Annotated in this window: 105 protein-coding genes and 3 tRNA genes (2 of these 108 running past the window's edge); 31 read left to right on the top strand and 77 right to left on the bottom strand. The window is 46.8% G+C overall.

Annotated features, from left to right (window positions below; all coding sequences use genetic code 11):
* On the bottom strand, positions 1 to 493 hold the 5' portion of the coding sequence (locus DYP60_RS02885) for a pyridoxamine kinase (protein WP_117329366.1). Its footprint begins 341 nt before the window's first position; 493 of the gene's 834 nt are visible here — the first part of the coding sequence; the start codon lies at positions 491 to 493; its stop codon lies off the left edge, out of view.
* A gap of 66 nt (positions 494 to 559) precedes the next feature.
* Here DYP60_RS02885 and DYP60_RS02880 point away from each other — a divergent pair, with 66 nt between their 5' ends.
* Positions 560 to 2,461, top strand: a complete 1,902-nt coding sequence (locus DYP60_RS02880; protein ID WP_117329365.1) for a phosphoglucomutase — start codon at positions 560 to 562, stop codon at positions 2,459 to 2,461.
* On the opposite strand, the gene DYP60_RS02875 is transcribed toward DYP60_RS02880, so the two are convergent.
* Genes DYP60_RS02875 through DYP60_RS02865 form a run of 3 tightly spaced genes read right to left on the bottom strand, consistent with a single transcriptional unit; the run spans position 2,458 to position 4,852 of the window.
* Entirely contained in the window at positions 2,458 to 2,883 is a 426-nt protein-coding gene (locus tag DYP60_RS02875; RefSeq protein WP_117329364.1) for a very short patch repair endonuclease, read from the bottom strand. The genes DYP60_RS02880 and DYP60_RS02875 overlap by 4 nt on opposite strands.
* A gap of 9 nt (positions 2,884 to 2,892) precedes the next feature.
* Entirely contained in the window at positions 2,893 to 4,203 is a 1,311-nt protein-coding gene (locus tag DYP60_RS02870) for a hexokinase family protein (RefSeq protein WP_117329363.1), read from the bottom strand.
* Positions 4,204 to 4,234: 31 nt separating this feature from the next.
* Positions 4,235 to 4,852 (bottom strand): hypothetical protein, encoded by a 618-nt coding sequence (locus tag DYP60_RS02865; protein ID WP_117329362.1) that lies wholly within the window; start codon positions 4,850 to 4,852, stop codon positions 4,235 to 4,237.
* 95 nt (positions 4,853 to 4,947) lie between these two features.
* Between DYP60_RS02865 and sbcB the strand changes: the two genes are divergently transcribed.
* Positions 4,948 to 6,363: an exodeoxyribonuclease I gene (gene sbcB, locus DYP60_RS02860; RefSeq protein WP_117329361.1), complete on the top strand. Its 1,416-nt coding sequence runs from the start codon at positions 4,948 to 4,950 to the stop codon at positions 6,361 to 6,363.
* Here sbcB and DYP60_RS02855 read toward each other — a convergent pair.
* Both DYP60_RS02855 and DYP60_RS02850 read right to left on the bottom strand, forming a co-directional pair.
* A complete protein-coding gene (locus DYP60_RS02855; protein WP_117329360.1) occupies positions 6,360 to 7,544 on the bottom strand; it encodes a glycine C-acetyltransferase in 1,185 nt (394 codons plus the stop codon). The genes sbcB and DYP60_RS02855 overlap by 4 nt on opposite strands.
* A complete protein-coding gene (locus tag DYP60_RS02850; protein ID WP_117329359.1) occupies positions 7,541 to 8,491 on the bottom strand; it encodes an NAD-dependent epimerase/dehydratase family protein in 951 nt (316 codons plus the stop codon). The genes DYP60_RS02855 and DYP60_RS02850 overlap by 4 nt, the downstream gene beginning before the upstream one ends.
* Before the next feature lie 116 nt (positions 8,492 to 8,607).
* On the opposite strand from DYP60_RS02850, the gene DYP60_RS02845 reads away from it, so the two are divergent.
* From DYP60_RS02845 to DYP60_RS02825, 5 genes are all read left to right on the top strand, one after another.
* Positions 8,608 to 9,180 carry a helix-turn-helix domain-containing protein gene (locus tag DYP60_RS02845; protein WP_117329358.1) on the top strand — a complete coding sequence of 191 codons (573 nt, stop codon included), beginning with the start codon at positions 8,608 to 8,610 and terminating at the stop codon, positions 9,178 to 9,180.
* A gap of 62 nt (positions 9,181 to 9,242) precedes the next feature.
* Positions 9,243 to 10,607 (top strand): MFS transporter, encoded by a 1,365-nt coding sequence (locus DYP60_RS02840; protein WP_117329357.1) that lies wholly within the window; start codon positions 9,243 to 9,245, stop codon positions 10,605 to 10,607.
* A gap of 54 nt (positions 10,608 to 10,661) precedes the next feature.
* Positions 10,662 to 11,726, top strand: coding sequence for a peptide chain release factor 1 (gene prfA / locus DYP60_RS02835; RefSeq protein ID WP_117329356.1), 1,065 nt, complete (start codon positions 10,662 to 10,664; stop codon positions 11,724 to 11,726).
* A gap of 11 nt (positions 11,727 to 11,737) precedes the next feature.
* Positions 11,738 to 12,598, top strand: a complete 861-nt coding sequence (gene prmC / locus DYP60_RS02830; protein WP_240622814.1) for a peptide chain release factor N(5)-glutamine methyltransferase — start codon at positions 11,738 to 11,740, stop codon at positions 12,596 to 12,598.
* Complete coding sequence (locus DYP60_RS02825; protein WP_117329354.1) at positions 12,583 to 14,613, top strand: RelA/SpoT family protein; 2,031 nt, start codon at positions 12,583 to 12,585, stop codon at positions 14,611 to 14,613. Before prmC ends, DYP60_RS02825 begins: the two co-directional genes overlap by 16 nt.
* Positions 14,614 to 14,616: 3 nt before the next feature.
* Here DYP60_RS02825 and DYP60_RS02820 read toward each other — a convergent pair whose 3' ends face one another.
* The gene (locus tag DYP60_RS02820) at positions 14,617 to 16,251 is read right to left on the bottom strand and encodes a putative manganese-dependent inorganic diphosphatase (RefSeq protein WP_117329353.1); all 1,635 of its coding nucleotides are present in this window, start codon (positions 16,249 to 16,251) and stop codon (positions 14,617 to 14,619) included.
* Positions 16,252 to 16,366: 115 nt separating this feature from the next.
* Here DYP60_RS02820 and DYP60_RS02815 point away from each other — a divergent pair, with 115 nt between their 5' ends.
* A complete protein-coding gene (locus DYP60_RS02815; protein WP_117329352.1) occupies positions 16,367 to 16,813 on the top strand; it encodes an RpiB/LacA/LacB family sugar-phosphate isomerase in 447 nt (148 codons plus the stop codon).
* Here DYP60_RS02815 and DYP60_RS02810 read toward each other — a convergent pair.
* The 9 genes from DYP60_RS02810 to DYP60_RS02770 all read right to left on the bottom strand — a co-directional run bounded on the left by DYP60_RS02810 (position 16,810) and on the right by DYP60_RS02770 (position 26,719).
* Positions 16,810 to 17,358, bottom strand: a complete 549-nt coding sequence (locus DYP60_RS02810) for a hypothetical protein (protein ID WP_117329351.1) — start codon at positions 17,356 to 17,358, stop codon at positions 16,810 to 16,812. The two genes, DYP60_RS02815 and DYP60_RS02810, sit on opposite strands and share 4 nt — an antisense overlap.
* A 6-nt stretch (positions 17,359 to 17,364) precedes the next feature.
* Positions 17,365 to 17,895 (bottom strand): hypothetical protein, encoded by a 531-nt coding sequence (locus tag DYP60_RS02805; RefSeq protein WP_117329350.1) that lies wholly within the window; start codon positions 17,893 to 17,895, stop codon positions 17,365 to 17,367.
* Between the two features lie 2 nt (positions 17,896 to 17,897).
* Positions 17,898 to 19,178, bottom strand: a complete 1,281-nt coding sequence (locus DYP60_RS02800; RefSeq protein WP_117329349.1) for a phospholipase D-like domain-containing protein — start codon at positions 19,176 to 19,178, stop codon at positions 17,898 to 17,900.
* The gene (gene cdd, locus DYP60_RS02795; protein WP_117329348.1) at positions 19,175 to 20,344 is read right to left on the bottom strand and encodes a cytidine deaminase; all 1,170 of its coding nucleotides are present in this window, start codon (positions 20,342 to 20,344) and stop codon (positions 19,175 to 19,177) included. Before cdd ends, DYP60_RS02800 begins: the two co-directional genes overlap by 4 nt.
* Positions 20,345 to 20,455: 111 nt before the next feature.
* The gene (gene hydA / locus DYP60_RS02790) at positions 20,456 to 21,856 is read right to left on the bottom strand and encodes a dihydropyrimidinase (RefSeq protein ID WP_117329347.1); all 1,401 of its coding nucleotides are present in this window, start codon (positions 21,854 to 21,856) and stop codon (positions 20,456 to 20,458) included.
* A 50-nt stretch (positions 21,857 to 21,906) separates the two neighbouring features.
* Positions 21,907 to 23,358 carry an aminomethyl-transferring glycine dehydrogenase subunit GcvPB gene (gcvPB, locus tag DYP60_RS02785; protein ID WP_117329346.1) on the bottom strand — a complete coding sequence of 484 codons (1,452 nt, stop codon included), beginning with the start codon at positions 23,356 to 23,358 and terminating at the stop codon, positions 21,907 to 21,909.
* Positions 23,355 to 24,710: an aminomethyl-transferring glycine dehydrogenase subunit GcvPA gene (gene gcvPA, locus DYP60_RS02780; RefSeq protein ID WP_117329345.1), complete on the bottom strand. Its 1,356-nt coding sequence runs from the start codon at positions 24,708 to 24,710 to the stop codon at positions 23,355 to 23,357. The genes gcvPB and gcvPA overlap by 4 nt, the downstream gene beginning before the upstream one ends.
* A 65-nt stretch (positions 24,711 to 24,775) precedes the next feature.
* Positions 24,776 to 25,159, bottom strand: coding sequence for a glycine cleavage system protein GcvH (gene gcvH / locus DYP60_RS02775; RefSeq protein WP_117329344.1), 384 nt, complete (start codon positions 25,157 to 25,159; stop codon positions 24,776 to 24,778).
* 30 nt (positions 25,160 to 25,189) lie between these two features.
* Positions 25,190 to 26,719 (bottom strand): glycine hydroxymethyltransferase, encoded by a 1,530-nt coding sequence (locus tag DYP60_RS02770; RefSeq protein ID WP_117329343.1) that lies wholly within the window; start codon positions 26,717 to 26,719, stop codon positions 25,190 to 25,192.
* 169 nt (positions 26,720 to 26,888) lie between these two features.
* Between DYP60_RS02770 and DYP60_RS02765 the strand changes: the two genes are divergently transcribed.
* Both DYP60_RS02765 and infA read left to right on the top strand, forming a co-directional pair.
* On the top strand, positions 26,889 to 28,280 hold the full coding sequence (locus tag DYP60_RS02765; RefSeq protein WP_117329342.1) for a sodium-dependent transporter: 1,392 nt from the start codon (positions 26,889 to 26,891) through the stop codon (positions 28,278 to 28,280).
* Between the two features lie 69 nt (positions 28,281 to 28,349).
* Positions 28,350 to 28,568: a translation initiation factor IF-1 gene (infA, locus tag DYP60_RS02760; RefSeq protein ID WP_117329341.1), complete on the top strand. Its 219-nt coding sequence runs from the start codon at positions 28,350 to 28,352 to the stop codon at positions 28,566 to 28,568.
* A 69-nt stretch (positions 28,569 to 28,637) separates the two neighbouring features.
* Here the strand turns inward: infA and DYP60_RS02755 are convergent, their stop codons facing one another.
* From DYP60_RS02755 to DYP60_RS02725, 7 genes are all read right to left on the bottom strand, one after another.
* A complete protein-coding gene (locus tag DYP60_RS02755) occupies positions 28,638 to 29,606 on the bottom strand; it encodes a Smr/MutS family protein (RefSeq protein ID WP_117329340.1) in 969 nt (322 codons plus the stop codon).
* Positions 29,607 to 30,251, bottom strand: coding sequence for a CBS domain-containing protein (locus DYP60_RS02750; RefSeq protein WP_117329339.1), 645 nt, complete (start codon positions 30,249 to 30,251; stop codon positions 29,607 to 29,609).
* Positions 30,252 to 30,308: 57 nt separating this feature from the next.
* Positions 30,309 to 31,067: an ABC transporter ATP-binding protein gene (locus DYP60_RS02745; RefSeq protein WP_117329338.1), complete on the bottom strand. Its 759-nt coding sequence runs from the start codon at positions 31,065 to 31,067 to the stop codon at positions 30,309 to 30,311.
* Positions 31,064 to 31,843 (bottom strand): ABC transporter ATP-binding protein, encoded by a 780-nt coding sequence (locus DYP60_RS02740; protein WP_117329337.1) that lies wholly within the window; start codon positions 31,841 to 31,843, stop codon positions 31,064 to 31,066. The genes DYP60_RS02745 and DYP60_RS02740 overlap by 4 nt, the downstream gene beginning before the upstream one ends.
* On the bottom strand, positions 31,840 to 32,757 hold the full coding sequence (locus tag DYP60_RS02735) for a branched-chain amino acid ABC transporter permease (RefSeq protein ID WP_117329336.1): 918 nt from the start codon (positions 32,755 to 32,757) through the stop codon (positions 31,840 to 31,842). Before DYP60_RS02735 ends, DYP60_RS02740 begins: the two co-directional genes overlap by 4 nt.
* A 1-nt stretch (position 32,758) precedes the next feature.
* Positions 32,759 to 33,676, bottom strand: a complete 918-nt coding sequence (locus DYP60_RS02730) for a branched-chain amino acid ABC transporter permease (RefSeq protein ID WP_117329335.1) — start codon at positions 33,674 to 33,676, stop codon at positions 32,759 to 32,761.
* A 114-nt stretch (positions 33,677 to 33,790) separates the two neighbouring features.
* A complete protein-coding gene (locus tag DYP60_RS02725; RefSeq protein WP_117329334.1) occupies positions 33,791 to 34,963 on the bottom strand; it encodes an ABC transporter substrate-binding protein in 1,173 nt (390 codons plus the stop codon).
* A 202-nt stretch (positions 34,964 to 35,165) separates the two neighbouring features.
* Between DYP60_RS02725 and mscL the strand changes: the two genes are divergently transcribed.
* Both mscL and DYP60_RS02715 read left to right on the top strand, forming a co-directional pair.
* Positions 35,166 to 35,597 (top strand): large-conductance mechanosensitive channel protein MscL, encoded by a 432-nt coding sequence (gene mscL, locus DYP60_RS02720; RefSeq protein WP_117329333.1) that lies wholly within the window; start codon positions 35,166 to 35,168, stop codon positions 35,595 to 35,597.
* A 56-nt stretch (positions 35,598 to 35,653) separates the two neighbouring features.
* Positions 35,654 to 35,727 (top strand) — tRNA-Arg (locus DYP60_RS02715).
* A gap of 39 nt (positions 35,728 to 35,766) precedes the next feature.
* Here DYP60_RS02715 and DYP60_RS02710 read toward each other — a convergent pair.
* From DYP60_RS02710 to DYP60_RS14110, 3 genes are all read right to left on the bottom strand, one after another.
* Entirely contained in the window at positions 35,767 to 36,879 is a 1,113-nt protein-coding gene (locus DYP60_RS02710; protein WP_117329332.1) for a PIN domain-containing protein, read from the bottom strand.
* 12 nt (positions 36,880 to 36,891) lie between these two features.
* Positions 36,892 to 39,429, bottom strand: coding sequence for a type I DNA topoisomerase (topA, locus tag DYP60_RS02705; protein WP_117329331.1), 2,538 nt, complete (start codon positions 39,427 to 39,429; stop codon positions 36,892 to 36,894).
* 86 nt (positions 39,430 to 39,515) lie between these two features.
* Complete coding sequence (locus tag DYP60_RS14110) at positions 39,516 to 39,686, bottom strand: hypothetical protein (RefSeq protein WP_165849474.1); 171 nt, start codon at positions 39,684 to 39,686, stop codon at positions 39,516 to 39,518.
* 333 nt (positions 39,687 to 40,019) lie between these two features.
* Between DYP60_RS14110 and DYP60_RS02695 the strand changes: the two genes are divergently transcribed.
* Positions 40,020 to 41,651 carry a B12-binding domain-containing radical SAM protein gene (locus DYP60_RS02695; RefSeq protein WP_117329329.1) on the top strand — a complete coding sequence of 544 codons (1,632 nt, stop codon included), beginning with the start codon at positions 40,020 to 40,022 and terminating at the stop codon, positions 41,649 to 41,651.
* 61 nt (positions 41,652 to 41,712) lie between these two features.
* On the top strand, positions 41,713 to 42,432 hold the full coding sequence (locus DYP60_RS02690; RefSeq protein ID WP_117329328.1) for a hypothetical protein: 720 nt from the start codon (positions 41,713 to 41,715) through the stop codon (positions 42,430 to 42,432).
* Between the two features lie 3 nt (positions 42,433 to 42,435).
* Here the strand turns inward: DYP60_RS02690 and ychF are convergent, their stop codons facing one another.
* Positions 42,436 to 43,542 carry a redox-regulated ATPase YchF gene (ychF, locus tag DYP60_RS02685; protein WP_117329327.1) on the bottom strand — a complete coding sequence of 369 codons (1,107 nt, stop codon included), beginning with the start codon at positions 43,540 to 43,542 and terminating at the stop codon, positions 42,436 to 42,438.
* A 90-nt stretch (positions 43,543 to 43,632) separates the two neighbouring features.
* Between ychF and hflX the strand changes: the two genes are divergently transcribed.
* A complete protein-coding gene (gene hflX / locus DYP60_RS02680) occupies positions 43,633 to 44,943 on the top strand; it encodes a GTPase HflX (RefSeq protein ID WP_117329326.1) in 1,311 nt (436 codons plus the stop codon).
* Between the two features lie 55 nt (positions 44,944 to 44,998).
* On the opposite strand, the gene DYP60_RS02675 is transcribed toward hflX, so the two are convergent.
* Positions 44,999 to 45,472 carry a hypothetical protein gene (locus DYP60_RS02675; protein ID WP_117329325.1) on the bottom strand — a complete coding sequence of 158 codons (474 nt, stop codon included), beginning with the start codon at positions 45,470 to 45,472 and terminating at the stop codon, positions 44,999 to 45,001.
* Between the two features lie 180 nt (positions 45,473 to 45,652).
* Between DYP60_RS02675 and DYP60_RS02670 the strand changes: the two genes are divergently transcribed.
* Both DYP60_RS02670 and rlmN read left to right on the top strand, forming a co-directional pair.
* Complete coding sequence (locus DYP60_RS02670; protein WP_117329324.1) at positions 45,653 to 47,248, top strand: OPT/YSL family transporter; 1,596 nt, start codon at positions 45,653 to 45,655, stop codon at positions 47,246 to 47,248.
* A gap of 13 nt (positions 47,249 to 47,261) precedes the next feature.
* Positions 47,262 to 48,344: a dual-specificity RNA methyltransferase RlmN gene (gene rlmN / locus DYP60_RS02665; RefSeq protein ID WP_117329323.1), complete on the top strand. Its 1,083-nt coding sequence runs from the start codon at positions 47,262 to 47,264 to the stop codon at positions 48,342 to 48,344.
* 67 nt (positions 48,345 to 48,411) lie between these two features.
* Here rlmN and DYP60_RS02660 read toward each other — a convergent pair whose 3' ends face one another.
* The 11 genes from DYP60_RS02660 to DYP60_RS02610 all read right to left on the bottom strand — a co-directional run bounded on the left by DYP60_RS02660 (position 48,412) and on the right by DYP60_RS02610 (position 60,127).
* The gene (locus DYP60_RS02660; protein ID WP_117329322.1) at positions 48,412 to 50,205 is read right to left on the bottom strand and encodes an alanine--tRNA ligase; all 1,794 of its coding nucleotides are present in this window, start codon (positions 50,203 to 50,205) and stop codon (positions 48,412 to 48,414) included.
* A gap of 590 nt (positions 50,206 to 50,795) precedes the next feature.
* The gene (locus DYP60_RS02655) at positions 50,796 to 51,746 is read right to left on the bottom strand and encodes a DNA-processing protein DprA (RefSeq protein ID WP_117329321.1); all 951 of its coding nucleotides are present in this window, start codon (positions 51,744 to 51,746) and stop codon (positions 50,796 to 50,798) included.
* Between the two features lie 91 nt (positions 51,747 to 51,837).
* Positions 51,838 to 52,392 (bottom strand): phosphatase PAP2 family protein, encoded by a 555-nt coding sequence (locus tag DYP60_RS02650; protein ID WP_117329320.1) that lies wholly within the window; start codon positions 52,390 to 52,392, stop codon positions 51,838 to 51,840.
* A complete protein-coding gene (locus tag DYP60_RS02645; RefSeq protein WP_165849473.1) occupies positions 52,376 to 53,419 on the bottom strand; it encodes a glycosyltransferase in 1,044 nt (347 codons plus the stop codon). The genes DYP60_RS02650 and DYP60_RS02645 overlap by 17 nt, the downstream gene beginning before the upstream one ends.
* Before the next feature lie 2 nt (positions 53,420 to 53,421).
* Positions 53,422 to 54,210, bottom strand: coding sequence for a DUF6675 family protein (locus DYP60_RS02640; RefSeq protein WP_117329318.1), 789 nt, complete (start codon positions 54,208 to 54,210; stop codon positions 53,422 to 53,424).
* A 4-nt stretch (positions 54,211 to 54,214) separates the two neighbouring features.
* Positions 54,215 to 54,796 carry a TVP38/TMEM64 family protein gene (locus DYP60_RS02635; RefSeq protein ID WP_117329317.1) on the bottom strand — a complete coding sequence of 194 codons (582 nt, stop codon included), beginning with the start codon at positions 54,794 to 54,796 and terminating at the stop codon, positions 54,215 to 54,217.
* Positions 54,793 to 55,968: a glycosyltransferase family 4 protein gene (locus DYP60_RS02630; protein WP_117329316.1), complete on the bottom strand. Its 1,176-nt coding sequence runs from the start codon at positions 55,966 to 55,968 to the stop codon at positions 54,793 to 54,795. The genes DYP60_RS02635 and DYP60_RS02630 overlap by 4 nt, the downstream gene beginning before the upstream one ends.
* Before the next feature lie 73 nt (positions 55,969 to 56,041).
* Entirely contained in the window at positions 56,042 to 56,734 is a 693-nt protein-coding gene (locus tag DYP60_RS02625; protein ID WP_117329315.1) for a response regulator transcription factor, read from the bottom strand.
* Positions 56,712 to 58,169 carry a sensor histidine kinase gene (locus DYP60_RS02620; protein WP_206363091.1) on the bottom strand — a complete coding sequence of 486 codons (1,458 nt, stop codon included), beginning with the start codon at positions 58,167 to 58,169 and terminating at the stop codon, positions 56,712 to 56,714. Before DYP60_RS02620 ends, DYP60_RS02625 begins: the two co-directional genes overlap by 23 nt.
* An 87-nt stretch (positions 58,170 to 58,256) precedes the next feature.
* Positions 58,257 to 59,444, bottom strand: coding sequence for an oxygen-binding di-iron domain-containing protein (locus DYP60_RS02615; RefSeq protein WP_117329313.1), 1,188 nt, complete (start codon positions 59,442 to 59,444; stop codon positions 58,257 to 58,259).
* Positions 59,441 to 60,127 carry a DUF542 domain-containing protein gene (locus DYP60_RS02610; RefSeq protein WP_165849472.1) on the bottom strand — a complete coding sequence of 229 codons (687 nt, stop codon included), beginning with the start codon at positions 60,125 to 60,127 and terminating at the stop codon, positions 59,441 to 59,443. The genes DYP60_RS02615 and DYP60_RS02610 overlap by 4 nt, the downstream gene beginning before the upstream one ends.
* Before the next feature lie 68 nt (positions 60,128 to 60,195).
* Here DYP60_RS02610 and DYP60_RS13945 point away from each other — a divergent pair, with 68 nt between their 5' ends.
* Positions 60,196 to 60,396: a hypothetical protein gene (locus DYP60_RS13945; protein ID WP_133299270.1), complete on the top strand. Its 201-nt coding sequence runs from the start codon at positions 60,196 to 60,198 to the stop codon at positions 60,394 to 60,396.
* Here DYP60_RS13945 and DYP60_RS02605 read toward each other — a convergent pair.
* Positions 60,350 to 61,048 carry a Crp/Fnr family transcriptional regulator gene (locus DYP60_RS02605; protein WP_117329311.1) on the bottom strand — a complete coding sequence of 233 codons (699 nt, stop codon included), beginning with the start codon at positions 61,046 to 61,048 and terminating at the stop codon, positions 60,350 to 60,352. The two genes, DYP60_RS13945 and DYP60_RS02605, sit on opposite strands and share 47 nt — an antisense overlap.
* Before the next feature lie 3 nt (positions 61,049 to 61,051).
* Positions 61,052 to 61,402, bottom strand: a complete 351-nt coding sequence (locus DYP60_RS02600) for a hypothetical protein (RefSeq protein WP_117329310.1) — start codon at positions 61,400 to 61,402, stop codon at positions 61,052 to 61,054.
* Between the two features lie 558 nt (positions 61,403 to 61,960).
* Between DYP60_RS02600 and DYP60_RS02590 the strand changes: the two genes are divergently transcribed.
* Genes DYP60_RS02590 through DYP60_RS14615 form a run of 3 tightly spaced genes read left to right on the top strand, consistent with a single transcriptional unit; the run spans position 61,961 to position 63,683 of the window.
* Positions 61,961 to 63,070 (top strand): AAA family ATPase, encoded by a 1,110-nt coding sequence (locus DYP60_RS02590; RefSeq protein ID WP_117329308.1) that lies wholly within the window; start codon positions 61,961 to 61,963, stop codon positions 63,068 to 63,070.
* A gap of 15 nt (positions 63,071 to 63,085) precedes the next feature.
* Positions 63,086 to 63,517 (top strand): hypothetical protein, encoded by a 432-nt coding sequence (locus DYP60_RS02585; RefSeq protein ID WP_117329307.1) that lies wholly within the window; start codon positions 63,086 to 63,088, stop codon positions 63,515 to 63,517.
* 43 nt (positions 63,518 to 63,560) lie between these two features.
* Positions 63,561 to 63,683: a hypothetical protein gene (locus DYP60_RS14615; RefSeq protein ID WP_276308953.1), complete on the top strand. Its 123-nt coding sequence runs from the start codon at positions 63,561 to 63,563 to the stop codon at positions 63,681 to 63,683.
* Here DYP60_RS14615 and DYP60_RS02575 read toward each other — a convergent pair.
* A tRNA-Phe gene (locus DYP60_RS02575) sits at positions 63,665 to 63,737 on the bottom strand. The two genes, DYP60_RS14615 and DYP60_RS02575, sit on opposite strands and share 19 nt — an antisense overlap.
* Before the next feature lie 106 nt (positions 63,738 to 63,843).
* On the opposite strand from DYP60_RS02575, the gene DYP60_RS02570 reads away from it, so the two are divergent.
* The 3 genes from DYP60_RS02570 to DYP60_RS02560 are packed head-to-tail and all read left to right on the top strand — an operon-like array spanning position 63,844 to position 65,853.
* On the top strand, positions 63,844 to 64,605 hold the full coding sequence (locus tag DYP60_RS02570; RefSeq protein ID WP_117329305.1) for an energy-coupling factor ABC transporter ATP-binding protein: 762 nt from the start codon (positions 63,844 to 63,846) through the stop codon (positions 64,603 to 64,605).
* Entirely contained in the window at positions 64,590 to 65,297 is a 708-nt protein-coding gene (locus DYP60_RS02565) for an energy-coupling factor transporter transmembrane component T family protein (protein WP_117329304.1), read from the top strand. Before DYP60_RS02570 ends, DYP60_RS02565 begins: the two co-directional genes overlap by 16 nt.
* A 7-nt stretch (positions 65,298 to 65,304) precedes the next feature.
* On the top strand, positions 65,305 to 65,853 hold the full coding sequence (locus DYP60_RS02560; protein WP_117329303.1) for a 5-formyltetrahydrofolate cyclo-ligase: 549 nt from the start codon (positions 65,305 to 65,307) through the stop codon (positions 65,851 to 65,853).
* Here DYP60_RS02560 and DYP60_RS02555 read toward each other — a convergent pair.
* From DYP60_RS02555 to DYP60_RS02545, 3 genes are all read right to left on the bottom strand, one after another.
* Positions 65,850 to 66,338, bottom strand: coding sequence for a PTS sugar transporter subunit IIA (locus tag DYP60_RS02555; protein ID WP_240622813.1), 489 nt, complete (start codon positions 66,336 to 66,338; stop codon positions 65,850 to 65,852). The two genes, DYP60_RS02560 and DYP60_RS02555, sit on opposite strands and share 4 nt — an antisense overlap.
* A gap of 75 nt (positions 66,339 to 66,413) precedes the next feature.
* Positions 66,414 to 67,904, bottom strand: coding sequence for an NADPH-dependent glutamate synthase (gene gltA / locus DYP60_RS02550; RefSeq protein ID WP_117329301.1), 1,491 nt, complete (start codon positions 67,902 to 67,904; stop codon positions 66,414 to 66,416).
* Positions 67,905 to 67,910: 6 nt separating this feature from the next.
* A complete protein-coding gene (locus tag DYP60_RS02545) occupies positions 67,911 to 68,759 on the bottom strand; it encodes a sulfide/dihydroorotate dehydrogenase-like FAD/NAD-binding protein (protein ID WP_117329300.1) in 849 nt (282 codons plus the stop codon).
* A gap of 200 nt (positions 68,760 to 68,959) precedes the next feature.
* Between DYP60_RS02545 and DYP60_RS02540 the strand changes: the two genes are divergently transcribed.
* The gene (locus DYP60_RS02540) at positions 68,960 to 69,304 is read left to right on the top strand and encodes a cupin domain-containing protein (protein WP_117329299.1); all 345 of its coding nucleotides are present in this window, start codon (positions 68,960 to 68,962) and stop codon (positions 69,302 to 69,304) included.
* Between the two features lie 80 nt (positions 69,305 to 69,384).
* On the opposite strand, the gene DYP60_RS02535 is transcribed toward DYP60_RS02540, so the two are convergent.
* From DYP60_RS02535 to DYP60_RS14425, 31 genes are all read right to left on the bottom strand, one after another.
* Positions 69,385 to 69,810 carry an Hsp20/alpha crystallin family protein gene (locus DYP60_RS02535; RefSeq protein WP_117329298.1) on the bottom strand — a complete coding sequence of 142 codons (426 nt, stop codon included), beginning with the start codon at positions 69,808 to 69,810 and terminating at the stop codon, positions 69,385 to 69,387.
* Positions 69,811 to 70,071: 261 nt separating this feature from the next.
* Positions 70,072 to 73,707, bottom strand: coding sequence for a phosphoribosylformylglycinamidine synthase (locus tag DYP60_RS02530; protein ID WP_117329297.1), 3,636 nt, complete (start codon positions 73,705 to 73,707; stop codon positions 70,072 to 70,074).
* The gene (gene purD, locus DYP60_RS02525; RefSeq protein ID WP_117329296.1) at positions 73,679 to 74,977 is read right to left on the bottom strand and encodes a phosphoribosylamine--glycine ligase; all 1,299 of its coding nucleotides are present in this window, start codon (positions 74,975 to 74,977) and stop codon (positions 73,679 to 73,681) included. Before purD ends, DYP60_RS02530 begins: the two co-directional genes overlap by 29 nt.
* 3 nt (positions 74,978 to 74,980) lie before the next feature.
* Positions 74,981 to 76,141, bottom strand: a complete 1,161-nt coding sequence (locus DYP60_RS02520; protein WP_338067790.1) for a phosphoribosylaminoimidazolecarboxamide formyltransferase — start codon at positions 76,139 to 76,141, stop codon at positions 74,981 to 74,983.
* Complete coding sequence (purN, locus tag DYP60_RS02515; RefSeq protein WP_117329295.1) at positions 76,142 to 77,431, bottom strand: phosphoribosylglycinamide formyltransferase; 1,290 nt, start codon at positions 77,429 to 77,431, stop codon at positions 76,142 to 76,144.
* On the bottom strand, positions 77,428 to 78,447 hold the full coding sequence (purM, locus tag DYP60_RS02510) for a phosphoribosylformylglycinamidine cyclo-ligase (RefSeq protein WP_117329294.1): 1,020 nt from the start codon (positions 78,445 to 78,447) through the stop codon (positions 77,428 to 77,430). The genes purN and purM overlap by 4 nt, the downstream gene beginning before the upstream one ends.
* A 10-nt stretch (positions 78,448 to 78,457) precedes the next feature.
* Positions 78,458 to 79,843: an amidophosphoribosyltransferase gene (gene purF, locus DYP60_RS02505; RefSeq protein ID WP_117329293.1), complete on the bottom strand. Its 1,386-nt coding sequence runs from the start codon at positions 79,841 to 79,843 to the stop codon at positions 78,458 to 78,460.
* Positions 79,843 to 80,556: a phosphoribosylaminoimidazolesuccinocarboxamide synthase gene (gene purC / locus DYP60_RS02500; RefSeq protein ID WP_117329292.1), complete on the bottom strand. Its 714-nt coding sequence runs from the start codon at positions 80,554 to 80,556 to the stop codon at positions 79,843 to 79,845. The genes purF and purC overlap by 1 nt, the downstream gene beginning before the upstream one ends.
* A gap of 27 nt (positions 80,557 to 80,583) precedes the next feature.
* A complete protein-coding gene (purE, locus tag DYP60_RS02495; protein ID WP_117329405.1) occupies positions 80,584 to 81,096 on the bottom strand; it encodes a 5-(carboxyamino)imidazole ribonucleotide mutase in 513 nt (170 codons plus the stop codon).
* Between the two features lie 103 nt (positions 81,097 to 81,199).
* On the bottom strand, positions 81,200 to 81,634 hold the full coding sequence (locus tag DYP60_RS02490; RefSeq protein WP_117329291.1) for a C-GCAxxG-C-C family protein: 435 nt from the start codon (positions 81,632 to 81,634) through the stop codon (positions 81,200 to 81,202).
* Between the two features lie 40 nt (positions 81,635 to 81,674).
* Positions 81,675 to 82,637, bottom strand: a complete 963-nt coding sequence (locus DYP60_RS02485; protein WP_117329290.1) for a radical SAM protein — start codon at positions 82,635 to 82,637, stop codon at positions 81,675 to 81,677.
* A complete protein-coding gene (gene amrA, locus DYP60_RS02480) occupies positions 82,634 to 83,194 on the bottom strand; it encodes an AmmeMemoRadiSam system protein A (RefSeq protein WP_117329289.1) in 561 nt (186 codons plus the stop codon). The genes DYP60_RS02485 and amrA overlap by 4 nt, the downstream gene beginning before the upstream one ends.
* A 3-nt stretch (positions 83,195 to 83,197) precedes the next feature.
* Positions 83,198 to 84,052, bottom strand: coding sequence for an AmmeMemoRadiSam system protein B (gene amrB / locus DYP60_RS02475; protein ID WP_160525252.1), 855 nt, complete (start codon positions 84,050 to 84,052; stop codon positions 83,198 to 83,200).
* A gap of 135 nt (positions 84,053 to 84,187) precedes the next feature.
* Positions 84,188 to 86,542: a glycoside hydrolase family 3 N-terminal domain-containing protein gene (locus DYP60_RS02470; RefSeq protein ID WP_117329287.1), complete on the bottom strand. Its 2,355-nt coding sequence runs from the start codon at positions 86,540 to 86,542 to the stop codon at positions 84,188 to 84,190.
* Positions 86,543 to 86,587: 45 nt separating this feature from the next.
* Entirely contained in the window at positions 86,588 to 87,433 is an 846-nt protein-coding gene (locus DYP60_RS02465; protein WP_117329286.1) for a carbohydrate ABC transporter permease, read from the bottom strand.
* Entirely contained in the window at positions 87,430 to 88,395 is a 966-nt protein-coding gene (locus DYP60_RS02460; RefSeq protein ID WP_117329285.1) for a carbohydrate ABC transporter permease, read from the bottom strand. The genes DYP60_RS02465 and DYP60_RS02460 overlap by 4 nt, the downstream gene beginning before the upstream one ends.
* A gap of 108 nt (positions 88,396 to 88,503) precedes the next feature.
* Positions 88,504 to 89,856 (bottom strand): ABC transporter substrate-binding protein, encoded by a 1,353-nt coding sequence (locus DYP60_RS02455; RefSeq protein ID WP_117329284.1) that lies wholly within the window; start codon positions 89,854 to 89,856, stop codon positions 88,504 to 88,506.
* Between the two features lie 188 nt (positions 89,857 to 90,044).
* A complete protein-coding gene (locus DYP60_RS02450; RefSeq protein ID WP_117329283.1) occupies positions 90,045 to 90,701 on the bottom strand; it encodes a response regulator transcription factor in 657 nt (218 codons plus the stop codon).
* A 3-nt stretch (positions 90,702 to 90,704) separates the two neighbouring features.
* Positions 90,705 to 93,017: a substrate-binding domain-containing protein gene (locus tag DYP60_RS02445; protein WP_117329282.1), complete on the bottom strand. Its 2,313-nt coding sequence runs from the start codon at positions 93,015 to 93,017 to the stop codon at positions 90,705 to 90,707.
* A gap of 260 nt (positions 93,018 to 93,277) precedes the next feature.
* Positions 93,278 to 94,033, bottom strand: a complete 756-nt coding sequence (locus tag DYP60_RS02440) for a hypothetical protein (protein ID WP_117329281.1) — start codon at positions 94,031 to 94,033, stop codon at positions 93,278 to 93,280.
* Entirely contained in the window at positions 94,030 to 96,027 is a 1,998-nt protein-coding gene (gene pglZ, locus DYP60_RS02435) for a BREX-3 system phosphatase PglZ (protein WP_117329280.1), read from the bottom strand. Before pglZ ends, DYP60_RS02440 begins: the two co-directional genes overlap by 4 nt.
* Positions 96,020 to 98,890, bottom strand: a complete 2,871-nt coding sequence (locus DYP60_RS02430; protein ID WP_117329279.1) for a DEAD/DEAH box helicase — start codon at positions 98,888 to 98,890, stop codon at positions 96,020 to 96,022. The genes pglZ and DYP60_RS02430 overlap by 8 nt, the downstream gene beginning before the upstream one ends.
* A gap of 116 nt (positions 98,891 to 99,006) precedes the next feature.
* A complete protein-coding gene (locus DYP60_RS02425; RefSeq protein WP_117329278.1) occupies positions 99,007 to 100,785 on the bottom strand; it encodes an RNA-binding domain-containing protein in 1,779 nt (592 codons plus the stop codon).
* A gap of 32 nt (positions 100,786 to 100,817) precedes the next feature.
* The gene (locus DYP60_RS02420; RefSeq protein WP_117329277.1) at positions 100,818 to 101,399 is read right to left on the bottom strand and encodes a TIR domain-containing protein; all 582 of its coding nucleotides are present in this window, start codon (positions 101,397 to 101,399) and stop codon (positions 100,818 to 100,820) included.
* A 3-nt stretch (positions 101,400 to 101,402) separates the two neighbouring features.
* Positions 101,403 to 102,248: a macro domain-containing protein gene (locus DYP60_RS02415; protein WP_117329276.1), complete on the bottom strand. Its 846-nt coding sequence runs from the start codon at positions 102,246 to 102,248 to the stop codon at positions 101,403 to 101,405.
* Positions 102,249 to 102,254: 6 nt separating this feature from the next.
* The gene (locus DYP60_RS02410) at positions 102,255 to 105,071 is read right to left on the bottom strand and encodes a DNA methyltransferase (RefSeq protein ID WP_117329275.1); all 2,817 of its coding nucleotides are present in this window, start codon (positions 105,069 to 105,071) and stop codon (positions 102,255 to 102,257) included.
* Between the two features lie 18 nt (positions 105,072 to 105,089).
* The gene (locus tag DYP60_RS02405) at positions 105,090 to 108,857 is read right to left on the bottom strand and encodes a DUF6079 family protein (protein ID WP_206363090.1); all 3,768 of its coding nucleotides are present in this window, start codon (positions 108,855 to 108,857) and stop codon (positions 105,090 to 105,092) included.
* Positions 108,854 to 109,330: a BREX-3 system P-loop-containing protein BrxF gene (gene brxF, locus DYP60_RS02400; protein ID WP_117329273.1), complete on the bottom strand. Its 477-nt coding sequence runs from the start codon at positions 109,328 to 109,330 to the stop codon at positions 108,854 to 108,856. The genes DYP60_RS02405 and brxF overlap by 4 nt, the downstream gene beginning before the upstream one ends.
* A gap of 6 nt (positions 109,331 to 109,336) precedes the next feature.
* Entirely contained in the window at positions 109,337 to 109,465 is a 129-nt protein-coding gene (locus tag DYP60_RS14610) for a hypothetical protein (protein WP_276308952.1), read from the bottom strand.
* Positions 109,462 to 109,641, bottom strand: a complete 180-nt coding sequence (locus DYP60_RS02395; RefSeq protein WP_117329272.1) for a helix-turn-helix domain-containing protein — start codon at positions 109,639 to 109,641, stop codon at positions 109,462 to 109,464. The genes DYP60_RS14610 and DYP60_RS02395 overlap by 4 nt, the downstream gene beginning before the upstream one ends.
* A 498-nt stretch (positions 109,642 to 110,139) precedes the next feature.
* Positions 110,140 to 110,361, bottom strand: coding sequence for a hypothetical protein (locus DYP60_RS14425; protein WP_206363089.1), 222 nt, complete (start codon positions 110,359 to 110,361; stop codon positions 110,140 to 110,142).
* A 916-nt stretch (positions 110,362 to 111,277) separates the two neighbouring features.
* Here DYP60_RS14425 and DYP60_RS02385 point away from each other — a divergent pair.
* Positions 111,278 to 111,892 carry a DUF6088 family protein gene (locus DYP60_RS02385; protein ID WP_117329271.1) on the top strand — a complete coding sequence of 205 codons (615 nt, stop codon included), beginning with the start codon at positions 111,278 to 111,280 and terminating at the stop codon, positions 111,890 to 111,892.
* A complete protein-coding gene (locus DYP60_RS02380; RefSeq protein WP_117329270.1) occupies positions 111,885 to 112,883 on the top strand; it encodes a nucleotidyl transferase AbiEii/AbiGii toxin family protein in 999 nt (332 codons plus the stop codon). The genes DYP60_RS02385 and DYP60_RS02380 overlap by 8 nt, the downstream gene beginning before the upstream one ends.
* A 228-nt stretch (positions 112,884 to 113,111) precedes the next feature.
* Here DYP60_RS02380 and DYP60_RS02375 read toward each other — a convergent pair.
* Positions 113,112 to 113,184 (bottom strand) — tRNA-Met (locus tag DYP60_RS02375).
* Positions 113,185 to 113,691: 507 nt separating this feature from the next.
* Between DYP60_RS02375 and DYP60_RS02365 the strand changes: the two genes are divergently transcribed.
* The 4 genes from DYP60_RS02365 to DYP60_RS02350 form a co-directional block, all read left to right on the top strand.
* The gene (locus DYP60_RS02365) at positions 113,692 to 113,940 is read left to right on the top strand and encodes a hypothetical protein (RefSeq protein WP_117329268.1); all 249 of its coding nucleotides are present in this window, start codon (positions 113,692 to 113,694) and stop codon (positions 113,938 to 113,940) included.
* On the top strand, positions 113,937 to 114,071 hold the full coding sequence (locus DYP60_RS14720) for a hypothetical protein (RefSeq protein ID WP_117329404.1): 135 nt from the start codon (positions 113,937 to 113,939) through the stop codon (positions 114,069 to 114,071). Before DYP60_RS02365 ends, DYP60_RS14720 begins: the two co-directional genes overlap by 4 nt.
* A 7-nt stretch (positions 114,072 to 114,078) precedes the next feature.
* Positions 114,079 to 114,867 carry a potassium transporter TrkG gene (locus DYP60_RS02355; protein ID WP_240622812.1) on the top strand — a complete coding sequence of 263 codons (789 nt, stop codon included), beginning with the start codon at positions 114,079 to 114,081 and terminating at the stop codon, positions 114,865 to 114,867.
* 108 nt (positions 114,868 to 114,975) lie between these two features.
* Positions 114,976 to 115,343, top strand: partial view of a glycerate kinase family protein gene (locus tag DYP60_RS02350; protein WP_117329266.1) — the 5' end (the start) only. It continues 766 nt past the right edge of the window; 368 of the gene's 1,134 nt are visible here — the first part of the coding sequence; it begins with the start codon at positions 114,976 to 114,978; the stop codon falls past the right edge of the window.

Raw genomic sequence — 115,343 nt, 5'->3', positions numbered from 1 at the left:
GGGCATCCTGTTCTTCAAATTGCTCCTGATAGGGAAGCCCAAGCAATAGAGCAGCCTCTGTGGTGTTTGGTGTGATGATGTCTGCCGATTGTACCAACATGCGCATCGCCTCAACATGTGCATCGGTAATTGGACCATAGAGAGCTGCATCATCGCCCAACACAGGATCCACCAACACCAAGGGGGAACCTAGCTTTCGTTGCTGCGCAATGAACTGCATGATGAGCCGCACTTGATGGTTGCTACCCAGGAACCCTGAATAGATTGCATCGAAGTGAAGAGACAGATGCTTCCAGGAATCGAGAATTCCTTCAAGCTCTGATGTGGTATCGTGGAAGTAGTAGGAATCGAACCCATCGGTCTGGGTGGAAAGCAACGCGGTTGGAAGGGGACAGGTTTCAATTCCCATCGACTCAAGGACGGGAAGCACAACAGTGAGCGAACTCTTTGCATAGCAACTGAGATCATGAAATGTAGCACAGGTTGGTAGCATGATTTTACCCTATCGCACATCTGCAAAACAGGCAATATATGCTATACTCCAAAAATTGGAGGTCATATGCTTATCTATGATACCTTGAGCCACCATCCCATAGCTGATGAGATGTTCGATATACTCGATTTCCCCTTGCCAAGCAAGGAGGCACTTCAGAATGCCCTGTCCACTATGATTCTCTCCTCCTCAGGTTGGAGAAAGGTCTTCGCTGAAAGTGGAGACGAAGAAGATCAAACACCAAAGATTTCAGAAGCCGATGCCATGCTTGCAGCCTTGGCAGCTCTTGCCCTTGCACGGTTTCTTGGTGTGCCGGCTGCAGACAAACAGCGAATACAACGTGGCGAGATGAAAGGGGAGCCACAGGACACCACCATTCTGGTTGGTCTCGATGCAAGGCCGACAGGAAGAGTACTCGGTGATATTGTGTGCAGGACGCTTACCATGCTGGGTTGTTCGGTACGGTATCTCTACATCTGCGCCGCTCCGCAGATCATGGCTGACTGCAACCAATATCCTGAGGAAGCAGACGCATTCTTCTATATTTCTGCCAGTCACAATCCAATCGGGCATAATGGATTCAAATTTGGCCGTTCCGGCGGTGTGTACACTGCCAGAGAATCAGAGACAATCATCAAACTATTCAAGGAGATTGTCCTGGAAGAACCCTTGGCACCTGCCTATCTCCAGTCCCTCTCCTCCCATATGGACACCAAGCGCTATAGAGATGTGCTTACATCAGTGAAATCCGAACAAACAAGAAATCTTGAACGGTATGCGCAGTTTGTTCTTACTACAGCAGTGCAATCAGAGGACCAGAATGAACATAAGAGGTTCCGGGAAATGCTGGTAAAGGCCCACAGCAGAGAACCTCTTGGAGTTTTAGGAGAGCTCAATGGCAGTGCACGTTCAGTGAGTATCGATTACCAATTCCTGACCTCTCTCGGACTCAAGGTGCACCAAATCAATGACCAACCAGGACAGGTCGTCCATGCTATCGTACCTGAAGGTGAAAACCTCCAGCTTTGCCAGCAAACGCTTGAGATGCTGTATGCAAAGGATCCTTCTTTCCTCCTTGGCTACGTTCCTGACAATGATGGAGACCGTGGAAATCTGGTATACATCCAAAAAAAAACAGGCAAAGCACTCATTTTGGAAGCACAGAATGTATTTGCTCTGGTAGTACTCGCTGAACTCACACTCTGCCGATTGAAACATCCCTCCTCATTGTTGGCTACGGTGGTGAACGGACCTACCAGCAACAGAATAGATCAGATTGCACAAGCACTTGATGCAGAGGTCTTCCGTTGCGAGGTTGGAGAGGCAAATGTTGTTGAACTGGCTGAACAGAAACGAAAAGAAGGGTACCTTGTTCCCGTACTGGGAGAAGGATCCAACGGTGGCAACATTACTCATCCTGCCAAGGTAAGGGACCCTTTGAACACCCTGCTCAGTCTGGTGAAGCTGCTCAGGAACCGAGATATTGCAAAACTCTGGTTCCGTGCAAACGGAAGGGAAGTCCCCCACCCGATCACGCTTGAGAAAATCATTGAAGGCATGCCTATATACACCACGACAGGGGCTTTCTCAAAGGACGGCAACATGCAGATCCATCATGACCATTCGGTTCTGAAGAGTCGGTATGAGGTACTGTTTCAGGCTGACTGGATAGAAAAACAAGCGATGCTCAGGGAACTGGATATCTATACATACACTGTGTTCCAGAGCGAAGGGACCAGTACTGTGGAAGGTATGGGAGAAGCATTCCGCTCTCCACCGTATACCGGAGGATACAAGGTAGCTCTGAAAAACAAGGATGGTATCATCACTGATTTTCTCTGGATGCGGGGTAGCAAGACAGAACCTGTCTACCGTGTCATGGTAGACAGCAGGGGAGATGATGTGAGCCGGCATGACAGGCTCCTTGCATGGCATCGTAGTCTCATCGCCCGTGCAGACCAGGATTAAGAACCCTGCCAGATCTCATTAACCAAACCGTTGAGTGTCTCCTCCCGCTTTTGGGAAGGAGATAGCTCACATTCCCATACAACCAAGACATGATATCCCATCTCCAGCAACCGGGCACAGACCTTCTGATCTCGTTCCCTATTCTTTCTAAGCTTTTCTTCCCAGAACAGACGGTTGGTTTTGGGAAGCACAAAATACTTACAACCTTGATGGGCATGCCAAAAACATCCATTGATAAAAATGACAGTGTTATACTTGGGAAGTACAATATCGGGTTTCCCAACCAAACGCTTGTCATTGACCCGGAATCGGAATCCATGACGAAACAAGTAACTTCGCACCAAGAGCTCGCTCCTGGTGTCCTTCGCCTTGATACTTGCCATGATCTTGCTGCGCTTGGCAAGGGAAAAACAATCACCCATCGGTAGTACCTAGAGGCTCAACCCTGCAATTGCTGCCCCGATGGTCGGAGAATCGTCAATATGGACGAAACGGTAATACCTTCTTCGAGCCAATTGCAAATGGGTATGCAAATAATACTCCGTATATTTCTTCAGATACTCAGTCTTGTAGAATGTGGTACCATCAGCATTGATACAGACTGGCACACGGGGGTCAGTCCCAGCCCCACTCTTGAGGATGGTGGCTGCAAGGTTTGCGGCAGTGAGTTTGGCTGAGCGGGCGATCAAGGCGTCAATGATCATCCAAAGCGAGACTGCATCCTCTTTGTTCCCTTCACAACAGGCTACGAGTTCATACTCATGGTTGAACGGCATCTCAAGGTAGTTGCTCATCACCGTGGTATTGATCCCACCAAGCTTGGAAAACCGTGCCTTGAAGGTATCACTGAGCACCCGGTCCTCAATGGCTTTCTCAATGACAAGGGTGCTCAAAGGACCAAGATAAGCTCCACTGATCATTTTCTCAAGATGATATTGCTGGGGCGCCTTGGTGGCATTAAAGAACTCACGATCGAGTTCACTCGGGCAGAAGTCAAAGTTACCAGATTCTATATTGATAATCTGGCTTCCACTATCCTGAAGTCCAAGTTTTTCGATAGAGGAATTCTCCTCAACATAGGCCGTATTCGTACCGGTTCCAAGGATGAACCCTATATAGCCACTATAAGGAACTTCTCTTTTTGCACTCTGGCCGGCTAGAAGCGTAGCAACAGTATCATTGAGCACGGCTACCTTCTTATTGGAAACATCGTATCCGCGGCGGGCAAGCTCCTGCAACAGTGTTGCCCCAACAGGTTTTCCTATTACTTCGGGAGCTTTGATCTCCTTGGAAAACACCAAGGGAATTCCATCGTGGTCAGCAGTTATGGAAGCAGCATAAGAGAAACAAAACCCAATCTTGTCGCTCTTGTCTATCAGGCGCTCCACTTCATTGGCAAAGGTGGAAAAGAATTCCTCGGCACTCACTTCTTTTTTGACCCCCGGCATTGATACTTTCCTGAAATCTTCAATGTGAGCAGTCCCTTCAGTATCAAAGGTAACCAGGCAGGTTCTAAAATTCGTGCCTCCTGCATCAAGAACAATCACCGGTTCATTCTTGAGAATCTCACTTACCACAGTGGTGTAGGTAGGGATCATTTTCAAGCTACTTGCATGCTCATCTCTCAAGCCTTTTTCCATCTCACTGAGGAAGGTATTGAGCAAATGCTCCATATCCACCGTAGCTGGGTCAATTCCCCTTCTTTTCAAGAACTCCTCGGTTTTCTGGACACAATCAGACATGCTTCCTCCTATAGGGAAAAAAGAGGTTTACCTATACCTCTACTTCCCTTCCGTTTATTTTCAAAGTAAGCGGACGTACCGCAAAATAGCCTTCATCATCGCTGTGTAATATGAATTTTCCTTCTACCCTGACAGATGTGCTGACCCGTCGCCCAGCTACTACCACATCAGCTGTGAACAGGATATCAGGAATCTTTCCACTCTGTATCACTGAACCCATCAGGGAAGGAAGCGTGACTCCTTCACCCCATTCGGTAATTGCAGCTCCCTTGAGAATCGCATGCCCCTTTTCCCATGCATGAACGGTCAGATATTGGATTGCCACATCATTGAGCGGTCCTCGTGCCGATTGCATCAGGGAGGCAAAAAAGGAGGTTCCTCCCTCCTTTGTCGACATGAACAAGGGAAGATAGGTCCCTAAATCAGCTTCCTGGAATGTCAGGATATGGGGGAGCGTCTCACCATCCCTGAAATAGAGATTGCTTCCAGGAAGGTCAATCCTCGGGGTATTAAGGAAGGCCGCAACTGCACAGATGGTCGAGTCAGTGATGGCAGCAATAGCCACTGTGACATCGTTTGGAGTAGGCTCTTTTGCCCCAAGGGGAAAGAGCAAACAAAACATCAACAGAAAAGGTATCAAGTATTTCATGGGCATCCTTTGTGATATGATAATTCACCACACAAAAGAGAACAACCTATTCATGGAAAAAAGACACAACTTCACTTCTATGGTACACTGAAGCCATGAATATGCACCCTTCTAAACAAACAATCTTCTGGTATGACCTTGAAACCTTCGGGCTTGACAGCCGATATGATAGAATTGCCCAGTTTGCAGGGCAACGCACAGATCTTGACCTCAATCCCATTGGGGAACCTATTGTCCTCTATTGCAAACTCAGCGACGACTATCTTCCCGATCCTCTCTCCTGCACCATTACCGGTATCACTCCTCAGGAGGTGAACGAAAAAGGCATGAGCGAAAGCGAGTTCATTGCTCGTATCAATGGGGAATTCTCAAAACCCTATACAGTGGTTGCAGGGTTCAACACTATTCGTTTTGATGATGAGTTTATTCGAAATGCTCTCTATCGTAATTTTTTCGATCCCTATCAGAGAGAGTGGAAGAACAACTGCAGCCGATGGGATATCATTGACTTGGTACGTGCAGCGTACGACCTCCGCCCGGAAGGCATCACCTGGCCTCCAAGGAAGGAGACCACGGGAAATCCCACGTTCCGCCTTACCAGCCTGACCGAAGCAAACGGCATCAGCCAGCAAGGAGCACACGATGCCTTGGTGGATGTCAGGGCAACGATTGAAATCGCCCGGTTGATCAAAACCAAGCAACCAAGGCTCTATGATTATTATTTCTCTCTCAGGGCAAAGAGCCAAGTCAAGCGGGTGGTTGCTACTCCCTTCGGGCAACCGGTCCTCTATACCTCTGCAATCTTCAGCAAAAATGAGGGTTGTTCACGCCTTATCACCCCGATCACCCATATGAAAAGTAATGCCAATGCCATCATCTGTTTTGATCTGAGCAAAGATACCGCTCCACTGCTGAGAGCAACCGAGGAGACATTGCTCAAGACAGAGGGAGTATTCACGCTGGCGATAAACAAGTGTCCGTTTGTCTCCCCGTTGAATGTGCTTACTGACCAACTTGCCGTAAAACTCGGAATAGACAAGGACCTTGCCCTATTCCGTCACCAGCAAATCGCCAGTCATCCAAAGTTGTTGCTCATCGCTCGGAATGTCGAAGATACCTTTGAAGGGGTTGATGATGTGGATTTCCAACTCTATGACCGCTTCTTCGGGGATGCAGACCAGAAGCGTTTTGCCTTGATCAGAGAAGCCGAGCCAAAGGAAAAACTCTCCCTCCATCTCGATTTCGAGGATACCAGGATTCCTACTATGCTCTTCCGGTACGTTGCACGGAATTGGGAGGAAGTACTCACCGAGGAACAACTTCGTAAATGGCGCAGCTTCTGCGCTGAACGTACACTCAACCCACCAGGGAACATCAAGATGAACTGGAATTTCTTCAAACGTAAGATTGAGGAAAGATTGGCAAGCACCGAGACTCCAGCACAGGAAAAACGGGTACTTGCCGATCTTAAGCAATACGGTGAAGAGCTTGAGAGGCGAATCTTCTTCTAAAGCAGGTCCATTTCCTTTGCTGTCTGCTTGAATGCCTCCACAGCCTTATCCAAGTCTTCCAATGTATGCGTTGCAGAGAGTTGCACCCTGATTCGGGCTTTGCCCTTGGGTACCACAGGATAGCAGAATCCAATGACATAGATGCCCTTTTCCAAGAGCAAGTCTGCCATTTGGACTGCTTTTGCCTCATCATAGATCATCACCGGGACGATGGCAGTCTCCCCTTTTACCAAATCGAAGCCTGCCTCTTCCATCTTTTGCCTGAAGTAACGCGCATTGCGCATGGTGACTTCCTTGTACGGGTTTCCTGCTTCCAGCAGATCCAGTACCCGTATTGTTCCCCCACAGATTGCCGGTGCCAAGGTATTGGAAAACAGGTACGGGCGTGCCCTTTGTCGATACAGGTCGATTAAGAGCTGGCGGCCAGAGATACAACCACCACTCGCCCCACCACAAGCCTTCCCAAAGGTGGTGGTTATCAAGTCCACCTTTCCTTCAACACCACATAATTCAACGGTTCCTCGACCATGAGGCCCAAGATATCCAGTGGCATGGGAATCATCTACCATTACCAGGGCATCATACTGCTGGGCGAGTGAGCAAATCTCTGCAAGCTTAGCAATATCGCCGTCCATGGAAAAGACACCGTCTGTAGCAATCAGACGTCTTCGCTGTGCCTTGCTCTCCTGCAGCACTTCCTCCAGACTCGCCATATCGCTGTGCTTGTAACGATAGCGTTTTGCCTTGCACAGGCGAATCCCGTCGATGATGGAGGCATGATTGAGTTCATCGCTGATGACCGCATCCGCCTCCCCTAGCAATGGTTCAAACAATGCTCCATTGGCATCGAAGCAAGATGTGAAGAGAATGGTGTCATCAGTTCGGAGGAAAGCACTAACGCGCTTCTCCAACTCTTTGTGAATTTGTTGGGTCCCACAGATGAAGCGGACCGAGGAGAGCCCGTAGCCCCATCTGTCCATAGCATCTTTTGCTGCCTTGATGACTTCTTCATTGTCGGCCAATCCCAGGTAGTTGTTGGCGCAGAAGTTGAGAACCTCTCCCCCTGCTACAGCAATCGAGCGTTGCTGTCTGCCTTGCAACACCCTCTCCTTTTTCATTAATCCAGATTGTTCTTGTTCCTCAAAGAATGCTTTCAGGTCCTTTTCCAATGATTCTGTCATGGTGTCCTCCTCAGTATGGTTTCAATCATATCCAGGGTCATGGTCTCCAGATTGTAGGTAGGATTCCAATCCCACTCAACCCGTGCAGCATAGTCCTCCAAGCAGTTTGGCCAGGAATCTGCAATTGCTTGTTTCACTGGATCAACCTCATAGGAAATGGTAAACCCTGGAATGACGGTACGTATATAGGCAGCTTGCTCCTCAGGGCAAAAACTCATGCTGGCAATATTGAACGCATTACGATGCCTAAGCCGACTGGGGTCAGCTTCCATAATCTGGATTGCTGCTTCCACAGCATCAGGCATATAGATCATATCGAGATAGGTGTCGCCCCTGAGGAAGCAGGTATAGTGCTCCTTCCTAACCGCCTCATAGTAGATTTCCACTGCGTAATCCGTAGTACCACCACCGGGTGGGGTCATATTGCTGATGATGCCAGGGTATCGCACCCCTCTGGTGTCAACGTCATAGGCATGATGATAGTAATCACACAACAATTCGCCCGCCACCTTGGTTACCCCGTAGATGGAAGTTGGACGTTGGATCGTATCCTGAGGAGTAAACTGCTTGGGAGTGGTAGGACCGAATGCCCCGATGGAGGATGGGGTAAACACCGCACAATGGTTCTCTTTTGCCACCTCCAGGGTTGCAATCAAACCATTCATGTTGAGATCCCATGCCGCCAAAGGATTCTGCTCAGCCCTTGCAGAAAGCAATGCAGCAAGGTGATAAATGGTATCAATCGTATGTTTCTTGACGATTTCATTGATGGTTTTCCCATCACGAGCATCAACTTTGTAGAACGGCCCTCCACCAATGAGTTCCTTGTTTACATCATCCCGAATGTCAGCCAATACCACATGGTCTGATCCATAGCGACGACGACATTCCAGTGCAATCTCTGAACCGAGTTGACCTAAAGAACCAATGATCAGGATGTTTTTCATCAGACCCTCCGAGCGCACATTCCTTGACAATCCCCTTTTTCGGGGCATACAATATCTATGTTCATTATAGTAAACAGAATTCACTATGTCAAACTTTTACCACAAGGAGCGACGCAATGGAAACCCCTCCCATGATCGGCAAGAACATACAGCGGATACGCACCAGTAGGAAACTCACACTCAATGTACTTTCTGAGCGTTCAGGCGTGTCAAAGGCGATGCTCAGCCAGATTGAATCCGACAAGGTGAACCCCACTGTTGCCACTGTCTGGAAAATTGCGAGAGGCTTGAATGTTGAACTCAATGACCTTCTCGATTCAGATGATCAGCCCAAACGCATTTTTACCCTCAACCCCGCAGGGGAAGATTCCCCAAAGCTTGAAACCCATGAGAACGGGGTATCCATCCGAATCCTCAGCCCCTTGAGTATGGTGGAAGATCTTGAGATGTACCTCGTTACCCTTGAGCCTCATAGCATTCTCAGCAGTGAACCACACTATGCAGGGACACAGGAGTACCTAACTGTTGTCAAAGGTGCAGTAAAAGTACAAGCCGGAGAGAATCATGCGGAAATCAGGAAGGGTGATTTTCTTGTCTACCACTGTGATGTCGAACACTCCATTTCCAACGAAAGTAACCAGGTTGCTGTAGTACACATGGTGGTACGATTTACGGAGGACAAGCGTTAGTCACCTGCTTTTATTTGACGTGAAAGACTACCTGCAGTATAAAGGAGCAAGGCAGGTATATCATGGCAAAAAAAGGCATTATGGTCTCCTATGGAATGGGGAAATTCATTGCTGAATTTCTTACCGGTGCATTTGGCAGTATTGTATTCATGTTTTATGAGACAGAGGTAGGTTTATCAGCCGGATATGCAGCGCTCGCAACCATCCTCTACTCACTCTGGAATGCAATAAATGACCCGATCATTGGGTATGTCACCAACAAAGGCGCACCATTTTCAAAGAAATTTGGCAGGAGGTTCCCTTGGATAATCATGGGTCTTGTGCTCTGTAGTATCTTCTTCATTCTCATCTTCAGCGTCCCCAGCTCATGGGATGCAAAGAAAAACCCTCTTCCTGTCTTTCTCTGGATGGTACTCACCATCTGTCTCTATGATGGTTTCTACTCACTTTGGGAGGTAAATTATCAGAGCATCTATCCTGATAAATTTCGAACCCAGGATGAGAGGACTACTACTGCAGCCGTCGGTACCGGTATTGGAGTATTGGGTATTGCCTCGGGCTTTATCATTCCTCCCCTGTTCTTTTCTTATGGGATACGGTCGAGCTACCTCATCTGTGCATTGGTCATAGCAGGATTCAGTCTGGTGGCAACCTTTGGCGTAAGTTTCGGGGTCTTTGAGACCAAGGACATGATTGCACGATTTGCTCAGCAGCAGGAAAAGGAAGCCTCTCCTCATTTCTTCGACCAGATGAAACGAGCATTGAAGAATCGCAATCTCCTTGCCTTTGTGCTTTTGCTCTTTTTTTATCAAAGCGGATGTATGCTTATGACCGCCAGCGTCAACTATGTGGTCAAGTATGTACTTGCAGCAGAAAGTAGCCAGGCTACTCCCATTTTCGCTGGTATGCTCGTGGGTACACTTCTCTCCATTCTCATCTGGATGCAGGTAGCCAAGCGCCTAAAGAACAACCAATTGATGCTCATCCTCTGCTCTTTTGTCTTGGCACTCTTCGCTTTTCCGCTCTCCTTCCTCTCTTCAGCCACCGCATATATTGCGGCAATGGCCCTCTGGGGGTTGGGTTTTGGAGGTTTCTGGACCTTCATGAGTCCGGCAATGGCTGATGTTATTGATAGTCTGGTAGTGGCACAAAAGCGTCGTGATGATGGCGTTGTTATGGGAATCAGAGCATTTTTCATGCGTTTCAGTTATGCAAGTCAAGCCATGGTGTTTTTCATTGTACACAAAGTGACTGCATTCGACCCCCTTGCAGTCACCGACCAGGCACGATGGGGAATTCGCCTCCACATGGGGGTAATTCCTTCCCTCTTCTTCCTTGCTGGTGGATTACTTTTCCTGCGTATGAATACACTTGGGCCAGCTGAGGTCGCGAAAAATCATCAGATGCTCTCTGGGTTGGACATCTAGCAATGCTATGCAAAAACTCCTCACTTTTGTATACTTATACTGTAGGAGAAAACGATGCTAGAAAAACTGCCCGATTACGAGAAGCAGCTTGCAGATATAGATGAGAAACTCAGCAATCCTGAAACTATGCAGGATATGAAGCTCTTCAGAAGCCTTAATCAGGAACGATCACATCTCGCTCCCATCATTGATGAGCTCAAAGAGATGAAGCGCCTCAAGGAGCAGATTGCCGATGCAAAGCAATTGCTCAAGGAGGAGAAGGATTCTGAAATGCTCGAGCTGACTGAGCAAGAGCTGGACGAATTGACAGCACAACTGGCAAAAAGCGAACAGAAAACAAAGATGTTTCTCATCCCCCCCGATCCAATGGAAGGAAAAGACATCATCATGGAAATCAGGGCAGGGACCGGTGGAGAGGAAGCTGCACTCTTTGCTGCAAACCTGTTCCGCATGTATTCCCACTATGCAGACACCAAAGGTTGGAAGATCGAGGTCCTCTCTTCCAATGAAACAGGTATTGGGGGGTATAAGGAACTGGTTCTCTCTATCAGCGGGAAGGATGTCTATGGTTCGCTCCGTTTCGAGAGCGGGGTGCATCGGGTACAACGAGTCCCTGAGACTGAGAGTGGGGGAAGGATACACACCAGTGCTGTAACCGTGGCAGTGCTTCCTGAAGCAGAGGAGACCGACATCGAGATACGTCAGGAAGAACTCAAGGTCGACGTCATGCGCGCCGGAGGGCCAGGGGGGCAGAGCGTCAATACCACGGACAGTGCAGTACGATTGACTCACTTACCAACTGGACTGGTGGTAATCTGTCAGGATGAAAAGAGCCAAATCAAGAACAAGGCAAAAGCCTTGCGTGTGCTGCGTTCCCGTCTTTTTGACTTGGAAGAGGAAAAGAAAAACCGTGAACGAGCTGAGGCAAGAAAGAGCCAGGTAGGGTCTGGGGATCGCAGCGAACGCATCCGTACCTACAACTTCCCCCAGAACAGACTCACAGACCACCGAATCAATCTAACGTTGTACAAACTCGAACTGATAATGGCTGGAGATCTTGACGAAGTGATTGAGGCTTTGAAAATAGCCGCAGGTGAAGCTGCACTCAAGGAAGCGTAAGGAACGTGTGCATGACCATTGCCGGGTGGAAGCAACAGACTGTAAAACTCCTGCAAGCGGGACAGATAGGTGACAGCAATGACCTGGATGCCCGACTCCTCCTTGAGAAGGTGACCGGCCTTGACCAAGTACACCAGATTATGGAGCATGAGCGAATCCTGACTGAAGAGGAACGGGAAACCTTGGAACAACTCAGAATGCAGCGACTGGCACACAAGCCCATGGCATATATACTGGGATATAAAGAGTTTTATGGAAGGACATTTTTTGTCGATGAACATACGCTCATCCCTCGTCCAGACACAGAGATCTTGGTTGAGGAAGTCCTTCGCTTTGCCCAAAGCAGGCCTAAGGAAGCGTTGCTTCCCCTCATTGATGTTTGCACCGGTAGTGGCGCAATTGGAATCACCCTCGCCTTGGAGCTAGGAGTGGACGTGGAGCTTTCCGATATTTCAAGAGAAGCCTTGGAGATTGCTAAACGCAATGCTAGAGCGTTGACAGGGCATGAACTTTTATTGCATGAAGCTGATCTCCTCTCCACGACAACACAAAAATATGGTAGTATCGTGAGCAACCCTCCCTACCTCACCGCCTCCTGGTGTGATGAGGTTTCAGCGGAGGTGGAATGGGAACCAAGGAGCGCTCTGGATGGGCAAGGTCAAGACGGACTCTCCTTGATCAGAAGGTTGCTGGAACAGAGCGCCATGCATCTCAAGGAAGCGGGAGCTCTGTTTATCGAATGTGATTATAGGCAGACAAGTGAGGTTGCCACCCTCTTCAAGGAGCACCACTTCAAGAACATTACCATTGCCAAGGACCTTGCTGGTCATGAACGCGTAGTTTGGGGGGTACTTGCATGTACGAACAATTGATTGAACGTTTCATCCAAAAAGCGTACAAGTATCCCAAGGCTGACCAAGAGAAAATCCTGGCTGCTGCTACCTTTGCTGACAGCAAACACGAAAACCAGAAACGTGCCAGTGGAGAACCTTATCTCATCCATCCCCTTGCGGTAGGAGAAATCCTCATCCAACTAAAGATGGATGCAGATACTATCTGTGCCGGACTTCTCCATGACACCCTAGAAGATACCAATACCACTTATGAGGAGCTCTCCCAGACCTTTGGGCAGGCTGTAGCTGACATGGTTGAGGGGGAGACCAAGATAGCCAACCTCAAGACGATGAACAAGAGTGTCCAAGAGGCGGAAACCATCCGAAAAATGTTCTTCGCCATGAGCAAGGACATCCGCGTCATCATCATCAAGCTTGCAGACAAACTGCATAACATGCGCACCATCCAACACCTGAACCCTCAGCGGGCGAAGGAGATTGCCAGTGATACCCTCGATATTTTCGCACCGCTGGCCGACCGCCTCGGTATCTCATGGCTGAAGGATGAACTGGAAGACTTGAGCTTGAAAGTACTCAAACCCGATACCTTCAACTACATACAAGACTATCTGTTAAGTAAGAAAAGTGAACAAAAAGCATATCTAAACCGTGTGGAAAAGTCCATCTACCGCGCTTGCGGGGATGCCCAGCTGAGTGACATCATCGTCACCAGTAGAGCAAAACATACCTATTCGGTCTACATGAAAATGAAAAAGCGCAAAAAGGAAATCGATGAGATTTTCGATATCCTTGGCGTTCGTATCCTCTGTAATTCAACGACCGAATGTTATACAATCTTGGGCGTTGTACACCGTTTATGGCCACCTATTGAGGGACGGTTCAAGGACTATATCGCCATGCCCAAGGCGAACAACTACCAGAGCCTGCACACCACGGTCATGGCACTCGATGGGAAGTTGCTGGAAATACAGATCAGAACCAAGGAAATGCACTTTACCGCTGAGTATGGTGTTGCCGCACACTGGAGCTATAAAGCAGATACTGGCAGCGACAGTGGCTCCTGGAATAGGATGGACAATGAACAGTTCTCCCGTATCATCAGCAAGCTCAAGGTCTGGTCGAATGAGATTGAGAGCAGTGAATCCTATATGGAAGACATCAAGGGAGAACTGCTCAAGGATACCATCTATGTGTTTACCCCCCAGGGTCACATCGTGGAACTCCCAACCAACTCAACCGCCCTCGATTTTGCCTACCAGATCCACACCGAGGTAGGGAACCATACCACCGGTGCAAAGGCTGATGGGTCCATCATACCGCTCAACGCCCCCCTGAAGAACACACAGGTTATCGAGATTCTGACCAGTCCCAATGCAAGGCCACACCTGCAGTGGTTGCGCTATGCACAGACAAGCAGTGCACGAAAGAAAATCAAGGCATGGTTGAACAAGTATGATGAGAACATCCTCATTGACAAGGATATCATTGCAAAGCGCAAAGCCCCCGACCAACAGCAGAAAGAGGAACAGCCACAACCACCACCAACACCGTTGGATGAAGAGCATATCGTCAAGGAAGTGTTTGATGAAACACGGGTCAAATTTCGCGTCGGGGATGAGAAGAACATGATGATCCACATCGCCCAGTGCTGCAATCCAGTGAGGGGGGATGATATCGTGGGGTACATCAGCAGAGGCCGTGGGATCATTGTCCACAAGCGCAGTTGCCCCAATCTCAAAAACATGGCAGAAATTGATGACCGAGCAATTGAGGTGGAATGGGAAACAGAGTTCCCGAAACTTACCAAACGCTTTAGTGTGACCAGCAGGAGAACCTATGACCTCTTTGGGGAGATCGAGGGAGCACTCCGCAAGCACAAGGGACACCTCATCGAAGGCAGATTGCACGACGACGAGGAAGGAAGACTTAGAGGTACATTCACCATGGAAGTGGAGAGAGAGGATGACTTCAAGAAGGTCATCAAGAATCTAAAAACCATCCCAAGCGTCATCACCATTGCAGAAATCAAATAGAAGCTACTCCTCAAGAACCCTCAGGATCTCTGGAAGCAACTGCTTCTTTCTGGAAAGGACTCCCGGTAGGAAGTACTTCCCTTCCCCTAGCTTCTCATAGGCAAGTTTTCGCTCTGTTATCGGCAAGCTGGTCATCAAGAGAATACTATTTTCCTTTACAACATCAGTGATCAGGAACATTGCCCAGTCCAGGCCTTGGGCCATTTTCAGGAGCTCCAATTCAGAGAGATAGGTATCCTTGTACTCATCTATGTCACTGAGTGTGGTGACTTCACACTGCCCGATACCGAACGTAACACCAAGTTCTCGATAGACTTTGAAATCTGCCTCGAGCATTTTGCGAGGATCTTCTTTTGCCAAGGAGGCTCCACTACTGAACATCGTTTCCCCAAACGTGCGCATATCCTCAACATCCCCTAGAACCAGAAGATCCTGTACCGCTGTATAATCCTCGAATGTCGTAGTGGGACTCTTAAGCATTACTGTGTCACTGACAATTCCCGAGAGGAGGACGCGAGCCATTTCTGGTGATATCTCAATATTGTACCGAATATACAACTTGTAAATGATGGTACAAGTGGAGCCCAGTGGCTCACAGTAAATGAAAATAGGATTGCGGGTCTTTGCTGCCCCCAGACGATGGTGGTCTATGATTTCCAGAACCTCAGCCTCATCGATACCACTGACGCCTTGCTCCGTTTCATTGTGGTCTACCATGATTACTTTTGTCTTTGGCCTCTCAAGGAAACAACGGCGGGTGACAAAGCCCGTATACTTACCACCCTTAAAGACAGGAAGTCCACGATATTCACTCTCGGCAAGGATATCCCGTGCCACATCAAAGAGACAGTCATCCTCGAGTCTGATGGGGTCCTGAACCATCAATTCCTTGACCGGTACACTGAGACGCAAGAGCCGGAGCGTCTCCGCAGTATCAAGCGCGCTGAGATACACAGGCCCTTGGTAGGAATCCCAGTCGACATTACTGGTGACATGATCCTCAATTCCTGTCAGGACGATAGCCGGAATCTGCAATTCGATAGCTTTTCTGATGTGGTCTTCCCTGTCACCGACAACCAAGATGGGAGGCCTTCCTTCCAACGCCTCCATATGTTTGCAAAAGATTACATAACGCATCGCTCCTACCATGATAGGAGCATCGAAGGTTGCCTTCTCTCCTCGTTTCAGGAATGAGCCCTTCAGCACTTTGGGAAAATTATCCACGACGAAGTGATAGATTGGACGCTCACCGCCGTTCTCCTTCAGAAAAAAGCTGCTTACCTCATCAACACTCAAGAGACCACGATACTGCTCTCCCTCCATGACCGGTACAACTGATGATTTGCTTGAAGAGCCATAAAAAGAGACCAAGTTGTACACGGGATCTCCTACCTGAACTACCGATTCGGTGTTTCGGGTAACACTGAGCACCTTGGTACGAACATCCTTGATGAAAGGTGGGGGGGTCACACCCAGTCTATCAAACTGAGCTTTGGTAGTATCATTGAGATTCCCACATCGCACCGGATAATAGGTGTTGTTGGGGTCGACCTTGTTTTTCAGAAATGCATAGCTATGGGCAGCACAGATGCTGTCCATATCCGGATTACGATGTCCACACACAAATATTTCAGCCACGACATGCTCCTCTGTTGTCCGTTATTCTATCCGAGTTGAGCTTTTCTGACAACTTATAACAGCTAGTCAGAGCTGGGTAAATAGGGTACCATCAAAAGAACCAAGGAGATGTAATATGCCTAGTGTAGTACTTGCTAATGACCATGGTGCGGTTGAACTGGCCAAGAGATTGCTTGGATATCTGGAAAAGATGGGATATACAGTGAACTATTTGGGAGTTACTTCCAATGATTCAGTTGACTATCCTGATATCGCCAAAGAAGCTTGCCTGGAGTATAAGAAGGGTGGGTATGAGTTTGGCATCGTCCTCTGTGGAACCGGTATTGGAGTCTCCATCAGTGCAAATAAGGTTGATGGAATCCGTTGTGCGCTTCCCCAGAACTGCTATGCGGCAGCCATGGCAAGACGCCACAATGATGCCAACTTTATTGCATTTGGTGGAAGAATCGATTACCCGGAAGATCCTGTAGATATGCTTGATGCCTTCATGGATGCTACCTTTGAAGGGGAACGGCACCAGAGACGAGTTGACAAGATTATGGCTCTGGAAGGGACTTGTTAAAGGTAATCCTTATAGGTGCCGACCACATAGAAATCATATTTGATTAAATCGAAGAGCAGTCCAATCTGTCCGTTCGATAGATTGTAGGCAAGGGTGAGAGAGAGCATACGCTCTCTCTTCCCCATTACGGGGCTTCCTATTGTGACAGGGGTCAATGAGAGCAGCACATGGCTGACCCCCAAGGTCCCTTCCTCACGGTAGGGGCTGATCATGATGCCCGCTCCCATAAGTGTATTGACCCCTACCCCAGCTATGGCAGACCCGGTGGAACGTTGGCCGAGCAAGGTACGCTGCATGAGCAAGGAAACAGATGAGCTACTAAAGGGAGAAGGCATGATTCGAGTATCTACTTGAACATCAAATTCCCACACATCGGTCAAACCTGAAGAAAGTCCCCAAGCAAGCTTCATCCTACTCGAATCCAGCTCTTTTTCATACAGATGGGCATTGGTCCCCAAGGTGATTCCTAGGTCGAAATACCCAGCAAAGAGTGGGGAAGCAATCATCAATACAATTATACCTAGCAACAACAATTTCTTATGCATGACATCCTACTTGGTGACAAAATACGTATAACGGACAAGGGTAATACCCCAACTGTCCACTACCCCCTCATCCAGATTAAAGGAGATGAATGGGGAAAAAAATTCATACCAAAAATCTTTTTGGCTCAACTTCAATGGACTCATTTCCACGGTAAAGGAGGAGGACTCCCTCATCGGATCCATCTGATAGAAAAGCCCTATAGCAGGAGTATAGGCAATCACATTGTGAGCAATAACGTTGAAGGGATGATTCATGGTCCTCACAAGATCAATATTCAAGCCTGCCTGCAGGTATGGGATGACCCATTCTTTATCTTGATCGGTACCAAAAGCAACTTTACCCACAAGGGAAGGATTCCCATATTCCAGGAGCCATGGCTGGTAAGCCAGTGAGACTTCCACACCACTGGACACCCGCTCGGGGCCATCCATTATCTCTTCACCATAGTATCCTAATCCGTATCCCAAGGAGCGAGATAACAACGGAGTTGAGAGAAGAAACAATAGAAGCATACAAAGAATCGTTGACTTCTTCATCATCAGCCTCCAAAAAATGCGGTTATGAAACGGGGCCAGTTTCTGAGGGTATGCCACCGATCGGCCATCTCTTCAGTTATGGGAATTGTTTTCTCATACAGCTGTTCAAAATGAAGCTTCAATTGCTGAGCCAGTTCAGGGCTGTCAATCACCAGGGAATTCTCATAGGCAAGGTTCATCGAGCGGTAATTAATATTTGTGGAACCTATCATCACATAGCGCTCATCAACAATGATCAGCTTCTCATGCAACAGCCGTTGCGTTTCTGCACTCTCTCTCTCAATGCGAAGATCGATGCCCATGTCAAGCAAATCCTTGGTCATGTACTCGATTCCCTTTCGATTGGTGGCCCTCCGGTCAAAGGGAATAATCATTTGAATCTCTACACCTCGCTCTTGTGCCATACGGAATGCCTCAATCATCTCCTCATCCATGAAGGGAAGAAACGGAAGCATCTGCACCGAATGATCGGCCTCACTGAGCAAGGAGCCAACCAGCTTACTTATCTGTGCGCTTCCCGGTTCCTGGTTTACGTACCAACCTTGGTATGTCTTTTTTCCATCAAGTGTGGTTGTATCAATAGAAAAATCTTCCCTGGCAATTTCATCCCATGTTTGTTCATTCCACCAAGGAACGAAGTAATCAAGAATAAGGTTGCAGAGTTCAGGGGAATTGAATTCATACATGCTGTCTCGTTGCAACTGTTCGTTTTCTGCGCCGATAGAAATATAGTTGAGGTTCATCCCTCCTAGTGCAATCTGCTTTCCATCTATGATGAGAAATTTCCGATGGTCACGGTACAGAAGGTTCAGACCACTTACCAACCGCGCACCACTCAGTGGATTGAACTCCAAGAGATGGACCCCGCTTTCACGGAGAAATTTCAACGGTATCAGATGGTACCGGGTTTCAGTCATATCAAAGGAGCCTGCCCCATCTACAACGAAGTATACGCGGACTCCACTCTCTGCTTTCATGGCAAGCGCACTGTAAAGTGCTTCCAACTCCTCGGAACTGGAAGCAAGGAATGCACTGGTGACCAAATAATCCTCCGCTCCTTCAACCAACTCAATAAGTCGATCTTTCCATGCAATACCATCATAGTACACATCAGGATAGGATACCCGGACGGTAGGAATCTGAAATGAAGAGAGCTTTTCCCCGAGTGGAATATCAGCAGCAACTACCTCTGGAGCAATCATATGATGAGTACTTGAGCAACTGGTTCCCAGAAGAATCATACTAATAATAACTATGGATACCAATCGGAACTGACGCATCATGACCTCATCGTGGGAAATATGAAGGGATGTGGCAACAAATCTTCAAATCTGTACACTATATGACTGCCATCTCTCCCTTCAGCAAAGGCAACATCCACCAGATGAACAGCGGTATTGCTACGGCTGAATTCAGCGAGGACTTGCAGGCATTGGGCGCAGGGGGGCGCAGGAGGGGCATCTTCGCTGACTACAACCAAAAGGGAAATCCCAACGGTCCCTTCATTTGCTATGGCATTGAGGATTGCATTGCGTTCTGCACAGATGGTTGCTCCATAACTGGAATTTTCCACGTTGCATCCACTATACACACGGTTTGTAGCAGCGCTGACCACCGAAGCCCCAACCTTGTACTTGGAGTATGGAGTGTAAGCGTTCTTTCGTGCTTCATAGGCTTGTTTAATGGCAAATTCCAAGAGAGCTTTCTCACCCATCAAAGGCGAAGAAGCTTCCAGAATCTTATTTGCCCCGTACACAACACGTTCATCGTTCCCCTTGCTTGAAGAGAGAATCATCTCAAGCTCTTCACGGCTCTGAAAATCCTCAAAGGCATCCAGGCTTGAGAGTACATAGTCTGCACCTGCTTCAACAAGTTCAGGCAGGGAGAATGTGGTGGTAACTGCGCAGACTGAACATCCTGCTTGCTTTCCAGCACGTATACCGTTTATGGCATCCTCAATCACCAGACATTCCTGGGGTGGAAGCCCCATGGAAAGGGAAGCCAACTGATAGATATCTGGATTCGGTTTGTTACGCTTGATGCTCTCACCGGTTACCATGTAATCAAAATCTGACGCTTTAAGTCCTATGGCACGAAGATTTATCTCGGCCTTTGTCCGATCAGCACTGGTGGCAAGTGCCAATTTCAACCCAGCCTTGCGCGCATTGGCAATGAACCGATGGACCCCTTCAAGTGGCCCACGATCCAGAGCATATTCGGCATAAAGCGAAAAAAAAGCTTCTTTGGCTTCCTCGAAGTCCAATGCAACGCCATATTTCTCTGCTACACCGCAAAGAAATCTTCTGTCTCCCGCCCCAATAAATGGAGTAAAATCCTCAGGTTTGACCGTTATCCCTATACGCTCCAAATATTCCATGGCAGCGTGGAGGATGACAGGCTCGGAATCAATGAGAACCCCATCCATGTCAAACAGTATTCCTTCAATCATGGAAACTCCTTGCTGTTAGTCTAGTGAAAATAACCTATTGTGACAATAAGTGTACTGTATAAAGACGGCATCCTGCAGAGGATGCCGTAAGTGAAAAACACTTGCTCAAGCTCAGTGCATGATAGTTTTTCCTCTTCCTACATCGTCCTGAGGGACAAACTCGCCGTGTCCAGCACGACCAAGATAGATATTATCCCCCATGATCAACCGTCCACGAAGGTAGGTCATGATAGGCTTGCCAATGACCTGCATACCCTCATATGGAGTATACCCGCTTGCTGAATGGATATTCTCTTTGCTGATAGTCCACGCCATATCGGGATCGAAAATGACCAAGTCTGCATCACTTCCCACCCGGATGGAACCTTTCTGTGGATAGAGCCCAAACGCCTTAGCAGGTGCGGTGCTGAGTAGGTTCACTACCTGCTGAATTCCAATCCTGCCACTATTTGCAGCGAAGGAGTACACCAAACTCAGAAGTTCCTCTGAACCTGGAATCCCTGGAAGGATTGTCCTCACATCCTTGCTGGAAAGCTTCTGCTCACGAGTGAAAGAACAGTGGTCGGTTGCAATAATCTGGACTTCCCCATTCAGGACTGCTTCCTGCAATGCCTCATTATCTTCCTTGCTCCGCAAAGGAGGCGTCATTACATACAGAGGTCCATCCTCCCCTTCTAGCTTACTCTTGTCCAAGAACAGGTAATGAGGAGTGGTTTCTAGAATTACCCTAAGACCTTTTGCCCGAAGCTCTCTCACCTTCTGAAGACCAGCCTTGCTGGAGAGGTGCACTACATACAGAGGCATATCCAGCTCCAAGGCAATTCTTCCTACCGTATCGATGCCGCGGGCCTCGGCTTCGCTCGGGCGGAGCACTGCATGGGATGGAGGCGTGTAAGGACCAGAATAAGAGCTATTCACCTTCTGGATGGTTGCATCATCCTCGCAGTGAACACTTACTAAAAGATCATATTTCTTGCACAATGCAAAAATCTTGCGCAACTCTTCCTGATCATCAACAAGGTAGCCGACATCCTTGTACGTGGTGAACATCTTGATGACCTTCACCCCCGCCTTCTTCAGCTGTATCAGCTCCTCTTCCAAACCTTCACGGTAGGCATACACCCCTTGATGCAATGAGAAGTCCACCGCCATCTCTTTTCCCATAGCTGTGCTTCTCGCTTTTGCACAGGCAGCAAGATTCCCTTTCTTGTCATCATCGGCAAAATCAACAACACACGTCACACCACCGAAGGCTGCACAGCGGCTACCCTCCTCAAAGGAGTCAGCTGTCACTGTGCCCCTGCTGACCAAGTGATAATGAGTGTGGGCATCGATGATACCTGGCAACACACACATATCCTCGGCCTGTACAATCTCTGTTCCTTCAGGCAAGGTATCTGGATCGATCTTTGCTGCAATATGCACAATCTTCGAATCCTCGATCAAGATGTCAGCATGCCTGGTCCATTCCGTATCAACGAGCAATCCGTCTTGTATTAGTATTCTGTTCATACCTTAAGGATACCTCAGGATTGGAGAGACTGCAAAGCAAAAAGCATCGCTCAGTAACGAAGATTTGGTTCCTTGATTGCCTTCACCTCATCCAATCGGCCAACCGGTGTAGTATACGGAGCCCCCTTCACATATTCAGGATCTTCCTTTGCTTGTGCAAGGATTGAACGGAATGCGAGGATGAAAGCGTCCAATGTCTCAAGGCTCTCACTCTCAGTCGGTTCAATCATAAGCGCCTCGCTTACCAGTGAGGGGAAATACATGGTGGGAGGATGATACCCCTTGTCAATGAGGGCTTTTGCAATATCCTGAGCTCTTACACCATTGTTCTGTCTATACTCCTCCAAGCTGATGACAAACTCATGCATGCACTGTTCCCCGTAGGGAATTTCACACACATCGCATAACCGTTTTGCCACATAGTTTGCATTCAACACGGCATGGGCACTTGCAGAGCGAAGTCCTTCACTACCCATTCTCAAAATATAGACGTATGCTCTAAGCAGTACCAGGAAATTCCCCCAGAACATGCTGACTTTCCCGATGGAGTCTTCACCATCCCAATCAAGGACATAGCCACTATCGGTCAGAAGGATATCCGGCTTTGGAAGGAATGGCCTGAGTGTATTATTTACCATCACAGGTCCACTTCCCGGCCCCCCTCCCCCATGTGGGGTGGCAAAAGTTTTGTGCAGATTGAGATGCACGACATCAAAGCCCATCTCGCCAGGAGTCGCCATGCCCAGTATGGCATTCATGTTGGCACCGTCATAGTACATCAAGGCTCCATGGGCATGTACCATCTTGCTGATGAGAAGAATATTCTGTTCAAAAATCCCCAAGGTATTGGGATTGGTCATCATCACGGCAGCAACAGAATCATCCAGTTTAGCCTCAAGGTCCTCCAAATCTACCTGCCCTTTCTCATTGGAACCAATGGAAACCACTGCAAAACCATTTACCATTGCACTGGCTGGATTGGTACCGTGAGCGCTGGAAGGGATGAGAATCTTGGTTCGGCCGGTCTCTCCTCGCTTCTCATAGTAGGATTTGACCATCTTCAAGCCAGTGTATTCGCCATGGGCTCCAGCACAGGGTTGTAGGGTACCCCATTTCATGCCAGTGATGGAGGAAAGGTCCTCAAGCAGATTGAACATGATGGAGAGACTTCCCTGTGTTGTTGAGACATCCTGCAATGGATGTATTTTTGTAAATGCATCCATTTTCGCAATATGCTCACTGAGCTTGGGATTGTATTTCATCGTGCAGGAACCGAGGGGATACATTCCGTTGTCCACTCCATGGGCCATCGTGGAAAGTCGGGTAAAATGCCTGACCACATCCAATTCAGAGACTTCAGGTAGGCGCGCTGGTTGTTCTCTACGGATGGATTCTGGAAGAGGAGGAAGTGCCTGTTGAAACCCCTTGGGGAGATCCAAGGGAGGGAAACAATAGGCTTTTCTTCCCTGTTTGGATTGTTCAATCAATAGTGTCTCTCTCATTTCATGACCCTCCGTGCTGCTGCTAGGTAGAGTTCCAGCTCCTCACGACTACGTTTTTCCGTCACAGCGACAAGGAGAACTAATTCATCCTTGACCTTTCGAGTCAGTGTTGAAAGTCTTACACCAGCAAATATCCCTTCATTACGGAGCTCTTGCATAAACTTTCTCAGACGTTTGGAATCGGAAAAAACCAAGGGGAATTCACACCAGAAAGGTTTGTCCCAAACCAAGGTCATTCCTGGAAGCTGGGCTAGATGGTATGCCAGATAATGTGCCTTGGCATAGCTTTGGTTTGCAGCCTCGAGCATCCCGTCCCATCCGAGGCTGGAAAGATGGATGGTAGTCATCAGTGCCGCCAATGCCTGGTTGGAACAGATATTGCTTGTTGCACGCTCTCGCTTTATATGTTGCTCTCTCGCTTGGAACGTCAGGGTGAACCCTTTTCTTCCTTTCCCATCTTCAGTCAGGCCAACCAACCGACCTGGGAGTTTTCTCAGGAGTGCTTCCTTCACCGCCATGAAACCACAGCTCGGGCCACCAAAGGCAAGTGGGAGTCCCAAGGACTGGGTATCCCCGATTGCAATGTCTGCATTCCATTGCCCTGGAGATTTTTGCATCGCAAGGGACAGGGGATCATTTGAAATGGCAAAAAGTGCTTTTTGCTCATGAAGAATCTCTGCAACTCCCTCATATGATTCCAACAAGCCGTATCGGTTTGGGCTCTGGACAATCAATCCAGCACACGTAGAATCCAGAAGGGAGGAAAGCAGCGAAAGGTCCACCACTCCATCTTTCTCCTTTACGATGCGCAGGGACTTTCCGGTTCCCTTTGCCCACGTCTGCAGGACCTGCAGGGTAAATGGGTGCAGTGTAGAGGAGACCAACACCACCGATGCATGTCGTTTTGCCCCCACCATCAAGGAAGCAGCTTCACTTGCAGCATTAGCTCCATCATACAGCGAGGCATTTGCTACATCCATTGAAGTAATCTCACAAATCATGCTTTGGAACTCATAGATTGCTTGGAGCAACCCTTGGCTCATCTCTGCTTGGTAAGGAGTATATGCAGTAACGAAGGAAGGAAGACTGGAAAGCGCCTCAACCGTAGAGGGTATAATATGGTCATAACAACCACACCCCAGAAACGGTATACCTCGAACATTGCGTTGTGCAATGGAATCAATCATTCGTTGCACTTCGTCTTCAGTCCGACCATGACTGATTGGAACTGAATCAGAGAGGAGAATGTCCTCTGACAAACCGGAAAAAAGCTCCTCCATTGAAGAAAGACCGATAGCTTCAAGCATAATCTTTCGATCTTCATCAGTATGGGGAATATAGGGATATATCATGTATGCCTCCAGCACATGGGCAAACAAAGGCCGCCAAGATCTGGCGGCTCACAGGTATGCTCTCTTTATAGAGTCTCTAGGTATGCTTGGTATGCCTTCGCATCCAACAGTTCATCATAATCAGCTTGAGAAAAGGAAGTAAGAATATAGAGGTGATGTGCATAACAATCCTCGTTGATCAATTCAGGAGATCCATCCAGATCCTCATTGGCTTCATGCACGACCCCCTCAACAGGGTTAATGATGGCTGAAGCTGCCTTGACGCTCTCAACGGTAGATATCTCTTCTCCCTTGCGATATTGCTCACCAAGGGGAGGAAGTTCAACAAAGACAATCTCACCTAGTTCATGCTGTGCATGGTCTGTTATACCAACGTAGGCCTTATCGCCTTCAATGCGAACCCATTCATGATCTTTGCTGTAGCGCAGATTTTCCATAATCTTACTCATTGCTTGCCTCCACCATCGTCAATGCTACCATCACCGCTCGCTATTGTCGAGTGGAAAATGCTTCTCAAGGAACGGAAGGTCCAGCTCAGGATAGAGCTTGAACTTCTCGAGCAATGCCAGAACTCGTTTCTGGGCTTCTTGCTTTGCTGTATTCTCAGTTACCGCCTTTGCCTTGCTTGGCTGGCCAGCATTTGCACCCTTGGTGAGAATCATCGGCTTGGTATGGTTAAGTACCAGCGCGATTATGGATGCAATTTCTTTCATCTCTTGTGTGCCCATTTTGAGCGTCGTTACAGCAGGGGTTCCAATACGAAGACCACTGGTGTACCAAGGGCCGTTCGGATCAAATGGAAGCGCATTCCGGTTCAATGTAACGCCACACTCCCTGAGGGCGGTCTCAGCTTGTCGCCCGTTCAGGTCAAAGGGCCTGACATCAAGAAGCATCAAATGGTTGTCCGTTCCCCCTGTTGCAACAGGAATTCCTTCAGCAAGGCACGCTTTTGCCAATGCATCAGAGTTTCTTACGATGTCCTGTGCATAGGTTTTGAATGATGGGGCAAGAGCTTCCTTGAGTGCAATGGCCTTTGCTGCCATCACATGGGGAAGTGGGCCACCGAGCACCAATGGGCACCCCTTGTCCACACTTTCAGCAAACTCCTTCTTGCAGAGTATCATACCACCTCGTGGACCACGCAGTGTCTTATGAGTTGTCGTGGTTACAACATCAGCCCAGGGAATTGGGTCATAGGCTCCAGTGAAGACTTTTCCTGCAACCAAGCCAGCAAAGTGGGCCATATCAACCATGAATACAGCACCTACGCCATGGGCAATTTCACTCATCCGTTTGAAGTCAATCTTCCTCGGGTATGCACTATAACCAGCCAAGAGAATCAACGGCTTGACTTCCTGCGCCATTTTCTCAATTGCATCATAGTCAAGCAGCCCGCTCTTTTCCTCAACTGTATACGTATAAGCATCAAACATCTGAGCTGAGATGTTCTGGCGATACCCGTGTGTCAGGTGTCCTCCCGAGTAGTAATCAAGACCCAAGAGTCGTTGGTTTCCCAGCTTCTCTCGAACCTGGTCCCACTGCTGCCGGCTGAGGTTACTGGGATTGGGTATCCCAATCTCCTCCAAGGCGGGAATCTGGATGCGCGTATTGAGAATTGCCCAGTACGCAACCAAGTTGGCATCAGCACCACTATGAGGTTGCACATAAGCATGCTCAGCACCAAAGAGTTCGCAAGCATACTCGCAAGCAGCCGCTTCTATGGCATCGACATTGTCACAACCAGCATAGAAACGGTGGTAGGCAAACCCTTCACTATACTTGTCGGTGAGCAGGTTGCCCATTGCAAGCTGGGAAGCGATTGATGAAAAATTCTCACTTGCAATCAACTTCAAGTGGGTTCGCTGATCTTTCAGCTCATTGACAATGCGACCTGCAATACCCGAATCGACTTGTGCAATCTGTTCAAGGGCTGCAGTATAGGCAACCATAGGGCCATTCATCTCTTTGGTTTCTGACAAATACGCTTGCAATGCTGTTCCACTGGACATGTGTTATACCTCTTTGCGTGCTATGTTACTTGGTATCTTGCCCCTGTAGGGCGTCTCTGTCAACGCACCAGGCAATTTTGGGTTGCATTTTTCCTTATCATACTTCAGAATGTGGCGGTTGTCTTCTACAATGAACAACTTGCTACACTAGTGAGAAGAGAGAGAGTATATGAGTTTAGGCGCTACAAAAACACGGGAAGCATTGGCGAGCAGATTGGGCTTCATCCTCCTATCAGCGGGATGTGCCATCGGGCTGGGGAACGTATGGCGTTTCCCTTACATAGCAGGAAGGTACGGAGGAGCCGCGTTTGTACTGGTCTACATGGTATTTCTCATTATCCTCGGCCTTCCGGTCATGGTCATGGAACTTTCCATCGGAAGAGCAAGTCAGACCAATATTGGACTTACGTTCGAAACTTTGACACCGACGAAAAAACCTTGGCATCTGTATGGCAAACTTGCCATTATCGGTAACTACGTTTTAATGATGTTCTACACGACAATTACCGGATGGCTTCTTTCCTATTTTGTTCACACCATCAAAGGAGACTTTGTTGGGTTGAACGCCGATCAAGTAGGCGGATTCTTTTCTACCATGCTGGGGAAACCTGGAAGCATGATCTTCTGGATGATTCTGGCTGTAGTCTTGGGACTCCTTCCCGTAGCCAAGGGATTACAAAGTGGAGTAGAGAAAATTACCAAGCAAATGATGATCGGTCTACTCCTGTTAATGCTGGTCCTCGCGTTCAACAGCATGCTACTCGATGGTGCTGGAGAAGGACTGAAGTTTTACTTGGTTCCTGACTTTGGAAAGATGGTCGAAAGCGGTCTCTCTGAAACAATATATGCAGCAATGGGCCAAGCATTCTTCACCTTGAGCCTCGGCATCGGCTCTATCTCCATCTTTGGTTCCTATATCGGCAAGGAACACCGCCTCACGGGTGAAGCGGTCCGCATCATCGGCCTTGATACATTTGTAGCCCTTTGTAGTGGCCTGATTATTTTCCCTGCTGCATTTGCCTTCGGTGTTCAGCCCGATGCCGGTCCTTCGCTGATCTTCATCACACTTCCCAACATTTTTAATCAAATGTCGGGTGGCCGTATTTGGGGTTCCCTGTTCTTCCTCTTCATGAGCTTTGCAGCATTAAGCACGCTTATTGCAGTTTTTGAGAACATCATCAGCTTCTGGATCGACACCAAGGGCGTTGATCGCAAGAAGGCAACCCTGTTCAATGGAATCGCCATTGTCCTGCTCAGCCTTCCCTGTATCCTTGGATTCAACGTACTTGCAGGATTCCAGCCTCTTGGACCGGGGACGGGAGTCCTTGACCTTGAGGACTTTGTGGTAAGTTCTACCCTCCTCCCTCTGGGATCGCTTTTCTTCACCATTTACTGTACTTGGAAATATGGTTGGGGATGGGACAAGTTTATCACAGAAGCAGATAGTGGATCCAACGGATTAGGTTTTCCCAAGGTGCTTCGTCCGTACTTCAAGTACGTATTGCCAGCAATCATTTTAGGCATCTTCCTGAAAGGATATTGGGATATTTTTATTGCATAGGACACTGTTGACACATTTTGACCTAGTGCATATAATTTTCTTGCTTTTAAGCAAATATTTGGAGGTTTTGTGGCCAAAGAAGAAGCAATTGAAGTAGAAGGCATCGTACGCGAAGCACTTCCCAACACCATGTTCCGTGTGGAACTACAGAATGAACATGTCATTCTTGCCCATCTTTCGGGCAAGATGCGCAAACACTACATCAGGATTGTTCCTGGTGATACCGTGCGTGTTGCACTTTCTCCCTATGATCTGACCAAAGGTCGTATCATTTACCGCGAGCGCTAACACCACCAATGTGGGAAAAGCCGGATTCCCTTGAGAACCCGGCTTTCTTGTGCGTTCTTATTGACAGGATCATCGTTTCATGATGATCCAAATAGCTCCACTACCACCATACTGGGCTTTTGGGGTGTACGCTTCACGTACTACCTTGCTGATACGTATCTGGGAGAGTGCAGCTTCCTTCAAAAGGGAATACCCCTTGTCATTGTGCAAACCTTTTCCAGTGATGATTGCAACCTTCAGAAGTCGTTGTTCCTTTGCTGAACGCAGGAATTCTGCGGTTGCCTGCTCTGCTTCCGCCACCTTCATGCCATGCAGGTCCAATGTTGACTGGGGCTCCATTGCACGAAGCGCTGATATGGTGTAGGGATCGCTCTTCCCCTCCTGCTTTTCCTTCTGCGCCTGCTTGATGGCTGCTTCTTCATCACGCACTGTTGACCATTGTTTGTAGGTATCAGCAAAGGACCAGCTCACCGAGCTATCACGTTCCTGGTCAAGCTCAACTTTCTCATCAAGTGCTTCCTGCATCTCCTGTGAAGGTTGTACGGGAAGGTCCTCTTGTTCTCTCTTTCGCTGATCGGAGACAGGCTTCCCTCGTTTCTTCTTGGGGCGTTCACTCCCCTCGAACTCATCCAGGAGTGAGGCAAAATCCTTCTTGGGCACATAGGTCTTACTCTTCTTGATAGAAACCTGATCAGCTTTCTTGCTTTTGGCAGTTTGCTTTTCCCCTTCCCATTCTTGAAGAATCTCACCAAAGGATTTCTCCACTGCTACCTTGCTGTGGCTCTTCATCCGCTTGGTTACTCCACCTAGTTCCCCTGTCTGCTCCCATGTGGCAAGGATATCGCCAAAATTTGCCTTTGGATCATACCCAAGCACCAATGGCTCTTTCCGTTGACTGACAGGCTGTTTCTGCTTCACAGGTTGCTTTTTTGCTTCATGTATGTGTTCAAACGGCTTGTAGGCATCTGAATCAACTACAAGACGGCTGTTTCCAGCCGTCTCGCTTGTATTCGAAGCCTTCTTTTTCTTCTTCGGCACTCAGACCTCCCGAACATCCAGCAACTGAGATACATAGGGCTTCATGAGCTCCACTACCTTGCTGATAGATGCTCCTTGAACCTTGATGGTACAGATGGCATTGGTGGGATCAGTTCCCATAAACGTACCAAAGGTGATAATGTCAATTCCAGCCTCACTCAAAACCTGACTGATCTTGGCAATGGTTCCCGGCTTATCTTCAACCACAAAGGTTAGGCGAATTCCGAAATGACGTGCACCAAAGAGCTCAAGCAAAATCTTGAACATATCACTCTTTGTCACAATACCGATCAACTGCTGTCCTTCAAGCACTGGAAGACTGCTCAGATCCTGATCAACCATCATGCGGGCAGCTTCCTCAACTGTTGTGTCCTTGGTGATGGAAACCACGTTCTTGCTCATGAGCTTCTTTACCGTAAGCTTGCTCAACAGGTACGCCATCTCATGGATTGAAAGGCTTGTCGCCGGAGAAGGCGTGGCATACAAGATATCCTTTTCAGTTATGATACCAACCAGCCGTTTCTCCTTATCGAGCACAGGAAGCCGGTGGACCTTCTCCTGTTTCATCAAGGCAGATGCCTCCGCGATGGACATATCGGGAGTAGCTGTAACAGGATTACGCGTCATTCTTCGTTCGATAATCATTTGGATCTCCTACCATCTAAGCACACTATAATTCATGCCATCGTGAATTTCCAGTAATTATTCGCCCAGATAGGCTTCCCTTACCCGTTCATTTTCCAAAAGTGTGGAGGATGCATCACTCAATACAATCCTACCATTCTCCATGACATACCCTTCAGAGGAAGCCCTCAGTGCCATACGGGCGTTCTGTTCTACGAGAAAAACCGTTACCTTGTCCTGTTGGTTGATCAAGGCAATCTTCTCGAAGATGTCTGCAATCACCAAGGGGGCAAGACCGAGTCCTGGTTCATCAAGCAGAATCAGGCGGGGGCCACTCATCAATGCCCTGGCGATAGCCATCATCTGCTGTTCGCCTCCACTGAGGGAACGAGTTTTCTGTCTTCTTCTCGCCCCGAGGATTGGGAAGAAGTCATACATGGATTCCTTTCGCTCTGCAATCAGGGCATCATCGCGTACAAGAAAGGCTCCCATATCGAGGTTTTCTTCCACAGTCATATCGGCAAATACACGTCGGCCTTCAGGAACCAAGCTGATTCCCTTTGCTGCAATCAAGTCAGTTGTGAGTATCTTTGAACGCTTGCCTTGTTTGGCTCCAGCGTTCTTTGCCCTGCAAATTTCCTCTCCATCAAAGGTGATGGAGCCGGAATCCAAGGGTTCTTGTCCCATGATGGATTTGAGAAGTGTACTCTTTCCGCTTCCATTCGCTCCAATGAGACAGACAACATCTCCTTCATTGACATGCATACTGACTTGTTTCAGTGCCTTGATGTTCCCATAGGAAACAGATATGTCATCTATCGTGAGCAATTCTTTCATGCTTCATCCTTACCGAGATACGCCTCGATGACACTCGGGTTTTTCTTAATCTCATGGGGAGTCCCCTGGGCAAGTTTCTGCCCATAGTTAAGGACAGTGATGGTATCACAAATATTCATCACCAGTTTCATATCATGCTCGATCAAAACAACCGTAACCCCCAAATCCCTGATCTTTCTGATGGTAGCCATCAGATGATCAGTCTCCTGGGGGTTCATACCAGCTGCAGGTTCATCCAAGAAAAGCAACTTTGGATCAGTAGCAAGCGCCCGAGCTATTTCAAGCTCACGCTGTTTGCCATAAGGAAGATTTTTTGCAAGCTCATTCTTGGAAGCTTCCATATCAAAGAAATCGAGCCAGTCCAATGCTTTCTCATAGATTTCCTCTTCCTCTTCCTTAAGCTTCACATAGCTCTTCACGGCGTTGAGGAAGCGTCCCTTGGTTTCACTTTTCCCTGTCTTGAAATGCCTGCCGATCATGACATTTTCAACGACTGTGAGTTCCTTGAAGAGCCGGATGTTCTGGAAGGTACGGGCAATACCCATTCTACAGATCTTATGAGCTGGATACCCGGTAATCTCTTTATTGTTGAACCAAACCTTTCCAGATGAGGGGGTATCAAGACCTGTCATAGTATTGAACAAGGTGGTTTTACCAGCCCCATTGGGGCCGATGAGTCCAGTGATCAAACCACTTTCCACCTCGAAGTCAACCTTGTTGACTGCAACAACACCTCCGTAGGCTCTGGTGAGGGCCTCTGTCTCCAACAAAATCATTGTTCACCTCCCGTGGGGGTTACTGCTCGTTTGCGGTAACGTGTTGCCTCTCTTCCAAGGATTCCCTGTGGTCTCCAGATCATCATGACAACCAAGATTAAACCGAAAAGGATCTGCTTGAACTGAGGAGGAATGACACTGGACAAACCCGTAAGCTGAGGAAAATAACTGATGAACTGAATGATGAACGCACCCAGGATTGAAGCTTTGAAGTTACCCATTCCACCGAGGACTACCATACAGAGCACCATGACTGAGACCATGAATGTATAGGTTCCTGGTGTGACTGATAAGGTAAAGGTGGCTTGCAAGGAGCCTGCGATTCCAGCTACTGAAGCGCCAAGGATAAACGCATAGACCTTATACTTTGTGATATTGATACCCATGGATTGGGCGGCAATTTCATCTTCCCTTACTGCAGCTAGAGCCCGACCCATTCTTGAACGAGCCAGTCGTTGGAAAAGAATGTAGGCAATAATTACGAACACTATCACCATTACGAGGAAAGCATATTTCTTGTACGGGTTGATGGTGAATCCCAAAATGACAGGCATGGGGATTCTCTGGATACCCATCGGGCCATTGGTCAGTGAGTCCCAGTTGTTCAAGACGTTTCGTACAATTTCACCAAAGCCCAGTGTTGCGATGGCCAGGTAGTCACCCTTGAGGCGTAGGGTCGGCAAACCGATAAGCAGACCGAACAGGGCACTTACCAAAAAAGCAACCGGAAGTGTTGCCCAGAAGGACCATCCTGCCTGTGTGGTGAGGATTGCCGTTACATAGGAACCAATAGCAAAAAAACCTGCCTGAGTGAGGCTGAGCATCCCACCGTATCCTGTGATGATATTCTGTCCCATAGCCATCAGCGCATAAATTCCTGAATAGATAAGTATCAACAGAAAAAAGTTAAGCATATTACACTTTCTCCTTTTCGACCTTGCCGAACAGGCCTTCCGGCTTGATCAAGAGAATGAGAATCAGTACTCCAAAGGCAATAGTGTCCTTGAGTCCGGTAGGAATACCGAAAATGGCAACTCCAAAGGTCTCCAGCAATCCGAGAAGGATTCCTCCAAACATGGCTCCACTGATATTCCCTATTCCTCCAACGACAGCAGCAACAAAAGCCTTAAGCCCTGTCATGGTACCCATCGTAGCGTAAACCTTGAAATCCAAGGCTATCAAAATACCACCAACGGCTGCCAACGCACTGCCAATGGCGAAGGTCATACTGATGACTCGGTTGACGTTGATTCCCATCAACATAGCTGTTCCTTGATCCAAGCTGGTTGCACGCATTGCCTTTCCCATCCTGGTCTTATCAACGAAAAGCTTGAGGATGATCATCATTATCAATGAGACACTCAAGATGAGAATTTGGTGTGGCGTGATAACCACCTCCCCTATGTGCACCGGTGTATTGTCAAAAGGATAGTTGAATTTTCTGGAGTGTGTACCAAAGGCCCACGCAGCACTATTGGAGAGAATGAACGAGACGCCAATTGCGCTCAGCAACGGGGCAAGCCTGTTAGCTCCTCGAAGCGGTTTATATGCGACGCGCTCTATGGTCATACCTAGTACGGCACTGAACCCCATACTGATAAGCATGGCTAGGAAGAATGCAATAAGGGTCCATGTACCAAGCGGGGCATCCCCCCTCAGCCCATCAAACACAAACAGACCTACATATGCCCCAGCCATTAATATATCACCATGGGCGAAGTTGATAAATTTCAGAATGCCGTACACCATGGTGTACCCAAGGGCTATCAGGGCATAGATGCCACCCAAGGTTAGGCCATTCATCAAATGTTGAAAGAATTCGGCAATTCCCACGATGCGCTCTCCTTCATATGAAAAACTAGTTGCTACGATACCATAAAAAGACCGGTGTAAACAACACCGGTCTTCCTCCCATCTCCCGAGTAAGACCGGGAAGTAACAGAGACCTTAGTCTACCTTGGTAAGAACTCCGTCAACAACGGTATAGGAACCGAGGTATTCAGGAGTAGTGCCATTGACCTTGTAGAGTCCCTGGTATGCAATCAAGTCACCATTCTCGGCAAAGTTAATGGTACCTGCAACACCGGGATAATCCTTGGTGGCTGCAACTGCATCACGGATTGCAGCACGGTTAAACTTGCCGGTCTCCCTATACACCTTGTCCATTGCCTGAAGAAGAATGTTTGCTCCATCATAAGCATTGGTAGCAAAGCTGTCAGGCCCTACCCCAAACTTGGCTTCATACTGTGCAACAAAATCGCTGTAGGCAGGGCTTTCCTTAACCTTTGCAGGTCCAACATAGATGACACCATCAGTGAAATCACCAGCAAGGTCGTAGATCTCTGGGTTGGAGAAACCATCACAGGAGAGGAACGGGATATCCATACCAAGCTGAGTTGCCTGCTCGAGAATCTGAGCCATTTCAGCGGTATAGTTGGGGATGTAAATTGCTTCTGGATTGGCTGAGCGGATCTTGGTGAGCTGGGTCTTGAAATCCTTATCACCAACCTGGAAGGATTCGGCAATGGTTACCTTTCCACCAGCTGCTTCGAATGCAGCGGTCATACCTTCGTACAAGCCCTGGCTGTAGTCATTCTTGGCATAGAGAACACCAATGTTGCGATAACCGAGTTCACTGTAGAAATAGTTACCGGCAACCTCGCCCTGCAGACCATCGGACACTACAGTACGGAAGACATAATCCCCAATACTGGTTATGTCAGCATGAGTAGCAGAGGGACTGATCATGACAATGCCTTCACTCTGGACACGTTCGCCAACTGCAAAGCTAGTACCGGTGAGAACAGGACCGATCATGCCAACAATCTGGTCAGCAGAGCTGAGCTTCTCGATAGCAGAAAGACCTTTCTCAACATTACCCTCAGAGTCCTCGGAAACGAGAACTACTGGAACTTTTCCACCAAAACCACCCTTAGCGTTGAACTGTTCAACAGCCATGATTACAGAGTTGTTGCTCCGCACACCATAGTTGGCATAGTCCCCGGTCATGGGACCCATGAAACCAATTTTAGGACTGGCTGATTCTCCACCGCCCTGTGCAAACAAGGGGGAAGCCAGCAGAGCCACCAGGATAAAACAGACAAACATGCTTTTTTTCATATTAGTACCTCCATATACTGATCGAATAATCTGAAACCTTTTCGTTTCTAAACATTGGTTAAGTTTATACATTAACTAGTATATTTATGCAACATTCAACCACAACAATTTGTAAATTTTCCATAAATTACTGAAACGAAACTTGTAGGGAATTCCCCTGTTTTATTCTATACTTTAGGAAAGTATGCCGTAGGAGGTATGTATGGCAGGAAAACAGGGGATGAATGCTGAGTTCAAGAAATTCATTTCAAGGGGAAATGTAATTGATATGGCTGTCGGTATCATTGTTGGCACCGCATTCAAAGAAATTGTCAATTCACTTGTGAAAGAAATTCTTATGCCCTTGATCGGGCTGTTCCTGGGTGGGGTGAGTTTCGTTGACCTCAAAATAGTGATTGCTGAGGCTACGGAGCAAACCAGTGAGGTTGCCATCATGTACGGAAACTTCATCCAGAAGATCATCGATTTCCTCATCATTGCATTCGTAGTATTCATGATGGTTAGGACAATTAACAGAATCCGTGAAAGGATTGAGGCAAAGAAGCGAGCAGAAGCAGAGGAAGCGCCTCCTGCACCTACTCCGAAAGATATCATATTGCTTACTGAGATCAGGGACCTGTTGCAGCAACAATAACTTTCACCCGCCCCTTGCATCCACCCCTGCATTTGGGGTAGTATCGGCTGTGTGCTGCCCTCGTAGCTCAGCTGGATAGAGCACTTCCCTCCTAAGGAAGGGGTCGTGCGTTCGAATCGCGCCGGGGGTAAGAAAGGCTGTTGGAATTCCCAACAGCCTTTTGTCATCTTTACAGAACCAGTAAGAGAATCAATAGGATTAGCAAAAGGGCCAGCAATACAATTAGGGAAATATGGAAAACCTTGCCACGTTTTGTGCGCAGACGATTTTCCACGGTGTCCCGGGAACGCTCATATTCCAGGCGCGCCTCTTCTGCTTCCATTCGCTTCTGCCGTTCCTCTTCAGCCTGTAATTCAGCCTCTCGCTGCTTCTTGTTCACTGCTTCCTGTTTTGCTTCCTGTTCCTTCAGATTCAGGTAACAACGGCCACAGAGGACCATCCCTTCACAGTCATGCAGGTCATCGTAGTAACTTTCATTACATTCAGGGCAGATATAGCAACGTTTTAGTTTACCTTCCTCAACAAGCTTACACACCACCATGCGATGGGTGGTGTCTGTTTCCTCGCTTTTTCGTGAAAAAAGGCGGCGAAACCAAGGAAGCTCCTCTTGTTCTGCTTCTTTCTTCTCCAATTCCGCCGAGAGACGGACAATCCGTTCACTCAGACCACGGTCCTGGGTGATCAGGAGAAGATTACGTTTACTGCCGATTTGTGTGAACAATTGCACAAGGTGATCATCGGCAATCCCTTGGCTGCCGGTGTCTCCGATACGGACCAATCCACGCTTTGCCAGAAAGCGAATCAAATCAGGACGGATTGTGGAACGAATTCGCACCTCCTTGTCCTTCTCTTGATTGTCTTTTAGCCCATGTAATTCCTCAAGGGTTTTTTCGAGGATGATGAGTTTTTTCTTGCGCCGCTTAAGAATGCTTTCCGCATTCGTGACAAAATGCAAGAACCAGTCTTTTTGAATGATGGGAGCAGTGTCAATATAAATTTCATCAAATGAGCGTAACTGCTCATCGAGTTCCGCTATATAAGCCTCATCAGGATTTAGGAATCGACTCCTGTCGCCAATTTTGCTAGCAATCACTTCCCTGTACAGCTCAAGCTCCCCGACAGGGTTCTGTGCCTCCAGATTGATACCAACACTCCTGAGAATACTCGACACCTTCTCCTTGTTTAGTTTGAATTCAGAGGAGAGTATATCCACTGTATTTTCACTGGTGATGGTTTCCACATTTTGCTTTTTAGGAGGAGTCCTCCGTAAAAAATTTGCCATTGTTACCTGTCATTATTCCTTCGCACGTTTTGCGCGGATGATCGCTACTGCCTCATCTATCGTCAAAGCACCGGCTTTCTCTTCATCCTTCTTGTACTCATTGGGTAGGGCAATATTCTGATTGCCGACACGAAGGTAGAAGCCGTAGCGTCCAGTGGCAAGCGCCACTGTCTCTTTTTCGAATTGGCCAAGTTCCTTGATTACGGAAGCCTTGGCACTCCCCCTTCCTGCTTTTCCCCCACTACCCTTCTCAGGCTCCTTGCTGAGCAATTCAAGGGCCTCTTCAAGAGTTATAGAAAAGAGCTGTTGGTCTTTATCCAACCGATTGAGTTTTCTTGTCTTCTTATTGCAGGAGATGTAAGGACCATACTTTCCTTTTTGAGCAAGCACTTCATTTCCCTGCTCATCTTTACCCAGTACACGGGGAAGTGCAAGATATCTGCTTGCAATCTCCAGATCTTCGCTCTTACCCGCATCTTGGACCCATTTAGGGATGGAAGCGCGTACTGCACTCTTTCCGTCCCCCTCCTGCCAGTAGGGTCCAAACCTTCCATTCATCACTTTCACCGGCTCACCATGAACCGGACCTTTGCCGATTTCAACCGGCACATGCACCTTTTTACCCTCAGCGATAAGAGTCTTCACATCCTCATCGGTGGTAGTGCCTGGCAACCACGTGTTGGGAAGCGAAATAAACTGCCCTTCACCATCCACCACATACGGACCGTATGGACCAATCATCACTGGGTTCTCCTCACTAATCTGGGGGAGACGCAAAGTCTTTGTGACTACCTTGTTGTCCAGAGCAAGCTGAAGCTTGTTCTGGTTCTCCAGTCCCTCTTCTCCAAGGTAAAACGCATTAAGAAAGACCTTCTTGTCCAGTTTCCCGGCTGCAATCTTGTCGAGGTTGTCTTCCATCTTCGAGGTAAAGTCGTAGTCGATGAACTGCGGGAAATTGCTTTCCAGGAACTGGCAGACCGCAAATCCCATGAATGTCGGAACCAAGGCTGGACCATCCTTGATTACATACTTTCTGTCCAGTAGTGTTTTGATAATGGAAGCATAGGTCGATGGCCTACCGATGCCCCGCTTCTCCAACTCCTGCACAAGGGATGCTTCAGTGTAACGGGCAGGACTCTTAGTTTGGTGTGCTACCTCCTCAAGCTGCTGTAAGGCACACTCCTCTCCAGCCTTCATTGCTGGCAAGAGGGTCTCCTTATCATCCAATGCTGCATCGGGGTCATCCGAACCTTCAACATAAGCACGTATAAAACCGGGAAATACAATCTGTGTTCCTGATGCTACGAAGGTTCCATTCCCAGCCTTAATGGTCACGGTCGTGGTTGCCTTCTTAGCATCGGCCATCTGGCTTGCTAGGGTTCGCTTCCAGATCAACTCATATAGAGCAAAATCCTTCCCACTGAGAGAGGTCTCACTGGGAACAGCAAACCGTTCCCCTGCCGGCCTGATCGCCTCATGGGCTTCCTGGGCTCCAACACTCTTTGCTGCGAAATATCTCGGAGAGGGGGAGAGGTACTCTTTTCCATAAAGCTGATTTACCAAATCACGTGCGGCATTCGTCCCTTCTTGGCTCAAAGAAGGACTATCGGTACGCATGTACGTGATGTACCCATTCTCATAGAGCCGCTGAGCAATACGCATCGTTTCAGATGCACTGATGTGCAGCTTCTTGATTGCATCCTGCTGCAAGGTACTGGTAGTAAAAGGAATCGAGGGGCGGGTTACAAACGGCTTTTTCTGGATATCTTCTACAATAAAGGTTTCAGAGGAAAGTTCCTTCACAATAGCCTTCGCCCGCTCTTCATCGAGCAGCAAGGTGTTTTCCTTTCCCTTGTATACACCGGTAGTAGAATCGAAGTCCTTTCCAGTTGCAATTGGCTGACCAGCATACGCAGTTATTTTTGCCTCGAAAGCCTGTTTGGAAACACTAAGGAGTTGTGCCTTTGCATCAAAGTACGTGCTCTGGGAAAAGGCAATCCTCAAGCGTTCACGGTCAACGGTCAGACGCAACCCAACAGACTGCACCCTTCCAGCTGAAAGTCGTTTGTTGGAAAGTTTTTTCCAGAGTGTAGGGCTGAGGGTATAGCCGTAGAGACGATCGACAACACGTCTACTTTCCTGCGCCTGAACTAGGTTTTCATCCAAATCCCGCCCATGGTCAAGCGCATCGGTTATTGCCTTCTTTGTTATCTCATGGAATACCATCCTCTGATGGGGTACCTTTGGCTTGAGTACTTCAAGCAAATGCCAGGAAATACTTTCTCCCTCGCGGTCCTCATCAGTTGCCAACAAAAGACGGTCGACGGTCTTCAGGGAACTCTTGAGCTCCTTGATCAAAGACTGTTTACCTGCCACTATCTGATACTCACAGGCGAAGCCTTTCTCGACATCAATTGCCATCCTATCCTCGGGAAGATCGCGAATATGCCCTTTGCTGGCAACAACTTTGCAGTTCGAGGGAAGGAATTTCGAGATGGTTCTGGCCTTGGTTGGCGACTCGACAATTATCAGTGTGTTGGCATTATCCATGCAATATACTCCTAAAGACCGATGGTCTTAAGTTAACACATATACTGCCGGCTTCAGCTTTTGTCAACGCTTAATGAAAAAACTTCCTATTCAAGAATGGTGTATCTGAAGACTCCAGCATCCCCTGGATCGGGGTTTTCAAACAACTCCCAGGAAGCAATTCCTGAGTCTTCTGTCTCAAAATGAAGCTGTTGCTCCCCTCTGCTTGAAAGGAGAAACCGGTACGTCGAAATGGCAGAAAATCGCATTATCCCCATTTTGGTCTCCACCTCAACCATACTATGGTGATTTGTATAGTCAACACGTGTAACACTCCAACTTCTTGGTGTTGAAAATTTCAATCAACAGACAATCGTATGAGGGGTTTCTCCTACTGCAATTTCCCGGGCTCCTGCTTTCTTACAACCACGAGAACCTCGTATTTTCAGTATAACGTGTAAGGGGACGATTATTCGAGGCCAGCACTGCTCTCGTCTCCTGTATTTGTTCCGTTGGCTCCTAGGAATACCGGGCACAACCGTCTCATACCTAATACTATACATCTACCACACCAGCTTGCAAGAGGAGATGGCAATCGCTACTATCATCACATGAATATCTCTTTGGTTTCCTGTTGTCTTGAAGAAGGCAACCTCAGCTATCCACTGGGTGCAATCTGCATCCAGAGTGCACTCGCCGCAGCAAAAATAAACGCGGAACACCTACCTTTTACGTTGGCTGATGACCCGTTCCATGCTGCAACCAAATTAGCAAACATGAAGCCACAGGTGGTTGGTCTCTCCGTCTATCTCTGGAACAGAGCCTGGATGGACCGCTTCACGCTGGCACTACGAGCAAAGATTGATGATTTGGTCATTTTTGCAGGCGGCCCTGAAGCTAGCGCTAATCCGTTGAGCTTCGACCTTTCCATCCTGGACTTCCTCATACTCGGGGAAGGAGAAGAAGTGGTAGTACAGGCAATCTCAGCCATCCGCGCGGGGAAGAAACCCCAGGGGAAGGGAATCGTAACAACCCTGGATGAACTCTCTTGGGCTCCTTCTCCAGAGCTTTCCGGGCTTCCTTCTCCCCTTTTGAACCATCATGCAGATCGTTTTCTAAAACAGGGCGCAAGCGTGCTGTGGGAAATGACCCGAGGTTGCCCGTTTCATTGCTCCTTCTGTTTTGAATCCCGAGGCCAGCGTTCTGTCCGGCATTTCCCCCTTGCACAGCTTGAAGCCGAACTGGAATTGCTCATCACCAAACAGGTTGGAGAGGTGTATATCCTCGACCCCACCTTCAACATGGACAAGCAGCGAACGCTCACAATTCTTGGCATGCTTGCTGAACGTCAGAGCGATATTCATTTCGTGTTTGAAATCAGGGCAGAACTATTGGACAGCGAACTGGCAGATGCGTTTGCACAGATCAACTGTGCCTTGCAGATCGGCCTGCAGAGTAGCGACCAAGCAGTGCTGAAAACCGCCAACCGAAGGTTTGACAGCAAGCTCTTCGCAAAGAAGATCTCCCTCCTCAATGCCCGGGGAATCCCTTTTGGTTTGGATCTCATCATTGGGCTCCCCAACGACACCCTTTCAGCCTTCATGAAGAGTGTTGACTATGCTGTCTCATTGAAGCCAAGCAACCTCGATGTATTTCCCCTCTCTTTGCTTCCAGGGACTCTGGTAGCAGAACAAGCAAATGATTTTTCCATTACCCACCTAAGAGAAGCTCCCTATACCATTATCGAGTCTCCCAGTTTTCCCAAGAAAGCGTTACAACAGGCTCAGGTGCTGAAGGAAGCCCTCGACCTATTCTTTACCAAGGGACAGGCAGGCATGTGGCTGCAGAAACTCAGCGAAGTGGTCTCCTTGAGACCATCGGCAATCCTCCTCTCTTTTTCTTCGTTCCTGGAGGCATATCTGAAGAGAAGTGGGGGCAAAGCAGAGGATCTGGACATCTATTTACTTCAGGAAACATTCGTGCGTAGCCTCATGACAAAACTAGGTTTTACACAGTATGAGGCCGCCATGCTCTCCTTTATTGAGCTACATCAGGGAATTGCGTTTTTCCATGAATACGAAGAGAGCCCGGTACTCCAACTCTCCTACTCATTGGATGCACTCTCCGATTTTGAACATCTCTCGGGCGATGCCTTCTTGAAGCGCTACCCAAAAAAGACACAAGAGGTTCTGGGAATCACAAGAGATGCGGACGGAAGCTTGCTTTTTGTACCCCTCGAATAGAACTTACGCTTGAGAAGCGTACAGAAATCCCGTACAGTAAACCAAAAGGAATGAATAACCGGTGAAGAGAAGAAAACAAATAACCAGACTATTGATTGCAGTACTTGCCTCTCTGGTACTTGTGAGCGGTTGCACCATAACTGAAAATATATCCTTCAAGCAAACAGGATACCATTACTCTGATTTTGATTTTACTGTTGAGGACTTTTTTATTGCAGTCCTGGAGGATTTCAGTGAATTCGATCCCGAAAATGAGGACATCCCCCTCATGGACAAGGCAATTGGGGATTTTGAAAAAGCTTTGCAGTATAGTCCTACAACTAGAAATGTTGGATTGAAAAAACTTGATGAGCACTCCTATGAGGGTGTTTTTGAGTTCAGCAACTTACAACGCTTGATTACTGATTTGGGAGCAGGCGAGAATCAGAGTCTTTTGGATATAGGCGAACACTCCATGACATTCTTCCTCTCCATGGACAACTACGACCAGCTGGTTCCGGTCATTCCATTCCTGGCTGACGAAAACTTTGAAGCATTCGGTCCCGTGTACAACCAGGGACTCAGTGAGGCAGACTATCTTGAGATGATCAGTTTCATGCTTGGAGAAGAAGGCCCTCCAGCTATTGAACGCTCTGTGATTACCCTGAGGGTGAATACCCCAAAGGAAATCACATCGTTCAGCAATGGAAAGAAAGTAGCACAGCGCGTCTATGAATTCAGCTTTCCACTCATTGACTTCCTCTTGCTTGCTGAACCCATTACGTTCACAGTACGTTGGTAGTGCTTAAACGTTGAACTTGAAGTGCATGATGTCCCCATCCTGCACCAGGTACTCTTTGCCTTCCATCCTCAACTTTCCTGCTACCTTGACCTTTTGTTCACTCCCATAGGTGAAGAGGTCTTCACAGTTGTATACCTCAGCCTTGATGAATCCCCGTTCAAAATCTGAGTGGATTACTCCAGCTGCCTGTGGTGCCTTGAATCCGGCACGGAAGGTCCATGCCCTATCTTCATCAGATCCTGCAGTAAAGAAGGTACGCAAGCCAAGGATATGATACGCACTCCTGATCAGCTGGTTCAGACCAGACTCCTGGAGCCCAACAGCCTCGAGAAACTCTTGCTTCTCCTCTTCTGTTTCCAAAACGGCAATCTCAGACTCAATCTTTCCGCAAATAACGACTACTTCTGACCCTTCTTCCTCAGCAACCTGTCTCACCTGCTTCACAAATGCATTTTCTTCTACTATGCCTTCCTCATCAACGTTGCAGACATAGATGACCGGTTTGAGCGTAATCAAGTGGAGGTCTGAGACCAATGCAAGTTCATCTTCATCAAGCTGTAGGCTACGGGCGCTCTTTCCCTGTTCAAGGCAATCCTTGAGGCGTGAGAGTACAGGAAGGGATTTTTCCATCTCTTTCTGTGCTTCTTTGCTCAATCGATTCAGCTTAGATTGTTTTGCCCATCGGTTTGTTACAGTATCGAGGTCGGCCAGAGCCAACTCAATGTTGATAGTCTCAATATCCCCTAGAGGATCTATCTTGTTGTTGACGTGGACAATATCACTGTTTTCGAAACACCGAACAACGTGGGCGATTACCCCTACTTCCCTGATTGATGCTAGAAACCGGTTCCCCAGTCCTTCACCCTTGCTCGCACCAGCGACCAATCCCGCAATATCGACAAATTCGAAGGTAGCGGGAATGACCCGCTCAGGTGGGATCAAAGCCACAATCTTGTCCAGCCGTTTGTCAGGGACGGAAACAATGCCCACATTGGGATCAATGGTACAGAAAGGATAGTTTGCTACTTCGGCGGGAGCTGCCGTAAGTGCTGAGAATATTGTAGATTTTCCTACGTTGGGAAGTCCAACTATGCCGCAATTAACACCCATGATTTACCTCATTATTGGCTCAGGCGGAGCCAGCTAGAGCAGTGTATCACATATTGACTTGCTCGTTAACCAGCCCTATAGTCAACACCAATGGGTAGTACACAAACAGAAGACACGGAAAAGCTTGTTTCCGGCCTTGACATACAAGAAGAACGACAGAGAGCACTGCTTCTGATCCTCGTCAGGAGTGAAGACACACCGCAAACCACTGGGAACCGTGCACAAGAACTCGAAGCCCTGGTTGATACCATGGGCCCTATTGCTGTGCATACTGAGCATATACCACTGAGGAAGGTTCACAGTGCGACCATGATCGGTAGCGGGAAGGTTGAACAGCTCAAGGCATTGATTGAAGCGAAAGAACCCGACTTGATCGTGTTCGACTGCCCAATCAGTCCTCGTGTGCAGCGTAATCTGGAGACCATGCTCTCCATCTGTGTGATAGACCGTGACGAAGTCATCCTCCAGATTTTTGCAGACCGTGCAGCAACCAAGGAAGCAGTACTGCAGGTTGAACTAGCCCGTCTGGAGTATTCGCTCCCCCGACTTACCAGAAGATGGACCAGTCTGGGGCGACAGCATGGTGGTGTGAAAGGAACCCGTGGAGAGGGAGAGAAACAGCTCGAGCTGGATAGGCGACAGATCCAGGAGAAAATAGTCAGCTTGAAAGCACAGTTGGAAAAGGTGGTGCAACAACGCAATACCCAACGTAATCAGAGAATGAATACCAACATTCCAACGGGTGCCATTGTGGGATACACCAACAGCGGGAAGTCCAGTCTGCTCAACGCCTTGACCAATGCAGGGGTTTTGGCAGAGAACAAGCTGTTTGCCACCCTAGACCCCACCACAAGAAAGGTGAATCTCCCAGGAGGTGAAGAAATCCTACTCTCCGATACTGTTGGATTTGTGAGTGACCTCCCCCACCATCTTGTCCAGGCATTCAAGAGCACCCTTGAGGAGGCCCGCTTTGCAGACTTCCTGATCATTGTCTGTGACGCATCCCACCCAAACATGCTCGCGAGTTATACCACCACTGTCGAGGTTCTTGAGGAACTGGGCTGCACCGAAAAACCAGCCATCGTGCTTGCTAACAAGATGGACATGGTTACTGACTCATTTGCTGTAAGCAGGCTCAAGTCACTCTATCCGGTTGTAATCGAAACCTCTATCAAGGAGGGGACCGGCATCGAAGCGTTGCTTGACCAGATTGCCAAGACCCTCGGAGAACTCTATCCTACAGCGACCTACTTCCTGCCCAATTCCCGCCATGATCTGGTTGCACACATCCATCGCCATGGTCAAGTTGAATTTATTGACTACCAAGGAGAGGGAATCCTGGTAAAGACGCGTATCCAGCCACGGTTCCAAGGCCCGCTCCGTGAATTCCGCAAGTCCTAAAAAAGTGCCACCCAAAAAAGGGTGACACCATGTCTCTGGTACTGACTGTTTGGAGTTAGAATCTCCAGAGAGCTCCAATGTATCCACCAAGGTAGGCCTCTACCTCCGGGAGAATCCTTATGCCAGGGGCAACACGCAGATAGAAATCAAGCGGGAAGTCCATGCTGTCCAAGTTATAGACAATGCCTACTGGAACGATAGCGGCCAAACCAAGTTCCTTGTCATCTTCAAAGGGAATACTCAAGGCAGCACCACCACCAACGGTTACGTCAAACTGAGCATTCTCAATATAGAATTCAGTTACTTTGTAGTTGGCAGCTGCATCAACGGAAAGATTATTCCCCCCAAGAAATCCAAAGCCAACATTACCGATGACATCAAAGTCATTCATCCGGTACTGCACACCAACACCACTGTTGGTTCCAAGGTTCAGTCCCACTGCAAGGTCAGTCTTCGAAGCTCTCTCTGCTGCAGTAGCAGGAAGCAGTACCATAGCCAGTAAAAGTACAGCAAGTAATACTTTCTTCATACGCACTCTCCTTCTGTAGGATGAACTCCTACTATAAATTTTGATATTCAAACTATACCATAAGCACAATTTCTTGAACAGGCAACCATATGGGGGTTGCAGGTGAAATGCAAAAAGATAAAACCACTGGTGTTTTTTCCCGAATCTGTTTACCATACATTTAGAGAGGAAGTGTAAAAAATGAATAGACAGCTTACCCTTCGTGGTGCCCTTATTGCTCTTGTTGGATTGCTGGTAATCACCACCAGTTCCATGTATGTTGCTCTTAGAATGGGAGCGCTACCCTGGCCGACCATCTTTGTAACGGTAGTCAGTTTGGCAGCATTGAAACGAGCCAAAGGCTCTACACTCCAGGAAATCAATGTTACCCATACCATCATGAGCTCAGGAGCCATGGTTGCCGGTGGATTGGCTTTCACCCTCCCCGGGCTCTGGATGATCGACCCGGATGCTAATTTTTCCACAGTCAGCTTAATAATCCTCGCTGTTGTAGGTGCTATTTTAGGAACACTGTTCTCTGCCCTGTACCGTAAGAAGCTCATCATTGATGAAGCTCTCCCCTATCCAATGGGCCTAGCAAGCTACAACACCTTGCAAGCAGGAAGCAAAGGAGGAGCTGGAGCAAAGACGCTCTTTGCATCCATGGGAGGCTCGGTACTCTTTACCGTCCTACGAGACGGGTTTGGAAAAATCCCAGCCTTGCTGACCCTATTCAAGGGTAGTGCATTGATCCCTGCCTTCTCCATCTGGGTCAGCCCCATGGCAATGGGAATTGGTGCTATCATCGGGCCATTGTTTGCATTGCTCTGGTTCGGCGGAGCTGTATTTGGCTACTACATCCTGACCCCGCTGGGTATCCAGAGCGGCTTGTTTGCCTCGATGGCAGAAGCTGATGTATTTCGCTCTAATCTTGGAATCGGGCTGATGATTGGAACAGGACTTGGAGTTTTCTTCAAGGCAGTGGGATCAAAACTGCTTGCCCAAAGAAAACTTGAAGACAAACCCAAGGCAACCTTCAACAGAACTACTTTGATTGTTGCCCTGGTACTGCTTTTCTCAGTACTCATGCTCTCATTAGGGACAGAACTCGGTCTTATCGAGGCACTTGTCTTGATAGCAGGCATCTATCTAGCTACCTACCTTTCAGGAATGCTGACTGGTCAGACCGGTATAAACCCGATGGAAATCTTCGGTATCCTGGTCCTGCTTGTCATTCAGTTGATCTCGAACCCTTCCCTCATCGCCTCCTTCAGCATTGCTGCGGTGGTTGCAGTTGCTTGTGGTTTGACCGGTGATGTCATGAACGATCTAAAAAGTGGATATCTCTTGAAGACCGATCCAAGGCAACAAATTCTTGGAGAGGGCATCGGAGGAGTCATTGGTGCAGTACTCTCCGTGTTTGTCCTGTTGATCATGAAAGCCTCGTTTGGAGGATTTGGAACTGCGGAATTGCCAGCACCACAAGCAGCAGCAGTTGCAGCCATGGTAGGGGGTCTTGGACATGTCCCCGCATTCCTCATCGGCCTTGGCATCGGCTTGGTACTCTACTTGGTGAACATACCCAGTGCAACCCTTGGACTCGGCGTATACCTGCCTATCTACATCAGTTCAGTAATGGGCTTAGGAGCTCTTATCTCCGGAGTTCTGAAAGCAATCTTCAAAAAACGCACTGAAACAGCAAAGTTGCAGGACAAGACTGGATTGGTTGCCAGTGGCTTACTTGGAGGGGAGGGAATCACTGGTGTCGCCATCGCTATCCTTTCCATGCTGAAGTAGGTATACTGGGAAAATGGAACAAAAAAATACTATACCACGCTCACTGTATGGGCTGGATGCAGAAACTATTGCTGAGATTCTATCACTGCCCAGGGCCTTCTATGGAAAACAGATTTATCAGTGGCTCGTCAAGGGAGTTACCGCTTTCGATGAGATGACCAACCTGCCCAAGGCTGAGCGACTACGTCTCAAGGAAGTGATGGACAGTGCTATCTCTTCAACTGTGGAAACCAGTGAGACCGATGAGAGCGGTGCGACAAAAATGGGCATCCGCCTTCATGACGGAAAGGTTGTCGAGTGTGTGCTGCTTATAGATAAACGAGGAAGACATACCGCATGTCTCTCCAGCCAAGTTGGCTGTGCGATGGGATGCACATTCTGTAGAACCGGCACCATGGGTTTGCTCAGGAACCTCAGTACAGGGGAGATCATTGAGCAATACATACACCTCCTTGCGGTAAGCGACCAACCCATTACCCATATCGTGTACATGGGGATGGGAGAGCCCTTGGCAAATATTGCTCCAGTGATTCAATCGATTCACTATTTCCATGAGAAAGAGAGCTTCAATATCAGCCTCAGAAGAATAACCATCTCCACCTGCGGGGTGGTCCCTGGTATTTTGAAATTGGCAGAGCAGAAGCTCCCAGTCAAACTTGCTGTCTCCTTGGTTAGTGCAGACAACCGACTCCGTTCACGGATCATGCCGGTAAATGAGAAGTGGGACATCATGGCACTGAAGAAAGCCTTGATGGTATACCAACATGTTGGTGGAAAACGATTCACAATCGAATACTGCTTGTTGCATGGTGTAAATACCAATGAGTTTAGCGCCAAGAAACTTGCTACCTATGTTGCGGGCATGAATGTAGTGGTAAATCTTATTCCATGGAATCCTGCCGAGGAGCTTCCCTATGAGACACCAACTGAGGAAGAGATTGATGCTTTCTGCCGTGAACTCGACCACTACCGGGTCAACTATACCCAACGTCGTTCGAGAGGTAGAGGGATAAACGGGGCGTGTGGACAGCTTGCAGTACCCATCAACAAAGGTCTCGACTATGAGTTGATGATTGATGATGAGGATGACGAGTAGCAAACCCGAACCTGGAAAGTAAGAAGCCCTGCAACCTGCAGGGCTTTTCCTTGAAGATAGACAGGGTTTACTCCAGAACGGCCTTGATCCTTCTTACTCCCGCCGAGGAGGATTGCTCCTTGAGAATCTTGAAGTGACCCATATCACCAGTATTCTCTACATGAGGACCTCCACAGACTTCCTTGGAAAAATCACCAATTGAGTAGACCTTAACCTGCTCACCATACTTGCTATCAAAGAATGCAATGGCACCTTGTGCTTTTGCTTCCTCAACAGTCATGGTCTCGCAGGTAACAGGCAGATTGCGCTTAATCTGTGCATTGACCATATCCTCGACCTGCTGGATCTCTTCCTTGCTCATAGCAGAGGGATGTGTGAAGTCAAAGCGAAGTCGCTCGGGGGTGATGTTCGACCCTTTTTGTCCGACATGCTCGCCAAGCACAGTTCTCAGAGCTTGATGCAACAAGTGGGTTGCAGTGTGTAATGCAGTCGTCTTTTCACTGTGGTCTGCTAGGCCTCCCTTGAACTGCTTGTCTGCTCCACTTCGGCTGATCTCCTGATGCTTCTCGAATGCAGCATTGAAGCCTGCCTCATCCACGGTGAAGCCATGTTCTGCTGCCAATTCCTTGGTGAGCTCAATGGGATACCCATAGGTATCGTAGAGCTTGAAAGCGGTTCTTCCGCTTATCTCCCGGTTCTTGCCCTTGAGTAGGTTTGGTAGCATTTTTTCAAACTCTCGCTCCCCCTTTGCCAAGGTTTCAGAGAACTTTGCCTCTTCCTGAGCCAGCTCTTTCAGAATAAAATCCTTATTCTCCAGAATCTCAGGATATGGCATCTTGTAGAGGTCAAGCACGATGAGTGCAAGGTTCCCAAGGAAAGAACCCTCGATGCCCAGCTTATGAGCATGCCGAACTGCTCGCCTGATCAGACGACGCAGGATATAGCCCTGCCCGACGTTGGAGGGAGCCACCCCTCTCTGGTCTCCAAGGATGAATACGCTGGTGCGAATATGGTCTGCCACGATACGCACTGAGGTATCTATCTCCTCATCGCTTCCATAGTGTTTTCCAGAGAGCTTCTCAATACCGGCAATAATGGGGATAAATACCTCTGTCTCATAGACCGATTTCTTTCCCTGCAGGATAGCGATGGTACGTTCAATTCCCATGCCGGTATCAACACACTTTCTCTCCATCTCACGATAGGTGCCGTCACTGTCCTTCTTATAGCCCATGAAGACATCGTTCCAGATTTCAAAGTACTTGCCGCAGGAACACCCAGGGCGGCAATCGGGGCCACAGGCAGGTCTTCCCGTGTCTATGAACATCTCACTGTCTGGACCACAGGGACCAGTTTCTCCGGCAGGCCCCCACCAGTTGTCCTCTCGTGTGAGAAAGTAGATTCGTTCTCGGGGGATGCCGTGCGCTTCCCATGCGGAAGCAGCCTCCTCATCACGAGGAACCTCATCATCTCCTGCAAAAACCGTTACTGATAGGAGGGAAGCATCAATACCAAGCACCTCAGTGAGGAACTCATAGCTGAATGCAATAGCCTCTTTCTTGAAGTAATCTCCGAGGGACCAGTTGCCCAGCATCTCGAAAAAGGTGAGATGGTGAGGGTCCCCTACCGCCTCAATATCTCCGGTTCTGATACACTTCTGGTAGTCAGTGAGGCGCGTGCCAGCAGGGTGTTCGCTACCCATGATATATGGTACCAATGGGTGCATACCGGCGGTGGTAAACAGGACCGTTGGGTCGTTCTCGGGAATCAAGGAAGCTCCACTGATCTGGACATGATTCTTGGATATAAAGAAATCAATGAATTTTTGCCGTAATTCGTTTGCGGTGAGCTGGTTTTTCATAATAGTTGATAGTAGTCTCCCCGACGTTTTCATGTCAAGGATGTTCAGTCCTCTGTATGCGTGTAGTGTGCGATGAAAGAAGGGGAATAGAGATTAATGCTACAAGCATGTAAACCTTCATGTTCTTTTTCTTTTGGCATTACTTGATACCCTAGACGCCGTAACTATACCAGAATACTATCCGTCATCTGTACAGTCAAAATCAAGATCTCCGCTAAAACGGTCTCTATGCTTAATGAGTCGAAGATTGGTGCCTCCAATGAAAGGTATCAATACCCCAGGGCAAGCGCACTATGTATGCTGATATACGAAGGTTGATACATCTTGTTTGCAAAATATAGTTGAGCATCGCTATCGCGAAGATATTCGGGAAATGTGTACACATTTTGTTTCTAACCAATGAGTTTATGTTCCTTCACCCATCGTCCAATAGTGTTTCTGCTTACAGAAAACCGTGAACCTGATGCTATTTGCTGAAGAGTGAAACAACCCATCGGGGAAAAAAGTTCCTTGAATTCCAAGTAGGAAGCACGTTCTTATATTTCCATAACGCACTAATTATAGTGCAGTATAGAAATACAACAAGATACCTATTCCTCTAAAGCGAACAGATCAAGCTGTACAGCCTTCTCCTTGGGTTTGCCAACGGTACGCTTGGTCTCCATTGCCTTCTTGAGGATACGGGGTATATCCTCACTCTTCCTGATTACGAACACACGGCTCTCGTTAGCAAACTTTCGTGGCCAGAAAACACTTCGGTTCTCAACACTGCTCTGATAGATGAAAAGATATTTCTTTTGCTCCAAAGCAAAGGAGGCTTGGCGGACTGCTCCTCCTCCGTCTCGGTCTTCCACTACTACAGAGGCAAGGCTTAATGCACTCATCAAGCGGTTACGAAGCAGAAAATGCCATTTCTGCGTAGTGGTTGAGGGAGCAAAACGACTGACCACTACTCCGCACTTGGCTATTTCAGCTTGCAAGTCTGTATGTTCCTTCGGATAGCATTGAGAGAGCGGAGTACCGATAACTGCCATGGTAGGTGCTCCAGCTGAGAGCGCTCCCTTGTGTGCCACCCCGTCTATGCCAAGAGCAAGACCACTGGTAACCACATAGCCAGCCTTTGCAAGCGCATTGGATGTCTGTAATGCGAGTTTCTTCCCCTCCAGGGATGGAGAGCGAGTACCGATGACTGAAACTGAGGGAGCCTTCAGCAGGGATACATTTCCTTGTACATAGAGAAAGCGCGGACGGTAGGCAAAATTATTCACTTGGGAGGGCCAAAAAGGGCTGTTCTCATCGAGAACCAATACATGCTCATTCATTTCCTCAAAGAATGGCCGACAGTGATAGTAGGCTTCGCTGATTCTGCTCTCGTCCATTTTCAGCAAGGCAGCATACTCCCCGATATGCAAGGGAAGTGAATCAGTCACATCAAATTGAGAGGAAGCCAATGAGAAGGCTTCCCCAGCTTTTGATTCTGCTCCACCAGAAGCGAGGACAAGTGTTTCATAATGCAGGGCTTTGCTGGCTGTTGCATCCATGATCTGACTCTACCACTGTTGCCCTGTTTGGGCAATCGAGCAAAGAATGGCATTGAAAGTTCCTTATGCAGGATACCTCAGGGGGGAATCTCTATCGGTTTTCCAGAGGCACCAACCTCAGAGCATGTATCGATGATTGTAGGTTGAACAGAGAGGGAACCAGAGCACCAAGGCTGAAACCAACCAGCATGCCGGCAAGTACATCAGTGGGATAATGCACATACAGGTACAAACGTGAGAATGCTATCAACATAGAGAGGAACAAAGACGGCCACCCCAGTCGGCTCTTCATACCCAACAAGGTACAAGATGCAGTAAAAGAAGCTGCGGTGTGCCCGGAAGGAAAGGAATAATCCAAAGGCTTGGGTATCAACAGAGGGACTGTTGGGTTTACCTCACATGGTCTTAAGCGTGCAACATAGTTTTTCAGCCATATATTGCTGACCAATACATCAAGCAACAGAGCAATCATGAGAGCAATGCCCGTCCTACGGGTTTTTGGGAGAATAGTCAAAATTAATGCAAGAATAATCCAGATTAGACCGTAGTCACCAAGATTGGTGACGGCAACCATCAGCCAATCAAGAAAGGGAGTGTGAATAGACTGCAGCGCATCCAAGATATTCAGTTCATAACTTACCAGCATGTTTTGCATCCTTCCCACCAAGGTCCATCGTCGTTCCAGACTGCCGATACACCTCCAGCATTCGGTCAGCGATGGCAGGAATGCTGCGTTCTTTGGCTACTGCCAGTCCCGCTTCAGTCAGATCGGGTAGCAACCCTTCGGCAAATTGGGAGATGAGTCGTTGTAAATCTTCCAGATTGCCCGCCTTGTAGACATTCTGCTTGTCAATCAACCAATCCTCATAGACCGGAATATCGCGGATAATGACGGGAACACCACTACTTAGGGCCTCGAGTACAACGATGCCTTCCGTTTCCTCATGACTGGGAAACACGAACAAGTCAGCACCACAGTATGCTTGAGAGAGGGAATCTTGGTCGATGTAGCCAGGGAACCGAACATTGTCGCTTTTCTCCTGTATTGCCTGCTTTACTCGTTTGGTCATCAACGAGGACGGAGTATGGCCGAACCACAGGAAGGTAACGGAAGGCATACGTTTGGCCAATGCAAGAAAATCCAGAATGCCTTTACGTTCGATGAAGAGGCCCACGCTGATCACCACCAATTCAGTCTCAGACAAACCGAAGCTCCTGCGAAATGCAGTACGCTTCTCCTTGCTCGGGAAAAACCGGGTGGTATCAACACCATTGGAAAGCACGAAGATAGGCTTGGTCACACCATAGGATTCCAAAAGCCTCTTTGCATATGAGGATGGGGTTACAACCACATCCCCTTGCTGGTACAAGAATCGTATCCATCGGCGGAACAACGGAGCCAAGGCATTGGAAAACAGAAATGAATGCTTGAAATCCTCCATGGTGGAATGGGCATACCGTACAACGAGCATCCCCTTCCTCTTGGCCTTTCTTACCGCCCAAACCGTGTCCGGAAAAACCGTATTCACATGGATGATTGTGGCATCAGATTCCCATTCACGGGTGGTGGCTATGCCCTTGGAAGAGAGCATCGCCTGTTGATGGAGCAGTGCCTGCCCCACTCCACTTTCTTTAACCAAGTTCCAAGACCCAGAATACAAAAGTACTTTCATGTTCATACCTGTGTTTTGAACCAGTCTTGGTAAGCAACGATTCGGTTCATCGATTCATCAGCCAGGTTGAAACTCCAGAAAAGAAACGACACCTTGGGCTCCGTCGTGGCAAGAGTCGTACAGGTATAGATAAGGATTCCGTCCTGGGTCTGGATTGTTGACAGATAGAGGGACATATCCTTCGGTTTTACAAACGAGATACCGAGAAATTTCAACGTGGTCAAGTTGGTGATGTCCACGAAGACCTCGTCTTCGGAAATCTGATAGGTATGTTGGTAGATGTTCTTGCCGAAAATCGAGTCTTCCTGGCAGACATAAACTGTATCGATGGAAGGCAGTGTTTGGACAACAGGATCAGACACCTTCGATTTTTTGTTCTCAGGGTCCTTGATCGTATAGGACTCGGAAAAAAGCACCTCCTTCTTGGCGTCCCCGTATTGAAGCCCTTCCAAGGTGGATACTTGGTGCAGCAAGTTGTAAAGTTCCAGCTTGCGTTGTTCTTCACTCTGGGTTGTCCAATCCTTTGGATAAGGGACCAATGCGAGGGATGCGACAGAAATTCCTTTCGCACGTTCTTCGGCTTCTTTGGTTTTTTCCTGGGCGATTGAACCTAAGGGGGCAAGCGATGCCACCGAATCTGTCCAAATGACAGATCGGGTGAGATACCGCCCATCCAATAGGGTTTCCCATTCAGTTTGAGAAAGGGAGAGACGATTCTGAGGCTTTGCCCACAAGCAAGAAGCAACAAGAAGAAACAACAATAACAAGACAGTACTGTATTTGCGATTCATAATCCTAAGTCCATGGAATGAGATGCGTGAACAGGGTTGTAAGTCCAAGGCTGTACAATGCGATGGAGAAGGGTTTCCCCAGTACGATGATAGTGGTGAAAGAACGCCAAGAAATGGTAGTGGTCCCTGCAAGGAAACAGAGGTAGTCATCCGGTGCAACCGGAAAGAATATAAGAATGGAGAGCCAGCGGGTAAACCGTCCTTTCTTTTGCATCCACTGGTCATATTTCTGAATCAGGGGAGTAGAGAAGAACCGGTAGAGCAAGGGCCTTCCATAGTAACGGGACAAGGCGAAAGCAGCCAAGGAACCGGCGATAATGCCCACATAATTGTAGACCAACCCTTTCCATACTCCGAAGGCCAGTACCCCGACCAGACAGCCAAGGCCGCCGGGAAGGATGGGAAGCACCACTTGGATAGCCTGGAACGCCACAAAGAAGAGGGCTGACCAAGCTCCGAATCCTGCAATATAGGTGCGCAGAGAATCCAAGGAAGTGAGCACTCCAATCTTCCATACATAGATGCCATACCCCACGCTGGCCACAAGGCCGACAATGGTGAGGATATTGATAATTTTTTTCGTCATGCTGATATCCTGCTCACGTTGGCGCGGCTGTTGACCAATGCTTCATACACAGCGGCTACAGACTGTGCGAACACCATTCGGTCATACCGGGTACTGGAGGAAAGGGCATCAACCGAAAGCCGTTGCTGTAACTCTTGATTAGCTAACAATCGTTCAAGATATTGCTGGTATTCGGTTTGAGTACGATACTGCCACCCGTTGATCCCATCCCGTACCAAATCATCGAGACAGTCATCCTTGCGACAAAGGACGGGTATTCCCGATGCCAAGGCCTCTACATAGGTGAGCCCCTGGGTTTCACTGGTGGATGCACTGCAGAAGACGGTACCCAATCGGTAGAAGGAAGGAATATCTTCTTGCTTCTGCATGCCGGCGAATATGACGTGCTTCCCAAGCCCTAGTGTTCGTACCTGTTCTTCCAACATAGGCCGCTCTGGTCCATCTCCAACAAGAAGCAACATTCTATTGTTGTTGGCGATTGTTGAAAAATTGGAAATCAATTCATCGATGTTCTTCTCTTTGGCCAACCGACCTACATACACAATCACCTGGGTATCCTTGGGTATGCCCAACTGCTCTCTCAACCTGCTTGTAGCATCATCTTCTACACTAGTGGGGGCAAACTTGGAAAGATCGATGCCGGAGGGAATTACTTTAATCAACTTTTCGACACCATAGGAAAGAAGCAATCGCTCAATCTTGGAAGTCGGTGCAATGACGGCATCAGTCTTGGCAAGAACATGCATAGAGAATAGCTGTGCCATAATTTGCCCCATCCGCTTATTAGGTGAAAAATAGGTGGTGTAATCCTCATAGAGGGTATGATAGGTATGCACCAAGGGCGCTCCCACCGCATGGGCGATTCGCTTTGCAAGTATAAAGGTACTGAACTCACTTTGCGAGTGTACCACATCTGGTTTCCAGGCAATCAAGTCCTTCAATGACCCCCGAGCAAGAGCGCCTCTCACACGGGTCCCCGGATAAATCGTACTTAAATTCAAGGAGCCAAGATACCAGACTCCATCCTTATAATAAGTTGTATGCGACTCCGACAGGGTGAGGATTCGCACCTCATGTCCTAATTGGGTCAGGCCTTCCTGTAGATTTACCAAGGAAGTAACGACCCCATTCGTGGTTGGTTTGTACACATCTGATGTAAGCAATATTCTCATGGGTCTACTCCTTTGTACACCCGTACTTTGGCAGATAAATATTAATTATCTTTGTGGTAATGTTAACAAAAGTTTAAACTAATTCGGAAAAACGGTACCCAACCCCCCAGACTGTTTGGATATAGCGGGGGCTGGAGGGATCTTTCTCAATTTTTTCCCGTAACCGATTGATATGTACCGCTACAGTGGTGTTGTCTCCCATTGAATCCATACCCCAGATTTCTTCATACAAGGATTCACGGCTGAAAACCGAACCTGGATGAAGCATAAAGAAGAGCAATAGTTCATATTCCTTGTTCTTCAGTTCTATTTCCTGATTCTCAAGGAACACTCGATGGGTGTCGGTATCAATGATGATATCACCCATGCTGATACGGGCGGTACGTTTGGTGGTATTTTTCAGTCGTTCGTAGCGGATGATATGGGCCTTGATCTTCGCAATCAGGACACTGGGGGTAAAGGGTTTTTCGATGTAGTCATCAGCACCAAGACCTAATGCCTTGATTTTATCGATATCCTCCTGCCTGGCTGAAACCATGAGAATAGGGACATCCAAGTTTTCACGGAGCTTTTGGCAGACGGTAAACCCATCCATACCTGGAAGCATTACATCCAGGAGGATGAGATTGAACATTCCACTCAACCCTTGGGCTAAGCCGGCTGGGCCCTCGGAGGCGATGGTGACGGAAAACCCTTCGAATCTCAAGTATTCTTCAATGATGGTGGCAATTGACGGGTCATCTTCAACGATCAGTATTTGGTACATGTACGGTTTCCTTCGGTAGATGGATGAGCAGGGACAACCCTTGGGGAGAAGCAAGTTCTGCCCGTATCATCCCTCCCATCCGTTCTATGATCTTCGCAGCAATGGCCAATCCTAGGCCACTCCCCAACTGGGGATCTCGCCGTGAAACACTCTCACGATAAAACAGATCAAACAGTTTGGGAAGGGAATGGGGAGTGACTCCCGGGCCATCATCGGTCATGCTCAATTGGAAGTTGTCGCCTCTATCGGACAAGACGACATGCATCCTCCCTTGCTCCTTTGTTTTGTACTTGACGCTGTTGTCCAGAATATTGACCAGGACGCGATGTAGTGCGGCCCGGTCGACCGTAACCTGTGCGTCGCAAAGCTCATAGGTGATGGCAAGCCCTTGAGCTGCATATTCAGGTTGAGCTTCACTAAAGAACAGAAGCAGATATCGCTTCAAATCGGTCGTTTCAAGATGCAGAGGATACTCATCCAATTCCATTTTTGAGAATAGAAGCATTTGAGATACGAGATGTTGGATTTCCTCAGCCTTTTTCTGAATGGTGAGAAGATACCGTTGTCGCGTCTCCTCGGTGGGAGCAATACCATCCAGCAAGCCGGATACATAGGCTTGGATTGAAGTTAAAGGAGAACGCAGGTCATGTGAGAGTTCTGCAACTAACGCTTTGTGGCTTTCTTCATGCAGTCGTGCCTGTTCCACAGAATGCTTGAGCTTTACAGCCATCTCATTGAAGTCGGTACAAATGGCGGCAAATTCGTCATCCCCTTCGTAGACGATACGATAGGAAAGATTACCATCACGAATCTGGTGAACACCATCAATAAGGATATTCAGCGGCGTATTGATTTTCTGGAATACGAATTTAGTCAAAAAAAAGTTGGTTGCATACACCGAGAGCACTATAACAGCCGCCAAGATCAATAACGACAAGGCGAAGACTGCTTTCAACGTAGTATATGCATACCGTCTGGGAGTGCTGAATAAATAGAGCTGGTATGTCTTTCCATTTGAGATAAGGGTATCGGCAAAGAGGCTACGGTCGGTGGTGGAAAGAAAACCACCCTCCCCCATTGCTTCCACAGCAGTAATCAATAGCGAATCCTTGCTGCTGTTCTCCCCATATTGGTACAGCAGCTTGCCATCCTCCAGAATGGTGACTGACATGGAGGCATCATCGAGTAAGCGACTTATGGAATGCAGTTGCTTAACCTGGTCCTCTGGGTTGGACTCCAAGATTTCCTCTACTGCAAACGCAATGGTGCCCTGAGCCTCTTGGAAGCTTTCACTATCGCCGAACCCCAACCCGGTTGTTCGTCCTAAAACCGTCCACAGAACGAGCAGACAAATGAAAGCCGTTACGATGGTAATACCTACAGGAACAATAATCATCAAGATATTCGACAGATACAAACGTTTTTGAATAGTCACAATGATAGATTACTACATTATACTGCAATTGTAATAGATTACAGCCAAGGTAGTATCTTTCTTTGGGCAATCGAGCAAAAACTGGCTTTATGTACAGAGTGCTTCAGCGATGCCCTTCATCCCTGAAAGGTGTTCCTCAGTTGGGTTCCAATTCACCTTCATCTCTGGTTCCACAACAGCGAAACCTGCCTTCGAAAGTTCCTCACGCAGGATACCTACCCCTTCTCCACTCCAGCCATAGCAACCAAATACTGCAGCCTGCTTCTTCTTGAACTGCAGCTCAGAGAGGAAGTGGAGCCAACCACTGACTGAGGAAAGGATCGACTTGCCAACGGTGGGAGAACCCAACGCTATGGCTTTTGATTTAAACACCTCAGTCATGATGTCATTCTTGTTTGTCTGGCTGATGCTGAACACCTTTACCACCGTATCGCCATCGAGAGCATGAATCTCTCCTGCCAGGGCATGCGCAAGCTGTTTCGTTCCGTCCCACATGGTGTCATAGACGATGGTAATCTGATTCTCCTGATAGGAGTCAGCCCAGGCAGCATATGCGTTCACAATCTGGAGCGGGTCATCGCGCCAGATGGCGCCATGGCTTGGTGCTATGATGTCGATAGGAAGGTTCAGTGCCACAATTTCTTCAATCTTTCGAGCCACCAGAGGAGAAAATGGATTGAGAATATTTGCGTAATACTTCATCGCCTCATTCCAAAGCAGACACTGGTCGGCCTTGTCATTGAAGAGTTCCTCCACTGCATAATGCTGCCCAAATGCGTCATTTGAGAAGAGAATGTTATCACCAGTCAAATAGGTTGCCATACTGTCCGGCCAATGCAGCATCCTCATCTCCACGAATACCAACTGCTTGCCGTTCCCGATGTCTACACTGTCACCTGTCTTTACGACCTTAAAATTCCACTCAGGGTGGTGGTACTGCCCTACAAGGGATTTGATTGCATTAGCAGTGCAGTAAATCGGCAGGTTGGGTACTTTTTCCATGAGATACGGAAGCGCACCACTATGATCAACCTCTCCATGATTGACAACGATGAAGTCAAGCTTATCCAGGTTGATCTCCTTCTCAAGATTCTCCCTAAACTGTTTGTCATAAGGTTTCCAGATAGTATCGATGAGAACTGTCTTTCCCTCTTCAATGAGGTATGCGTTCTGGCTAGATCCATGATTGACTGAATAATCATCACCATGAAACTTCTTCAATTCCCAATCAATTTTACCAATCCACGAAACATTGTTCTTCACCAGTCGCTTCATGCATTCACTCCTTCTGCATACATTGGAAACAGGATGCTGTTCTCTTTGTAGATGTGCAAGAATATATCCTCTACCAGCTGCTTTAATAGAGCATAGGTAGCTCTATAGGTAGCACAACCATCAACAGGTGCTGTAAAGTCATGAGTTGCCTTGATCAAGCGCTTGATCAAATCACCGGCTGCCTCATGATCTGATTCCAGCGAGACAACCTTTTCATAAGCTTTTTTTGTTGCTTCTCTCTGCATCAGGGGGAACACTTCCACTTCCTCTTGCGCAAAGTGTAGCATAAGTTCTGAGCGAAGGGTACTGAAGAGGGTATAGACTTCCCGCAGTTCATCCTTATGGCGTGCATAGTGAGCGGAAAGCAAGGCAAGCAGGTTCCCATCGATGGAAGAGAGCAAGGCTCTCTCATCCTTATGGTGGGTTGCTTCGAGATGAGTGATGAGGTCATGCACTCCCATCATGTATACATCGTCTGCAATTACCGCACTGTGTTTCTCTTTCTGTTCTGTAGTGAACGCTTCCAATTCCTCAAGGAATGGCTCAATTTCATACCCCTGTTCCTCAAGTGATTCATACAGGAAGTGATCTCCTCTACAACAATAGTCGATATGGTGTTCGTTCAGAAAGATAGTGGCTTCTGGATGATTTTTTACCAGCTCTGATAGTTTGATGTTTTGCATTTTGTGCTCCTTATTTCTTTGTTTCATGCATAGTGTACAGGAGCATCAAGTATCTAACTATGATTCAAATGAAAGGTATCAATACCTCAGGGCAAGCCCTGAATCCAGGAGGCATTGCCTCCTTTTCCGCCCAAGGGACGGGGTATCTCACCTTGCTTTCCCTGCACTCGCTCCAGAGAGGAACCATCATGATGGTTCCTTTCCTCTCGCTCCGTTGGGGAATCAACTTTCAAAGGAGATTGCTTCCAATTTGGCCATATCAAGAATGAGGAGCTTCCCCTTCCCTTCCACACGAAGGATTCCTTCCTCTTTCAAAGAGGAGAGCTTTCTGTTCACGGTCTCCTTGGTGAGATGCAGTGCACTCCCAATGTCATCCTGGGTAAGATGCAATGAGGTACTCCCGGTTTTTCGATATCGCTCAATCAGGTACATGCAGATACGTTTCTGTACGTCAGAGGTGGAAAGCATCTCAACTTGCAGGCGGTACTGGTCGAGCTTGGCATTCAAGTAGGTCATGGTTTTCAAGGCAATCGCAGGTTTTTGAAGGATCAAATGCTGAAGCTCCTTTGCCTTGATCATGCAGATACCCAGGGGTTCGGTTGCTACACCGGTCTCTCTGGCAACACTGGATAAGAAGAGCTGGTCACCTCCATAGAAATCCCCAGGAAAGAGCGTGTCGAGAATATACTCTGATCCATCACTCCCGTAACGGACCAATTTAAGTGATCCCTTCCTGATGAGATAGAGACTGTCTGCATTATCCCCTTCACGAAACAATACAGCACCAGGGGCAACCTCAATCTGCCTAATCAAGCGTTGCACTTCCTGGATCTGGTCGCTCTCAAGATTCTGAAATAGAGGCACATGCTGCAAACAAGGTTCACTTCCGTTTGCACAGATGCTGCATTGATGTATATCCAAGGCTTAGTCGTCCTCGTACAGCTCGTTGACTGTAGCCCAGGCATCTCCATCGCCTAAGCGCAGTCCCCTCAGCAATTCATATTGATTAAGCAATACGGTCAGGTGTTTCTTTTTGACTTCTTCAGGATCGCCAATCCCAACCACTGCCTTTAGCTCTGAACTTTCTGAAGGAAGGGACATAACCCGATGATACTCCCTCAGCATACGCTCTTTCGTCAGATGATAAAAATCTTCCACATCCAGAATCAAGGGTGGCATGTAATTTCGCCGTTCCAAGTCCTGGGCAGTCTTCTCAATCTGGGCTTCACTTGCTTCAGGAGCCAAGCTTGTATATCTCGCCAGTAGATCATCCATAAAGAAGTTCCTCCTGCCTGTATGATACTGAAGGTTGCAGGAAAAAGCAAAATGAATGAGAAAAATCGCATGTATCCTGTTGAGGCAGGAACGAGAAAGCTCCAAGGGCAATCAACAACTGCTTCACCTCGTCCCTCACCTTATTGAGTGTAGAAGAAGCTTGCATTACCTTACCAATCGAATACACCGAACCCCAGAAGGATTTGCATTGTTGGTACATCAGTACCATGATTGCACAGAAAGGACATACTCCCGTCTGTGAAGAAATGTGTTTTCTCATCATTGCTTAATCTATTTATAATTATATATTGTAATTACTTATATCATAACCTTCATATAGGACTGGTTGTCTCCCCACAGTATTATGAGCATACTTGTTAGTGAAGAGAGGGAGCTAACCGGCTGGGCATCTGAGCTCTGCTAGCAAGCGGTCGGGGGCCCCTCTCTTCACTTGGCAGAGGTAGCTAATTCTTAAAAAGGAGAACCAACTCTTGCATATCACAAACTCTTGAGTTATTATAAATTCGTATTTTACGAATTTATAGGAGTTGTGTTTATATGATACTATTAGAAATAAAACTTGATAATTTCTTTTCTTTTAATAACTTCCATCTGTCTTTAACGTATCCAAAAAAAATCTCTAACTCAACTATTACTGATGAATATCTGGAAGATAGACCAAACTTCCGATACAAGAAGTTGATTGTGTTAATGGGAGCAAATGCAACAGGGAAGACAACGCTAGGAAATGCGCTCATAGCGATATTTAATTTTATCACAAAAAAAAGTATTGACCCAATTGCCAACTGCATCGATGATACTTCTGAACCATCTTCGTTTTCAATGGATTTTATAACTCATTCATCGATAAAGACTATGTACCGTATTGTAGCCCAAATATCACCACCCACTGCTACTGGATATAGAGAAGAAGATATTTCCTTGACGATAAGTTCTACTTCCATTTTAAAGACCGACAGCTACGAACGTTGCGTAGCAAAACTAAGAACCATAAACACCCCAAATTCAACGTATATTGAAGCACTCGATCTAATTGATACCTTTGGTTGGTACTTTTCCTACCCATTTTCAAAAGACTCCTTTAAAAATCTTACTCCAGTAGGGAAAAAAAGTTTTCGAATCGTACTGGAGACTGTCCTAAGAGCTCTAGATCCATCTATACAGGGGGTTCGTGAATCACAAGATATCGAGAACTCATATATTATTAGGCTAAATAACCATGACCTTATCATGAAGAACAATGAAATACTTAATAGTGAAATACTCTCAAGCGGTACCCGCTCTGGTGTAGATATCGCTGTTATGCTCTCCTCAATTATTTCTAGCTTATACGGATTCTATTACTGTGATGAGAAGTTTTCCTATATTCACAGCGATATGGAGAAGGCAATTCTCTCCAAGATGATAGAAAAATTGGGCGCAAATGAGCAGTTATTTTTTACTACGCATAATGCAGATATATTAGACATGTCACTTCCGATTCACTCGTACGTATTTCTAAAAAAGGAGATTTTTGGACATGAAAATAGAATCTCATGTGTTTATGCAGACCAGTATCTGAAACGCAATACGGATTCTTTACGTAGAGCAGTTGAAAATGACATCTTCTCGGTTGCTCCGAATGTAGACGATATTGACCGGCTGTAAGGAGTATACTAGACGATGCCACAACTATTCCAATATTACGTTGAAGGTGAAACAGATGCAGTATTATTGAGAGCACTTAAAACCGACATGCAATGCATAGTCCCAGGAAAAATCAAGGTATTCAATGCTGTTGAAGAAGAATTTACTCGTGCCCGACTAATGACACTGAAACATAAAACCAATGTCGTACTTCTATTTGACACAGATACACTGAATGCATCAATTCTAAAAAAGAATATGAAATTCCTATCCAACCAATCAATGATAGGCCATGTATATTGCCTTCCCCAAGTTAATAACCTTGAGGATGAGCTTATCCGTACCTGCAATATATCGAAAATCAGAGAGTTGCTTTCAAGCAAAACAGATACAGACTTCAAAACTGATTTCTGTAAATGCACTACAATAAAACAAGCTCTGGAACGGCATGACTTTTCCATTGATTGACTCTGGAGAAAACAACCCTATGGAATCTTCGCAGGAATCCCGAATGATTCTGTCCACATCAAGAAACCACGTCATTGAAGCAATCAAGCCCATGCTGCCATTAAAAGCAAAACTCCCCATCCGTATAGGACAGGGAGCTCTCTGTTTTGCCGCCTCTCAGAATTGAACTGAGGACACAAGGATTTTCAGTCCTTTGCTCTACCAACTGAGCTAAAGCGGCATCAACGTCATCTTGTATACCCTACTTTTCTCACACTTGTCAACACCTTTTGGGGAAAACAGGGAATCTTGCCCAAACAATCACCATCTGTTACAGTCTGTTTGTCATGACCACCACACAACCAGTACTCCTTTCAGTAGAACATCTGAGCTTCTCTTTTTCCAAAGACAAGCAAATACTCAAGGACATTAGCTTCTCGGTCAACCAAGGAAGTTTTACGCTCATCAGCGGGCCAAATGGAGCTGGCAAGAGCATTCTGCTTCGTTGTCTGAAAGGCTTGTTGAAGCCTAGCGGTGGAGCAATCTTTCTTGCAGGAGAGGATGTTACCAAGTATCCAAAGAAAAGACTGCACTCCATCGGTTTGGTGTTCCAGGATGCCGACACCCAGATTGTTGGCCAAACGGTGGAGAAAGACATCAGCTTCGGCATGGAAAATCTCTCTATGGATGAAGCTGAACAAAAGAAGAGGCTGGATGAAGTGCTTACTCTCATGCATCTTCAGGATCAGAAAGATCAACGTCCCCGTACACTCAGTGGTGGAGAAAAGAGAAAGCTCTCGATAGCTGGCATATTGGTCATGAATCCAAAACTCATCATCCTTGATGAGCCTTTTGCCAACCTTGACTATCGCTCAGCAGTAAGTGTATTGGAAACCTTGCTTGCATTGCAGGAGAATGGACACACAGTAATCATCGTCAGCCATGAAATTGATAAAATCCTCGCACATGCAGACCAAGTGCTTGTCTTGGAAGCAGGACTGGTTGCTATACAAGGGACCAAACACACAGTCTTTAATCACTTGGAAGAACATGGAATGTACGTCCCAAAAACCAGCAATGTTGAGGATTTAACATGGCTGAAGCGCTGATCTTTCACTATAGAAAACAAGAACGTTTTCTCAATCACTGTAACCCGATGACCAAGTTTCTCTCTGTCATCGTACTCTGCCTTGCTCTGATCTACACCTCACTATGGGGAACCCTGATCATCTTTACTGCGTTAGCGATTGCAGGAATCTCCCAACAACTGCCACTGAAGCAGTATCACAGAGAGCTGAGGTTCTTCCTTGTTCTCCTAGCCATGATCACCATCATGGAGTACGTTTCCAGTAACAATTGGCTACGTACGGCCTCTGCATTCTTCAGGTTCAGTGCCATCATCCTCTCTGGCATGCTTATCGCAGACAGCACTGCCCCAGATGATCTTGCCAGGTCGCTCGGAAGCCTGTTGGACAGGATACCCTTCCTCAACGGTTGGAGAATAGCGAGCAGTATCGAGCTCACGCTCTCTCTACTACCCATGATCTTTGATGCCTCGCTTGAAGCTAATACAGCGAGAAAAGCAAGGCTTGAACGAAAGAAAAATCCTTACAAGACCATCATAGGACTCTCCACCAGTATCTTCCTCTTGTTGTTGGATAAAGCGGAAGATCTCTCACTTGCCCTTGAAGCAAGGAACTTTGACCCGGACAAACCTCGCTCCCAGCTCCCCTATCGCAAAACTGATGGATTCCTCTGCATATTGGTTCTCCTGATCACAACATCATCCTTCATGGTATAATCATTCCATGCAAAGCAAAGAGAGTTTGAGAACACAGCTTATAACGCAAGAAAAAGTACTGCGAGGAACTGATTTCTCAAGAGAAGACCTTGCAAGTTGCAATGCCTTGCTATCCAGCACCCTATATACAGATGCTGATTGGGTTTTTGCCTATTATCCCATTACCTCTGAGGTTGATATAAAAGCCGTGCTGCACGATGCAATCGCCCACAAACATCTTGCATTACCGGTCAGTGAAATGGATGGTACCATGACCTTTCGGGAAGTCACGAGACTGGACCAATTACACAGAGGAAGCCTGGGAATTACTGAGCCGCGAGAAGGGAACACGGTGGTACCTACTGCAAGAACGCTTATTCTGGTTCCTGGTGTTGCATTCTCCATGCAAAAGGATCGCATTGGAAGAGGGAAAGGCTACTATGATCGATATCTCCAGAAGCATAGGGAAGCCTTTACCCTTGGCATTTGTCGAAGTCATCAGATTATCAAGAAAATCCCTACTGATCAGTGGGATATACAGGTAAATGCACTCTTATGCGGGGGAGCCTTCTTCTAGGGACTTTTACTAAACCAGATAAACTCCTGGTTTGCCATCATGGAAAGAAACCTGTTACAAGCCTCATCACTCTTGCTTTGCTGCAGAGCTAGGAGGTGCTCTTGTATTTGTTCGGTTCGTACTCCTCGTAAAATAGCACTCAAGGCACCTAAGTACTCCATCTGGATGGATGGGGAAGAAGCAATAACAAACAGGAGATGGACAGGCATTCCATCGCAGCTTCCATATTCTATCCCCTCCTTGCTGATACCCAATGCGATATGGACCTCATTGATGCCGTGGATCTTCCCATGCGCAACAGCAACCCCATGACCAATACCCGTTGACTGGATATGCTCACGACGAAGCACCCCGCGCTTGAAACGCTCGAGGTCTGGGAGAGACGTAAACACTGAACAGGAATCTATCACTTCCAGGATGGCCTGGGTCTTATCTTTCGACGTAAGCTGACAGATCACCGATTGGCAATCATTGAGAATATCCACTGCTTTACTATACACAAAGAAAGTAGGTGTATCAAGTGAGCGAACCTGGGGGAACAGACTCGCCCACAGATATCCCTATGCTAGACCCTTGAGGTAGGTATTCATAGCCTTGGCTGCTCTTCTTCCCTGCCCCATGGCAAGAATGACCGTTGCAGCACCAAGAACAATATCCCCACCTGCGTATACACCCTTCAGTGTCGTCTCACAGGTTTCCTCATTGACAATAAAGTTGCCCCTGCGGTTGACCTCAATACCATCAGTGGTTGCCTTGATGAGTGGATTGCTATCATTCCCGATGGCTATAATGGCCGTATCAAAGTCATAGATTTTCTCACTGCCAGGGATCTCTACCGGACGACGACGACCAGAAGCATCAGGCTCACCAAGTTCACACGTAATTAACTCAACACCATTGACCCTACCCTTCTCGTTTGCTGTTATCTTCAGAGGAGCGTGGAGAAACAGAAATTTGATTCCCTCTTCCTTCGCGTGAGTTACTTCTTCACGGCGGGCCGGCATTTCCACCTCGGTGCGTCGATAGACAACGATCACTTCCTCAGCTCCAAGACGCTTAGCAGTTCTTGCAGCATCCATGGCAACATTGCCACCACCGAAAACGGCAACGTTTTTAGATCGGTAGAGCGGAGTTTGAGACTTTCCAACTGCATAAGCCTTCATCAAGTTACTACGAGTCAGATACTCATTTGCAGAGAAGACACCTACGTAGTTTTCACCTTCAATGCCAAGGAACTTGGGAAGTCCTGCACCTGAGCCGACAAATACCGCATCAAAACCGTCCTTCTCCATCAAATCGGCAATCTTTCGCGTCTTGCCTACCAAATAGTTGGGTCGAATCTCTACACCCATATCCTTAAGATTCTGCAATTCATGTTCCACAATCTTCTTGGGAAGGCGGAACTCAGGAATGCCATAGACCAATACACCCCCAGCCTTGTGGAGTGCTTCAAACATCATCACAGTGTGTCCTTCCCTACGCAAGTCAGCCGCTGCAGAGATACTTGCAGGTCCAGAGCCGACAACAGCAACCTTGCGTCCACTGTCAGGTTTGATGGATGGGATTTTCTCAAGCCCATGTTCACGCGCATAGTCTGCTACAAAGCGTTCAATACGACCAATTGAGACCGACTGCTCAACATCTTTGTGCATCTTCCCAACGGTACAGAACTTCTGACACTGTACTTCCTGGGGACAGACTCGGCCGCAAATGGATGGCAGCAAACTACTCTCCTTGATAATTTCCACAGACTTGCCATAGTCTCCCTTGGCAGCCTCAGCAATAAATGCAGGGATATCGATGGAAACAGGACAACCAGCAATACAGGGCTGGTTCTTGCACTGGATACAGCGCATCGCCTCAAGGCGGACTTGGTTCTCCGTATAGCCAAGTGCAACCTCTTCCATATTGCACACACGAACTTCTGGTGCTTGGCTTGGCATCTCTTGGAGGGGAATCTTAGCTCTATCCTTGGGTCTCAACGGCGTATCGTTTAGTTGCTCGAGCAATGCTTTTGCTTGAGCGTCAAGTACTTCTTTCGTTACGTGCATATGCCTCTATGCCTCCCCTTCGTTGATCTTCAGTCCAATATGGCAACGGTGATGCGCTTCTGCTTCCTCACTCTTATAGGTACCGAGTCGAAGCAACATATTGTCCCAATCAACCAGATGACCATCAAACTCAGGCCCATCGACACAGACAAATTTAGTCTCTCCACCGATGGTAACACGGCATCCACCACACATACCGGTGCCATCGATCATAATGGTGTTCAAGGATACGATGGTATGAATGCCATAGGGCTTGGTGGTAAGTGCAGCAAACTTCATCATGACGGGAGGCCCGATGATAACAACACAATCGGGCTTGTCTTCTTCACAAATCTCCTTCAGGGGGACTGTTACCAGAGCTTTTCTTCCATAGGAACCATCATCAGTTACCACAATCACCTCATCAGCGATTGCACGCATATCCTCTTCCATGATGAGGAGTTCTTTGGTTCTTGCGCCCATGATTACTGTAACTTCATTGCCTGCTTTCTTCATACCTTCCACAATGGGAAAGAGCGGAGCGACCCCTATCCCTCCGCCGACACACACAACCTTCCCATACTTCTTGATATCGGTTGGCTTACCCAGAGGCCCAAGAAGGTTCTGGATGGTATCACCAGGCTCAAGCAAAGCGAGACGATGGGTGGTCTCACCCACTGCCTGGAAAATCAAGGTGATGGAACCTTTCACAGGATCTGCATTTGCTATGGTCAGAGGAATGCGTTCGCCAAAGTCCCCACCCATTTGGAGGATGATGAACTGACCGGGGTGTCTTGCCTCTGCTATCTCAGGGGCTTCGATCTCCATCCGGAACACTTCCTTCGATAATCGTTGTTTTGCCAGAATCTTGTTCATGTCTTCTCCTCAGCATACTCTGGTGGCATATCGAAACCTTCCGACAAGAATGCAGGGTAGAATCTTGCATACTACGCGTGGAAAATATCGCTATTGCTGTCTTACTACGTGTATTTAGTATTCTTTTATCACTGTGAAGTGTCAAGTATGTCTTGCCCAACTCCCTAGGAGCTGGCACACTGACCACAGGAGAAGTAAAAATGATCAAAAAAGCAACAACCATGCAAGAAACCATTAAAAAGAACATGAGAGAAGGAACAGGACAGGTTGTTCTGAAAGCCCTGGCTGATGAAGGCAGTGTCGCCCATTGCAGACTCTTCTCCGAGATTCGTTTGGAGAAGGGCTGCAGCATCGGGGAGCACAATCATGTAAACGAAACTGAGTATTACTGGATAACATCAGGGAAGGGCATCGTTAGGGAAGTTGACGGTGACAAGGTAGTAGAGAAAGGGGACTTGGTCATTACCGGCGGAGGGGCTAGCCACGCCATCCGAAATGAGGAAGCAGAACCACTTACCTTCCTCGCACTGATCATTCTCGACTGACTCAGACGCAAGACAGCCTGCAGAAACCTGCAGGCTGTTCGATGCAAAGGGGTGGGTACTGTCTCTATACGGATACTTCCTTACTTAATCTTTACTTCAATGGTCTTGGGAAGTACTTCTTTCTTCTTCGGAAGCGTGATGGTCAAAACACCGTCAGCAAACTCACCTTCGATGTTTTCTTCATCGATATCCTCGGGAAGACTGAAAGAACGCTCAAACTTCTTGAAGTACCGCTCACGAACCAGACTCTTCTGTTTTTCATCAGCACTCTTCAGGCTCTGCTTGTCGCTGCTGATCTTCAGTACATGCTTATCGACATTGACATGAACCTCTTCCTGCTTGTAACCAGCAAGCTCAGCTTCGATTACATACGCTTTCTCGGTTTCATAGATATCTACTGGGGGAATCTTGCTGCGGTTGGTGCCCCAGTCAGCCCAAAGGTCATTGAACAAGGAATCGAATTCCGAAACAGGGTTGCTGTTGTTGTAGGATACGTAATATTTCATGTTGACACCTCCATGTGTTCATTGTGTTTCATTTCGTTACGCTAAGTATTGTGCAATCAACGTGCCAACTTTTCAGATTATACACAAAACTCTATATAAATATTTTTTATTTTGTTTTAATATATACATTTAATGAGGTTTTAAGCAAATAACTATTTCCTGTACGTTTCTCCCAGAAACGTAGCTTGTAACCGCCTTATGAGTCATATTGACACAACAGAGTGGTACATGCCTTCGTATTGTCACCATCTGACCCATTCCCTAGGAAAAATACCTGACAGCACCCCGAAACAGCCCAGCATCAGGAACTGCCGGGGTATTTGTATAGAGCTGGGTAACCACCCTCTCGCTGTGTGCCATTCTCCCAAAGACCTTTCCGTCTTTGCTGCTGATACCTTCGATTGCCCACAGAGAGCCATTGGGTGCAAGCGGATTTCCTCTCTCATCGACATATTGCGTTGCAATCTGGCCGTTCTTCTCAAGCCTTTTCAGTGTTTCCAACGGAGCAAAGAAATTTCCTTCCCCATGGCTGATAGGGATCAACCGGGTATCTCCTACCTGGTAGGCTCCCATCCATGGGGAGAGGACGGAGGAAACCCGGCAGTGAACCAGTGATGAGAGATGGTGCCCTTGGATATTCTCGATCAACAGAGGATCACCTGAACGGGGTTCTGTAATCGACCCATGTGGCAACAACCCAACTTGGAGCAAAGCCTGGAACCCGTTGCAAATCCCTCCCACCAATCCATCTCGGTCCCTTAGAAGCGCATGAATCGCCTTCTTGACCCGTGTATTGCGCAAGAATGTTGCTATCAGCTTGCCCGACCCATCTGGTTCGTCACTGGCAGAAAACCCTCCACTGAGAAACAGAACCTGGGACTCTGCCAACAGCTTTGAGAATTGATCGATGCTTGAAACTACCCGGTCTGGACTCATCGTATTGATTACAAAAATCTCCGGCTCCCCACCAGCGTACTTCCAAGCCCGCTCGATATCGTATTCACAGTTGGTTCCCTCAAAGACTGGTAGCAGAACCTTCGGTTTCTTCTTTGGATAGCGGGAGCGTGTCTCTATTCGCTTGCCATAGCCAAGCAGGGGAATCTGTCGTTCTTCTCTTACCGGTTTGATCGACCCATAGACGGAAGAAAGCGGAGAGAGCAGCCATTGCTCAACAGTAGCAAGATCCACAGAGAAACCAGGAAAGCGTATTTGTTCTGCTGTGATGGTCCTTCCGATGGGAATCCCTATCTGTCTGCTCATCGGATCCAGTTCCAGAAGAAATGCGCCATAGCGCTTTTTCCGCAGATCCTCTTGTGTCTCGAGCTCACAACCTATTCGGTTTCCCAATGCCATCTTGGCTACTGCTTCAGCTATCCCTCCATAGCCAAGTGCATAGGCACTGCGTGCTTGCACCTGCCTGACTTCTGCAAACAGCGCAGGCAGTCCCTCTTCCGTATCACAGGAGAACAACACCAGCTTTGAGCCCACCCGTTTAAACTCAGGGGAAACCAACCGATGTGCACTGGTCACTGCTACGGCAAAACTTACCAAAGTAGGAGGAACATCGATGTCCTGGAATGTTCCACTCATGGAATCCTTCCCTCCGATGGCAGCTACAGAGAAAAGCATTTGCGCCTTATAGGCACCAAGGAGTGCAGAGAAGGGAATCCCCCAACGGGCTGGATCTGATCCAACCCTTCCAAAATATTCCTGGAATGAGAGGTAGGACTCTTTCAGGTTCCCTCCACTTGCAACCACCTTTGCAAGGGAGTGGACCACAGCCCAGAAGGCACCGTGGTAGGGATCTTCACTCATCGCATATGGGTCATATCCCCAGGAAGCCAGCGTGGCAGTAGAGGACTCCCCTTGAGGCAGAGGAATGGTAGATGCAACACACTGAACCGGTGTTCTCTGGTACCTTCCTCCAAATGGATAGTGCATAGTCGTAGAACCGATGGTACTGTCAAACCGTTGAGCGAGGGGTTGCTTACTCGCTACATTCAGGTCTTCCAAAAGCATCTGCAAGGCTGATACATCAAATGAGGAGTCTGGATATTTCGCTGTACTGCTTGTTCGGGGGATCGATGCTGTTGCATGCTTTGCCGCCCCGTTGCTATCGAGCAGGCTTCGCTGTAGATCAACGAGTTTCTGCCCCTGGTACAGCATAACCAGGTGGGGATCCTCACTCACGGTTGCCACAACGGTTGCTTCAAGGTTCTCCTCTTCAGCCAGGCGGATGAATGCAGCCGCATCACGCTTGTCCACTACCATTGCCATACGTTCCTGGCTCTCACTGATGGCTCGCTCTGTCCCATCCAGACCTTCATATTTTACCGGAATCCTATCCAAGTCGATGATAAGTCCATCAGCAAGTTCGCCAATGGCAACACTCACACCACCAGCACCGAAATCATTGCATCGTTTGATCATCCCGATGGCATCGGGATTACGCATCAGCCTCTGCAGCTTCCGCTCCTCTGGAGCGTTTCCTTTCTGCACTTCAGCGCCACAGGATTCCAAGGATTGTGCATCGTGCTCTTTGGAGGAACCTGTGGCCCCTCCACACCCATCACGACCGGTCCGCCCCCCTACAAGCACAACCAAGTCTCCAGGAAGCGGCCGTTCGCGCCTGACAAACCGCTGGGGCACGCAGCCAAGCACAAATCCAAGTTCCATATGCTTAGCGCTGAAATTTGGGTGGTACACTTCCTCGACCAGGCTGGTTGCCAGCCCAATTTGATTCCCATAGGAGCTGTACCCCTGACTGGAGCGTTGGGCAATCGTCCGCTGGGGGAGTTTTCCTTCCATGGTCTGGGAGAGCGGGGTACGGGGGTCTGCACTGCCGGAGATCCTCATGGCTTGGTAGACATAAGCCCGTCCAGAAAGCGGGTCACGAATTGCCCCACCTATGCAGGTGGCCGCTCCACCGAAGGGCTCAATTTCGGTTGGATGATTATGTGTCTCATTCTTGAACTGAAGCAGGTAGGGTTCTTCCCCATTGGGAGTATTCACCTCAATTTGCACAGAGCAAGCGTTGATCTCCTCAGAAAGGTCCAGTTTGTCCAACTTCCCCTGTGCTCTGAGTACCTTTGCCGCTAGTGTTGCAAGATCCATCAAACTCACCGGATTGTCTCTTCCCAGTTGTTTCCTGGCCTCCAGATATGACGCATAGGTAGCGGCAATCTCAGGATCCTCAATGGTCACGGTATCCAGCTGTGTTAAAAATGTGGTATGCCTGCAGTGATCCGACCAATAGGTATCGATGACGCGCAGCTCCGTGAAGGTGGGGTCCCTCCCTATTGCAAGGAAGTGTTTCCGTACCACTTCAAGGTCTGCTGTATCCATGGCGAGCTGGTAGGCAGCTTTTGTCTTCTCATGATCGGAGGAAAAACGAAAACCGTGGAGCACAGGAGGATAGGAGGGGGGCTCTACATGCGCGGAGAGTTGCTCGGGAAGCAGGAAGGAAGCCTCTCTTGCTTCTACAGGATTAATGAGATAGGTCCGAATCTTTTCTTGCTCCTCTGCCCTGAGAGATCCTTCGAAACTATAGACGGTGGCACATCTGATATTCGCCTCCGTCTCATTCTGCAAGAGCAGTCGCAAGGACAGTTGCACTGCTTCAGCTCTCTGATCAAATTGTCCTTCATGCATCTGTACCGCTAGATTCCAATCAGAGGCAGGAATCTCTGAGAGTAGCTCATCTCTTCCCGGCAATATCAGGATACGTTCGCACAGCATCCTGAACGTCGCTTCCTCAAGGTGTTCCACATCGTAGCGATAGTATATACGTAGCCCTTCCAGATTTTGTATGTCAAGAAACTGAGACAACTCAGCAGACAGTGCCTGCTCTCTCTGGCGAAACTCACGCCTACGGGTTATGTACACACGACGAACCATGCTCTTCCTCCTGCAATGCTCTCTTTCCGATATCCTGCCGGTATTGTTTCCCTTCATAGGAAATGGCATCCACTGCCGTATATGCAACGGTTATTGCTTCGTGCAGAGATTTCCCTGTTCCAACCACATGGAGAACCCTGCCTCCATCAGTTACCAACTGACCGCTTTTGTCATAGGACGTTCCCCCATGAAAAAGGGAAACCCCCTTTGGAAGATTGCCAATGGTTATAGCTTTTCCCTTCTCATACGCAATTGGGTACCCTCCACTGGCAAGTGTCACGGAGCAAGCTGATGCCTTCTTGCTTACCACTTGGACCTTATCAAGGGTTCCATTTCTGCAAGAGAGCAGTAGTTCCAGTACATCCCCATCCAAGAGGGAGAGAGCCACCTGGGCTTCAGGGTCACCAAAGCGGCAGTTGTATTCGATCACCACAGGACCTTGCTGGGTGAGCATGAGACCAAAAAAGAGACAGCCCACAAACGGACTGCCTTCTCTCATCAGTGCAGCAATGGTAGGAAGCACGATGCTTTCCATACAACGAGCGGCTATCTGCTCAGTGTAGAAAGGGTTGGGGGCGATAACACCCATACCACCGGTATTCGGTCCCAGGTCCCCATCGTAGGCGCGCTTGTGGTCCATGCAACTGACCAAAGGCTTCATATGTATTCCATCAGTCAAGACAAGCAGGGAAACCTCCGGCCCACTGACAAATTCCTCAATCACCACAGTCTTTCCACTGGAAGCAAAGATTTTTTGTACCATCATTGCCTGTAGAGCCTGCTCAGCTTCTTCAAGTGTTTCTGCGATGATTACGCCTTTACCCAAGGCAAGCCCATCGGCTTTGACCACCACTGGAAAGGAACAATGGGAAAGAGAGTCCCGTGCTGCATCAATATCAGTGAATACCTGATAGGAAGGAGTGGGAATATGATTACGCACCATGAAGGCCTTGGCAAACGCTTTACTTCCCTCAAGTTGACTTGCCTGCTTGCTCGGCCCAAAGCAAGGTATGCCATGTGCTTCCAACACATCAACAAGACCACTGACCAAGGCCTCATCAGGGCCTATGACAGCGAATTCAATCGCATGCTGCAGTGCAAATTCAGTGATGCCTGCGTGGTTGGAAAGAGAGAGGGGAACCATGGTTGCAAGGGAAGAGATTCCTGCGTTTTGCCCGATACAGTACAGCTCCGTTGCCAACTTGCTTTTTGCAATCACTGTCACCAAGGCGTGTTCACGGCCACCTGAACCGACGATGAGGATACGCATCGCTTAGTGATGGAACAAGCGTATCGCATTGCACACCATCAGGATGCCATGCTCATCGCACGCCTTGATCACTGCATCGTCACGCAGGGAACCTCCACTTTGCACAATGTAGGAGACACCGCTCTGTACAGCCCTCTCGATATTGTCACTAAACGGGAAGAATGCATCACTTGCAAGACTCACATCGGTACAGGATGCAATGATATCCTGCTTTTCCTGTTCTGTGAGTGGAGGCACTTCCTCACTGAAATAGTGCTTCGGGTCTTGGATCTCGGAGCGCAGATACGCCTCCACTGCATTATCCTTCTCATTCCTGCTTAAGGTGGGAAGGAAAGGAAGGTCAAGCACTCGTCCCGATTGACGAAGATGCCAGGCATCGGCCTTATCTCCTGCAAGCCGGGTACAATGGATTCTGGATTGCTGTCCCGCTCCCACCCCTATGGTCTGTCCACGCTTGGCAAAACACACCGAATTTGATTGTGTGTACTTCAATGCATTGAGTGCAACAAGGAGATCGAGACGAGCTTCCTCAGGCAAATTCTTGTTCTTTGTAACAATAGGTTCCAGGACTGATGCATCCAACACTACTGTATTCCGCTCTTGTGTGAAGGTTATGCCATACACACTTCTTGTTTCAAGCAAAGGAGGCTCATATGTGGAATCAATCTGCAACACAACATACTTGCCACCTTTCTTCTTCTGCAGCAAGGCAAGCGCTTGGGGGTCATAGGATGGAGCGATGACTCCGTCAGAGACTTCCCGCTTGATGATTCGTGCTGTTTGCACATCACAGCGGTCACTGAGGCTGATAAAATCCCCGAATGAGGACATTCGGTCGGCACCACGGGCACGCACATAGGCAGTGGCAAGAGGAGAAAGCTCTTCATCCTCACCGATGAAGTACATCTTTCGCTCTGTTTCATTCAACGCAAGAGAGACGGCCGCACCTGCCGGACTGACGTGCTTGAACGAGGCGGCTGCGCTGAGTCCGGTTGCCCCAGAAAGTTGACTGACCAGCTGCCATCCATTGAGCGCATCCAATAGGTTGATGTATCCTGGGCTTCCGCAAAGCACCTGCAAGGGAAGATTTCCTGCTTCCATACTGATCCGTGCCTGTCCTTGGTTGGGATTGCACCCATACTTCAAATCCAAATAATCCACCATCTACCTCCCCTTCTCTGCATTGATCAAAAACAATTCAAATGAACCTACCGAAAGATTTGTTTCGCGGACACAGAGTGCTACCCGATACGATTCATCAAGGTTATCCCAGATTTGGTTTGCAATCTCCGCCCCCGACCCTTTCAGTACCACCTGCTTTGGCTTCCCTGCAAAAGGAGCGAGTGGGTCTTTCTCACCTTCATAGGTGTGGATGAGATGTCCCTCTCCCTTTGTTGGTTGTGGAAACGAAAACAAAGCCCTTTCACACTCCCCTTTCTTCCTCCTCAGGATGGAAAGTGTGTACGCTCCTCCACCTGACAGATCCACCAAGCCGCTGATACGGCTGGTATAGTTTGGGGCATCGGGCTCATAGGTGCGGCTCTCCAGCGCCTCTTCCATCCCCTTGCCTTCAGCAAGGTAGGTGAGGATTGTATCACTCTGGTCTCCGTTGGAGACAACAAGTTGCTTTTCATACGTGTCCATTGCGCGGTAGATAATCAAGGAAGGATCCTTGACCAAACGCTCATCAATCGCCTCGGTCCTTACGGTTCCGGACTCTGCAACCAGACGACGATTCTTGCTGTGTTCGCTACGGGCGGTGATGAAGTAGGCAACAATGCTCTTACCTTCATCATTCAATCCACATATAATACCCCTCCCAGGATACCGTTGTGCCTGCAGTGCTGTGTTCAAATTCATTTCATGCTCCAATAGCTGACAATAGTGCTCCACGGTTTCAGGAAGCAATTTCCACTCGATAGTCTCCAGAATCCGCTTCCCCAGACTTTCCGGCGTATCATCATCCTGTACCTGTAGTGCTCGCTGTGCGAGTATAGGACCGGCATCAGCTTCATCACTGACAATGTGCACGGTTGCCCCGCTGAGTTTCACCCCACGTGCCAAGGCAGCCTCGTGTACACGTCTGCCATAATACCCTTTTCCACAGAAACTGGGTATCAAGGAGGGGTGGATATTAAGAATCCTCTCAGGGTACTGTCTCACCACATTGCCACCGAGAATTGTCAAAAAACCTGCTAAAACCACCAAATCTATCCGGTAAGCACTGAGCAAATCCAAGAGCTCACTCTCAAACCGTGCCGTCTTGAGCTGTTTCTTGTCAAGGGCAACCGCAGTGATCCCCTTCTGTTTTGCACGACGCAAGGCTGGTACATCATGCTTGTCGCTGACGACCAGAACTACCGTGCCATGCCTGAGCAACCCTGCATCAACAGCATCAAGCATGGCCTGGAGGTTGGTACCACTCCCGCTTGCCAGTACAGCGATGCGAATCATGCAATCACTACCTTAGCTGAATCTGTCACCTCTCCCAGCACCCATGCATCAGGAATAAGGGAAAGCGCAAAATCCGCGTCTTCCTTGTCGATGGCAAGCACCATTCCCACCCCCATATTGAACGTGGCATACATGTCATCATCTGGGATTGAACCTGTGCTCTGGATAAGGCTGAAAATCGGTTTCTTCTTGATGGATTCTTTCTTAATCGCAGCCCCTAGCCCAAGGGGAAGCATTCTTGGGATATTCTCATAAAAACCTCCTCCGGTAATGTGGCTGGCCCCCTTTATGGTAATCTGCTTTGCTAGTGCAAGCACCTGTGAAACGTAGATGCGTGTTGGCGTGAGCAATTCTTCGCCCAGGGTACAGCCAAGCGATTCATACCAGTGAAAGAGCAGTGAAGGATCTGCATCAAGGCTAAAGACCTGCCTGATCAGGGAGAATCCATTGGAATGCACCCCAGAGGAAGGGAGAGCAAGCAGGCAATCCCCAGGTTTGATAGTACCAGGGTCGAAGATTTTTTCTTTTTCTGTCACGGCAACACAGAACCCTGCCAGGTCATACTCTCCTTCCTGGTAGAACCCAGGCATCTCGGCAGTCTCCCCACCGATGAGGGCACATCCGGCCTGCCTGCACCCTTTGGAAACCCCTTTGACAATCTGTTCCACTTTCAGTGGTGAAAGGAGACCTAAGGCAATGTAATCGAGAAACAAACGAGGCTTAGCACCACAGCAGATGACATCATTGACGCACATGGCAACACAATCGATGCCTACTGAATCATGGCGGTCGAGGGCAAATGCAATCTTGAGTTTGGTCCCTACCCCGTCAGTCCCACATACAAGAACAGGATGGGGGGTGTCCTCCAAATCCAGTTCAAAAAGCCCGGAGAATCCGCCAAGATCTGAGCGTACCCCATCAATCATGGTGGTGGCAACATGCTTCTTCATCAGCTCTACTGCTTTGTAGCCACGCCTCACATCCACTCCAGCCTCAGCATATCTTTGTGTTTGCATATCTTGACTCCTATGCCTCTTTCGGACAGGGGTATTCACCGGTAAAACATGCTCGGCAGAACCCTATGCCCGGATGATCTGAAAGCTTTATCACTTGGTCAGTGGTAAGAAACCCAAGTGAGTCGACACCGAGTATTGTTTCCATGGATTGATGATCATGGTTGCAGGCAAAGAGATCTTTCTTTGAGTCGATGTCAGTGCCGTAATAGCAGGGAAATAGAAAGGGTGGAGCTGAAGAGCGCAAATGAACCTCTTTTGCCCCGGCTTCCCTGAGCAATCGGACAATTCGCTTGCTCGTAGTCCCTCTCACGATGGAATCATCAATCAAGACCACACGTTTCCCCCGTACCGTGGAGCTAATCGGATTGAGCTTGATCCGTACCGTACTCTCCCTCTCTCCCTGCTCGGGTTGGATAAAGGTCCTTCCGATGTACTTGTTCTTGATAAATCCAATTCCATAGGGTATCCCAGACTGTCTGGAATACCCTATTGCAGCATCAATCCCGCTATCTGGCACTCCAATGACCACATCTGCCTGAGAGGGATGCTCCAAGGCAAGGAATGCACCACTACGAATTCTGGCTTCATGAACGCTGATGGTATCTATAACACTGTCGGGACGGGCAAAATAGATGAGCTCAAAGACACAAAGACTCGTAGCAACGCTTTTGCAATGCGATGTGTTGGAATGTATTGTTCCATCCTTTCCATCAATGATGCAGATTTCCCCAGGTTCAATATCCCGAAGGAACTGTGCCCCAACAGCATCGAGTGCACAACTTTCGCTGGCAAACACGTAGCCATCTTCCAGTTTGCCGAGGCACAGTGGGCGGAAACCATGGGGATCACGTACCGCGATGAGGGAGTCTTCATTCATCACCAAAAGGGAGTAGGCTCCTTCCACCTCATCCATGGTCTTGGACAGTGCATCTTCCAGGCTTTGGCAGACCAGGCGATGGCTGGTAAGGATATGGGCAAATACTTCGGTGTCACTCGAGGAGTGAAAGAGTGAACCTTTCAGTTCCAAGGTACGACGAAGCTGTGTATCATTGGTCAGATTCCCATTGTGAGCCAGGGCTAGGCTTCCCAGCATGTGGTGGAAAATCAACGGTTGGACATTTTCCGGGCTTCTCTCTCCACTTGTCCCATAGCGGGTATGGGCTATGGCCATCGTAGTTGTACCAACGGGTAGCTCAGGGGGGTATGCAAATACGTCGGCAACCAAACCCACGTCCTTGGTGACACTCAACACTCCATCACAGTTGAAGGCAATCCCACACCCCTCCTGTCCCCGGTGCTGCAGAGCATACAGACCTTTGAAGCATGCTTGATTGACAGCAACAGAAGAGGGACTGTAGATGCCGAATACACCGCAAGCCTCATTGAGAGATGTCATCAGGCATCTCCCATCAGTCGTGACAATAGTTCTTGGTACGCTGCCTCGACATCGCCAAGATCCCTTCTGAAGCGATCCTTATCCAGTTTTTTGTTGGTTTTTGTATCCCAGAACCTGCAAGTATCGGGTGAAATCTCATCGCTGAGGAGCAACTGCCCACTTGAGGTCATTCCAAACTCCAGCTTGAAATCGACCAAGGTAATTCCCAAGTCCCTAAGATAGGAGCATAAAACCTCATTGATGCGTAAAGCATAGCTGGTTATCTGCTGTACCTGTTCGTCCGTTGCCAAGGAGAGAGCCTTGATATGATACATGTTCACCATGGGGTCATCAAGATCATCCCTCTTATAACAGAACTCCAGGACGGGAGTTGCAAGATGCACACCTTCCTCCAAGCCTAGACGGGAGGAGAGTGAACCGGCTGCAATATTCCGTACGATCACCTCCAGAGGTATGATCGTTACCGCTTTGACCAAGGTATCGGTTTCACTGAGTTGTGTAACAAAATGAGTTGGGATACCCTCCCCCTCCAATAGTTGCATCATATGATTGGTGACCTTGTTGTTAATCGCCCCCTTGCCAAGTATCGAGCCTCGCTTCTTTCCATTGAACGCCGTGGCATCATCCTTGTAGGAAACGATGTACAAATCTTTGTCATCAGTCTCATACAACCGCTTCGCCTTCCCTTCATAGAGCATGGTTCGCTTTTGCATCTGTGTCCTCTCCTATACAAAAGAGCCTTACCGGTTAGGGGTAAAGCTCCTATGAAAACGCTCATCAGCCTGAGCAACTTTCTCGGCCATCGCTTTTCTCCGTTCTTGTATGCGGAAAGAGAGATTCTCATCGCCAAGGGCCAGGATTTGGGCGGCAAGCAGTGCCGCATTGGCTGCCCCATCAATGGCTACAGTTGCCACAGGATAGCCGTTGGGCATCTGGACCGTGGAAAGCAAGGCATCCATTCCGCCCAGCGAGGCTGAAAGGGGGATTCCTATCACTGGCAGGAGACTTCTACTTGCCAATACCCCCGCAAGGTGGGCGGCTTTTCCCGCCGCAGCAATGAGTACGGCATACCCTTCTTCAGCTGCTTTTTCTGCAAATCGGATTGCAGCTTCATTACTTCGATGTGCTGAGAGAATATGTGCCTCAAAAGGAATATCCAGCTCCTGCAAGACCGTAAAGGCCCCTTCGACCAACGGTGCATCATGTTCGCTGCCAAGCAGCACAGCCACACGGTTTTTCTGGGTTGTTTGCATAGACGTACGATAGCGAAATCGTTGCATTTATGCAATACCTATGCAACAAAATATATACAGTAGAACAACTCTGTCTTATGACCTAGGAGAATAAATAGCGGTACTAAGAGGTTTTACCAATCCTATGCAACAGTTTATGCAACAAAACAACTGAATCCTCAACGCAAAGGTCACAAGTTCGCAACACAATGCCAGTATCATCACCCCTGAGTTCACTGCAGACCAACGTACCGTTCTGCGCCAAGAACCCGTCCACTATTTCACCTGCATGTGCATAGGTAGTCTGCTTTGTTGCAGCTTCCACACTGCCGCCGCTGGTAAGCAAGCTGATGATCAAGACAGCTCCGCTGACCGCTCCACAGGTTGCCTTATGGCCACCCATTCCCCCGCCGAAGGCTTCGCTTATAACAAAGAGTTCCTGTTCGTCCATGCCCACGACATCGGCAAAACTACAAGCAACCGCTTGAGCACAGTTGTATCCTTTTTCTCTGAGAGCGTAGGCACGCTTTACATACTGAGTAGTAGGTGTTGTTTCCATAGCGGTGATAGTACCGCGCTATGGTTTTGATTGCAAGAAGCTACAACCAAGTACCATAGATATGATGACCACATACCGGGCAGTGGGATTGGTCAATGCTACTGTCATGAAAAGCCCAGGTACGTCGGATCAGTAGTGCCTTGCACTGTGGGCAATAGGTATTCTGATCTAGGGAAGAGTTCCCTGGGTACACATAAGGAATATGACTGGAACGTACTTCTTTTACCATTGCTTCCAGGTACTGTTCGCTGGTTTCATGCCTCTGCTCCTGGTACCGTGGAAAATACCGACTCAGATGCCAGACTTGGATACCTGCTGAAAAAAGGTTGTTGGCTATGGAGGTAATCATCTCGATTGTATGCACTCCTTCCATGACCATGGTAGTCACTTCCAGATGCGCCTTACTTTGAGCTATCTGTTCAAGCGCCTTCCACACCGGACGGCCGCTACCCCCACAGTAACCATGGTAGAACGCATCATCCCCTTTTATGTCAATATTGAACGCATCAATACAGGGGTTGATCCTATGCAAGGCTTCTTCGCTGAAGGTTCCATTACTCACCATGATGGTCTTGAGTCCTTCTTGTTTTGCGAGGGTTGCCACTTCAATCATATAGTCCTGCCAAACCAAGGGTTCACTATAGGTGAAACTGATGGAAGGACACTGTTTTTCCCGAGCGAGATCGACCACTTCTCTGGCCGTATAATAGGTCCGCTGAGCACTTGAATCCCATGCCTTCTGGCTGATTGCATAGTTCTGGCAGAAACTGCAGGTCAAGTTGCATCCGAACATGGCAATGGAGAGGGTATTGGTTCCAGGCAGGAAGTGATAGAGTGGCTTTTTCTCCACCGGATCTACAGCAATAGCCACTAATCCACCATAATTATGGGTAAAGATTACATCTCTTGAACGCTCCCGCACCCCGCAGAAGCCAACTTCTTTGTCCTTCAACCGGCAATGACGGTAACAGTAATCACAAACAAGGTACGCTGTTCCACTCACGACACATCCTCTTTGAATACCTGGGCCTGGAACACTTCAAAACGACAGGCTTGGTCTGTGTAAGCCTCAGGATCAAGGCCGGCCTTCATTGCAAGCTGGCTGAGCATTGTCTCCAGATCCCATCCTTGCTCGGTTGCTACCTGAGGAAGGAATACTGATCGATGGTATCCATGACTCAAGAGTACACCATCAATTCCAATCCTAATCTGTTTCCAGTCATCAATGGATTGCAACTTGGAAAGCAAGGAGATTTCGAGGACCACCTGTTCCAATTCTTCTGCTCTCAGGGGATGGAAACGGGGGTCACTGAAAGCAGACTCCCTTGCCAGTTTCGGCACTTCCTGCCAGAGAGGTCCCCTGCCCCAGAGATTGCCTATGCAACCACGCAATGTCCCTTCCTTGGTATGTATTGTAACAAAACACCCCAACTCATTGGAGTAAGGCGGTTGGTCCTCCCTCTTCATTTGATCATAAATCGGTGTTTCACAGTGGGTAAGCGTACTTGTTATTGCCTCTCTGGCCAGAGCCAAAAGGGTCTTTTGCTCAACACAGTTCATTTCCTACCTCCAAAGAATCGTTGAATAAGCGACAAAATTTGCGTCATTTGATGAGGATACATCAAGGGATGTGTAGTAGTCGGCTACCCACCCGTTACAATGCATCCGCTGGGCGATGGATGCGACCAACAAGGCAGCAGCGTACCCACATACGGTGGAATGCTTCGATGCGCAGAACGCGAAGGCTTCAGCTACACGGCCCTCAACCAGCAAATGAGCTAAACTCAAATCATCTTCCTTCACCATACCCCCAGCCCTGTTTCCATAAGGCGTATACCCGAACCGGGGTCCATAATGGGTGAAATCACTGCTGGCAATGATGGCTGTCCGTCCAGCTTCCAATTCACCTTGCCCCAGTTCATCCAACAGTGAGCGTGCAACATTGTCTATTGCTTCTGCGTCGCTGAAATGGCTGATCATGGCAAGGGATACCTTCACAGAACTGTTCTGTGCTGCAATATACGGGAGGACCATCTCAAGGGCATGTTCACTCTGGATGGCAGAGAACCATTGGCTCTGGGTATTCGCGAGATTGAATGATTCCACAGTGCCAAGGGGTGTCCTACATCCAGCGAGTGGAGCACTCACAAGAAGATTCTCCGGCAGGTTGGTATAATGACTGGGACTAATGATAAGGATTTTCTCAATCCCTTCTAGACCTGAGGTAAAGAAAGGAGCAATACCTGCACTCGAGTAGAACAACCCAGCGTGCGGGAGAACCGCAAACCTATAGGGTCCTTTCTGGTAGGTTTCCCGTTTCTTGCTCGCTTCAATCGACTCTGTCACCAAGAGTCGCAACACGTCTGGATCCTTTGGATACCAGGAACCTGCATATTGGGCATCTCGCATCATGTTCATCATGGCACCTCATCTATGATGATAGTCCACTGGACGAGAAATGCAAGGTTGCATCCACCGGGAAAAAGAAAAGTGGCAACGTACCAGGCCGCAGGGATGACCAAGCACGTTGCCGAACGGGGAGGTAAAAAGCAACTATGTACAATCAGTGACAGAAACTGAGGAAAGAAATCGCCAGTCCTTGGAAAAAACTTTCGACTTCCCTACTACTGCAATCTCCTCACTGAAGACAATATCTTCACTGCTCTTGCCGACTTGAAGCAAGAAGGACCCAGGTTCAAGGACTCTTCTCGCATCACTGCCGACAAAGGAGAGTATGTCTGCAGGAATGGTAAAGGAAATACGCTTCTGCTCTCCCGGCTGCAAGGAAACACGACAGAAAGCTTTCAACTCTTTCACAGGGCGAACAATTGAGGCTACCTTGTCCTGCAGGTAGACCTGCACGACTTCATCACCTCCACACGTGCCCCCGTTGCGTACCGTTAGTGAGAAATGGAATTCCTCATCACCCTGGATCATTGGGTTTTCCACCTGAAAATCATCCCAATCAAAAGTGGTGTAACTGAGCCCATGGCCAAAGGGATACAAGGCACCGAACTTCGGCTGGACCTTCAATCCTCCTGCCTTCTTGAAGTGGTTGTACGCGTAGGGCATCGAACCAGCACACTTTGGGAAGGAGAGTATCGTTTTTCCACCAGGATTGTTCAAACCCACCAGAGTACGTGCGATTGCTTCGCCTCCCCCTTCTCCGGGAAGCCAGGTGGCAAGAATGGCACTGGCTTGACTCACCGCATGGTGCATGGTGTACGGCCTTCCGCTTACCAGGACGACCACGACAGGTTTTCCTGTTGCCAAGACCGCCTCCATGAGTTGTTCTTGCACCCCGGGTAACTTCAAGCTATCAGCATCAGAGCCCTCCCCGACCGTTCCTTGTCGGAACAGCCCGGCGATATCACCAACTACCATGACCGTTACATCCGATGAGACGGCAGCGGCTACTGCTTTCTCAATGCCCTGGGTGTCTTGGCTGAGCTCATGGACACCTTCTTCTTCTTCGGGAACATCACCTGGAAAAAAGATGGCTTTCTCCACCTTGCTCTCATAGAGCATACACCCCGGCTCGAAGGTCAAGGGGACATCACCCAATACCTCAGAGAGGGCAGCACGAATGGTCTTTGCGTGGAGAGGGACTGTCTCTTCGGGACCATGGGAACCCTGGAGATGAATCGGGGTGGAGTATCCACCGAACATGGCATAGGGATGGTCTGCAAGCGGGCCGACCAAGGCAACTGAACCTGCTTGCTTCAGAGGAAGTGTTCCATCATTCTTGAGCAGAACAAGCGATTTCTCGGCTACCTCTACAGCAAGAGCATGGTTCTTTTCCGTCCCCAGTTCAATCGCATCTTCCTTGATGAACGGATGCTCGAACACCCCTTGGTTGTACTTCTCCTGTAAGACCCGAAGCACCGCCTCATCAAGCGCATCATTGGTGATCAAGCCACGATACAGCGCTTCGATCAACCCTTCCTTAAAGACTGTGTACCCAGGTAGTTCAATATCCATTCCAGCATTGAAGGCCAAAGCGGCGGCTTCAGCCATATCACTTGCTACGCGATGGTCATGGAAGAGCTGGACGATTGCCTCATAATCAGCGACGACTAAGCCATCGAAACCCCATTGATGTTTAAGCAAGTCGGTTATCAAGGAACGATTGCTGGTACAAGGTACCCCATCAATGTCATGATACGCCGGCATCACTGAGCCGGGATGGGCATGACGGACGACCATCTCAAAGGGGAGTGCAAACGTATTTCGCAGTTCAGTGGGCCCGATATGAACCGGTGCATGGTTTCTCCCCCCTTCACTGGCAGAGTGCCCGACAAAATGCTTCAGTGTTGCAATCGGGCTTCTTCTCTCTCCTTGCAGACCCTGCACATACGCGATACCCATAACTCCGCATAGGTAGGGATCTTCTCCGTATGTCTCTTCCAAACGACCCCAACGCGCATCTCGAGCAACATCCAGGACAGGGGCAAGCCCTTGATGCACCCCAAGACTTCTGAGTTCGTCCCCAATTGCTTTTCCTACGTTGCCCACCAATGAGGGTTCCCAGGTACTGCCATAGTTCAAGGCTGAGGGGAAAATCGTCGCTCCCTTGACCATGGCACCGGTGAGACACTCCTCATGCAGGAGAGCAGGAATTCCCAAGCGGGTTTCCTTGAGGAGATACCGTTGCAGCTCATTGATCGCCTTGGCCTGTCGCACTGCATCATTTGCCATTGTACCGTAGGGCCGGGTGAGTTGACCGATGCCTTTCCCCAGAACCTCTGCCTTGACATCCCCATCATGTAGTTCAGCATGCCCATACTCACGTACGTGCAACGATCCATCTAATCCTATTTCAAGCCATGCCGAAACCAACTGGGAGACTTTTTCTTCAATACTCATCTTCCTAAGCAGTTCCAAGGCACGTTCCTTATTCTGCTGCATATGTTACAAACTCCTTATTTCAGTATCCATGTACCCCAAGACCGGCTACTCTTTCAGTGCTCCAAGTGCGACTCCAGCGATGATGTGCTTTGAGAGTGCAAAGTAGACTATGAAAAGCGGCAGTACGGTCATGGACAACCCGAGGTATACCGCACCGTACTCTGTCTTGTAGATATCTCCTCTGAGCAGACTGACCATGATGGGCATGGTGTATTTGTCACCATCGGTAAGCAGAATCAAGGGTTCAAACAATCGGTTCCAGTTGAACACAAAGGTAAATATTGCCTGCGTGGCCATAGCAGGCTTCATGATGGGAAGAATGATTCTGTTGAAGGTATGGAACTCCCTGGACCCGTCGATTCTTGCTGAATCGACAATATCCAAGGAGAGCGAGGCCATCAGGTACTGCCGCATGAAGAACACCATCGCCGGTGTGGCCGTTGCTGGGATGATCAACGGCCAGAGGCTGTTGGTCCATCCGATTCGATACATGAACTGATAGAATCCAATACCGCTTACCTGGGTCGGAATCATCATGACAGCCATGATGAAGGTAAAGAACGGCTGACGGAGTTTCCAGCTGTACGCAACCAAGGCATAGGCTGTGAGTGATGAAAAATACACTGCACAGAGTGTTGCGCCCGTGCTGACAAGCATGGAGTTCACAAACCCAACGATTGGATCAAACGTCTTACCTTGCAGTATTTCCCAGTTGCTGAGCAAAAACTTGGAGGGAACCAGACCAATGGAATTCTGCTGTATCTCAAAGGTGCTACGTGTTGCATTCATGAACATGACCCAGAAAGGGAATATGCTCAAGACAGACAAGAATATGCAAACAATGTAAATTCCTGTCTTTGTCAGGTTGGTTGTTGCTCTCATTCCTTTCATCGTACTGCCCCCATCCTCTTTTCTTCCTTCAGCCTATTTCTTTCGGTTTTCTTGAGCTTGATCTCAGCCCTGTCACGCATGGAGTAGAACAGGATGCCTGAAAGAACCAGGATAATGATGAAGACTATCATGCTTGCAGCTGACGCACGGTTGTACAGATAGCTTCCCGCAAAGGCTTGGTTGTAGATGAACACACTTGAGGTGAGTGTTGCATTGTCCGGACCTCCCCAGAGGAAGAGTCGCGGAATATCGAACATCTGGATACCGCCAATGAGGCCGGTTACCAGTACATACAGCAGGATTGTTTTCAGTCTGGGCAAGGTTATCTTGAAGAAAATCTGGGTAGGTGTTGCCCCATCCACCTCGGCAGCCTCAAACAGCGTCGGGTTGATACCCAAAACGCCAGCGATCAAGATAATCATGGAGTGGCCATACCACATCCAAAACTGAATGAAGGACACAACACCGCGGGCTGTTCCACTTTGCAAGTGGAAGTTCATAGGTGCATCCAGGATGCCTAGTTTCATCAATAAATCATTGAGTGGTCCCTTGGGATACCCGGTAAGGGAATTAAATAGGATTGCGATGGTCGCAGCGGTAATGATATTCGGCATGTAAATCAATACCTTGAATAGGCCTTGTGCCTTCACCTTCAACCGTCGATTGGTAAACCATGCGGTCAACAGTAGTGCCAAGAGAACCTGGGGGATGAAGTTGAAAATCCAAATGATAAAGGTAGTTTGCAGCGACCGTATGAAGGTTGCGTTGTTCAAGATACTTTTGTAATTCTCGAAAGGGTCTTCCAAGAACTTGAAGGTAGTACGACCTAGCCCCCTAAGGTCAGTAAACCCTATAATAACGGTGTATATTGTCGGATACAGATTGAAAATCAAAAAGGCAAGCACGAAAGGGATGGAAAATAGATACCCGTACTTTGCATAGCTGATGTTGTTTTTGCGCATGAGCAAGTCCTCCAGAAAAATTCACCGTGCATCGACCGATATCTTCCCTACGATGCTTGGAGCAAAGGAAGCCAGGTGCAGGAGTGTCCTACACCTGGCAGTCATTGATTAATCAACGTCGATAGCGAGGTTGTCTGCAACCTGTTGCTTGAAGTCTGCAATTGCCTGGCTGCGGCTCTTCTTGCCGTAGCTGTATTCACGGACTTGATCACGCCAATACATGTTGATGGTCTCATCATACTGGGTCTTATTCTTACCAGTAGCAAACTTGCCAGCAGGAACGAATACATCAAACATATCCTGTCCACCAAGGAAGTCCAGAGTTCCGTCACTCTTTCTCATGACAGTACCTGAGGCAACGGTATCCTTGGTTCCACCAGGACCGTTGAGCGTACCGTTGGCCCAGTAATACTGCAAACCGGTGTTGGAGCTGTCAAGCGTAATCCACTCGATGATGTCACCAACTGCGTCCTTGACAGGACTATTGTTGTTTGCGAGTACCCATGTGCCACCCCAGAAGAATCCAACAGGAGGTTCACAAACAGCCCAGTCACCATAGGTGCCTTCACCAGGCTTGGTACCACCGCTGTTGCCAGCCATGACGTAGTTGATCAACCAAGCTGGGCCAAAGAAACCGAAGATCTGCTTGTCACCGGCGTCTTTCATGTCAGCAAACCATGCATCAGTCCAGTCACGGGTATCATTGTGGTAGCCCTTGTCAATCAGCATCTTTGCAATGTCAAGGAATGCTTCACGATCGGGATCAATGTAGAGCTTTCCGTCTACAATCCAGCCCTTCTCACTGCTGCCTTCAATGGCATGCCAGATGTCTCCATCACCACTGATGATTCCGTAGCCTTTCTTCTTCAGGTCTTCAGCAGCCTTGAAGAATTTATCCCAACCTGGACCGACTTTGGAGGTGATTACTGCAGGATCGTCAGTTCCCCAAACATCCTTGGCGATAGAACGACGGTAGATGAATGCACCACCGGTAGCCTGGTAACCAAGGCCAACCAAATCACCGTTAGGATTGGTACCGATATCAACGGTATACTGTGCAATGTCAGCTTCCTTGAGCTTGGCGTCTACATCAATTCCCAGATCCTTGTAGGGAGCTGCAAAGTAAGCTGCGTCGCCTTGGGTGTACTTGAGGACAAATGCAGACTCAGCACAGTAGATGTCAGGAGCATTCTCTCCGCTACTAGCCAATGCCTGGTCAAGTGCTGGCTGATAGGCACCATCGGTGGTAGCGATAATGGTGGTGTTGATCTCATAATCGAAATCAGGATTCAGTTCTTTGTACTTCTCCAACATTTTGGGGACTTCATCAGTGAAGCTCCACAGGTTGATCACCTTACGAGCAGGTTTCGTTGCCCCTTCTGCCTGGCCACCAGCGAACAGAGAGAGACTCATGCAACATATCAGTAACAGACTGACTACAATACGCATGTTCCGTTTCATACAGATTCCTCCTTACTTAACGCTATGTCAAACTGACATATAAATGAGACTTGCATAGTTCTCCTCATGTATTCGTACAACGCCTGTACTGGTTAGGGAGCCCTACTATTACAATGCTATGTGAACAGTATGGAGAGCGCCACTGGGCTTTTACCTTGAAATTGGATAGGACAAATATCCTAGGGAAATTACATTTCGTTGCTTTTCACCCATTTGATGGCAAATTTACGCAGTGCTCCTGCATCACTGATGGAGAGCTTGTGGCGGATATTGTCCCTGTAGACGTTTATCGTCTTCACTGAGAGGTTGAGCGTCTTGCCGATTTCTGACACTCCATATCCCTGTCCGAGCAGACGCAGCACTTCCATTTCGCGGAGACTGAGCAACTCCACCGGGTCAATCTCCTGTGCAGATTCCTGCAGGAGCATGGTGTCCAATATCCGCTCCCGCATATCATCGGAAAGATATATCTTTCCTTTCAGTACTGTATCAATGGCTTTCAAGAGTGAGGAGGCTGCCTCCTGTTTCATGACGTAGCCTCGTGCACCTGCCTTGAGTGCACTGGAGGCATAAATCAACTCATCATACATGGAGACAACGATTGACTGTACTTCCGGCTTGCTCGTCTTGAGTGTTTTTACCAGCTCCAATCCGTTCTCTTGTTGCAGAGAGATATCGATAAGGGCAACATCTACCTCCGTTTTATCCAACAAGGAAAGTGCCTCAGCGATGGTGGTTGCCTGGGCTTGTACTTGATAGGTTCGTACATTCTCTATGACACTTACCAAACCTTGGCGGAAAAGTGGGTGGTCATCTACAATAAGAAATCGAACAATGTTGGACATTTCCTACTCCTTGAACTCAATCTGTACCGTGGTTCCTTCGTCATCACTTTCGAGGGTGAGCTTGGCATCAGCCATGGCAGCTCGGTTCTGCATGATCCTCAGGCCAAGCCCATCCCCTTGCATCTGCTTGGGGAGTCCATTTCCATCATCACGGACCTCCAGGAAGAGGAAAGTCGCACCTTGAGAGTCAATCTTCTTTGATGAGGATATCTCAATATGCTTTGCCTGTGAGTGCTTGATGGCATTGGTCAGTGCTTCTTGGACAATCCTGAAAATATTCAATTCCCGGGTTCTGTCCTGTATGGCAAAACCAGGGTCCACATTTACATCGATATCAATTGACCCCAAGCGGAGATTATCTCCTACCAAGGCTTCCAGACGCTCAAGAAAGCTGTGTGGTTCCAATTCCATTGGCATCAAGCCACGGCTGATGGTCTTGATTTTTCTAATTGCTTCGCTGAGGTGCTCGCTGATTTTCCCGAGGCTCTCTTTCTGCAATGCTTGATTGTTTTCGAGTTGTTGTTTTGCGGATGAGGCGAGCAGGGAGATGCCAAGTAGGTATTGGCACAAGTCATCATGCAGTTCCTGCCCAATGCGTTCCATTGTCCTGGTGGAAATGTCCATGACCTCTTGTTCCAGTTCAGTTCTCCGCTTTATTTCCTGAGAAAGGTCCCTTGTACGTAAGGCGACCTGTTCCTCGAGATTCTTCTCATGTTCCCTGATCTGCTGCAAAAGCAGTGAACCTTTCAAATTGCTGGAAATCTGTTCTTGCAACACATCGTAGAGTGCAGGACGTACGGTGCCAAAGGGAACCAGAAAGTATCCAAGTGGTTCATCAAGATATACCAAGGGTAGCAAGACCCAGCGGTGAGTCCTCCACTGGGGGCCTAGGCTTGGAGGGAGAATCTGATGGGCAGGAAAATCCATCGAAAAGGCTGAAAGCGGGAGCACTTCCTGTTGAACGGTCATTATAAGCCTGGCTTTTCGGCTGTGGTTCAGGAATCTTACCAGGTACCCTCGGTCAATGCCAAATAACTGCAACCCGTGTTTCAAATTGGTAATCAACTCCCCTATCTCGAAGGTTCCGCTGAGCATGGCGCTCACCTTTCTGAGGGTTTCAAACGAGTTTTCTGCTGCCACACGTTTTGCTGCCTGGAAGCGCCCTATCTTATCGCCTGTCAATGCACGGGCTGCCCCCATGAGCATTGCGAGGGTTTTGGCACTGAGGGTACTCTGATTGCGCGATTTATACTCCACCACCGAGAGATACTCGTTCCATAGGTGAAGAGAACCACTTTCTGAGGCAGTATCATCAAGTGCACGGTTGAGGCGGGCAATCATCTGATGGTAGTCCCCTCGCTGGACAAGAAGGATTAAGTCTTCCACGGCCAAATGTTCGGCTGGGGTTGCATAGTTCGGCATCTCATGGAGGCCGGGGGTAAAGTGCACGTGCGGATTACAGCCACATGATTCCCTGATCACCGGAGAACAAGGCAGGGAAATGTGTTCCTCGTCCCCCCCTGCCATAATCCTATCGAGAATATCAACAGCGATGACTCCCATCTCATGCAATGGTTGCACAACCGTCGTCAAGGGAGGGATGCTGTAGCGAGAGGGGTCAATCCCATCAAATCCGATAAGGGATACATCATCAGGTACATGTACATTCCATTTGGAAAGTTCTTGCATGGCACCGAAAGCCATTCGGTCATTGAGGCAGATCAGGGCATCAAAAGAACATTTCGATTCCATAAAGTACTGTACCACCTCTCTACCCGATTCATCGGTGAATGTCCCAGACCTGATCAATTTCTCGTCAATTGGGATAGCATTTTCTGCAAGTGCCTGCCTACAAGCATGAAGCCTTTTGACTGATTCTTCATGGGTTTTAGGCCCGGTGATGATGGCAAAACGATGCCTGTGATGAACCGAAACCAGGTGATCCACCAAGGCACGCATGCTCTCCTCCCCCTCAGCGGTAATGTCGCTCATACCCTGCATGTGCATACCTATGGACACCCTGGGGAGCGAGGACCAGGGGGCAAAAAATTTATTCAGGTCCATGGTGGTGAAATAAGATGCAAGGGAAGATGCAATGATAATCAGACCATCAATGGTCTGTTCGGAGGCAAGATGGTAGGCAAGGTTGGAGGAGGCTTCACTGGCGATGGGCGAACCAAGTCGGGAACCGATGAAGGAGATGGTGCCCATCTTCCGCTTCTCTGCTTCCCTTTCAATGGCATGCCAGATGGCTGACTGATATTCATCGTCCAAACCTGCGGTGAATATACCGATGCAACGGGGTGTATCCTGCATGAAAAATGATCCCTCCTCATTGGTGTACCTTTTTCATGATAGACCATACAAAGGAGTTTGCAAGGATAGGGGTGAAAATATAACAAAGATGATTTCTCTCTGTTAGTTGGATTGTATCATGGGCCTCTTCATGGTAAATCTGGTACCCATGGTTGCCATGAAATACGGTAGGACATCGTGGTTATGAAGAAACAAACAAATTCCTCATGTAGAGTACAATTGATCACGTATACCCAAGATCGCAATTTGCTAAGTTGCTTTTAATTGTTCTTCAACTTGAGAATCTCGTTATCTAGGCTGTATCTCGAAACCTCCAAAAAATCACTGTTCTGTGCAATGTACTCACCTGTCATGCTTTGCATTTGGAAGGGAAAGAATCCGGGGTTATGGATGATCGAACCTAATTCAGCTTTTGCTTCCGGAAGGGTATGCAAGTATGCTTCAAATAGCAGTATCGCTTGTTGAGGATTATCGATCATGAAGGGGTTTGCTTTGGTATAGACTCCCTTGGTTTCAGTGTCTTGTAAAATTCCCCAAGCAACAAAAGATCGTACAGTATAACGAGCATTTCTTGAAACGGTTTCCCTGTCTCCATAACATTCTTTTAATCTATTGAAAACCTGAGCTTTGGTTATTTTCTCCTGAAGATTAAAAAGTCTACCAGTCTGTTTTGCAGTATTGAACCAGAAAGGATAAGAAGCTGAAATCACAGCCCAATGAAGAGGGAGCCATTCACTATCAGGAATAACTTTTGCCAAGTTCAATGCTTTATCCCGGAAAGGAATCAATTCTTTCTCTGGAGAGATCCAGGATGATAGAATACTGATTGCCATCCCATAGGTTTTTTGACCACGTTCTCCGATGCCACCGCTTTGTTTCTGGGTTGATAGATAGGTATCCAGTTCTGAACGAATCTCCTTTTCTGACAAGCCTGCAAGCAGCATATTTAGTGTGTAGTCCATCCAGTGTTTCTGGATGGTTTGTTTAATACCTAATTTGTTATACCTGTTGTTCATCTATGGGGTATCCTTTCAATTTTAATAAGTGGAACAATGACTTCTTCTATGGAGATCCCTCCATGGGCAACTGTAGTTGCACCTTCTTTGATGAAAGCAGTGTTATTATCTGCAAGTAATGGAAAGAAATCTTCTGGCAAGCCTATAGGGGCCCAAAGTCGAGTGCCTACTGAAGAAGCTGCAATTTGGTTTCTTAATTCTACATTAGGATATATCCTGACCCTCTCACCTCGACTATCTACCAATGAGCCTTCGGCAATTCTTCCGGTCCCAACAGCTTCAATATTACCGTGATCAGAAGTCAGCCATACCTCATAGCCGAGCTCATCAAGGTAGTCTAAGGTTTTCTTCAAATATCCCGTTTTACACCATTGTGCAATCTGGTTATGCATGCCGGGAGCCCCAAGTTGCATACCATGCATGATCTTATCAACTGTATCTATGACCATACCTGCAACAGTTGTTTTATACGGGTTGATGACGGCCTCTAGGCAGTCTTCAATATTTTCATCACCCAAACTTCTTCTATAGGCAATCTCTTGTTTCTGAAGTCCCTGACTTTGCCAGAATTGCTTCCATAATTTCTCTTCACTGTTTGTACTGTATATTGAATTAGGGAAATATATGGGTGGTTTCCCGGCAAAGATTGCTTGTCTTGAGACAGAGGTCAATGTTGGTATCCAAGCAAAAACAGCCGAGTCACGGAAGAGCAGTGTTGGATCCTGTGATTGTAGTGAGTGTTTTACTGTTATCCATTGATCAAACGCCATACCATCGATTACTAATAAGGCTATTTTCTTCGTATCACTACTTTCTAGTTGCCTTGAGAGAAACCGAGGAATATGATGAACCATCACAGGGGTGGATGGTGGTAGATTTATAAGACTTGCATAGTATTCAGTTAACCATCCAGCAAAAATACCATTAATCTCGGTCTGCAGTGATGTAAATCTTTCAAGAAGCGTTACGTCAGAGTTGTTATGAATTAATACTGAGAGTTCTCCCCATTGCAGGGCAATTGACAGCCATTCATTGTAACGAGATTGGGCATTCGGCAAATTTGAAGTTACGATAGAAAATAGGCGATTTATTCGTATAGCTTCTGTATCACCTGAAGCGGTCTTTATCCCACAGGACATCCAGGAATTGGCTGGAACACTGTGTTTTGAATATTCAACAGGCGATAGCTTTCCTTCAACGAACAGATTGTCGATATAAATTCTGATATCCTGGTGTTCAAAAGGAAGAAGGGCAGGCCCTGAAACCTGCAACCCGTAAGGGGAAGGCGAATCCATAACCTGCTCGACTTGATCGTAGCTGTCCAAGAAAATTGACCATCGCTCCTGGATGAAGGCATAGAAAACTTTGGAATCTTTGACAATGCTTTCAAGTGGCCATTCTTTGAACGTTACATTATTCTGGAGGAGGGAGACTAATCGATCAGCTAATGGTTCTGGAATTTCTATTGTACCGTAATGCAATCTTAGTAGTGATCGGAGAAGATCTACTTCGGTATTAATCAGTTCAGGAGCAATACTGTATATATGTCGCAGTATGAAATCCTTAGTGCCATTATCCCCCATAATCCCAGGGGAGGTGTCTTCTTGAGCTCTGAATAGAGCATCAAATACATGCTGTTCCAAACAATCCAGAATTGGATAACTGAAGTTTGGGAAGATAGCTCCCAAACTGAAAGAGAGAATTCTTCCTGCTTGAAGCAAATCATAAGGGAGATTTGATAGCTCTGAGTTCTGAACTCTCAAGATAACAACCAAGTCTGTATGTAATCCTTGATCCCAGATAGATCGATATTTAGATTCATAGGCATAGCGGAATTCTATGGAATCATCGAATTCTATAAGATCAAAGCCTCTTTTTCGCAACTCAGACGAGAGTTTTTCTTCTGATAGTAGACTATCTGGGTCTGCTACTAATGTGAGTTTAGAAATATTTGGAATGAACTCCTTTAGGATATTATCTCTCCAGCTACTCATCTCCAGGAACCTCCCCAATAGAAAAGATTAATAAAGGACGAATATCAGGGATCACTTGGGCAGCGCTTTTTAGTTCCCTCTGCCATTGAAGCTTATCTTCTTCCAGTCTATGCAATCGGTAATTTCTCACTTCCGGTAAACCTACTTTATGTATCGATCTTCTCCGAAAAGTAAAAGCTGTCATTCCTCGCTGATTTTCTCTCTCAATTGCTTTTTCATGAGAATTCTTAAGCTGGTTAAAAAGCTCCTCTCCAGCAGTTGCAGCTGCTTCATAAAGGGTTTCAAAGCAATGAACAGACTCCTCTGGTGATAGCATTCGAAGTATCTGAGGTTCCAGTGTTAATAACTGATCCCAGATGAATCTTGCAGTAGGTATGAATAGTTTACCCTTGTTGCTGACAAACACGCATTGATACCCTTTCCTTTTTGCGGGAAGTCGTATTTGATTGGTTTCGTTACTGTGAATGGTGAGTGTAATCTCAAATAGTCCCCAATAGCCATTAACTGTTTCTGGAACTCCTTCTAACGCTACTAATGGTACTGGCTGACCAGAGAACAGTTGTGGCAGGTTGAGAATAAGACCACGGACCTTTGGGTTTTCCAAAGACAATCTCAATGAATCTGAGGTGGAATCAGGAGAGTGAAATATTGCACCAGATACTTTTTCGCCATCCGGCCATACGAAGTTCCAGCCCAGTAGATCTTTCTCTACGGACAGTTCATTCATTTTTACGTAATTGATCACCATTCGTTCCACCCAGAAGGGAAGTGGATGATTCTTGACCTTCACAGCAGCAGCTGGTTCGGGGTCTTCTGATATCTTGTACACAGCACATTTATTGCGTTCCTGTGCCAAATCAAATTGGATTGTTCTCACAGTCCGCTCTATTTCTTTTTCAGGGTCAGCCTCTTCCATGATGATGTGAGTCATCATCTTCTCTACCAGCTCACCAGAAAGAGATGTATCAAGGATATCATTGGATTTGTCGATCCCCATTTCATCAAAGATGATCGATAATTTCCTCTCTAAAACTTCACGAACCCTACTTTCCACAGAGTCTTCATACACGAAATTAATAGCTCTTACGATCTTCGACTGTCCGATACGATCTACCCTGCCGATTCTCTGTTCTATACGCATAGGATTCCAGGGTAGGTCATAATTGATAACTACATGGCAAAACTGCAGGTTTAGACCTTCTCCTCCCGCATCAGTGGCAATGAGTATCCTATTCTTTTCTCTAAAATCTCTTTGAGCTTTTCTTCGTTCCTCCATACTCATGGAGCCATTGATGATTGAACACGGAAAATTCCTCTCTTCAAGAAAAGTTTGCAGCATGGATTGGGTAGCAACAAACTCCGTAAAGATGATAATTTTCAATTGATCGTTATTCTCTTCTCCTTGAAGTCTGAATATCTGGTCCATGAGGATATCTGTCTTGATATCGGGTCCCGTTTGCTCAGCCTTTTTTGCCAGACCAAGCAAGAAAGAAACTTCTTCTATCTCATTATGTCTGCCCTTTTCATCTACCTCTATTAAGAAATCCAATTGCATCTGACCATCGAGATCTACTAGTTCCTCTAACTCATCAGAAGTAGGAATATGGAGAGAAGATTTAAGATTCTCAAGCACATTCAAACGTCTTTCCAGAGTTGTCCTGATGGCATGGGAACTCGAGGTAACAATTCGCTGCAGTAACACCATAAGAAAGCCTATATGAGGCTTCTTGTCTTTGATTGCACGATTATAGCCTAATCGAACATAATCAGTGACAGCCTCATATAAAGCAACTTGGGAGGGGTTTCTACTCAGATCGATTCCCATTGTCTGTGTTGTTCGAGGTTTGAATAGAGGTTCACCTTCAGCGGTCAGCGCTTTTCTCTTCTCTGTTCTGATAACGAACTCAGAGACTTTCTCTCGGGTAACACTTTCTTGATCGGGAAAAGACATTGGATCAAGCAGACTGATTAACCGGTGGAAGGCATCCGACTTCCCTTGATGAGGAGTTGCTGAAAGGAGCAAAAGATAAGTGGCTGCTTCTGCTAATCCCTGGCCAAGTTTGTAACGGGAGACCTGATCAGTACTACCTCCAATACGGTGAGACTCATCAACAATAATAAGATCCCATTGGCCTTGGAGCAGTCTTTCATATCTGTTTTTATTGTACTGATGAACTTTTTCTTCAGACCAGCCTTTTCGACGCCTCACTGGTTTGACTGCATCCAATGTTACGACCGCATGATTGAATTTCAACCAGGGGTTATAATCTGAAGAGCTCTCTGCTCCGTCGATATAGGAGGTTGAGCATTCTAGTCGTTCCAGAGCATCAAGATCTCCTGGATTTATCAATGCGAAATTCTCATTGAAGTGGGTTTCCATTTCTGCTACCCACTGCATAGCCAGGCTTTTAGGAGCAACAACTAGTGTTCGCCGTACCAAACCACGAAGCTTAAGCTCCTGCATAATTAGTCCAGCTTCAATAGTTTTACCAAGGCCGACTTCATCAGCAAGAAGGTACCGTACTCTATCACCTGAAATAGCTCGTGACAAAGCATGAAGCTGATGGGGAAGAGGAATTACATTTGATTCCATAGGAGCTAATAAAACTGTGCTGTCATTATCCTCAGAGGTATTCTCTAATAGTTCTGCTATTTTTGCTGCTGTAGCAATATATGAGATTCTAAACTCTTCAGTTTTACTGATTCTCTCTGAATGTAGAGGTTTTAGATCTGCCTCCGATACACGTACAATTGCATGTTGTGATGGTAGCCAAATGCGACAGATTATTTGGCCCCAAAGATATTGTTCATCTAAGACCATACATATGGATGAATAGTGTGTGCTAAATTTCCAATTATTCATCCATCCTCCGGCTTGTAATTATTAAAGAAGCATTTGGACGGGCGCAAACTTGTCCATTGAGAAAATATGTGAGGTATAGATCCAATTCTTTACTTTGCTTGATAGTTTGAATTAAACTAATCACTGAATTTCTCCAATTTTTTTAATAAATCAAACCCTTTCTCAGAAAGAACATACTTCTGTGATTTACTCCTCGGACTTTCAGGAATTGTCATTTTTATTAAGTGTAATCTTAGGAGATTACCTAAGGCTGACTTAAAATTTCCAGTTCTGCTTTTATATCCTAAAACTTTCAACAACTCTTCTGAACTGGATGCAGATATACAACTCTTAAGGATTATTGTTTCAGTTTCGTTTAGTTCGTCATGGGTCTCATCATGGGCCTCGTCATGGGCCTCGTCATGGGCCTTGGAATTAAGTGTAGCGAGAAACCTTTGTTTCATCTTTGGAGCTAGGCTGAATGATTTATCTGAATTACTAACCAATAACTGTTGATCTACCAGATGCCCCGCTAATTCAACGCATGTAGACACAGGTTTATTAATAACCGTCTTAATCTCATGTATAGAAAATATTGAAAGGTTTTTACATGCATAAGCAAATACTTCTGCTTCATCTTGCGAAAGTTGCACACCAATTGTCTTTTGAAATGCTATTTGATCTTCGGAAAGAAGTATCTCCTGCTTAAGATTAAGTTCAAATGCCTTTTTTTCCTTATCATTGATAATTACAGGAGGCATTCGACCTAATTTTCGCCAAGAGATACATACATCACGCAATCCCCACCCAGCATTCTCGCTAAAACCAATTCTCCGAAAGGCTGTAACAATGAGTGGGTTCCTAACTTCTTTCTCTCCCGGTTCAAGCAATTCTTCGACAGAAGCAAATGCATCCCCAGGATTCCAAAATCGAGTTAGATCCGTAAAGTGTTGTATAACAGGTTTTCGAGTTTGATCCGAATAGTCTTGATGGATTAAAATATTTACGATGGATTCTCTGAATGCAATAAAATCTACTGGTTGGTCTTTTCGCTGCATTGTCATTGGATCTACTGTGAAAGGGATTTCTGCAAATCGATAGTACCATTCCAATACCGATGTCCATGTTTGAATGAGATTATAATCACAGACAACTCTATCATGCCATCTTCCTTCATCTGTTGAAGTTGAGTTATATAGAAAACGCTGACAATCTATGACAGGTCGTGGAAGTACATCTCTTAGGTAGCCATCCTGACCAAACAGCAAAATAGAAGCAATGGTAGGCTTTCTCCCAGATGGAGTTTCTTTGATCAATCCGAACTGAAAGAGAAACTCTTCATCGTCTAATTCTGCATAGCTACGATTTCCAATCCTTCCTTCATACTGGCGTCGATACCATGTAATATCTTTACTGCTAAAACACTTGGTTATGTCAAAGTGGTCTATTGTAGTGCCGTCATAGCGGTCGGTAGAGGCATCATTAAGGAGTCGCTTTAATTCTACATCAGAACATTTGACATCACATGCACCCTTCCGAATATAACTTCTTTTGATATTTCCATCCAAATATACAGGTTTCTTGTGTCGGTTAACTTCTGAGATATAGAATACAATTAGATCTCTTCCATCCACAGTTTTTATAGTCTCTGTAACTTCAATGATGCAACTAATTTTGTTCTTTTGTCTTAGCGTTGTAATGAAGTCATTTTGAACTTTATCAACATCTTTTACCCCAACAAGCTCATACTCAGAACCATTCTTTTTTACACCAAAAACGAGATACCCTCCTTCTGTGTTTGCAAAGGCAGATACCGTTTCGTAAGCATTCTTGGGAACAGCTGTCTTTGCTTCTTTGAATTCAACATCTTTCCATTCGTGTTGGTTGAGGAGTTCTATTATTTCCTGTTCTGTCATTATTTAACTCCTTCACAATAATTATTAACTGGTTATTTCATTGTGTTTATGAAAGGGGATGCTACCGATATACAACCAAATTGCATATGAGCATCTCGGCAATAATAATTCAAACTGGTTTTCGGGAGATTATTAAATGAAAATTGGCTAATTGCATCCAAGATGGCATTCTTCAGGAATGGGATATGAATAGCCTTTGCAGTTCCTTTCGAGATTCGTGTACTAAGTGCATTTGGCCAGTACGATGAGAGCTGAGATGGATCTGCGATTGCACTATAATCTACATATGCAATGATTAATGGTAGAAAATATGTATCTACAGCTTGCTCAATTTCATAAGAAAGCATACTACCTGTTTTTCTGGTATCACTGCTTAGTATTACCACTACATTTTTTGAGTTTGATAAACGCTCTCGAATTCTTAATTGAAGAGTTGTCCTCAGACTAGTATCCCTTACTGCACTAGTTTTTGCATGACTATCAACATATTTAAAATCGATCTCTGTGTTTCTAGCCCATGCTTGAATTGTAGAGTAATACTTGAAATCTGATAATGTAGGATTTTCTTGTCCTAGCCCATCAAATGCAATATATGTACCGCTTCTATATGCCATAATTTAACTCCAGTCTCTTTTTATTGATAAAAGGTTGATATCATCTCTTTTGTTTTTAGGTAAAATAATTTGAATTACGTCGGTAACTTTGCTCTTTTTTGATTCTTCAAAAATAGCAGTTAAAATGTGATCAACCAAAATATTATTCTTTAGCCCAATCCGTGAAAGACCTGACCCAAATAAGGGAATTGATAATGTTTCATTGCTACAACATGATCGGGATGTCTCAAGGACTCCACAAATCGCATGGTGTAGATCAACAGTGTTAGCTTTGGTTTCTAAATTCGAGATATTGGTATGCGTGGATGCTACACAAATAAACCTATCACCATCTTTTCTTAAAACTGCTGCCGTACCAATCTTATATCGTTTTGTCTTTCCCTTGGGTCTTGTTTCATCGGTAACTGTGAGATCACTTAACTGTTCTTCGACTTGTTGATCCCAGTCATTAGTATTTCCTCCCCAGTATCTCTTAATGAGAATTCCATGGAGGCTTTTCGACGAAATATGTCTGTCATCAACAATTGAATCAAAAAAATCATTTACTGGTATTGCTTTCCAGCCTTCTTCATTAAATAGATCGCTAAACTTAATTATTATTTTGGTGTCGAATCCGTTACTTGTTATCTCTATTCTATTTTTTAGGTAGCCAGAAAACCATATTCCGTCGAGTATGAACCAAATAACTCCAATAGACGCAGACAAACCAAATAATTGCCAATATGATAGATTTATAGTATTACCGGTCAGTCCAATAATTGGTTCGATGACTAACCAAAATAACCCCAATGCTGCAAAGACAGATTTTGGGTAGTACCAAGCTATCTTTTTTAAAAATGTAATTACCATAAGGTTTTAATCTCCCAATCTTGTCATTGCTTGATCATACCACATCAGCAACTTTGGATCTTCTTCTAGAACACTAGAAGGGATTTTTTCAGCTATAGAAACGATAGTTTGATAATCTCTTTCTTGCCACGCTCTCTTAAAGCCAGTTCTAACAGCCTCAAGTCTGAACACTTTTAGTTTCTTATTATATTGTTTGTACTGTTCAAATTCCTTGAGTAAGGCTCTTTCTCGTAATTTTTCTAAATCTCCAGCTTTGCTTGGATCAGGTACATACCAACGTCCTTTTGCTTTAGCAATTAAGGTTGGATCTTGCTTTGAGAGATTTCTTAAATCTTTCCAGTTAGTGGATAAATAACTATGAATCTGCTCAGGAACAGAACCAGCTCCATCATATACAAGGAAGTTCTGTTCTAAAAGTATAGACAATTCTAGTCCAGTTTCATTTTTACTCCAGCCACTAATTTCTTTCATAAACTGTGGATTTATATCTTGATAACTTTGAGGTTTTTCCCTTAGCAAACTTCTTAGCCACTCAATAGCAGAAGCTTCATCGGAAATAAAGAGTGATTGTAATACTGTCTTGTTTCCAAGGCGCAATTTCTTCTGATCATACTCAGCAACCTGTTCAGGCAAGAAATACATACCATCACGTTCAGAGAACCTCTGAGATAAGCCGACTTGGAATTCCTGACTATCAATGGGAACACCATACCCTTTTCTCACATAATAAGTAATTACCTGATCATACAGGATTCTTGGATCTCTTTCCGGTATGACTATAAGGTCTGTTCCCTGAAGTTTGGTGACCGGTAAATACTGGAGATGCGTATGAATGAAATCCCATACACCTTCTTCTGTCCGAGCTTCTTTCAGAAAGCGCTCTTCAAAGCCTCCATTCGGTTTGTATGCTGAGATTACCAGGTCTTGTTTTACTGCGGTTGGAGTTGTAACTGCCTTGAAACTGCCTTGCTTCTTGTCCAAAGCTGATACATTTGCAATGATAAATCCAGCTTCATTTATGGCAGCTTGAATGCTATTCCATACAGATGCTTTCGTGTTTGAAAATTCAACAGTCATCCAGCGACCTGGCTTTAGCACTCTATAAGCTTCTTTGAAACAAGCTGTCATCAATTGCCGATATTCATCTGGTCCTTTACCTTGAACAGGATTTTCAATAGCTTCCGACTTGTTATTTGTAGAAACCTTCAACCATGATTCCCAAATGTAACTTAATTCAGAGTACATCAAATTTGCCCCAAATGGGGGATCAAAAAAAAGGTAGTCGATTGATTCATCTAGCATTCTTAGATTGCTAGAATCTTGAGTAGAAACTGTGTTGATCCGATAGTTAATAGCTTTAAGCATATCGTCAAGTTTAGCTCTAAGCTGATTAAACGGACTGTTTTCTTGAGGTGTTGCGCATATATAATAAGTGCCAGAGGTAGTTCCACCTTTACCATTTGCTCGCCAGCGATACATCCAGCTCAAATTATGAAGTGCGGAAGTGGCTATAATAAATAATTTTGAATTACTGCTACATTTATCTTGAAAAGAACTAAGAATCCAATTACTCCTTTTGGGTAGTATTTGATGGATATTTTTTATCTCTAGAGATTTTAAACGGCCAATTTCTTTGCCATCAATAATGATGTTGGTTGGAAACCAATACGGAATCTCACTGTTTTCAATCGTATTAATAAGCTTTAAATCATGCTCATCTGGAGTTTTTTCAAACCTCCTCTTTGTACCGTCTACAGTATAATTGATCAGTACAGGAACCTGCTTTGCTTGTCTTACAGATTCATTTAGAGCTGAATCATATTTTGTTGTCCAGGCACGGTCCATTTTTCTTTTTGTCAGTTCAGCTTTGCAATGTGGGCACGGGAATTCGTCCTGTACTTTTCCAGCTTGTTTGTCTACAGCAGCTTCCCAGAATACAACTTCACCGGCACATTCAGGGCAGGTGAAGACATCAGACCACACCGTATAGTTGATTCTGCCTTTTCGGCCATCAGTATGTGAGGTCTCGTACATCCAGCCGCATTCTTCCTCGACTTCAGCAAGGATTCGTTTCGCTTCTCGTTCGAATTCCTTTACATCAACTGGGGTGTTATAGTTATACGCAATAAAGGTTGCAGCAGGAGAAAGGTCATTGAGAACTGCTTTTCGAGCACCCAGCTTTGAGAAAGGCTTCCAGGTTTTCTTACCGTTCTCATCCTCTTCCTCCTGAAGAATGGTCCCATCGTTTTTTACTTGATACCCTAATGATAGTATGGCTTCTCTATCGCCACACATCTGAGCAGCGACTCCTGTCATACCAGTCCCTGCAAATCCATCAAATACAATATCACCAGGATCAGTGTAATGAAGGATATATCGCATAACAGCCTTATGTGGAACCTTTGTATGATAGGAGTGAGCATTATAGATCGGATCATTTTTCCCTTCGCTCACATCTGCAGCAAAGGGTTCTCGATGGTAATGAAAATCATCTGGCTTCTCTGGTTTTTCTTTCTCCCACTGCTCTATGAAGTCAGGTATCCATGGATTGGGACAGGCTGTGTAGTAAGGTGGGTCACTTAGCTTGAGGATATCTTCGTCTTCTCCTATGGGGAAGCCTTCTATGTTTCTGAATTCTGGGTCATTAAGTTTTTTTCTTAACTCTTCAGTGAAATATGTTCGTCTTGCTTCATCATTATCGAATTCAAGCCCTAAACACACTACTGGTCCTTTATCTATTACAAACTCTTCATCGAAAAGATTGCCACTTCCCGGTTTGCCCGGGACTATCTGTGAGTTAAAAAGGTTTCCCTGTTTGCTCATGTATATATCCTTTGTGATTTATTCTACTACTATGCGGACTTTGGCCTGATCTTTACCCTGGGTAAGCTTATCTATATACTCTTCAAACCTCTTCTTCATCTCAATTGGAGTAGTTGGGCCTTGGTCCAGTTGAAGGGCTTTCTGCAGATCCTGGGATTTTACAGCAACCTTGATAAGACCAGACAATACTTCCTTTAAAGAATGAACGAAATCTGAATCAACCGGTGTCGGTAGTTCTCCAGAGTTGATGAACTCCTCGATGCTTTTTCTTTCCTCAAGCTTTAAGAGATTCAGGTTTGATTGAGTAATAGGATCTTCCAGATTCCCTATAAGGGTTTTAGTCCAGCCCTTAACGAGTGAGTCAAGTTCATCATCAAGAGTATCAATCATGTGTTTGCTAGCAGCTGATCCCGTCTCGTTAATTGGGCGGTAACCACAATGACGGCACACAGGTGATGATTCCAACTCTTGTTCTGTCAGATTGGAACAGCTTTTCAGTTCAGCCAACCTGCTCTGGAAATCTTTGAGCTGTTGGATCGGCATAAGATCGATACCTGCAAGTTTCTGGAGAGTCTGCAGTCTTTGATCAGTCATCAGCTTTGCTTTTCGATTGTATTCATTCACTCCAAGCCGGAAGCGTGTGTGTAAATCAGAATACGTTTTAATGAACTCTTTTTTTAGATCATTCAAGGCTAAACCGATAGTTTGAGCTTGCTTCTTGATATCCTGTGGAGTTGTTTTCTGCAACAGATCAATAATATCCTGCTTGGCAGTATGTAACCGATCAACCCAAACATGTTCTTTTGGCAGTGTCCCTTCAGCAGTTGAAAGCCAAGATATGATGGTGCTCTGGGAGACAGCAAATTCTTTAAGAATCTCTATATCCTCAATCATGACAATTGATTTCTTATAGCTCTTTACCTCATCAACACTATAGCGGAAGTTTTTGAGTTTTCCAGGTGATGAATAGACCTGAAGTGATTCGACGAAATCCTTTGATGCATCGAGATCTGCTAGCAAGTTCATATAGTTCATTTCTTGGAGGAGATTGGTATCCCAGAAAGCAATACCTTCTCTGCAGGATTTCTGAGCTAACACAATTCGATCTACCAGTTTGCTCACTTTCTTCTGCATTTCCTGAATTGGTTCACTGTCTCCTTGGGTTATCAATTGGGCCATACCTGGAGTAAGGTCCAGTAGTTCAAACAATGCTTTCAATGCGGGAAGATTCCATTCCTTTGGCTGTTCCAGGTGTTTGAAGTTTACAAGTTCATCGATCTGAACTGAAGCGAGCTGTTGGACAGCTGTCGCATCGAACTTCTTACCTGGGATTGCTAATACGAGATCACCTGAATAGACAAGAGCTGCTATAATTACTACCACCCAATCTGGTTCAAGACGGAAGGCAGAGGGAGACATGAATTCCACTCCGTGGTCATCAGTGAAGATTTCTGTCCTGTTGATTACTTGCCCATGTCCTTTTGATTTTACAATATCAAGGATGTGTTTTGTGAAGGGTGAATGGTAAGGATCGAGCTTATCTCCATCAAGTAATCCTAATGCATCTAATACTGCACTGGCCTGTTTGGTACTGTTCTGTCCTGCAATTGCTCTGAGAGCATCCTTTGCTGCTTGTGCCCTGTTGCTGCCGGTGATGAGAATTGAGAAAGCAGGATACCCAGGTGCAAGATTCTCAAAATGTGGCTCCAGACACAAACCTGCAATAGTATTGACATGGTCCCTAAAGTTGATGGTCTCCTGCGGAGATATCCCTGAGAGGTCACGAATAGGTTTCCCTTTTACCCATTCCAGGATAGGTTTTGTTCGTCCTTGATAAGTGACAGTGAAAGCATCCGACATATGCTTTTGGAGCCATTGGACTAATTTTCTTAGATGACCATTAGCCTTGTCCTGATACGTTGCTTTCGCATGGCCGGAAGAGGTAGTTGTAAGATCCAAAGCAGCAGCATAATTTTTAAGGTTCACATTGAACTCTTCACTTTGATCTTTAATTGGCTTAAGTCTGAAGAAAACCTCATCGCTTTTTTTCATATCCTGGAAGCGTGGGGGATCAAAAGGCTGGAGAAAGTAGATATAGAAATCACGAGTGGGAGTAGCAGTAGATCTCTCATTGGGAGCGCCAAAAAAGAGGTACCCGGTTCTTGCAGCTTTTCGACTTTGCCAGACTAGTTCATGCTGCCAGATTCTATAGCCGGAGACATAGGTGCCATCCTGACACTCCATAACTTGCTTTAATGCTTCGTAGTAAAAACGATCAAGTTGGGAATCGCCCATGCTTTCTGCCCGCTTTTCGATGATTGCATCATAATCTTCCGTCTTTTTCAGATCGAGGTAGTACTGGCGGTTGTCGGAATTGAAAGAAATGAATTGCCCACTGACTGTTTTAAGAATTTCTTTTAGGACAACCTCCACCTGTGTTTCAAGATCTTTCTCTGGCTCATCACTTCCCAATTCTTCGATCATTGGATCAAAGAGACAGAGCCTGTCACGTAATTCCCTTGCACTTGCTCCCATCGGGGCATGGATATCACCGGTAGTAAGTCTGTGTACAGATAAGGCATTGATTAATCTGATAGCCATAGGTTTATATTGCTTTCGAGTGATTGCATTTTCTATGCGTGATTCCAGGACATTGCTACAGTCCATAACTTCCCTTATATCAGGGATCGCTCTATTCGCAGCATTCTGAATGAGGGTTTTCCAATAGCTGTCAAAAGCAATGAGCCCCGGTTTATCCTTGGGAACATCTGTGAGCAGGAGCTCTTTCATGCTGTTGGACAAAGTCTTAAGGATCTCTCGCTTTTCTACTACCGTGATTCTTTCAAATGTGTCTATGTAATCAGGATGGACCGGGAAAAGATTCACGAATTCATCCATCCGTTCATTCAATCCATTATAGTATTTTGCAAAGGGGGTGAGATGTTCACGTATGTTTGAAGTCTGCGCTGCTGTTTTCTTCAGAAGTCGCTGTGCTACAACGAACTTGATATCTTTTCTGGCAATTAGTATTTGATCGAATCGCTGCTGTACTCGGCGGATACTCTCAGCAACAAAGGCAAAACGATGGCTTTCAAATATTGCTTCCTGGACTCCGGCAACAAAGCGGAATCTGAGATCTTTGCAAACCTCACCAATCTCCCGTAGGAAATTCAGATCAAGAACAAGATCATGGTCTTTTCGGGTTCTCAAGAAATCTAAGAGCTCATCTACAACAAGAAGGAGTCCCTGGTCAGGATAGACTTCAGCGAATACTTCCATCAGATCTTCAAAAGCCCGTTTATGATTTGTGATTGTATCTGCAGCGGGGAACGAATAATCAACATCTATCCTTTCAAGATAGTCCTCCAATTCAGCTACAATAATATCTCTGAGTGACATGGTTGTAGCCCCGATTTCCGTACGCAAGACCTTGAACTTGCCAGCAATCTGTTTAGCTGATTCTTTTACAACATCATTTCTCAAGCTTTCAAGGAGTGATGCATCAGCAGCAATACTGGAGATCACAGACATTAAATGCGATTTACCAGTACCATAGTTACCTACTACCAATAACCCCTTGTTATCAACAGGTGTATCGAATTGCAGCTGTTTGATGACAATCTCAGTCAGTTTCTCGGCCATCTCATCTGAGATCACATACGTTTCTACCAAGGTTTTTGCTGCGTTCTTTTTATCAGCATCTCTCAATTGAACAACTGTTTCTATTGGGTCAAATTGTATAAGGTCGCCGTATTTCATGTCCTTTCCTTGTTGAAGTGATTTCATGCATTATCAATATCAATTGTTACCGTATCCGATGTTTCGTACACCCTGTACTCAGGATGCGTAATCTCTGCATATATCAGTTTCTTGCCCTGTAGTATTCCATTCCAGGAAGCGAGAATGAGCGTATTTCTTGAAGCATGTTGTAGTAAGCGAAGCGGGTCCTGCTCAAGTTCTATATCAAAAAGAATCTCAAGATTATCGAGAATTACAGGTGCCTGAGCTTGGTCAACTATATCATTAAAAATTGTTTGAAGTTTTGTTTTCCTCTGTTTTCTCGTCAATTCAAGCAGACGGGAGGAGATCTCTAGATTTACATTGATAACAGAGGTTTTTTCTTTTTCAGCTATCTGCTTAAGAATTCCTGTCTTCCCAGATCCTGAAGGACCTACAACGAGAATGAGCTGATGATACATGTCCTTTGCAGTCTTAAGAGAGCTAAAAATTGTTTGCAGTTGAGAATCTGTTATTGACATACCCTTTTACCTTTCAGCAACCTCATTCCCGAGCGAGTGCAGGGAAAGCAAGGTGAGATACCCCGTCCCTTGGGGCGGAAAGAAGGCAACGCCTCCTGAGTTCAGCTCTTGCCCTGAGGTATTGATACCTTTCATTTCTCGGATGCTCCACCTGAGCGGACCCAGGTATCCACTTCATTTTGCTTAAACATCCATCGCCTGCCAACTCTATGCCCGGGCATAGAGTTGTGTTCAATCCACCTGTATATGGTCTCTTTACTGACATTCAAATACTGACGAATGTCCTCAACAGTTAGCCATCTCTCATCCATTTTTAATCCCTCTTGCTACAAGTATAACTATCAAAGCATACTTATGCATCACCTTTTACCATTCATTCTATGCTTAGAGTACATGTAAATCAAGAATAAATTATCGAATATTGCTAAATAGAGTCGGATAATCCAACATATGATGATATTAAGAGAGATCAGAACCTGTTATACCAATGGTTTCATGGTCCCGTTTTTTTTGTTACGCTGAAACCTGTGGTATTAAAGAAAGTTTCCATGGACCATCTCTTTCTAAACGGTTCATCGATAAAAAGTTCACCAAGTAGCACTCCGATGCAACGCTTTGAATCCTGCATGAAAGATAGGCCCTCCTCACTGGTGTACCGTATCTATGATAGAGCATACAAAGGAGTTTGCAAGGATAGGATATAACAAAGAGAATTTTTCACTGTTGGTTTGAGTGTATCAAGGGCCTCTTCGAGGTAAACCAGTCACCATGTTTGCTATGAAATACGGTAGGACAACGTGCTTCCACCTTCAGTTCATGGCTGAACCACTGTTTCCATAACCATCCATTACTGCTTCTTCCCTTGCCGATACCTCTTCATCCAGTCGATAATCAACCAAGTGCAGCAATGATCGGAAAAAAACCCCCAATGATAAAGCATAATCAAGAGGATTCTTAAGCGTGACTGCCGAGACCGGGAACATGAGTCCTCGTGGCACCACTTCCCGCGGGGGTAAGATGTTGTGTATCAAGAATCGATGGATTCGTCCGTTTCCTTCCTCGAAAGGTTTTGAAGTTCTAGTAGCTTTTCTTTATTACAGAAGTCTTTCTCTTCGGCATGCTCCAGTGATGTAATAAAGTTTTCAGTTCGGGAGGCGTTGGATTGTATGTGCTCGATTTCAAAGGATGACTTAGTTTCCTTGTCAAATCTCATGAAAGGCAATCCGTTGTACGGCCATTAAGCTGTATCATTGTCGAAAAGAATCAGAGTTCCCGTTATTTGGGTGATGTACGATGGTGCTGCTTCACTGGTACCGACTTTGGGCCAGGTTTGTTTCCAGGACCTTTGAATGGCGGATATGAAGGAGTTGATCTACGATGCTTTTTTACAGGTACTGAAGTATTTGGCATTTCTGAGACCTCATTGTTAGGCTACGCAGAACCACACAATCCGTAACATGAACCGCCCACACATCTAGTTTGACAGATGCTCAGGTTGCAGCAATAGTCCAGATGACCATAGCTTCATTTTGCAGTATCTGCGGATGAAGCATTCTCAATACCTCACAAAAAGAAAATACTACTGATACCACTAATTGTAAATATAGCTACGAAGTAAAACGCGCATTTCATTGTAATTTTCATCAATACATGGTAGGTATATTACTATTGTGAATTTCAATTTTGCCAATAAGCATCTTGAGATCCTATAACCAACCGGAAAGTCAAGAAAATACCATCTGAAAAAACAGATGCTTAAGGCCAAAGTGGCCACAGTCCAGGCTCAAGGCACAAGAAAGGCAACCCGTCATACGACCATTGCCGTCTTAACAAGTTGCCTAGTAGCCTGGTAGAATCAGGAATCACTGTCCTGCCGTTTACTTTTGTACATCAATATTTTCTCAAATATTACTATCTTTTTGTGAAATTATATACTAATATTACTATATGCAATCCGTTTCAAATAAAATACTTGCAAGAATATATAGCCATGGTAGGGGTTGGGCTTTCTCTAAGATTGATTTCATTCCCCCATTCTCTGATACAGCAGTGCGAAAAGCTCTTTCTGATTTTACAAAAAAAGGAACTATATGCCGAGTTTCTCAGGGAATCTATCACTATCCCCACTACAGTGAGATTCTTCAACAGTATCTTAGTCCAGATATGGAACAAGTTGCTTATGCATATGCGCGAAAATTTAATTGGCGTATTCAACCTTCGGGGAACACGGCACTAAATTATCTGGGACTTTCCACTCAGGTATCCGCTCGTCATCTTTACATTTCTGACGGACCAAGCCGTGTGTATTCAATCGGAAATCAATCTCTGGAATTTAAGCATATGGCAATGAAAGAGACTGGTTTAAAGTATCGTGAGAGCAGGTTGCTCGTGCAAGCGCTTAGAGCCCTGGGGAAGGAACACATAACTCCGGAAATTATTAAAAAGATAACTAAGACAATGGGAAATGTCCCTGCCGACAAAATCCTCCGCGATACCCAACAGGTAAGTGTTTGGATATATGAGGCGATAGAGCAAATTCTCAAAGGATCACAAGATGGATAATGTTGCCTTATTTTCACAAGAAGAAAGGGGCCAGATTTTTGCAGAGGCAGCAGCCCAAATGGGAACAACAGCTGCAATCGTTGAAAAGGATTTCTGGGTTTGTTGGGTTCTACAAAAGATCTACGATACTGAGAGTCTTAAGAACATATTACTATTCAAGGGAGGTACTAGCCTTTCAAAGGTCTATAACGTAATTCAAAGATTCTCTGAAGACATCGATTTGATTCTTGACTGGAATCTAGTATCTTCTGAAAATCCCAACAAGGATCGTTCAAATAATAAACAAGACAAGTTCAATAAACAGATCAATAAAAACGCCCAAGAGTTTATCGCTTTCATGCTCTTACCCAAATTAGAGGGCCTGTATTTTCCCGTTTGTCAACTTGAAATAGATATAAACGATCCTCATTGCGTGAATGTAAAATATCCCAATGCATTTGATAATGCATATATCCGTCCGGAGGTTCGTTTGGAAATCGGCCCTCTCTCTTCATGGCAGCCCAGTCAGGAATTCACGATAACTCCATATGTTGCACAGTATCTTCCACAGATTTTTAATCTGAAAAAAATTCGAGTGAGAGCAATAAAAGGGAAACGAACCTTTTGGGAGAAGGCTACTATCCTACATCAGGAAGCCCATCGCCCAGAAGATAAACTACAACCTGCCCGCTATTCCCGACATTACTATGATTTGGCGATGCTGGCTCATACTGAGATTAAGACCTCTGCATTATCTGATCTGCATCTTCTCAAAGAGGTCATAGATTTCAAAAAGAAGTTCTATCCTGTTAGGTGGGCACATTATGAAACAGCTATTCCTGGATCATTCAAATTGATTCCTCCAGAAAGAATAAAGCAACTACTAATTCGAGATTACCGAGAAATGCAAGATATGATATTTGGTAAGAAGATCTCACTTTCTGAGATATTCGAGACGTTACGGGAACTAGAAGAACAGATAAACAACCAAAGTCCAAACTCATTATCGTAAAACGAGACCAGAAGGAAGTACATCCATTCTGATGGGGCCCTATGTGAATACCGAAGAGTAAGTTCTTCTGCAATCTGGCCACAGTCCAGGCTCAAGACACAAGAAAGGCAACCCGTCATACGACCATTGCCGTCTTAACAAGTTGCCTAGTAGCCTGGTAGAATCAGGAATCACCGTCCTGCCGTGTACCTTTGTACATCCGACAGTCCATTCATCAAACCAACTGTTTAGCAGGGGTAGGACTCGGACCTACGACCTTCGGGTTATGAGCCCGACGAGCTGCCAACTGCTCCACCCTGCGTCGAATTTCTTCTGTACTATACGGAAAAAGGAAAATCTTGTCAACCAGCATTGTAATTAATGCTATAAAAATAATTTAATACCTTTTGTTAGTTGTAGTTATTGAGTATGTGATTTCATCACATTAAAGTCGAAGCAGAAGTAGAACAAGCGGTAGCCAACAGTGACGAGATTAATCTTGTCCCGTGTGGTTCGGTCTCCTCTTCATTCCCTAACACCAAAACAGTTGCTGCAATACGCTCACTGATCTATAACGGTGCCAGGGAGTGGGGGAATGGTTGCTGGGTATTGGTTATATTGTAAACCCCAATGCAGAAACAGCACGATCGATCTTTAAAATCATCAAACAAGGGGTAAATGGAACTGTTTTGGCATTCAGCAATTCCAAGCTACTGCTCTATAACTTTTATACAGAGGAGCACAGCACCTATGTAGGCTCCCCCATTAGAGACAATCATTCAAGGGAAAGATACTCTTAGCATCATGGCAGAAGAACAACTGGGAACCTATGATCATTTCCTTTACCGACAATGACGGGCTGAATATCATCACCGCAAGTTATGCAAAACACATCGGTATCGATGTGGTCATCTCTACAACCGATACCACGGTGGAGTCCTTGCTCCTGTATTTTAGGGGCACCAATGTCCCAAGTGTACATGCTCTGTTTAACGGACAGCTTGAAGTCTATGAATTTGTCGCCCATCCAAACAGCGCTGTTTGTGACAGACATCAATATAAGGAAAAAAGGCAATAGTAACAGGAATTACCAACGGTGCAGGGAAGAGCATCATTCCCAATGGGTATTCCACCCTCAAGGAAGGGGATACTGTTGTTGTTGCTGTACTCAGACAAGCTACTAAGTTCATCCAAAAACTCTTTGGGTAGGATTACCATGATAAACTGGAAACTAGACCTCATTCACTGGACTATGTATATCGGATTTTCCGTTCTTGAAACCATCCTGCTCCGCTTAGGAGGACTCTCCCCCTATGACACGGTAACTGTTACCTTCTCCAGCCTCTATGTCGACTTCGTGGCAACCATATTCATGCTTATTGCAGGGACCAACTTCACCCTCTACTACAAAGCCATCAGCGGGAAATTAAAATCAGTGCTGATTGATGGAGAGCTTCGTTTCTATCTTGGCATCTGGACGGTGGTTTCAATCCTTGCTGCATGGAATCTTACCGTTTCCAATACGTATGGATCGTTCGGCGAATCTTTCCGCTATCGTGCATTTCTAACCGCACCCATACTCACTACCACAGGGTTTGCTACAACTGACTATGTCCCCTGGCCTGCTTTTCCCCCGCTTCTGTTCTTCTTGCTTTTCTTCATCGGAGGATTGGCAGGATCTGCAGGTGACGGCGTAAAGGTGGTCAGAGTTGCCACACTCTTCAAGATGGGGAAAGCCCATAGTAAACAAAGAATACACCCAAAGGGAATTTTCCAGGTCAGGGTTGGGAGTACCACCATACTTGAAGATTCAATGCCGTCCATTGCAACCTCATTCCTCTGTCTTGGCAACATCGGAATTGGATTTGGACAGGTCGGTCCTACCGGGAATTTTGTCTTTCTCTCTTCAGCGCTTAAGGGGGTGTGTTCCTTCCTGATGTTGGTAAACCGTTTAGAATTATTCACCGTTTTTACCCTGTTCCCAAAGCATTTTTGGAAACGTTGATAGAAAAATAACAACCTGTCTGACATGTGGGTGGATTTTTTTCCACAGATTCCATAAGATGCAAAAAAACCGGGACAAATCACACCCGATATGAGAGAGGAGCCTTAGATGAAAAACATCCTGTTGATCCCCGATTCCTTCAAGGGAACGATGAGTTCTGAACAAATTTGTTCCATCATGAACAGAGCTATCAAGCGCCACTATCCTGATACGAAAGTCACCAGCATTCCGGTTGCAGATGGAGGAGAAGGAAGTGTTGACGCATTCCTTCAGGCACTCGGTGGGGAGAAACGAAACCTGACTGTGCAAGGTCCCTTTGGTGAACTCATGGAAAGCTTCTATGGCATCATCAAGGACGATACTGCTGTTATCGAGATGGCATCTTGCGCTGGGCTCCCACTGGTGGGTGATGAACTACGTCCCGACAAGACCACAACCTATGGCGTTGGACAGCTGATGCTTGATGCAGCAAAAAA

The organism is Sphaerochaeta halotolerans (genome assembly GCF_003429665.1).
GTDB classification, from domain to species: Bacteria; Spirochaetota; Spirochaetia; order Sphaerochaetales; family Sphaerochaetaceae; genus Sphaerochaeta; species Sphaerochaeta halotolerans.
The sequence above is the reverse complement of the archived record's forward strand: the minus strand, read 5'-3'. Positions and strand labels throughout refer to the sequence as shown.

Bases quoted from the DNA above. Each gene is read 5' to 3' on its own strand.
- DYP60_RS02880 (WP_117329365.1), top strand. From the start codon at position 560: ATGCTTATCTATGATACCTTGAGCCACCATCCCATAGCTGATGAGATG.
- DYP60_RS02875 (WP_117329364.1), bottom strand. From the start codon at position 2,883: ATGGGTGATTGTTTTTCCCTTGCCAAGCGCAGCAAGATCATGGCAAGT.
- DYP60_RS02870 (WP_117329363.1), bottom strand. From the start codon at position 4,203: ATGTCTGATTGTGTCCAGAAAACCGAGGAGTTCTTGAAAAGAAGGGGA.
- DYP60_RS02865 (WP_117329362.1), bottom strand. From the start codon at position 4,852: ATGAAATACTTGATACCTTTTCTGTTGATGTTTTGTTTGCTCTTTCCC.
- sbcB (WP_117329361.1), top strand. From the start codon at position 4,948: ATGAATATGCACCCTTCTAAACAAACAATCTTCTGGTATGACCTTGAA.
- DYP60_RS02855 (WP_117329360.1), bottom strand. From the start codon at position 7,544: ATGACAGAATCATTGGAAAAGGACCTGAAAGCATTCTTTGAGGAACAA.
- DYP60_RS02850 (WP_117329359.1), bottom strand. From the start codon at position 8,491: ATGAAAAACATCCTGATCATTGGTTCTTTAGGTCAACTCGGTTCAGAG.
- DYP60_RS02845 (WP_117329358.1), top strand. From the start codon at position 8,608: ATGGAAACCCCTCCCATGATCGGCAAGAACATACAGCGGATACGCACC.
- DYP60_RS02840 (WP_117329357.1), top strand. From the start codon at position 9,243: ATGGCAAAAAAAGGCATTATGGTCTCCTATGGAATGGGGAAATTCATT.
- prfA (WP_117329356.1), top strand. From the start codon at position 10,662: ATGCTAGAAAAACTGCCCGATTACGAGAAGCAGCTTGCAGATATAGAT.
- prmC (WP_240622814.1), top strand. From the start codon at position 11,738: ATGACCATTGCCGGGTGGAAGCAACAGACTGTAAAACTCCTGCAAGCG.
- DYP60_RS02825 (WP_117329354.1), top strand. From the start codon at position 12,583: ATGTACGAACAATTGATTGAACGTTTCATCCAAAAAGCGTACAAGTAT.
- DYP60_RS02815 (WP_117329352.1), top strand. From the start codon at position 16,367: ATGCCTAGTGTAGTACTTGCTAATGACCATGGTGCGGTTGAACTGGCC.
- DYP60_RS02810 (WP_117329351.1), bottom strand. From the start codon at position 17,358: ATGCATAAGAAATTGTTGTTGCTAGGTATAATTGTATTGATGATTGCT.
- DYP60_RS02805 (WP_117329350.1), bottom strand. From the start codon at position 17,895: ATGAAGAAGTCAACGATTCTTTGTATGCTTCTATTGTTTCTTCTCTCA.
- DYP60_RS02800 (WP_117329349.1), bottom strand. From the start codon at position 19,178: ATGATGCGTCAGTTCCGATTGGTATCCATAGTTATTATTAGTATGATT.
- cdd (WP_117329348.1), bottom strand. From the start codon at position 20,344: ATGATTGAAGGAATACTGTTTGACATGGATGGGGTTCTCATTGATTCC.
- hydA (WP_117329347.1), bottom strand. From the start codon at position 21,856: ATGAACAGAATACTAATACAAGACGGATTGCTCGTTGATACGGAATGG.
- gcvPB (WP_117329346.1), bottom strand. From the start codon at position 23,358: ATGAGAGAGACACTATTGATTGAACAATCCAAACAGGGAAGAAAAGCC.
- gcvPA (WP_117329345.1), bottom strand. From the start codon at position 24,710: ATGATATATCCCTATATTCCCCATACTGATGAAGATCGAAAGATTATG.
- gcvH (WP_117329344.1), bottom strand. From the start codon at position 25,159: ATGAGTAAGATTATGGAAAATCTGCGCTACAGCAAAGATCATGAATGG.
- DYP60_RS02770 (WP_117329343.1), bottom strand. From the start codon at position 26,719: ATGTCCAGTGGAACAGCATTGCAAGCGTATTTGTCAGAAACCAAAGAG.
- DYP60_RS02765 (WP_117329342.1), top strand. From the start codon at position 26,889: ATGAGTTTAGGCGCTACAAAAACACGGGAAGCATTGGCGAGCAGATTG.
- DYP60_RS02750 (WP_117329339.1), bottom strand. From the start codon at position 30,251: ATGATTATCGAACGAAGAATGACGCGTAATCCTGTTACAGCTACTCCC.
- DYP60_RS02745 (WP_117329338.1), bottom strand. From the start codon at position 31,067: ATGAAAGAATTGCTCACGATAGATGACATATCTGTTTCCTATGGGAAC.
- DYP60_RS02740 (WP_117329337.1), bottom strand. From the start codon at position 31,843: ATGATTTTGTTGGAGACAGAGGCCCTCACCAGAGCCTACGGAGGTGTT.
- DYP60_RS02735 (WP_117329336.1), bottom strand. From the start codon at position 32,757: ATGCTTAACTTTTTTCTGTTGATACTTATCTATTCAGGAATTTATGCG.
- DYP60_RS02725 (WP_117329334.1), bottom strand. From the start codon at position 34,963: ATGAAAAAAAGCATGTTTGTCTGTTTTATCCTGGTGGCTCTGCTGGCT.
- mscL (WP_117329333.1), top strand. From the start codon at position 35,166: ATGGCAGGAAAACAGGGGATGAATGCTGAGTTCAAGAAATTCATTTCA.
- DYP60_RS02710 (WP_117329332.1), bottom strand. From the start codon at position 36,879: ATGGCAAATTTTTTACGGAGGACTCCTCCTAAAAAGCAAAATGTGGAA.
- topA (WP_117329331.1), bottom strand. From the start codon at position 39,429: ATGGATAATGCCAACACACTGATAATTGTCGAGTCGCCAACCAAGGCC.
- DYP60_RS14110 (WP_165849474.1), bottom strand. From the start codon at position 39,686: ATGGGGATAATGCGATTTTCTGCCATTTCGACGTACCGGTTTCTCCTT.
- DYP60_RS02695 (WP_117329329.1), top strand. From the start codon at position 40,020: ATGAATATCTCTTTGGTTTCCTGTTGTCTTGAAGAAGGCAACCTCAGC.
- ychF (WP_117329327.1), bottom strand. From the start codon at position 43,542: ATGGGTGTTAATTGCGGCATAGTTGGACTTCCCAACGTAGGAAAATCT.
- hflX (WP_117329326.1), top strand. From the start codon at position 43,633: ATGGGTAGTACACAAACAGAAGACACGGAAAAGCTTGTTTCCGGCCTT.
- DYP60_RS02675 (WP_117329325.1), bottom strand. From the start codon at position 45,472: ATGAAGAAAGTATTACTTGCTGTACTTTTACTGGCTATGGTACTGCTT.
- DYP60_RS02670 (WP_117329324.1), top strand. From the start codon at position 45,653: ATGAATAGACAGCTTACCCTTCGTGGTGCCCTTATTGCTCTTGTTGGA.
- rlmN (WP_117329323.1), top strand. From the start codon at position 47,262: ATGGAACAAAAAAATACTATACCACGCTCACTGTATGGGCTGGATGCA.
- DYP60_RS02660 (WP_117329322.1), bottom strand. From the start codon at position 50,205: ATGAAAAACCAGCTCACCGCAAACGAATTACGGCAAAAATTCATTGAT.
- DYP60_RS02655 (WP_117329321.1), bottom strand. From the start codon at position 51,746: ATGGATGCAACAGCCAGCAAAGCCCTGCATTATGAAACACTTGTCCTC.
- DYP60_RS02650 (WP_117329320.1), bottom strand. From the start codon at position 52,392: ATGCTGGTAAGTTATGAACTGAATATCTTGGATGCGCTGCAGTCTATT.
- DYP60_RS02645 (WP_165849473.1), bottom strand. From the start codon at position 53,419: ATGAAAGTACTTTTGTATTCTGGGTCTTGGAACTTGGTTAAAGAAAGT.
- DYP60_RS02640 (WP_117329318.1), bottom strand. From the start codon at position 54,210: ATGAATCGCAAATACAGTACTGTCTTGTTATTGTTGTTTCTTCTTGTT.
- DYP60_RS02635 (WP_117329317.1), bottom strand. From the start codon at position 54,796: ATGACGAAAAAAATTATCAATATCCTCACCATTGTCGGCCTTGTGGCC.
- DYP60_RS02630 (WP_117329316.1), bottom strand. From the start codon at position 55,968: ATGAGAATATTGCTTACATCAGATGTGTACAAACCAACCACGAATGGG.
- DYP60_RS02625 (WP_117329315.1), bottom strand. From the start codon at position 56,734: ATGTACCAAATACTGATCGTTGAAGATGACCCGTCAATTGCCACCATC.
- DYP60_RS02615 (WP_117329313.1), bottom strand. From the start codon at position 59,444: ATGAAGCGACTGGTGAAGAACAATGTTTCGTGGATTGGTAAAATTGAT.
- DYP60_RS02610 (WP_165849472.1), bottom strand. From the start codon at position 60,127: ATGCAAAACATCAAACTATCAGAGCTGGTAAAAAATCATCCAGAAGCC.
- DYP60_RS13945 (WP_133299270.1), top strand. From the start codon at position 60,196: ATGAAAGGTATCAATACCTCAGGGCAAGCCCTGAATCCAGGAGGCATT.
- DYP60_RS02600 (WP_117329310.1), bottom strand. From the start codon at position 61,402: ATGGATGATCTACTGGCGAGATATACAAGCTTGGCTCCTGAAGCAAGT.
- DYP60_RS02590 (WP_117329308.1), top strand. From the start codon at position 61,961: ATGATACTATTAGAAATAAAACTTGATAATTTCTTTTCTTTTAATAAC.
- DYP60_RS02585 (WP_117329307.1), top strand. From the start codon at position 63,086: ATGCCACAACTATTCCAATATTACGTTGAAGGTGAAACAGATGCAGTA.
- DYP60_RS14615 (WP_276308953.1), top strand. From the start codon at position 63,561: ATGATTCTGTCCACATCAAGAAACCACGTCATTGAAGCAATCAAGCCC.
- DYP60_RS02570 (WP_117329305.1), top strand. From the start codon at position 63,844: ATGACCACCACACAACCAGTACTCCTTTCAGTAGAACATCTGAGCTTC.
- DYP60_RS02565 (WP_117329304.1), top strand. From the start codon at position 64,590: ATGGCTGAAGCGCTGATCTTTCACTATAGAAAACAAGAACGTTTTCTC.
- DYP60_RS02560 (WP_117329303.1), top strand. From the start codon at position 65,305: ATGCAAAGCAAAGAGAGTTTGAGAACACAGCTTATAACGCAAGAAAAA.
- gltA (WP_117329301.1), bottom strand. From the start codon at position 67,904: ATGCACGTAACGAAAGAAGTACTTGACGCTCAAGCAAAAGCATTGCTC.
- DYP60_RS02545 (WP_117329300.1), bottom strand. From the start codon at position 68,759: ATGAACAAGATTCTGGCAAAACAACGATTATCGAAGGAAGTGTTCCGG.
- DYP60_RS02540 (WP_117329299.1), top strand. From the start codon at position 68,960: ATGATCAAAAAAGCAACAACCATGCAAGAAACCATTAAAAAGAACATG.
- DYP60_RS02535 (WP_117329298.1), bottom strand. From the start codon at position 69,810: ATGAAATATTACGTATCCTACAACAACAGCAACCCTGTTTCGGAATTC.
- DYP60_RS02530 (WP_117329297.1), bottom strand. From the start codon at position 73,707: ATGGTTCGTCGTGTGTACATAACCCGTAGGCGTGAGTTTCGCCAGAGA.
- purD (WP_117329296.1), bottom strand. From the start codon at position 74,977: ATGCGTATCCTCATCGTCGGTTCAGGTGGCCGTGAACACGCCTTGGTG.
- DYP60_RS02520 (WP_338067790.1), bottom strand. From the start codon at position 76,141: ATGGTGGATTATTTGGATTTGAAGTATGGGTGCAATCCCAACCAAGGA.
- purN (WP_117329295.1), bottom strand. From the start codon at position 77,431: ATGATTCGCATCGCTGTACTGGCAAGCGGGAGTGGTACCAACCTCCAG.
- purM (WP_117329294.1), bottom strand. From the start codon at position 78,447: ATGCAAACACAAAGATATGCTGAGGCTGGAGTGGATGTGAGGCGTGGC.
- purF (WP_117329293.1), bottom strand. From the start codon at position 79,843: ATGACATCTCTCAATGAGGCTTGCGGTGTATTCGGCATCTACAGTCCC.
- purC (WP_117329292.1), bottom strand. From the start codon at position 80,556: ATGCAAAAGCGAACCATGCTCTATGAAGGGAAGGCGAAGCGGTTGTAT.
- purE (WP_117329405.1), bottom strand. From the start codon at position 81,096: ATGCAAACAACCCAGAAAAACCGTGTGGCTGTGCTGCTTGGCAGCGAA.
- DYP60_RS02490 (WP_117329291.1), bottom strand. From the start codon at position 81,634: ATGGAAACAACACCTACTACTCAGTATGTAAAGCGTGCCTACGCTCTC.
- amrA (WP_117329289.1), bottom strand. From the start codon at position 83,194: ATGAACTGTGTTGAGCAAAAGACCCTTTTGGCTCTGGCCAGAGAGGCA.
- amrB (WP_160525252.1), bottom strand. From the start codon at position 84,052: ATGAACATGATGCGAGATGCCCAATATGCAGGTTCCTGGTATCCAAAG.
- DYP60_RS02470 (WP_117329287.1), bottom strand. From the start codon at position 86,542: ATGCAGCAGAATAAGGAACGTGCCTTGGAACTGCTTAGGAAGATGAGT.
- DYP60_RS02465 (WP_117329286.1), bottom strand. From the start codon at position 87,433: ATGAAAGGAATGAGAGCAACAACCAACCTGACAAAGACAGGAATTTAC.
- DYP60_RS02460 (WP_117329285.1), bottom strand. From the start codon at position 88,395: ATGCGCAAAAACAACATCAGCTATGCAAAGTACGGGTATCTATTTTCC.
- DYP60_RS02455 (WP_117329284.1), bottom strand. From the start codon at position 89,856: ATGAAACGGAACATGCGTATTGTAGTCAGTCTGTTACTGATATGTTGC.
- DYP60_RS02450 (WP_117329283.1), bottom strand. From the start codon at position 90,701: ATGTCCAACATTGTTCGATTTCTTATTGTAGATGACCACCCACTTTTC.
- DYP60_RS02445 (WP_117329282.1), bottom strand. From the start codon at position 93,017: ATGCAGGATACACCCCGTTGCATCGGTATATTCACCGCAGGTTTGGAC.
- DYP60_RS02440 (WP_117329281.1), bottom strand. From the start codon at position 94,033: ATGAACAACAGGTATAACAAATTAGGTATTAAACAAACCATCCAGAAA.
- pglZ (WP_117329280.1), bottom strand. From the start codon at position 96,027: ATGAGTAGCTGGAGAGATAATATCCTAAAGGAGTTCATTCCAAATATT.
- DYP60_RS02430 (WP_117329279.1), bottom strand. From the start codon at position 98,890: ATGAATAATTGGAAATTTAGCACACACTATTCATCCATATGTATGGTC.
- DYP60_RS02425 (WP_117329278.1), bottom strand. From the start codon at position 100,785: ATGACAGAACAGGAAATAATAGAACTCCTCAACCAACACGAATGGAAA.
- DYP60_RS02420 (WP_117329277.1), bottom strand. From the start codon at position 101,399: ATGGCATATAGAAGCGGTACATATATTGCATTTGATGGGCTAGGACAA.
- DYP60_RS02415 (WP_117329276.1), bottom strand. From the start codon at position 102,248: ATGGTAATTACATTTTTAAAAAAGATAGCTTGGTACTACCCAAAATCT.
- DYP60_RS02410 (WP_117329275.1), bottom strand. From the start codon at position 105,071: ATGAGCAAACAGGGAAACCTTTTTAACTCACAGATAGTCCCGGGCAAA.
- DYP60_RS02405 (WP_206363090.1), bottom strand. From the start codon at position 108,857: ATGAAATCACTTCAACAAGGAAAGGACATGAAATACGGCGACCTTATA.
- brxF (WP_117329273.1), bottom strand. From the start codon at position 109,330: ATGTCAATAACAGATTCTCAACTGCAAACAATTTTTAGCTCTCTTAAG.
- DYP60_RS14610 (WP_276308952.1), bottom strand. From the start codon at position 109,465: ATGAAAGGTATCAATACCTCAGGGCAAGAGCTGAACTCAGGAGGCGTT.
- DYP60_RS02395 (WP_117329272.1), bottom strand. From the start codon at position 109,641: ATGGATGAGAGATGGCTAACTGTTGAGGACATTCGTCAGTATTTGAAT.
- DYP60_RS02385 (WP_117329271.1), top strand. From the start codon at position 111,278: ATGCAATCCGTTTCAAATAAAATACTTGCAAGAATATATAGCCATGGT.
- DYP60_RS02380 (WP_117329270.1), top strand. From the start codon at position 111,885: ATGGATAATGTTGCCTTATTTTCACAAGAAGAAAGGGGCCAGATTTTT.
- DYP60_RS02365 (WP_117329268.1), top strand. From the start codon at position 113,692: ATGATCATTTCCTTTACCGACAATGACGGGCTGAATATCATCACCGCA.
- DYP60_RS02355 (WP_240622812.1), top strand. From the start codon at position 114,079: ATGATAAACTGGAAACTAGACCTCATTCACTGGACTATGTATATCGGA.